The sequence below is a fragment of the Dyadobacter beijingensis DSM 21582 genome (genome assembly GCF_000382205.1).
In the GTDB taxonomy this organism is placed as follows: Bacteria; Bacteroidota; Bacteroidia; order Cytophagales; family Spirosomataceae; genus Dyadobacter; species Dyadobacter beijingensis.
In genome coordinates this window covers 980,416-1,095,758 of the sequence record NZ_KB907786.1, presented here as the reverse complement: position 1 = coordinate 1,095,758, position 115,343 = coordinate 980,416, and the positions used below count along the sequence as shown (strand labels likewise).

General features: G+C 52.7%; 97 protein-coding genes and 1 riboswitch (2 of these 98 only partly in view). Of the genes, 76 read left to right on the top strand and 21 right to left on the bottom strand.

Going from position 1 to position 115,343, the window contains the following annotated elements; all coding sequences use genetic code 11:
* The 10 genes from H144_RS0104620 to H144_RS0104575 form a co-directional block, all read left to right on the top strand.
* On the top strand, positions 1-1,655 hold the 3' portion of the coding sequence (locus H144_RS0104620) for a RagB/SusD family nutrient uptake outer membrane protein (protein ID WP_019940868.1). Its footprint begins 76 nt before the window's first position; only the last 1,655 of its 1,731 coding nucleotides appear in the window; the start codon falls outside the window, past its left edge; it ends in the stop codon at positions 1,653-1,655.
* 33 nt (positions 1,656-1,688) lie between these two features.
* The gene (locus H144_RS0104615) at positions 1,689-2,915 is read left to right on the top strand and encodes a purple acid phosphatase family protein (protein WP_026350415.1); all 1,227 of its coding nucleotides are present in this window, start codon (positions 1,689-1,691) and stop codon (positions 2,913-2,915) included.
* A 154-nt stretch (positions 2,916-3,069) separates the two neighbouring features.
* On the top strand, positions 3,070-3,663 hold the full coding sequence (locus tag H144_RS31375; RefSeq protein WP_019940866.1) for an RNA polymerase sigma factor: 594 nt from the start codon (positions 3,070-3,072) through the stop codon (positions 3,661-3,663).
* A 90-nt stretch (positions 3,664-3,753) separates the two neighbouring features.
* Positions 3,754-4,848, top strand: coding sequence for a FecR family protein (locus H144_RS0104605; protein ID WP_019940865.1), 1,095 nt, complete (start codon positions 3,754-3,756; stop codon positions 4,846-4,848).
* Positions 4,849-5,090: 242 nt separating this feature from the next.
* Complete coding sequence (locus H144_RS0104600; protein WP_157504437.1) at positions 5,091-8,489, top strand: SusC/RagA family TonB-linked outer membrane protein; 3,399 nt, start codon at positions 5,091-5,093, stop codon at positions 8,487-8,489.
* A 34-nt stretch (positions 8,490-8,523) separates the two neighbouring features.
* Positions 8,524-10,122 carry a RagB/SusD family nutrient uptake outer membrane protein gene (locus tag H144_RS0104595; protein ID WP_019940863.1) on the top strand — a complete coding sequence of 533 codons (1,599 nt, stop codon included), beginning with the start codon at positions 8,524-8,526 and terminating at the stop codon, positions 10,120-10,122.
* A gap of 118 nt (positions 10,123-10,240) precedes the next feature.
* The gene (locus tag H144_RS0104590; RefSeq protein ID WP_019940862.1) at positions 10,241-11,083 is read left to right on the top strand and encodes an endonuclease/exonuclease/phosphatase family protein; all 843 of its coding nucleotides are present in this window, start codon (positions 10,241-10,243) and stop codon (positions 11,081-11,083) included.
* A gap of 238 nt (positions 11,084-11,321) precedes the next feature.
* Positions 11,322-11,993, top strand: coding sequence for a hypothetical protein (locus H144_RS0104585; RefSeq protein WP_033402358.1), 672 nt, complete (start codon positions 11,322-11,324; stop codon positions 11,991-11,993).
* Positions 11,990-13,309 (top strand): amidohydrolase family protein, encoded by a 1,320-nt coding sequence (locus tag H144_RS0104580; RefSeq protein ID WP_019940860.1) that lies wholly within the window; start codon positions 11,990-11,992, stop codon positions 13,307-13,309. Before H144_RS0104585 ends, H144_RS0104580 begins: the two co-directional genes overlap by 4 nt.
* A 34-nt stretch (positions 13,310-13,343) precedes the next feature.
* A complete protein-coding gene (locus H144_RS0104575) occupies positions 13,344-14,816 on the top strand; it encodes a hypothetical protein (protein WP_019940859.1) in 1,473 nt (490 codons plus the stop codon).
* A 2-nt stretch (positions 14,817-14,818) separates the two neighbouring features.
* Here H144_RS0104575 and mtgA read toward each other — a convergent pair whose 3' ends face one another.
* Positions 14,819-15,505, bottom strand: coding sequence for a monofunctional biosynthetic peptidoglycan transglycosylase (mtgA, locus tag H144_RS0104570; RefSeq protein ID WP_019940858.1), 687 nt, complete (start codon positions 15,503-15,505; stop codon positions 14,819-14,821).
* 123 nt (positions 15,506-15,628) lie between these two features.
* On the opposite strand from mtgA, the gene H144_RS0104565 reads away from it, so the two are divergent.
* Positions 15,629-16,909, top strand: a complete 1,281-nt coding sequence (locus tag H144_RS0104565) for a DUF2851 family protein (protein ID WP_019940857.1) — start codon at positions 15,629-15,631, stop codon at positions 16,907-16,909.
* Here the strand turns inward: H144_RS0104565 and H144_RS0104560 are convergent.
* The 4 genes from H144_RS0104560 to H144_RS0104540 form a co-directional block, all read right to left on the bottom strand.
* Entirely contained in the window at positions 16,906-17,103 is a 198-nt protein-coding gene (locus tag H144_RS0104560) for a hypothetical protein (protein ID WP_015811882.1), read from the bottom strand. The genes H144_RS0104565 and H144_RS0104560 overlap by 4 nt on opposite strands.
* Before the next feature lie 86 nt (positions 17,104-17,189).
* Entirely contained in the window at positions 17,190-18,605 is a 1,416-nt protein-coding gene (locus H144_RS0104555; RefSeq protein WP_019940856.1) for a CCA tRNA nucleotidyltransferase, read from the bottom strand.
* A gap of 275 nt (positions 18,606-18,880) precedes the next feature.
* Entirely contained in the window at positions 18,881-19,252 is a 372-nt protein-coding gene (locus H144_RS0104545) for a globin domain-containing protein (protein WP_019940854.1), read from the bottom strand.
* Between the two features lie 84 nt (positions 19,253-19,336).
* The gene (locus tag H144_RS0104540) at positions 19,337-20,110 is read right to left on the bottom strand and encodes an AMP nucleosidase (protein WP_019940853.1); all 774 of its coding nucleotides are present in this window, start codon (positions 20,108-20,110) and stop codon (positions 19,337-19,339) included.
* A gap of 51 nt (positions 20,111-20,161) precedes the next feature.
* On the opposite strand from H144_RS0104540, the gene H144_RS0104535 reads away from it, so the two are divergent.
* Positions 20,162-20,611 carry a type I restriction enzyme HsdR N-terminal domain-containing protein gene (locus H144_RS0104535; RefSeq protein WP_019940852.1) on the top strand — a complete coding sequence of 150 codons (450 nt, stop codon included), beginning with the start codon at positions 20,162-20,164 and terminating at the stop codon, positions 20,609-20,611.
* A gap of 94 nt (positions 20,612-20,705) precedes the next feature.
* Here the strand turns inward: H144_RS0104535 and H144_RS0104530 are convergent, their stop codons facing one another.
* Both H144_RS0104530 and H144_RS0104525 read right to left on the bottom strand, forming a co-directional pair.
* Positions 20,706-21,314, bottom strand: coding sequence for a YceI family protein (locus H144_RS0104530; protein WP_019940851.1), 609 nt, complete (start codon positions 21,312-21,314; stop codon positions 20,706-20,708).
* Between the two features lie 57 nt (positions 21,315-21,371).
* Positions 21,372-21,830, bottom strand: coding sequence for a MarR family winged helix-turn-helix transcriptional regulator (locus tag H144_RS0104525; protein WP_019940850.1), 459 nt, complete (start codon positions 21,828-21,830; stop codon positions 21,372-21,374).
* 183 nt (positions 21,831-22,013) lie between these two features.
* Here H144_RS0104525 and H144_RS0104520 point away from each other — a divergent pair, with 183 nt between their 5' ends.
* The 3 genes from H144_RS0104520 to H144_RS0104510 are packed head-to-tail and all read left to right on the top strand — an operon-like array spanning position 22,014 to position 25,199.
* Positions 22,014-22,589 (top strand): Maf family protein, encoded by a 576-nt coding sequence (locus H144_RS0104520; protein WP_019940849.1) that lies wholly within the window; start codon positions 22,014-22,016, stop codon positions 22,587-22,589.
* Between the two features lie 9 nt (positions 22,590-22,598).
* Complete coding sequence (locus H144_RS0104515) at positions 22,599-24,128, top strand: alpha-amylase family glycosyl hydrolase (protein ID WP_019940848.1); 1,530 nt, start codon at positions 22,599-22,601, stop codon at positions 24,126-24,128.
* A gap of 60 nt (positions 24,129-24,188) precedes the next feature.
* A complete protein-coding gene (locus tag H144_RS0104510; protein ID WP_033402357.1) occupies positions 24,189-25,199 on the top strand; it encodes an SMP-30/gluconolactonase/LRE family protein in 1,011 nt (336 codons plus the stop codon).
* Here the strand turns inward: H144_RS0104510 and H144_RS0104505 are convergent, their stop codons facing one another.
* Together H144_RS0104505 and H144_RS0104500 are read right to left on the bottom strand one after the other, a co-directional pair.
* The gene (locus tag H144_RS0104505) at positions 25,200-25,742 is read right to left on the bottom strand and encodes a hypothetical protein (protein WP_019940846.1); all 543 of its coding nucleotides are present in this window, start codon (positions 25,740-25,742) and stop codon (positions 25,200-25,202) included.
* Between the two features lie 11 nt (positions 25,743-25,753).
* Positions 25,754-26,272, bottom strand: a complete 519-nt coding sequence (locus H144_RS0104500) for a hypothetical protein (protein ID WP_019940845.1) — start codon at positions 26,270-26,272, stop codon at positions 25,754-25,756.
* A gap of 214 nt (positions 26,273-26,486) precedes the next feature.
* Here H144_RS0104500 and H144_RS0104495 point away from each other — a divergent pair, with 214 nt between their 5' ends.
* Positions 26,487-26,990, top strand: a complete 504-nt coding sequence (locus H144_RS0104495) for a GtrA family protein (RefSeq protein WP_019940844.1) — start codon at positions 26,487-26,489, stop codon at positions 26,988-26,990.
* 3 nt (positions 26,991-26,993) lie between these two features.
* Here H144_RS0104495 and H144_RS0104490 read toward each other — a convergent pair whose 3' ends face one another.
* The 4 genes from H144_RS0104490 to H144_RS34800 all read right to left on the bottom strand — a co-directional run bounded on the left by H144_RS0104490 (position 26,994) and on the right by H144_RS34800 (position 30,469).
* Entirely contained in the window at positions 26,994-28,175 is a 1,182-nt protein-coding gene (locus tag H144_RS0104490) for an acetyl-CoA C-acyltransferase (RefSeq protein ID WP_019940843.1), read from the bottom strand.
* 131 nt (positions 28,176-28,306) lie between these two features.
* Positions 28,307-28,558 (bottom strand): DUF6814 family protein, encoded by a 252-nt coding sequence (locus tag H144_RS0104485; RefSeq protein WP_019940842.1) that lies wholly within the window; start codon positions 28,556-28,558, stop codon positions 28,307-28,309.
* Positions 28,559-28,612: 54 nt separating this feature from the next.
* Positions 28,613-30,148 carry an MFS transporter gene (locus tag H144_RS0104480; RefSeq protein WP_019940841.1) on the bottom strand — a complete coding sequence of 512 codons (1,536 nt, stop codon included), beginning with the start codon at positions 30,146-30,148 and terminating at the stop codon, positions 28,613-28,615.
* Positions 30,149-30,280: 132 nt separating this feature from the next.
* A complete protein-coding gene (locus H144_RS34800; RefSeq protein WP_229207840.1) occupies positions 30,281-30,469 on the bottom strand; it encodes a hypothetical protein in 189 nt (62 codons plus the stop codon).
* A gap of 391 nt (positions 30,470-30,860) precedes the next feature.
* Between H144_RS34800 and H144_RS0104465 the strand changes: the two genes are divergently transcribed.
* The 20 genes from H144_RS0104465 (at position 30,861) to H144_RS0104370 (ending at position 59,671) form a co-directional block, all read left to right on the top strand.
* Entirely contained in the window at positions 30,861-31,598 is a 738-nt protein-coding gene (locus H144_RS0104465) for a carbohydrate-binding family 9-like protein (RefSeq protein ID WP_019940839.1), read from the top strand.
* Positions 31,599-31,766: 168 nt separating this feature from the next.
* Entirely contained in the window at positions 31,767-32,870 is a 1,104-nt protein-coding gene (locus H144_RS0104460; RefSeq protein WP_229207839.1) for a lactonase family protein, read from the top strand.
* 300 nt (positions 32,871-33,170) lie between these two features.
* Positions 33,171-33,713 carry an RNA polymerase sigma factor gene (locus H144_RS0104455; RefSeq protein WP_019940837.1) on the top strand — a complete coding sequence of 181 codons (543 nt, stop codon included), beginning with the start codon at positions 33,171-33,173 and terminating at the stop codon, positions 33,711-33,713.
* 69 nt (positions 33,714-33,782) lie between these two features.
* Entirely contained in the window at positions 33,783-34,817 is a 1,035-nt protein-coding gene (locus H144_RS0104450; RefSeq protein ID WP_019940836.1) for a FecR family protein, read from the top strand.
* Positions 34,818-34,970: 153 nt separating this feature from the next.
* Positions 34,971-38,348 (top strand): SusC/RagA family TonB-linked outer membrane protein, encoded by a 3,378-nt coding sequence (locus tag H144_RS0104445; RefSeq protein WP_019940835.1) that lies wholly within the window; start codon positions 34,971-34,973, stop codon positions 38,346-38,348.
* Positions 38,349-38,376: 28 nt separating this feature from the next.
* Positions 38,377-39,951 (top strand): SusD/RagB family nutrient-binding outer membrane lipoprotein, encoded by a 1,575-nt coding sequence (locus H144_RS0104440; RefSeq protein WP_019940834.1) that lies wholly within the window; start codon positions 38,377-38,379, stop codon positions 39,949-39,951.
* A gap of 247 nt (positions 39,952-40,198) precedes the next feature.
* Positions 40,199-41,419, top strand: a complete 1,221-nt coding sequence (locus tag H144_RS0104435; protein ID WP_026350413.1) for an aminotransferase class V-fold PLP-dependent enzyme — start codon at positions 40,199-40,201, stop codon at positions 41,417-41,419.
* 53 nt (positions 41,420-41,472) lie between these two features.
* On the top strand, positions 41,473-42,726 hold the full coding sequence (locus H144_RS0104430; protein WP_019940832.1) for an amidohydrolase/deacetylase family metallohydrolase: 1,254 nt from the start codon (positions 41,473-41,475) through the stop codon (positions 42,724-42,726).
* 86 nt (positions 42,727-42,812) lie between these two features.
* Complete coding sequence (locus tag H144_RS0104425; RefSeq protein WP_019940831.1) at positions 42,813-44,546, top strand: PQQ-dependent sugar dehydrogenase; 1,734 nt, start codon at positions 42,813-42,815, stop codon at positions 44,544-44,546.
* A gap of 127 nt (positions 44,547-44,673) precedes the next feature.
* Positions 44,674-45,105, top strand: coding sequence for a c-type cytochrome (locus H144_RS0104420; protein ID WP_019940830.1), 432 nt, complete (start codon positions 44,674-44,676; stop codon positions 45,103-45,105).
* Positions 45,106-45,255: 150 nt separating this feature from the next.
* Positions 45,256-46,716 carry a PQQ-dependent sugar dehydrogenase gene (locus tag H144_RS0104415; protein WP_229207838.1) on the top strand — a complete coding sequence of 487 codons (1,461 nt, stop codon included), beginning with the start codon at positions 45,256-45,258 and terminating at the stop codon, positions 46,714-46,716.
* Between the two features lie 38 nt (positions 46,717-46,754).
* A complete protein-coding gene (locus tag H144_RS0104410; protein WP_026350412.1) occupies positions 46,755-47,225 on the top strand; it encodes a RidA family protein in 471 nt (156 codons plus the stop codon).
* A 251-nt stretch (positions 47,226-47,476) separates the two neighbouring features.
* Positions 47,477-48,088, top strand: coding sequence for an RNA polymerase sigma factor (locus H144_RS0104405; RefSeq protein ID WP_019940827.1), 612 nt, complete (start codon positions 47,477-47,479; stop codon positions 48,086-48,088).
* A 117-nt stretch (positions 48,089-48,205) separates the two neighbouring features.
* A complete protein-coding gene (locus tag H144_RS0104400; protein ID WP_033402421.1) occupies positions 48,206-49,435 on the top strand; it encodes an acyltransferase family protein in 1,230 nt (409 codons plus the stop codon).
* A 213-nt stretch (positions 49,436-49,648) separates the two neighbouring features.
* On the top strand, positions 49,649-50,746 hold the full coding sequence (locus H144_RS0104395) for a FecR family protein (protein WP_019940825.1): 1,098 nt from the start codon (positions 49,649-49,651) through the stop codon (positions 50,744-50,746).
* Between the two features lie 250 nt (positions 50,747-50,996).
* On the top strand, positions 50,997-54,389 hold the full coding sequence (locus tag H144_RS0104390; protein ID WP_229207837.1) for a SusC/RagA family TonB-linked outer membrane protein: 3,393 nt from the start codon (positions 50,997-50,999) through the stop codon (positions 54,387-54,389).
* Between the two features lie 21 nt (positions 54,390-54,410).
* Entirely contained in the window at positions 54,411-55,973 is a 1,563-nt protein-coding gene (locus tag H144_RS0104385; RefSeq protein WP_019940823.1) for a SusD/RagB family nutrient-binding outer membrane lipoprotein, read from the top strand.
* 169 nt (positions 55,974-56,142) lie between these two features.
* A complete protein-coding gene (locus H144_RS0104380; RefSeq protein ID WP_019940822.1) occupies positions 56,143-57,417 on the top strand; it encodes an amidohydrolase/deacetylase family metallohydrolase in 1,275 nt (424 codons plus the stop codon).
* Positions 57,418-57,535: 118 nt separating this feature from the next.
* Positions 57,536-58,468, top strand: a complete 933-nt coding sequence (locus H144_RS0104375) for an RraA family protein (protein WP_019940821.1) — start codon at positions 57,536-57,538, stop codon at positions 58,466-58,468.
* 96 nt (positions 58,469-58,564) lie between these two features.
* Positions 58,565-59,671, top strand: coding sequence for a bile acid:sodium symporter family protein (locus tag H144_RS0104370; protein ID WP_019940820.1), 1,107 nt, complete (start codon positions 58,565-58,567; stop codon positions 59,669-59,671).
* Between the two features lie 160 nt (positions 59,672-59,831).
* Here the strand turns inward: H144_RS0104370 and H144_RS0104365 are convergent, their stop codons facing one another.
* A complete protein-coding gene (locus H144_RS0104365; RefSeq protein WP_019940819.1) occupies positions 59,832-60,335 on the bottom strand; it encodes a GNAT family N-acetyltransferase in 504 nt (167 codons plus the stop codon).
* A gap of 141 nt (positions 60,336-60,476) precedes the next feature.
* Positions 60,477-60,572: riboswitch (TPP riboswitch) on the top strand.
* 74 nt (positions 60,573-60,646) lie between these two features.
* On the opposite strand from H144_RS0104365, the gene thiS reads away from it, so the two are divergent.
* The 11 genes from thiS (at position 60,647) to H144_RS0104310 (ending at position 71,051) form a co-directional block, all read left to right on the top strand.
* A complete protein-coding gene (gene thiS, locus H144_RS0104360) occupies positions 60,647-60,847 on the top strand; it encodes a sulfur carrier protein ThiS (RefSeq protein ID WP_019940818.1) in 201 nt (66 codons plus the stop codon).
* 38 nt (positions 60,848-60,885) lie between these two features.
* The gene (thiC, locus tag H144_RS0104355) at positions 60,886-62,763 is read left to right on the top strand and encodes a phosphomethylpyrimidine synthase ThiC (protein WP_019940817.1); all 1,878 of its coding nucleotides are present in this window, start codon (positions 60,886-60,888) and stop codon (positions 62,761-62,763) included.
* The gene (locus tag H144_RS34795; protein WP_019940816.1) at positions 62,763-64,109 is read left to right on the top strand and encodes a thiamine phosphate synthase; all 1,347 of its coding nucleotides are present in this window, start codon (positions 62,763-62,765) and stop codon (positions 64,107-64,109) included. The genes thiC and H144_RS34795 overlap by 1 nt, the downstream gene beginning before the upstream one ends.
* Positions 64,103-64,870, top strand: coding sequence for a thiazole synthase (locus H144_RS0104345; RefSeq protein ID WP_019940815.1), 768 nt, complete (start codon positions 64,103-64,105; stop codon positions 64,868-64,870). The genes H144_RS34795 and H144_RS0104345 overlap by 7 nt, the downstream gene beginning before the upstream one ends.
* Positions 64,860-65,978 (top strand): 2-iminoacetate synthase ThiH, encoded by a 1,119-nt coding sequence (gene thiH / locus H144_RS0104340; RefSeq protein ID WP_019940814.1) that lies wholly within the window; start codon positions 64,860-64,862, stop codon positions 65,976-65,978. The genes H144_RS0104345 and thiH overlap by 11 nt, the downstream gene beginning before the upstream one ends.
* Positions 65,979-66,031: 53 nt before the next feature.
* Complete coding sequence (gene moeB, locus H144_RS0104335) at positions 66,032-67,081, top strand: HesA/MoeB/ThiF family protein (protein ID WP_019940813.1); 1,050 nt, start codon at positions 66,032-66,034, stop codon at positions 67,079-67,081.
* A gap of 3 nt (positions 67,082-67,084) precedes the next feature.
* Positions 67,085-67,891: a helix-turn-helix transcriptional regulator gene (locus H144_RS0104330; protein ID WP_019940812.1), complete on the top strand. Its 807-nt coding sequence runs from the start codon at positions 67,085-67,087 to the stop codon at positions 67,889-67,891.
* A gap of 72 nt (positions 67,892-67,963) precedes the next feature.
* Positions 67,964-68,905, top strand: a complete 942-nt coding sequence (locus tag H144_RS0104325; RefSeq protein WP_019940811.1) for a nitrilase family protein — start codon at positions 67,964-67,966, stop codon at positions 68,903-68,905.
* A 206-nt stretch (positions 68,906-69,111) separates the two neighbouring features.
* Complete coding sequence (locus H144_RS0104320; RefSeq protein ID WP_019940810.1) at positions 69,112-69,993, top strand: sulfite exporter TauE/SafE family protein; 882 nt, start codon at positions 69,112-69,114, stop codon at positions 69,991-69,993.
* Positions 69,994-70,056: 63 nt separating this feature from the next.
* Complete coding sequence (locus H144_RS0104315) at positions 70,057-70,524, top strand: NADH-quinone oxidoreductase subunit A (RefSeq protein WP_019940809.1); 468 nt, start codon at positions 70,057-70,059, stop codon at positions 70,522-70,524.
* Positions 70,525-70,721: 197 nt separating this feature from the next.
* Positions 70,722-71,051, top strand: a complete 330-nt coding sequence (locus tag H144_RS0104310) for a helix-turn-helix domain-containing protein (protein WP_019940808.1) — start codon at positions 70,722-70,724, stop codon at positions 71,049-71,051.
* A gap of 2 nt (positions 71,052-71,053) precedes the next feature.
* On the opposite strand, the gene H144_RS0104305 is transcribed toward H144_RS0104310, so the two are convergent.
* A complete protein-coding gene (locus H144_RS0104305; protein ID WP_019940807.1) occupies positions 71,054-71,797 on the bottom strand; it encodes a hypothetical protein in 744 nt (247 codons plus the stop codon).
* Between the two features lie 133 nt (positions 71,798-71,930).
* On the opposite strand from H144_RS0104305, the gene nuoB reads away from it, so the two are divergent.
* The 7 genes from nuoB (at position 71,931) to H144_RS0104270 (ending at position 84,147) form a co-directional block, all read left to right on the top strand.
* The gene (gene nuoB, locus H144_RS0104300) at positions 71,931-72,461 is read left to right on the top strand and encodes an NADH-quinone oxidoreductase subunit NuoB (protein ID WP_019940806.1); all 531 of its coding nucleotides are present in this window, start codon (positions 71,931-71,933) and stop codon (positions 72,459-72,461) included.
* A gap of 5 nt (positions 72,462-72,466) precedes the next feature.
* Positions 72,467-73,009: an NADH-quinone oxidoreductase subunit C gene (locus H144_RS0104295; protein WP_019940805.1), complete on the top strand. Its 543-nt coding sequence runs from the start codon at positions 72,467-72,469 to the stop codon at positions 73,007-73,009.
* 84 nt (positions 73,010-73,093) lie between these two features.
* A complete protein-coding gene (locus H144_RS0104290) occupies positions 73,094-74,776 on the top strand; it encodes a hypothetical protein (RefSeq protein ID WP_229207836.1) in 1,683 nt (560 codons plus the stop codon).
* Positions 74,777-74,855: 79 nt separating this feature from the next.
* Complete coding sequence (locus tag H144_RS0104285) at positions 74,856-76,697, top strand: BamA/TamA family outer membrane protein (protein ID WP_019940803.1); 1,842 nt, start codon at positions 74,856-74,858, stop codon at positions 76,695-76,697.
* Between the two features lie 209 nt (positions 76,698-76,906).
* Positions 76,907-79,750 (top strand): carbamoyl-phosphate synthase large subunit, encoded by a 2,844-nt coding sequence (carB, locus tag H144_RS0104280; protein WP_026350411.1) that lies wholly within the window; start codon positions 76,907-76,909, stop codon positions 79,748-79,750.
* A gap of 147 nt (positions 79,751-79,897) precedes the next feature.
* Entirely contained in the window at positions 79,898-80,362 is a 465-nt protein-coding gene (locus tag H144_RS0104275; RefSeq protein ID WP_019940801.1) for a hypothetical protein, read from the top strand.
* Complete coding sequence (locus tag H144_RS0104270) at positions 80,326-84,147, top strand: T9SS type A sorting domain-containing protein (RefSeq protein WP_157504435.1); 3,822 nt, start codon at positions 80,326-80,328, stop codon at positions 84,145-84,147. Before H144_RS0104275 ends, H144_RS0104270 begins: the two co-directional genes overlap by 37 nt.
* A gap of 73 nt (positions 84,148-84,220) precedes the next feature.
* Here H144_RS0104270 and H144_RS0104265 read toward each other — a convergent pair whose 3' ends face one another.
* Both H144_RS0104265 and bshA read right to left on the bottom strand, forming a co-directional pair.
* Positions 84,221-84,478, bottom strand: coding sequence for a DUF4834 family protein (locus H144_RS0104265; protein WP_019940799.1), 258 nt, complete (start codon positions 84,476-84,478; stop codon positions 84,221-84,223).
* A 127-nt stretch (positions 84,479-84,605) separates the two neighbouring features.
* The gene (bshA, locus tag H144_RS0104260) at positions 84,606-85,748 is read right to left on the bottom strand and encodes an N-acetyl-alpha-D-glucosaminyl L-malate synthase BshA (RefSeq protein ID WP_019940798.1); all 1,143 of its coding nucleotides are present in this window, start codon (positions 85,746-85,748) and stop codon (positions 84,606-84,608) included.
* A gap of 181 nt (positions 85,749-85,929) precedes the next feature.
* Between bshA and H144_RS0104255 the strand changes: the two genes are divergently transcribed.
* The 9 genes from H144_RS0104255 (at position 85,930) to H144_RS0104215 (ending at position 95,887) form a co-directional block, all read left to right on the top strand.
* A complete protein-coding gene (locus H144_RS0104255; protein WP_019940797.1) occupies positions 85,930-86,811 on the top strand; it encodes a geranylgeranylglycerol-phosphate geranylgeranyltransferase in 882 nt (293 codons plus the stop codon).
* Positions 86,812-86,901: 90 nt separating this feature from the next.
* A complete protein-coding gene (locus H144_RS0104250) occupies positions 86,902-87,597 on the top strand; it encodes a TapB family protein (RefSeq protein WP_019940796.1) in 696 nt (231 codons plus the stop codon).
* Between the two features lie 132 nt (positions 87,598-87,729).
* Entirely contained in the window at positions 87,730-88,299 is a 570-nt protein-coding gene (gene purN, locus H144_RS0104245; protein WP_019940795.1) for a phosphoribosylglycinamide formyltransferase, read from the top strand.
* Between the two features lie 3 nt (positions 88,300-88,302).
* Positions 88,303-89,226, top strand: coding sequence for a hypothetical protein (locus H144_RS0104240; RefSeq protein WP_019940794.1), 924 nt, complete (start codon positions 88,303-88,305; stop codon positions 89,224-89,226).
* A gap of 24 nt (positions 89,227-89,250) precedes the next feature.
* Positions 89,251-90,306, top strand: coding sequence for a hypothetical protein (locus H144_RS0104235; RefSeq protein ID WP_019940793.1), 1,056 nt, complete (start codon positions 89,251-89,253; stop codon positions 90,304-90,306).
* A 195-nt stretch (positions 90,307-90,501) separates the two neighbouring features.
* Positions 90,502-91,143: a porin family protein gene (locus tag H144_RS0104230; RefSeq protein ID WP_019940792.1), complete on the top strand. Its 642-nt coding sequence runs from the start codon at positions 90,502-90,504 to the stop codon at positions 91,141-91,143.
* A gap of 87 nt (positions 91,144-91,230) precedes the next feature.
* On the top strand, positions 91,231-92,628 hold the full coding sequence (locus H144_RS0104225) for a glycosyltransferase family 39 protein (protein ID WP_019940791.1): 1,398 nt from the start codon (positions 91,231-91,233) through the stop codon (positions 92,626-92,628).
* Between the two features lie 78 nt (positions 92,629-92,706).
* Positions 92,707-94,050, top strand: coding sequence for a DEAD/DEAH box helicase (locus H144_RS0104220; protein WP_026350409.1), 1,344 nt, complete (start codon positions 92,707-92,709; stop codon positions 94,048-94,050).
* 46 nt (positions 94,051-94,096) lie between these two features.
* Positions 94,097-95,887 (top strand): ABC transporter ATP-binding protein, encoded by a 1,791-nt coding sequence (locus H144_RS0104215; protein ID WP_019940789.1) that lies wholly within the window; start codon positions 94,097-94,099, stop codon positions 95,885-95,887.
* 253 nt (positions 95,888-96,140) lie between these two features.
* On the opposite strand, the gene hemA is transcribed toward H144_RS0104215, so the two are convergent.
* Positions 96,141-97,400 (bottom strand): glutamyl-tRNA reductase, encoded by a 1,260-nt coding sequence (gene hemA / locus H144_RS0104210; RefSeq protein ID WP_026350408.1) that lies wholly within the window; start codon positions 97,398-97,400, stop codon positions 96,141-96,143.
* Positions 97,401-97,673: 273 nt separating this feature from the next.
* On the opposite strand from hemA, the gene H144_RS0104200 reads away from it, so the two are divergent.
* The gene (locus H144_RS0104200) at positions 97,674-98,957 is read left to right on the top strand and encodes a sensor histidine kinase (protein ID WP_019940786.1); all 1,284 of its coding nucleotides are present in this window, start codon (positions 97,674-97,676) and stop codon (positions 98,955-98,957) included.
* Between the two features lie 3 nt (positions 98,958-98,960).
* Here H144_RS0104200 and H144_RS0104195 read toward each other — a convergent pair whose 3' ends face one another.
* Entirely contained in the window at positions 98,961-99,512 is a 552-nt protein-coding gene (locus H144_RS0104195; protein WP_019940785.1) for a hypothetical protein, read from the bottom strand.
* A 51-nt stretch (positions 99,513-99,563) separates the two neighbouring features.
* Here H144_RS0104195 and H144_RS0104190 point away from each other — a divergent pair, with 51 nt between their 5' ends.
* The 5 genes from H144_RS0104190 (at position 99,564) to gloA2 (ending at position 104,977) form a co-directional block, all read left to right on the top strand.
* Entirely contained in the window at positions 99,564-100,619 is a 1,056-nt protein-coding gene (locus tag H144_RS0104190; RefSeq protein ID WP_019940784.1) for a long-chain-fatty-acid--protein ligase, read from the top strand.
* 236 nt (positions 100,620-100,855) lie between these two features.
* A complete protein-coding gene (locus H144_RS0104185) occupies positions 100,856-101,455 on the top strand; it encodes a gluconate 2-dehydrogenase subunit 3 family protein (protein ID WP_026350407.1) in 600 nt (199 codons plus the stop codon).
* A gap of 37 nt (positions 101,456-101,492) precedes the next feature.
* Entirely contained in the window at positions 101,493-103,211 is a 1,719-nt protein-coding gene (locus tag H144_RS0104180) for a GMC family oxidoreductase (RefSeq protein ID WP_019940782.1), read from the top strand.
* Between the two features lie 90 nt (positions 103,212-103,301).
* A complete protein-coding gene (locus H144_RS0104175; protein WP_374754578.1) occupies positions 103,302-104,546 on the top strand; it encodes an acyltransferase family protein in 1,245 nt (414 codons plus the stop codon).
* Between the two features lie 41 nt (positions 104,547-104,587).
* The gene (gene gloA2, locus H144_RS0104170; protein ID WP_019940780.1) at positions 104,588-104,977 is read left to right on the top strand and encodes an SMU1112c/YaeR family gloxylase I-like metalloprotein; all 390 of its coding nucleotides are present in this window, start codon (positions 104,588-104,590) and stop codon (positions 104,975-104,977) included.
* Positions 104,978-104,989: 12 nt separating this feature from the next.
* Here the strand turns inward: gloA2 and H144_RS0104165 are convergent, their stop codons facing one another.
* Complete coding sequence (locus tag H144_RS0104165; RefSeq protein ID WP_019940779.1) at positions 104,990-105,472, bottom strand: hypothetical protein; 483 nt, start codon at positions 105,470-105,472, stop codon at positions 104,990-104,992.
* A gap of 351 nt (positions 105,473-105,823) precedes the next feature.
* Here H144_RS0104165 and H144_RS0104155 point away from each other — a divergent pair, with 351 nt between their 5' ends.
* The 4 genes from H144_RS0104155 (at position 105,824) to H144_RS0104140 (ending at position 112,300) form a co-directional block, all read left to right on the top strand.
* The gene (locus H144_RS0104155; protein ID WP_019940777.1) at positions 105,824-108,115 is read left to right on the top strand and encodes a peptidylprolyl isomerase; all 2,292 of its coding nucleotides are present in this window, start codon (positions 105,824-105,826) and stop codon (positions 108,113-108,115) included.
* A gap of 84 nt (positions 108,116-108,199) precedes the next feature.
* On the top strand, positions 108,200-109,573 hold the full coding sequence (locus H144_RS0104150) for a peptidylprolyl isomerase (RefSeq protein WP_033402417.1): 1,374 nt from the start codon (positions 108,200-108,202) through the stop codon (positions 109,571-109,573).
* A 59-nt stretch (positions 109,574-109,632) separates the two neighbouring features.
* The gene (locus H144_RS0104145; protein ID WP_019940775.1) at positions 109,633-110,595 is read left to right on the top strand and encodes an AAA family ATPase; all 963 of its coding nucleotides are present in this window, start codon (positions 109,633-109,635) and stop codon (positions 110,593-110,595) included.
* 112 nt (positions 110,596-110,707) lie between these two features.
* Entirely contained in the window at positions 110,708-112,300 is a 1,593-nt protein-coding gene (locus tag H144_RS0104140) for an aldehyde dehydrogenase (NADP(+)) (RefSeq protein ID WP_026350404.1), read from the top strand.
* A gap of 1 nt (position 112,301) precedes the next feature.
* Here the strand turns inward: H144_RS0104140 and truA are convergent, their stop codons facing one another.
* Complete coding sequence (truA, locus tag H144_RS0104135; protein WP_019940773.1) at positions 112,302-113,048, bottom strand: tRNA pseudouridine(38-40) synthase TruA; 747 nt, start codon at positions 113,046-113,048, stop codon at positions 112,302-112,304.
* Positions 113,049-113,152: 104 nt separating this feature from the next.
* On the opposite strand from truA, the gene H144_RS0104130 reads away from it, so the two are divergent.
* From H144_RS0104130 to H144_RS0104120, 3 genes are all read left to right on the top strand, one after another.
* A complete protein-coding gene (locus tag H144_RS0104130; protein WP_019940772.1) occupies positions 113,153-114,823 on the top strand; it encodes a glutamine--tRNA ligase/YqeY domain fusion protein in 1,671 nt (556 codons plus the stop codon).
* A gap of 62 nt (positions 114,824-114,885) precedes the next feature.
* Positions 114,886-115,164, top strand: coding sequence for a type II toxin-antitoxin system RelE/ParE family toxin (locus tag H144_RS0104125; RefSeq protein WP_019940771.1), 279 nt, complete (start codon positions 114,886-114,888; stop codon positions 115,162-115,164).
* 5 nt (positions 115,165-115,169) lie between these two features.
* On the top strand, positions 115,170-115,343 hold the 5' portion of the coding sequence (locus tag H144_RS0104120; protein ID WP_019940770.1) for a HigA family addiction module antitoxin. The gene runs 138 nt beyond the window's last position; the window shows 174 of its 312 coding nt (coding positions 1-174); the start codon lies at positions 115,170-115,172; its stop codon lies beyond the right edge, outside the window.

The window sequence follows — 115,343 nt, the reverse complement described above, 5'->3', positions numbered from 1 at the left end:
CCATTTCGCCGGAGACTTTCTTCAATACCGAAAACGACCTTTTGCTGTATACCAACTCGTTTTACAATGCGATGCCTTCAGCCGAGGATGTGTACAACGAGGATGTGGACAATATCGTTAAAACCAGCCTGCGCGACGAGTTGCAGGGCACACGCGTGGTGCCTACGAGCGGCGGCGGCTGGGCATGGGGTAATTTGCGGAATATCAATTATTTCCTGGCCAATTCCGGCAAATGTCCCGACAAAAAAGCCGTAGCCAAATACAATGGCCTCGCGCGCTTCTTCCGGGCCTATTTCTATTTTGGAATGGTAAAAAGATTCGGCGATGTGCCCTGGTACTCGACCACCATCGAGCTGGAGGACCAGGCCCTGCTCACCAAAGCCCGCGACCCGCGCACACTCGTCATGGACTCGGTAATGGCCGATATCGACTACGCGATCGCCAACCTCGACGCGAGCCGGCAGGTAACGACCATTACAAAGTACACGGCACTCGCCTTGAAATCGCGCATCGGCTTGTATGAAGGTACGTTCCGCAAATACCACCCGGAATTCAACCTCCCTAATGCCGACAAATTCCTCGATGCCTGCGTTACGGCTTCCGAAGACCTGATGAAAAACAGTGGCTACTCCATTTACAAAGCCACGCCGACAACCGCTTACATGAAGCTGTTTTCGTCCGACAATGCCATCCCCGACGAGGTGATCCTGGCCCGCGATTTCAGCGACGAATTGCAGGTGTACCACAACCTGAACTACTACACGATGACGGCTTCCTACGGCCGTCCGGGCTTGGAGAAAAAGCTCGTGAACAGCTACCTCATGGCCGACGGCACACGTTTCACAGACAAGAAAGGTTACGAAACCATGCAGTTTTATGACGAAGTTCAAAACCGCGACCCGCGCCTGGCGCAGACGATCCGCACACCGGGATATACGCGGATTGGCGAAAATGCCCAGCTCGTGCCGGAATTCGGAGCGACGGTGACGGGCTACCAGCTGATCAAATTCGTGTCGGCGCCCAAATGGGATACCTTCTCGAAAGACATCACCGACATGCCGATCTTCCGCTATGCCGAAGTGCTGCTGAACTACGCCGAAGCCAAAGCCGAAAAAGGCACATTGACCCAGGCTGACCTCGACCTCGCCATTAAACCGATCCGCGACCGCGTAGGCATGCCGAACATCAATATGGAACAGGCCAATGCAAACCCTGACCCTTACCAGGCCGCGCAATACACGCAGATCAGCGGCAAAAACCTGGGCGTGATCCTCGAAATCCGGCGCGAACGCCGCATTGAGCTGGTAATGGAAAACTTCTTCCGCTGGGACGATATTATTCGCTGGAAAGAAGGGCAGGCTTTGACCAAACAATACAAAGGCATGTACTTCCCGGGCCCCGGCTCGTATGACCTCGACAAGAACGGCACGATCGACGTGGTGATTTACGACGGCACCAAGCCCGATATCAAAGGTGCGCAGTTGCTGAAACTGGGCAGCGATGTGTCGCTGGAAAATGGCGCCAAGGGTGGAAACATTATCATCAATGGTCATATTACCAAGAAATTCGTCGAGAACCGGGACTACCTTTACCCGATCCCCAAGCAGGAGCGCCTATTGAACACCAACCTGACGCAAAACCCTAACTGGGAATAATGCATTATCCGACTGTTCCTAACCCTTAATTTTATGCTTTCAGACAGAAGGTCGTTTTTGGAGAAAATGTCCCGGATCGGGGCGCTGAGTTTGTTACCAATGGCCAGCTCGCAGGCTGCGAATACGGCCGGCGCGCCAGTGACCGAAGAGAAAAACCATTTCGTAGCGGGCCCCTATTTGCAGAATATGGGCTCCAACGAGGTCACGATCATGTGGATCACCCATAAAAACTGTTTCAGCTGGGTGGAATACGGTGCGGGCACTTACACGAGCAAGCGCGAATTCGGCTATAACAATGGGCTCATCGAGGCGAACAACCGCATTAACAAGATCACCCTGACGAACCTTACGCCCGGTACCGAGCACAAATACAAGATCGTGTCCACCGAAGTGCTGGGTTACAAAGGTTCGAAGGTCGAGTTCGGCGAGACGATCGCCAGCCCCCTATACGGTTTCAAAACCTGGGGGCAGAACGAAGACGAGTTCAAAATGGTGGTGTTCAATGATATCCACGACCGTCCGCAGATCATCCCCCAGCTTTTGTACCGTCATGGCTATACGGGTAATACCAAAGATTACGATTTCGTTGTATTCAACGGAGACTGTTTCGACTGGGTTACCGAGGAGCAGCAAATGGTGGATCATCTGATCAAGCCATCGGTCGATATTTTCGCGACGGAATTTCCCTTCCTGCTCACCCAGGGAAACCATGAGTGCCGGGGCAGCTTCTCGCGGCACATTCCCGGGTATTACGCCTATCCCGACAACAAGTATTACTTCTCGTTCACCCGCGGGCCGGTGCACTTCATCGTGCTGGATTCGGGCGAAGACAAAACCGACGACAGCGTCGAATACGGCGGGTTGTCGGCATTCGACCGTTACCGGGAAGTGCAGAAGAAATGGCTGGAAAAGGAAATCGAATCGCCGGAGTTCAAGAAGGCGGATTTCCGGGTGCTGCTGATCCACATTTCGCCCTACCATTCGGGCGACTGGCATGGGACATTGCATTGCCGGGCATTGTTCGGGCCGATTCTGAACAAGGCTAAAATCGACCTGCAAATTTCCGGGCACACGCACCGGTACATGACGCACGAGCCCGACGCCGACCATAACTGGCCGATCGTTATCGGCGGCGGTCCGCTGGAAGGCAAACGGACGCTCATCAAGCTCCACGCCACGCGCAAGCAGCTCGATCTGAAAATGATCCGCGACGACGGCGAGCTCGTAGGCAAGTTCCTGATCGCTAAGAAAAACAAGTAATTGCAGCCAGACGGCGGGAGGTACCCACACTTCCCGCCGCTTTTTTTGTAACTCAAAATATTATCCCAACATTAAATCAGCCGGCTGCTGCGGCGCCGGATTTTGGGCAACAAAGAAAAATGGTACATTTGCTTTTGCACGTAACCCATTTTTCGTGGAACAGGATCCGGTACTTTGGCAAAAGTTCAGGGAAGGCGACCCGCTTGCCTTTGAGCAGCTTCTGCGCAGCTACTACCGGCCCCTCTTCGATTACGGACGCCGGTTCATCAGCGACCGCGACCAGCTGAAAGACATCGTGCACGATCTCTTCCTGCATTTGTGGGAACGCCGCGAGTACCTCGGCAAAACCGACCAGATCAAACCTTACCTGCTGACCAGCCTCCGCAACCGTATTTTTAAGAACACAAGCCGGCAGGAATCACGGCCGGAGTTGTTCCTCGCTATCGAGCACACGCCCGAAGATTTTCACGAGACCGCCCATTCCATCGAAAGCGAGCTGATACTGACCGAATTCGCAGCCGAAAAACTATCGCGCATCCAGCATATTATCCAGTCGCTCACGCCGCGCCAGCAGGAGATCATCCACTTGAAATTCTATCAGGACCTGTCCAACGAGCGCATTGCCGAAATCCTCAACATTTCCCGCCCTGCCACGGCTAACCTGCTTTACGAAAGCCTCAAAGTTTTCCGCGAAAAATGGCTGCTGCTCGCCGGAATGCTCTTGCTTCTCCTCGTAAAAGGGAGTTGAATCCGTTTTTTCAAAATTTTTTCCGCATTCTTCCATGATCCTGGCGGCACCGGTGGATTATACTTATAGAACACCATTCAACCACCGCCAATGCATCCATTTTACCACTACAATCTGGAAGATTTCCTGACTGACGACGATTTCAGGTTGTGGGTAAAAAACGGCCAGCCCCGGAATGATTTCTTCTGGGCCAAACTCCGCTCCGAATACCCGGAGAAAGCATTACTCATGGATCAGGCCGCCGAGCTGATCCTGACCTGGGAAAAGCAGCCCAGCGACCTCACCCACGAAGAGCTCGACCATGAAGTAAACCGTATTCTCAACGAATCCATCCGCACGGTAACTGCCCGGAAAACCGGCACGATCCAGCTCCGCTGGTGGTACGCGGCCGCAGCCGTGCTGGTGCTGGTGGGCATCGGCTGGCTCATCTCCGGCGACGGCTTTTCATCCAACGGCGGTTTCACGTATAAACGCTACGTTTCCGCGTCGCCGGTCCCGCTGAAAGAAGTGGTGAACCAGGGCCGGAAAGCGATGGAAATCAGCCTGCCCGACGGCAGCGAAATCAGGCTGATGCCCCATGCAGCCGTCAGTTACGCCCCGGATTTTACCAGAAACCATAAGAGGGAAGTGTACCTCTCGGGTGAGGCGTTTTTTGAGGTAAAAAAAGACAAGGCCAACCCGTTTTTCGTGTACGCCAATGACCTCGTGACGCGGGTGGTAGGGACCAGTTTCACCATTAAATCCGATGCCGGACGTGTGGAAGTGATCGTGCGCACGGGCAAGGTGGCGGTCATGCACGCCAAAGACCTCACCGGCGATGAGCCTGCCAACAAGATACCAGGCAATGCGATGCTGCTCACCCCGAACCAGCAGGTCGTCTTCACCGCCGACCGGCCCATGATGGCCCGGAGCATTACCGAAAACCCGGTTGCGATTGCACACCCGGCCGTGAAACCGGATTTTACATTTGACAATCAGCCGGTTGGGGAAGTTTTCAGATTGTTGCAGGAAACTTACGGGATACCCATTTTGTACGATTCGGCACGGCTCGAAAACTGCTACCTGCGCGTGGCGCTGCGCGACGAGCCATTTTTTGACAAGCTGGGAATTATCTGCTCTACCATCGAAGCGAGCTACCAGGTAACTGACGGACAGGTCGTTATCACGGGGCAAGGCTGCGAATAAACCACGTTGTTCCTCTCACCTAAAACCCAACCCGACCGACCGTATGGCAAAACGTTGACCCCCAGATTCATTAAAAAGCCGGCAATGATTGCAGCATTACCGGCCTGATTCTCCCGGTTCATTTCAGACAAAAGGACAGTTCCGCCAAAATCGGAGCACGGGAGGGCTTTGTCCAGAATTCATCAAAACCATTCCAATTTATGAAAAAATGTAGTCGACCACTAACGTACCTGGTGACTGTGATGAAAATTACATGCATACCATTTTTACTGACATTGGTGTTCAGCACCCTGTCGATCGCCAGCAATGGCCTCGCCCAGGAGCTGCTGCAGCGCTCCGTAACCCTGAAAGCCGAGCGGCAGGAACTGCGCCAGGTGCTCACAAACCTCGAAAAATCGACCGGCGTGCGGTTTTCTTACGTGCCTTCGCTCGTGCGCAACCAGAAGGTAAGCGTGACAGCCGAAAACCAGCGCCTCTCCACGGTGCTCGACCAGCTGCTGGCACCGCTGAATATCCGGTATTCGGTTTCCAAAGAATACATTATCCTTAACCGCAAACAGCAGGCCAAAGCTTCCGGCGATGACGACACGGGCCTGCTCGATACCTTCGAGGAAGCTCCGGCCGATCGCATCCTGCGCGGAAAAGTGGCCGCCTCGGACACCAAAGAGGCATTGCCGGGCGTGAGCGTCGTCGTAAAAGGTTCTCAGCGTGGTACGTCCACGGAGGCGGACGGTTCATTCGAAATCGAAGTGCCGAATGGCGACGCCCAGCTGATTTTCAGCTTTGTAGGCTACATTGCCCAGGAGGTGAATGTGGGAAACCAGTCGGAGCTGAACGTAACACTGCTTTCGGACACGAAATCGTTACAGGAAGTGGTGGTTATCGGTTATGGAACGGTGAAGAAGGCTGATTTGTCGGCATCGGTAGCGACCGTTCCCGATATGGAGCAGATCAAAAACCGGCCGGTACTGAACGTGGGCAGCATGATCCAGGGCAAAGTGGCGGGCGTGACGGCGATCAGCAATGGCGGTCACCCGAACCAGACACCGAACATCACCATCCGCGGGACCGGCTCGCGCGGGGGTGAAAGCGTGCTTTACGTGGTAGACGGCGTGCCGAATGCGCCTTATAACCCGGCCGATATTGAATCCATTACCGTATTGAAAGATGCGGCTTCGGCGGCGATTTACGGTGCATTCTCCGGCTCGGCGGGTGTTATCCTCATTACCACGCGCCAGGCATCCCAAGGCAAGCCGAGCATCGAGTACAATGGCTTTATGGGAATGAAACAGGCGTGGAAATTGCCGCAATCGCTGAATGCACAGGACGAAGCAAGGGTTTCGAACCTGGCTTACACCAATGCAGGCCTCGCCCCGCTCGACGGCTGGGATGCCTCCAAAAACCCCTACGCCCAGGTAACCCGCACCGACTGGATCGACGAAATCTTCCGCACGGGCCTCATTCAGCGCCATAACCTGAGCTTCAATGCGGGTACCGACAAGTTTTCGACGCTTTTGCAAGGCCGCTACGAGCGCGACGAGGGTACGCTCATCAACACCTACGCGCAGAATTTGTCCGTCCGTTTCAACGCGATGTACAAGTTCACCGACAAGATCAAACTCCGCCAGGAGCTTTTTTACAATAACAATGACAACCGCGGCACCGAAACAACCAGCGGTTACAGCGGTACCGTGCTTTCGGCCATTTACATGCCGCGCTCGGCCGCGGCCTATTATGAAGACGGCAGCTTTGGCGGCGTAGGCCCGCGCGACTCGCAATACCTGGGTATCCACGGCGACGCGATCAGCCCCGTCGGCACACTGCTGCGCAACCGTCCCTACAACAAAAGCAACGATATGCAGTCGGTCACGGAGCTCAGCTATTCCGACATTATCCCCGGCCTGAGCTTCCTCACGCGTTTTAGCTACCGGCAGAACAGCTCGCTCTGGAAGAGCTTTGATCCCAAAAGAACAGAGCCCGGCAAGCCGAACAACCAGAATACCCTCTCCTACTCGACCAACCGCGGATACCACTGGATTTGGGAAAATACCGCGAACTATTCCCGCGTATTCGGCCGTCATAACGTAGGTGCGATGGCTTCGATGACCGCCCAGGAGAACGGCAACCGTAATTTCAGCATTGCCGCACGCGGTTTCGAAAACGAAGCGGATTGGGCGCAATTCTTCGTGAATGCCTCCATTTTTGACCAGAACCGTCCCGGCGACGACGAGTGGAAAGACCGCAATGCGTCGTACGTAGGCCGTTTGTCGTACAGCTGGGCCGATCGTTATTTCGTGACGGCCAGCTACCGTTACGATATCGCCGGCCGCCTCGCCGAAGGTTACCGCGCCAAAGGCTATCCCGGCTTTACCGGCGCATGGAAAGTGAGCTCGGAGCCATTCTTCAATGTAAAAGGGCTGGATTTGTTCAAACTCCGCGCGAGCTGGGGCCGCATCGGGAACATTGGTTCCATCGGGCGGTACTATGGCTATCCTAACCTGACGCCGAACAATACCTACCAGATCGGTAACGGCGCGCCGATCAGCAATGGTTTGTACGTCAGCTCACGGTTCAACCCTGAACTTTCGTGGGAAACCTCGCAGCAAACCGATTTTGGCGTGGATATCAGCCTCCTGAAAGAGAAGCTTACCATTACGGCGGATTATTTCAATAAACTGACTTACGACCTGATCAAACAGCAGGATACCGAATGGACGAACACCAATGGCTACGGCGCACCCTTCATTAACCAGGGCAAAATCCGCAACACCGGCTTCGAATTCGCAGCCAGCTGGCGCGACCACGTCGGCGATTTCGGCTACGAGATCGGGGGCAATTTCGCTACCCTCAAAAACCGGGTGGACTATATCGACGAGAATCCGAATTCGGTATGGGTGCATAACGATGCGTGGAGAAGCATCCTGGTACCATTCCGCTCGACGGTCGGCCAGCCCTATTTCTCTTACTGGCTGATCAAAAATGCGGGTATTTTCCAAACCGACGAAGAAGCCGCAGCATACGTAGGCCCTGCCGGCGGCCGCATTCAGCCGAATGCCAAAGCAGGCGACCTGAAATTCGTGGACGAGAACAACGACGGCAAGATCGACGACAGCGACCGCGTGTACATGGGCAATGCATTCCCGAAAATCACCTACGGCATCACCGCGAATGCGAACTGGAAAAACTTTGATTTCAGCGTATTCTTCCAGGGTGTAGGTGGTGTGAAATTGTTTAATGCATTCAAACAATCGACGCTGAACGGTGCCGAGCAGGGCTATAACCGCTGGGATAAGATCCTCGACGCCTGGTCGGAAACGAACCGCGGTTCGGACATCCCCAAAATACGTGCGAACGACCCCAACAAAAACTTCGCGACGAACTCCGATTGGTACCTGGAAAACGGCAATTACCTGCGATTGAAAAACCTGATCATCGGGTACACCTTCCCGACCAAACCCGGCAAGCCGAGCCTGCGCGTGTATCTGAGCGGCGATAACCTGCTCACATTCACCAAATATTCCGGTATGGACCCCGAGATCGGCAGTCAGCTTATCGACGGACGCTATACGGCCCCAGGCCTCGATGGCGGCCAGTACCCGGTGGCGAGAGTGTATTCAGCCGGTGTAAAACTCAAATTCTAACAGCCAGATTTTGACCAAACAAAGACTTCGATTTATGAAACATATCATTAAAAATGCGGGTCTGGCCATTGTGATGGCTATCGGCGCATCCGCTTGCAACGAATCCTGGGTGGATACCAAGCCGAACGGCTCCCCTACCACCGCCTTCTTCTGGAAAAGCGATGAAGACGTAAACAAGGCCGTGGCCGCCATGTACGCACCTATGGGCTACGAAAATACCTGGGGCCGTAACCTGTTCTGGATGCAGAATGCGAGCGACGATATCGTGACCGGCCGCGTACGTGCGGAAAGCGATAATATCAAGAATTTCAACATTACCGGCCGCGAAGGTTCCATTGCCAACTGCTGGAACGACGTGTATTGGATGCTGAACAAGGCCAACCAGGTAATCCAGGGCGTTCCTACCGCGACCGGCGTGTCGGATGCCGTGAAGAACCGCGCATTGGGCGAGGCGTATTTCATCCGCGGGTTTGCCCACTTCTGGCTCGCGTACTCGTGGGGGCACAAAGACCTCGGCGTTCCGTTCGACGGTCCGGAAAATGCGGAATTCGGCAAGCGCATTCCGCCGCAGCTGCCATCCGTAACGGACAACTACGCGCAGATTATCAGCGATTTACAGAAAGCCGCCGACCTGCTGCCGTTGTTCCAGACTTACGGCACCGCCGACCAGGGACGCGCGCACAAAGCCGCTGCCTGGGGTTATATGGTGAAAGCCTATGCTTATTGGGCGCAGTATGACGCTTCGAAATGGGCATTGATCCCCGACCTGGCCGACAAGATCAAAAATGAAGGCGGCCGCGCGCTCGTGACGGGCAAAGCAACACCTGCGGCGAATTATCAGGCGGTATTTACCATTGAAAACAACTGGACAAGCGAGTACATCTGGTCGGTCAACTCCGGCATCCAGGGCGGTTCGATCTTCCCGGGCGTGGCATTGGAGAACAAAGGATGGGGTATTTTCAATGGCTGGGGCTATTTCCAGCCTACGGAGGAGTTGTATGACGAATACGAAGCCAAAGACCCGCGCCGCGAGGTGACGATCCTGAAATTCGGGGACAAGTTTACTTATTTCGGTAAAGAACGCTCCTACTTCTCGACCAACAGCCTTTCGGGCTTTCAGATCCGCAAGTATATGGAGCCGTACAGCTACGGCAGCAACGAGAATGCAGGCAGCAACCTGATGATCAACCAGAATGGCGACGGCCCATCGACACGCCTCAACCTGCCTTTGATGCGCTATGCGGAAATATTGCTCTTCAAAGCGGAGGCATTGATCAAACAAGGCAAAAATGCGGAAGCCGCGGCGCCATTGAACGAAATCCGCGCACGCGTAGGGCTGGCGCCGATCGCCTCGCCGACATTGGCTGACCTCAAACATGAACGCCGCGTGGAACTCGCCTGCGAATGGACCGACCGCCTCGCGGACCTGAAACGCTGGGGCGATTACGACAAGATCAACATGCCGCTCCACGGCCGAATCCACGACAACAAAACCGACCCCGCTTCGGCTTACAAAATCCTGGAAATATGGCCGGCACGGAAATTCGACCCGGCCAGGCATATGGCGTGGCCGATGAACCCCGATGAAATTTCACGCAGCAACGGGGCTTACCGGCAAACGCCCGGCTGGTAAACTTCCACGGCATGGTGAATTTTCATCATGAGTTAATATTAAACGCATATTTTTGGCGCGACAACAGGAGACCCTTCGGGGTCTTTTGTTTTATAGTTAATCAATCATTTTTTATACAATGAAAAAAATTGCCCTTTACCTGCTGGCACTGGTGTCGACCGCAACGGCGTCCTTTGGCCAGAAAACCGCAACTTTTAATGTAGGTTCCTACAACCTCCGTTACAACACGCCCAACGACGGCGTAAATGCCTGGCCTAACCGCAAGGAAAATGTGAAAGGACTTGTCCGTTTCCATGAATTCGACATTTTCGGCGTGCAGGAAGCGCTGGTAGGCCAGCTGAAAGACGTGGCCGAGCTGCCCGAATTCGCCTACTACGGCAAAGGCCGCGACGATGGCAAGGAAGGCGGCGAGCATTCAGCCATTTTTTACAAGAAAGACCGTTTCAAATTGCTCAAATCCGGTGATTTCTGGCTGAGCGAAACACCCGACAAGCCCGGCCTGGGCTGGGACGCGAAATGCTGTAACCGCATTTGCTCGTGGGGCCAGTTCGAAGATTTAAATACCAAAAAGAAATTCTACTTTTTCAACGTCCACTTCGACCACCAGGGCGTGGAAGCACGCCGCCAGTCGGGGCATTTGATGGTGAAAAAGATCAAAGAAATTGCAGGCAACAGCACCGCCATCCTCACCGGCGACTTCAACTCGACGCCGGGCACCGAGCAGATGAAAACCATCGCCGGCCTGCTGAACGACACGCATAATGTAACCAAACAAGCGCCCTACGGCCCAGAAGGCACATTCAACAGCTTCAAATTCGACGCCGAAATGAAAACCCGGATCGACTACATTTTCGTAAGCAAGAATGTCGATGTGTTGAAATACGGTGTACTCACCGACTCGAAGGAGCAGCGCTACCCGTCGGACCACCAGCCGGTACTGGTGAAGGTGGAGATTAAGTAAGGTTTCCCCTATTGGCCTTTTGACAGCCGGCTAGCGATGATATCCGATCATCGTTGGCCGGCTGTTTTTATTCATCGTGAAACTTTGGAAGGCCTGCAATCACCCTTCGGCCCCTGGCTTACTAACTCGTAAACCAAGGCTGTATCGCCCGGCCTTATTTCATATCGGTGATAGTGCATGTTATGCAAAGATAAATACTATCTTGTATGGCTCATTTCAACCCGGCTTTCAGTAAATAATGCAAATAACCCGCTTGATCATTTGTGCGTTATTCGGCCTCTCGATGGTGTCGACGCAGCGTGTGAACATCAAAATCGTGGCACCGCGGGCGTGGAACGATCGCAAGGCTATTTTGCTCACCCGCGAGAAGGGATTTGCGGCCGTGGTGCATTCAATCAGGCTTGGGTTTGATACGACACATCTCAACATGGACGCCGATTTATTGCCCGACCTGTACCAGTTTCAGGTTTCGCAAAAGAAAGGCGCATTGACATTTTTCTTTGATCCGGGCACCGAAATCCGGATCGATACGGCGAATGTAGCGCGCTCAACAGTGAGCCATTCCAGGAGCAATGAGGAATGGCAGGACTACATCACGCAAATCCAAAATCCTTCCGATCAGCGCCTGAACGCTTACACAATGGCCGAGGCCAGCGCAAAAAAGCGCACTCTGGCCGATAGCGCGCGGTATTGGGTTGGTCAGCAGGCGTTGGAACGTGAGCATTTGTGGGATGCGACAGCCGGCTTTATCGAGAATCATCCTCAATCATACGTGAGTTTATATCTGCTGAAAGTCAACTGGTTTGCTTTGAAAGACAGGGGCTTGTTTGAAAAACTGGACCGCTCCATGGCACATCATAAGAATTATCGCTTTTTAACCGAAAAGAAAGAGAAATCCCCAAAACGATGAATGCGAACCTCTTCCGGCTGATAATCTGGCCGCTAACCCTTGCGGCTGCATTATGCGCCTGCGGCACAGGCGACAAGGCCGGCGGAGCATCGGCCCGGATCTGGGAAATCAACCGGAAAGAGATCGATTCTTCCAAAACCGTCATTGCGATCACCGGCGCCACAATCATCGATGGGATTGGCGGAAAACCTATCACTAACGGCTGCGTAGTAATTACCAACGGCATTATTACCGCCGTCGGACCGGAGAAAGACGTTCACATTCCCGGGGGCGCTCAAAATTTCGATGCGGCCGGCCTCACCTTGCTACCCGGTTTTATCGACTCCCATTTTCACCTCGACGGCGTGGCCGGCCTCCCGACGAAGTTCCTGCAAAATGGCGTGACGTCACTCCGCGACCCGGGCGCATGGATCGAAGCATATGACGGCGAGCGAAAGAGCGGCAAAAGTATTCCGCGGCTCTTCCTCGCGGGCCCGCACCTGGACATGTTCCCGCCCGCCTACCCGCGCGACGCGTACGTGGTGCGCGACGCGGACGAGGCCGTGCGGGAGGTTAATCACCTGGCCGATCACGGTGCATCGGTGATCAAGGTGTACTTCCGCCTGCCGCCTGCCATCATCCGCGAAGTTTGTAAAGCCGCTCACGCGCGCGGCCTGCCCGTTACCGCGCATCTGGAAACGACCGAAGCCCGGGAAGCGATTGAAGCCGGCCTCGATGGCATCGAGCACATTACTTCGTTCGGGCTGTCGCTCGTGCCGCAGATCGCGGGCGAAAAGTACCGGCAAATGGTTCTGGCAGACAACAATGCGCGGAAACAAGGCCGGTACGATGTTTGGAAAAACATTGACCCGGCAGGCAAGGCGGTCGATTCACTGGGGAAATTTTTGAAAAAGCACGGAACATTCGTCAGCCCTACGCTCGGCGCATTTGAACACCAGGCCGTTGCAGGCGATACGGTCGCTGCTAATGCGGCGCGGCTCGATGGTTTTGATAAAATGAAGAAGATCACCGGCAGGCTTCACAAGGCCGGTGCTAAAATCGTAGTGGGCTCGCATTCGATCATCCCCTATGCCGAAACGGGCTGGGCGTTCCAGCGTGAAATGGAGCTTTTGGTGGATGCCGGGCTCACACCGGCGGACGTGATCGTGGCCGCCACCATGCAGAATGCCCGCTTCTTCCGCGTAGACGACCGGCTGGGAAGCATTCAGAAGGGCAAGCAGGCCGACCTCGTGCTGATAAAAGGCGACCCGTTAAAGAACATATCGGTTACCCGCAACGTTAGCAGGGTTATGCTGAATGGCGTTTGGGTTAAATAGGCAAAGTATCTACATTGCTTTAAACTTTGAGATCATGAAAAACCGCATTCTGATTGTCCTGGCTATATTATGGATTGGTAGCGGCACCCGGGCGTTCGCACAGGCCGAAGAGGAGAAGCTCGATCTTCCGGGCGACAACCTCAATTTATACGCCGTGTTGAAACTTTTCCAGGAATCGGAAACGCTGGAAGGTTTTGAAAGAAAACTGAATGAGGAAGACTCGGAGATCAATAACCTGGACCTGGACGGCGACAACGAGACCGACTACATCCGCGTGGACGACAGCGTCGAAGGCAATCTGCACACCATTACCCTGAAAGTGGCGGTGAGCGACAACGAGGACCAGGATGTGGCCGCATTTTACGTTGAAAAGAAAGACAATGGCGAGGTGTGGATACAGCTCGTCGGCGATGAAGACCTGTACGGAAAAGATTACATTATAGAGCCTAATTCGCAATCCGGCACGGTAACTGAAACACCTAATCCGGGTTATACAGGCAACCGTGAGGCGCAACAGGAGGTGGTTCAGCACCATGTTACGTACGCCCAGAGCTGGCCCGTGATCCAGTTCATTTTTGTGCCCCGCTACGTGGTATGGCGGTCGCCCTGGCGGTGGCATCACTATCCGAGCTACTGGCGCCCGTGGAGGCCGCGCTTCTGGCACTACTACTACGGGTATCACTACCACTGGCATTATTATTACAATGGGCATTTCCGCCGCTGGCCGAGCTACCGCAATCCCGTATGGCATACGCATTACTACTACGGCGGCAACTTCCGTTCACGCTCGGTGATCGTGCGCACGCGCTACACCCGAGGCGACTACCGCACTACCTATTCACGTCCGTCCTCAGCCCGGCAAGGCTCCGCATTGTTTGTGAAAAGATATCCCAAAGCCCCGACGACGCGGGAAAGGCTGCCTGATTTTGACAAATCCGGCCGACCAGTCATTACAAGGCCTTCCACCGGCCGCCCCGGCACTGCGCGGCCCGGCACTACGCGGCCCGGAACTACGCGGCCCGGAACTACACGCCCTGAAATTACACGGCCTGGAACAGGCGGCGTTACACGTCCGTCCATCGAGCGTCCCGGACGGGGCGATGCCGAACGGCCCGACAATGGCCGCCCGGAAGTAACCCGTCCCGGCACGACGCGTCCGACCAATCCCGGCGTAACCCGCCCGGATATCGAACGCCCGGTACGGCCGGGTGCTGAGCGCCCGGAAACGACACGACCAGCGGTTACACGGCCGGAAGTAACCCGCCCGACAACACCATCGCGGCCGGAAGTGACGCGGCCATCCGTCGAGCGGCCCAGCCGGCAGGAAACGCCCCGTCCGGCACCAGTAGAACGCCCTGCGCCGACGCCACGGCCGGAAACTTCCCGTCCGGCACCTGTGGAACGCCCGGCACCGTCGCCGCGGCAATCCACGCAGCCCTCGGGCCGCCAGCAAAGCCAGCCCGCCACGCCGCGGTCGTCCCGCGAAACGGAGCGTTCAAGGCCTTAAAATTACAGGTCCGCCAGATACTTCTGCCCGCCCAGATACCGCATTTGGCGTACGATCTGGTTGGTACGCCTGTTCACATACGCAGACGGATTTCTGATCGAAAACCGGATCGGGTTGGGTAGGACGGCCGCGATGCGGGCCGCTTCGTAGCGCGTGAGTTTTTTCGCGGATTTGTTATAGTAGCGCAATGACGCCGCTTCTACGCCGAACGTCATTTTCCCCATTTCAGCTACATTCAGATACACTTCCAGGATGCGCTCCTTGCTCCATAGCACCTCGATGAGGATCGTGAAATAGGCTTCCAGGCCTTTGCGGATGTAACTGCGGCCATGCCACAGGAACACGTTCTTGGCAACCTGCTGCGAAATGGTGCTCGCACCGCGCGCGCGCTTGCGCTCTTCGGTCATCGCATTGTAAATCTGGTCGAAATCGAAGCCCCAGTGGTTGGGAAAATTCTGGTCCTCGGAAGCTACAACGGCCAGCGCTACTTCCTTCGAAATGTTCTCGTAAGGCTCCCAGTCGTGGTGAATCTCGGTGTCCTCGTCTGCCTGGAAAGCGTCGATTTTGCGTGAAAGCATGTAAGGCGTGACCCAGACGGGCAGGAACCTCAGAATGATTACCCAAACGATCGAAATCCCGAAAAAAGCAATGATGACTCGGAGCGCAATGAATTGCAGACGGCGGAGCATAAAAATATTTACTTCTACAAATAGAAACCAAGTAACAAAAACAGCGTACAAAGAACAGAAACTAATCAGGTTTAGGCAAAGAAATACCTGCCTTAATCGCCAATTTTTTCAACGACGCTGTGTATGAATGAAGATTTACTCGCTTTTATCTGGCGCTTCCAGTATTTCGAACAGAAAGCGCTCCGTACGGACGAAAACATGCCGCTGTCGGTCATCCGGCCCGGTTTCCGAAACACCAATGCAGGCCCTGATTTCGCCGAAGCGCGGATTGTCATCGACGGCGTGGTGTGGGTGGGCAGCATTGAAATCCATGTCAGATCCTCCGATTGGTACCTGCACGAACACGAGCGGAATGGCGCCTATGACGGCGTGGTGCTGCATGTGGTGTGGGACAACGACGGCCCGGCACATCGCCGCGATGGTACCGCGGTTCCAACTCTATCGCTCAATGGCCTCGTGCAGGCATCGATTATCGAACGGTACCGGCTGTTGCAGGATGAAAAGGAAATGGTACCGTGCAGCAGCCAATTCGCGACGGTCGATCAGATCCGCAAATATGCCATGCTCGACCGGGTACTGCTCGAACGCCTTGCACGCAAAGCGGCCGACATTCATCAGTTATTGGAAACCAACCAGCAGGACTGGGAGCAAACGGCGTACCAATGGCTCGGTCGGCATTTTGGTTTTAAGCTCAACGATCCGCCATTCCAGCGGCTCACGGCCATAGTACCCTGGAAAATCATCCGCAAACACACCGATCGCCTGATGCAGGTGGAGGCATTGCTATTCGGCTGCGCCGGACTGATCGGCGAGGAATCGGAAGATATTTATGTAAGACAATTGCAACAGGAATTCCGCTTTCTGAGCGCCAAATATCAGTTGGCTGACGCCATCATGCAGCCGCACGAGTGGAAATACGCCCGCCTGCGGCCTGCCGGTTTTCCTACGGTAAGGCTTGCGCAATTCGCCCGGTTGCTGTGCAATACCGGCGGATTTCTGAACCGCTTTCTGACGGCCGGCCATTTCGATGAGATACGGGAACTGTTCCGGATTGAGCAATCGGCATACTGGCGGGAGCACTATTTATTTGGTAAAAAAGCGAGGGGCTTAGTGCCCTACCTCGGAGCGGATGCCAGCAATTTGTTGATTATCAACGCCGCTGTACCATTACTGGTCGCCTATTCGAAGCAGCGGGAGCACCCCGCGCTGCTCGACAAGGCGATTTACTGGCTTTCCGAAATCCCTGCCGAAAACAACCGCATCACCCGCGAATGGGCCTCGCTGGGAATGCGTGTAAAAAGCGCGGCCGACTCGCAGGCCCTGATCGAATGGTTTAATAATTATTGTACGCCCAAACGTTGCCTCGAATGCACCGTCGGGGCCGCACTGGTGCGGGAAACTTAGCCTTTGACGAGGTTTACGCCCGTCAGCAGGAAAACTGTACCCACGAGAAACGGCACGATCGACTCCCATTTGGAAACCGTGAGCCCCAGCACGGGCTTGTCCGACAAAAATGCAACGCAAGCGAAAAGCAGCACTGCAATACCGAGGATTGTGAGCAATGAGCCGAAAAAACGTTTGAACTGGGCGTTTTCCATGAAATGTGTCTATGAGGAGATTAAAAGTTCGCAAAAATATCAAATATGCAGCGGCATCGGCGGGTGTTACCTAAAAAAAATGTGCCTTAAACCCTTTGGAGGCCCATTTTTTCCCCTTCCGAGATCATGAATGCGAAAGCCGCCTCATATTCGTTCGGGACGATACCTTCCAGGATGGCCTCGCGCACGGCTTCCTTGATAATACCCACTTCCTTGGCCGGCTTTAACCCGAAGGCCTCCATGATCATTTCACCGGTAATGACAGGCTGAAAATTCCGGAGTTTGTCGCGTTCTTCGAGGTCTTTCAGCTTTTGTTCGACGAGGTCGAAGTTGCTGATGAAGCGCCTTACCTTGTCCGGGTTTTTGGAGGTAATGTCGGCCCGGCAGAGGTTCATCAGCGCTTCGATGTCCTCGCCCGCTTCTACGAGCAGCCTGCGCATGGCCGAGTCGGTAATTTCGTCCTTGGAAAGCACGATCGGGCGCAAATGCAGCCTTACCAGCTTTTTCACAAAACGCATTTTCTCGTTCAGCGGCAGTTTCATGCGGCGGAAAATGACCGGCACCATGCGCGCGCCCACTTCCTCGTGGTTATGAAACGACCAGCCATTGCGTTTATCGAACTTCTTGGTGGCCGGTTTCGCAATGTCGTGCAGGATGGCCGCCCAGCGCAGCCAGAGGTCGTCCGACACCTGGCACACATTGTCCAGCACCTGCAAAGTATGGTAAAAATTATCCTTATGCCCCTTGCCTTCAATATGCTCGACGCCCTGCAACTCGACCATTTCAGGAAAAATAATGCCGAGCAAACCAGCATGGTACAGCAGTTTGAAACCGTAGGAAGGGGTTTTGGACAAAATGATTTTGTTCAACTCGTCGGAAATCCGCTCCATCGAGACAATGCCGATACGGTCTTTCATTTTGATGATCGCGTCGAACGTATCGGGCTCGATGTCGAAATTGAGCTGGCTCGCAAACCGGATCGCGCGCATCATGCGCAGGGGATCGTCGGAAAACGTGATTTCCGGGTCCAGGGGAGTACGGATGATCTTCCTGCGGAGGTCGCCGATGCCTTCGAACGGGTCGATCAGCGCACCGAAAGTACCTGCATTGAGGCTGATGCCCATTGCATTGATCGTAAAATCGCGGCGGTTCTGATCGTCGGCCAACGTACCGTCTTCCACGGCCGGTTTGCGGGAATCGGAGCGGTAGGATTCTTTCCGGGCGCCTACAAATTCGATTTCAAGGTCGCCCTGACGGATCTGCGCCGTCCCGAAATTTTTGAATACACTCACAAAAACGTCCGGTCCGAGGCGGCTTGCCACCATTTCGGCCAGCTCGATACCGCTGCCGATCGAGACGATATCGATATCCTTGCTATTTCTTTTGAGAATCAGGTCCCTGACGAACCCGCCGATTATATATGCCTCCACACCCAGCTCTTTTGCAGCCGCGGCAACTATTTCCAGAACCGGATAGGGTGTCAATTGCTCTTTAAAATTCATGCCGCAAAGGTAGGGAATTCTTGTTCGACATGAAGCGGGATGAGATTACTGTGCCAACTGATAGTCGCGAATGAGGGTGTTGACCGATAAGTTTGTTCCATTCTTATTTTGATCGCCTCAATAGGGTCCGGCGGCTCTATCGGATAATGCTCATTTTCAAAAGCCCCGACCAGCAACGCAAGCACGTCACATTCTATACAATGTTCCCAAATATGGAACACTATTTATACGACAGGATATCAAAAATGTAACGCTTTGCCGGACAGTCTTTTTTCCTAACTATTCACCATAAAAAATGCCGTCCGCGGAAAACGGTCGAACAGTTCATTTTTCAAATCCTCGGGAAGTGAAAGCGATTCTACGGCACTGGCCATGCATTGGAGCCAGGCGACGGCGTCTTCTTCGGTAATGGTGTGGGGCATGTGGCGGGCGCGCATCATCGGATGGCCGTACACGTCGGAATAGGCCTGCGGGCCGCCGAGAAATTGGGTGAGGAAAAGACGCTGCTTCTCCTTGATGAGGTCTTTATCGCTTTTGAACAGCCTCGAAATAAGCTCGTGTTCGAAAACCAGGTCGTAAAATTTGTCGGTGAGCTGCCGGAGCGCCGCATCGCCGCCGATGCGCTCGTATAAGGTCTGATGTTCCATAAAAATAACCGGCGGAAAACTGTTGCCCGCCGAAAGTTAACTCCCAAGGGGTCGCAACAGGTTCCCGCCGCTTTATGACAGTTGTCAGTTCTCGAAACGCAGGTGCTTCACCGACTCGCCCGAGCGGGCCAGTTCGGTCAATGCTTCGATACCGATGTCCAGGTGCTGCTTTACGTAGCTCGACGTTACTTTTTTATCGCTTTCCTCCGTTTTGACGCCCTCAGGCACCAATGGATTGTCCGATACAAGCAGCAATGCCCCATGCGGGATAGAGTTTGCAAAACCGACAATGAAGATCGTCGCGGTTTCCATGTCGATCGCCATCGCGCGGACGGCTTGCAGGTATTCCTTGAAACTCGCATCGTGCTCCCAGATCCGGCGGTTGGTCGTATAGACAGTGCCGGTCCAGTAGTCGAGCTTCTGTTTTTTGATGGCGGCCGACACGGTACTTTGCAGGCGGAACGATGGCAATGCGGGAATTTCGGGCGGCATGTAATCATCGCTGGTACCTTCCCCGCGGATGGCCGCGATAGGCAGGATCAGGTCGCCGACCTGCGTTTTTTTCAAACCACCGCATTTACCTAAAAATAATACCGCTTTGGGATTAATGGCGGATAATAAGTCCATGACCGTAGCCGCCATCGGACTGCCCATTCCAAAATTGATGATGGTAATGTCCTTGGCCGTGGCCGTTTGCATGGCCCGCCCGGCCCCCCTTACTTCTACCCCAAACTTCTCGGCGAACATGGTCACATAATTTCCGAAGTTCGTGAGCAGGATGTAGCTTCCAAATTCTTCCACAGGCGTACCCGTGTAGCGCGGGAGCCAGTTCTCGACGATTTGTTCCTTGGTAGTCATGAATTCAGCAGGTTTGTTGGCGAGGCATCCCGGGGTTGATTATCTTCGTTCATGGAATCACTGAACCTTCCCGGGTTTGCGTACAAAGTTAAGCAGGTAAACGGGAAACCGCATATTTTCGACATTATCCGCAGGAAATTCGTCACGCTGACGCCCGAGGAATGGGTCCGCCAGCACTTCATCCATTTACTCATCACGCATTACGGTTACCCTAAATCGCTCTTCGCCGTAGAAACTGGTTTACAATACCATACGCTCGCCAAGCGTACGGACATAATGGTACTTTCCAACCATGCATTACCTTTTCTGCTCGTCGAATGCAAGGCGCCGTTCGTGGCCGTTACCGATGCAACTTTTGCGCAGATCAGCCGCTACAATTTCACATTACAACCTCAGTACCTGGCTGTTACCAATGGTATGGCGCACTACTGCTTCCAGGCCGTAAACGGCCAGATCCACTTCATGGACGACTTTCCCCAATACCGCGATTTCAACCGGTAACACAAAAAAAACCTGCCTAGAAAAGACAGGTCCTTTTAACATTCAGGTCATACAAAATGCAGACGGCTGATACCAGACAACCGCCTGCGGATAATTATTTGGCGGCAACCAATTTCACATCGATCGTGAAATCGTCGTTGATCATTTTGTCGCCGAGGTTGTCGAAGAATGACTTCGAGTTGTATTTGATGTCGTATTTCGAACGGTCAACAACCAGTTTACCAGTAGCTTCTGCGCCGGCAGCGGTAGTTTTAACAGTTACCGGGAAAGTAACAGGCTTGGTGATGCCTTTAATAGTCAGGTCGCCAGTCACATCGTAAACACCGGTTGCTTTTGGCGTTGCTTTGGTTACCACGAAAGTAGCAGTCGGGTGTTTTTCAACGCCGAAGAAATCATCTGATTTCAAGTGCCCGATCAGTTTACCGTTGTATTCTTTATCAGTAAGGTCCGTACAAGTAATGCTATTCAGGTCGGCAACAAATTTTCCGCCGGTCAGTTTAGCGCCGTCCAATACGATTGTTCCTTCTTTCAGGGAGATTTTGCCTGTGTGCTCGCCGGTAACTTTTTTACCCAACCAGGTCAGTTCGCTTTTCGCGGTATTTACTTTCAGGTTGCTGGCTTTTTTACCATTGTCTGCTGAAACAGAAGAAGATACAAACAATGCTACTGCAAGCGATGCGACAAAAAATTGAATTGATTTCATTGTAGTTTTCATTAAAAATTAAATTGATTTATTGATTTGTGTTAATTGTGTTTGCATTTACTGGTCGGTGGCGCGGAGCTTGTCGAGCAATGCGCTGATCTGCTCGGCTTCCTCCTCCGAAATAATATTGAACCGGTTTTCCCAATCCTCGATAAACGGGTCGAGCACCTTCAACAATGCCAATCCTTCCTCGGTAATTACGACGTCGACGGCGCGGCGGTCGCTCTCGCAGGAGCTCCGCTTGGCCAGGTTCTTCGCCAGCAGCTTGTCCACCAGCCGGGATGTATTGGAACTCTTGTCGAGCATGCGCTCGGTAATGTCGTTCACCTTGATCGGGTTGCCTTGCTGGCCCCTCAATATCCTCAGCACGTTGTATTGCTGCTGGGTAATGTCGTGCTCCCTGAAAGATTCAAGCTGCTTATATTCGAGCCACTTGGTGGTATACACCAGGTTTAGCGCCAACTTTTGGTACGGGCTCCGAAATTTTTTCTGCTTTATATCAGTTTCAATAGACATAGCCAGGAATGTTAAATACAATAATGATGTATGTACATTTAATGTAGTAACATCTATTAGTGCGGGAATAGTTCTGCCGGGAGGAAAATATTTGCAAAAAAGTTTGTGAAAGGCTTGGAATATCAAGGCACGCAATCTCAAAAAACCTCACAACTACCTGACAATCAATGAAAAATCCTTAACATGATTCATCTTAAAAGTCCCCTGATCCTCGCTTCCAACTCCCCCCGCAGAAAGCAATTACTCCACGACGCCGGCTTCGAATTCACCATTGAAGTCATCCCCACCGATGAAAGTTACCCAGCCGACCTCGCTGCCGAAGCCGTAGCAGGATATATTTCCCGTGAAAAAGCGGAGCAATTCCGCGGCATCCGGCCCGGTTCCCTCGTGCTCACGGCCGATACCGTCGTCATCGCCGACCACCATATTCTCGGCAAACCGGCCGACGTGGCCGACGCGCGCCGGATGATCGGAATGCTTTCAGGGAGAAGCCATAAGGTAGTGACAGCAGTGAGTTTGCTCTCGGACGAAGGGATCGAAACAGTGGCGGACGTGGCCGAAGTTTACTTCCGCGACTTGGAAGATTGGGAGATCAACCATTATATTGAGCAATACAAACCGTTCGATAAAGCCGGTTCCTACGGTATCCAGGAGTGGATCGGGATGGTAGGGATCGACAGAATCGAAGGGTCGTTTTATACGATCATGGGATTGCCGGTGCAGGTGGTATACCAATTGCTGAAACCGCATTTCCGATAACTGCCTGCTATGCCTGCCGAAAAACCAGCTAATATCCCCCGGGTCTGTTACGAGATATTTGTCCGCTCTTTCTGCGACTCCAACGGCGATGGCATCGGCGACCTGAACGGCATCATCTCCAAACTGGACTACCTGGCCGACCTTGGCATCGAGGCCATCTGGCTCACACCCATTCACCCCTCCCCCAGCTACCACAAATACGACGTCACCGATTATTACGGCATCGACCCGGAATACGGCACGCTCGACGATTTCAGGCGGCTGCTCTCGGGTGCGCATGCCCGGGGCATTGCCGTGTATCTCGACCTGATCGTCAACCATACGAGCACGCTGCACCCGTGGTTCAAATCGGCGCGAAAGAGCAAGCATAGCCCCTACCGACAGTTCTATTGGTGGATGACCCAGGACCAGATCGACCACCTGGGCATTTCCGAACGAGAAACCTCAGACGATTCGCAAGTCGTGTACCCGTGGCACGAAAACCCTGGCGACGATGAAAAATACTATGGCCTTTTTTACAAGGGAATGCCCGATCTCAACTATCATTCGGAAACATTGCAGGAAGAAATGGCCAAAATCGTCCGGTTTTGGTTGGCGGACATGGGTGTGGACGGCTTCCGGCTGGATGCGGCAAGGCACATTTACCCCGACTGGGCGCCTGAGCAAAGCGTGAATTTCTGGGAGTTTTTTGCTAAAATCGTCGCCGAAGCCCGATCGGATGTATTTACCGTGGGCGAAGTATGGGCTGAAACCGAGGAAGTAGCACCCTATTTCCGCAACCTGAACGCCACTTTCCATTTCGACCTCAGCTTTGCGCTGCAGCGGATGCTCATCGCCGGCCGCGACGAGCAGGTGATCGATAGGCTGCTGGCCAGCTTTAATCTTTTTCAGAAATACAATCCCCTGTTTATCAATGCCATAATGCTCACCAACCACGACCAGGAGCGGATCGGGAGCGTGGTAGGCGGTGATGTTGAAAAGATCAAACTCGCGGCGAGCATTCTCCTTACTCTGCCCGGCCAGCCCTATTTATATTATGGTGAAGAAATCGGAATGCTGGGTTTGAAACCCGATCCCTACATTCGGGAACCATTCCTGTGGACTTCCGCAGCCGACGACCCGCAGCTTACTTCATGGATCAGCCCGCAATTCACTACGTTGAAAACAGTGCCGCCCCTTTCGGTACAAATGCAGGAGGATTCTTCTGTTTACCAACATTATAAAACCCTCATACACCTGCGCAAACGAGAGCCCGCGCTCGGCCAGGTACTCGCGCCCAACCTGCAACCCATACGCCTGGGCGACGAGCGCCTGCTCGCCTATTTCCGCCCGCACGTGGACCGCTCGCTCGTGATCATCCATAACCTCGGCGATACCGAGGCGGGATTCAACATACCGGAGGATAAATCCATTTTTTCCCAAGTCATCTTTTCTACCGACCAACAGCACAGCATTGCATTGACTTCGAACCGCCTGGCACCGCATTCCAGCATTGTCCTCGCGCCCGCGACCGCGAAGGCCGATCATGCCAAACAGTAGGGAAGCACAATAATGGTGCTTTAATGCTAAATCCCTGTCGGTACCGCAAATGCTTTCCCTATGAAATCCGGAATTATCCCCGTTTGTCTGATTTTCCTGCTGACCTGCACTGCTATGGCACAAAAGTCCTACCCAACGATGGGCAAGATCATTTATGAAGACCCTTCATTTGAAAAAATGCTGCCCAAAACGGCCAGGGTGGAAGTGTTGGCATCGGGTTTCGACTGGTCGGAGGGGCCGGTATGGGTGAAGGACGGCGGGTACCTGCTATTTTCGGACGTACCGAAAAACAAGGTGTACAAATGGGACGAGAAAGAGGGTTTATCGGTTTTCCTGGAACCTTCGGGCTACACGGGCCGGGGCGTATACAGCGACGAACCGGGCAGTAATGGATTGATCATCGATAATCAAGGCCGCCTCGTTTCCTGCGAGCATGGCGACCGGCGCATTTCGGCTATGCCGCTGAATGTGGGCGGGAAAATTACATTGGCCGACCGTTTCGAAGGCAAGCGCTTCAACAGCCCGAACGACGTGGTGCAGCACAGCAACGGCGACTACTATTTCACCGATCCAACTTATGGCCTCGCCAAAAAACACGAAGACCCGACCCGCGAAATCAAGGAATTCGGCGTATACCGCATTCACGGTGACGGCAAGGTAACGATGCAGGTGAGCGACCTCAGCCGCCCGAACGGCATTGCATTCTCTCCCGACGGCAAGACCATGTATGTGGCGCAATCCGACCCCGAAAAGGCAATCTGGATGGCCTATCCGCTCGACGCGAACGGTAATGCCGGCAAGGGCAAGCTGATTTACGATGCTACTGCAATGGGTAAAGGCGGCCTCCCGGGCCTGCCCGACGGCCTTAAAATCGACAAGGACGGCAATCTCTGGTCGTCGGGACCTGGCGGAATGCTCATCATCAGCCCCGCCGGCAAGCTGCTGGGACGCATTGAAATGGGCGAACTGACGTCCAACTGTGCCTGGGGCAACGATGGTACTACATTATATATGACGGTGGACGGCTACGTGTGCCGCATTAAAACCGCCACAAAGGGCGCTGGCTGGTAATCAGTTCTTCTTGCGGATCTCGCGCAATGTATTATCGACGTCGCGCTTCACATTTGCCCAATCGGACTTGCCGTTGCGGTAAATGTTGGTGTATGCCTTGTAAAGTACCAGCCGGTCGTCGCTGATCTTGTCGAGCTCCATCGCCATCACCTGCCGCGACGACGACCTGGCATTTTTGTAGTCGTTCAGCATAGTATTGTAGCGATTTTCCAGGTTATCCAACTCATACAGGACCACTTCCGCCAGCTTATCCATTTCCATGTACTGGCTGAGCAGTTGCTGGTTGTAATCGGCATTGCCGCTGGTAGGAGTCACATTTCCCGCTGTATTGCCGCCGTCCACCACTCTGTCGTAATCCTTTCGGTAGGACGGATCGGTCGTTTGCACATTTCTGTCATCCGGCGCACGCGAGGAGCGGTCGGTTGTCGGGGTGGTAGAGGATGTGCCGTGCATTCGGTCGTAACGCCGCTGCAAAGTCGCCGAACAGGAGGATGCGAATGCCGTCATAGTCGCCAGCACCACCCATATGTATTGTTTTTTCACAGTTGATCCCGTTAGAAGTTGTGTCTCAGGCCAATGCTGAGATTGGGATTAAAGTAAAAGAATTTGGGAATAAATTCAAGATAACCGCCGCCTTCGATGAAAAATGAAGCCGGACGCTGGCCGAAGAAGAATTCCAGGCCCGCCGTGGCCGAAGGGCCGGTAGAAATATTGGTCGTATAAACAGACCGCACATTACGGTCGGGGTAGTAGCGGCGCGAGTTCACCTGCACGCCGGGGCCGATATAGGCGATCATCCGCTCGTTGAACATCGGCGCGTACCACAAATAGGTCACATTTACCATCACCCCGAGCCCGCCGAGGTCGTCATTGCTCACCTTGTAATTATCTTTTTGCTTGAACATGCCGAGGTAAGTCCCGACGCTGACGTCGAGGGCATTTCTGTCACCATATTTCCTCAAACTGACCCCGATCGGCTCACCCACCTCGAACCCGAGGGCCCACGTTTGCACTTGCCCGAACGAGGCGAACGCCGACAGCAAAAAGGGGAGCAGGAGACACAACTTCTTCATAATGATACCGATTGGGGTTAAACGAAGCGCCTCTCGCGCGATGTGCGAAAAGACGTTTTTTACCTATCGGTTGCAAAAACGGTACCATTCGGGCGGGGTGTCCTCAAAACGTCCATTTACTCAAATTAGAGGGCCCTGTTTTGTTTCCAGACCATTTTCTTTCTAATATTGGGGCCTCATTCAGGTTCGCCGTTCCAATCAAACCAACACACCAGTGACCCAAATCAAGCAGAACAAGATCTTCAATCCCAAAGATATCATTGCCTATTTTCTTGTTGCGGGTACCGGTGCTTTGATCCAGTTAGTTTCCAGCAGTCTCATTCAGGACTGGTTCAATATCTCCTGGAGCGATTCCATAGTTCCTTCCTACATCATCGGTTTTTTCTGGGGCTTTACCCTCACCAAACTCTTCGCATTCGACGCACGCCGCAGCAACCAGACACGCCGCGAAATGGTAAAATTCCTCATGGTTTCGATGGTTTCCCTCTTCATTACCTGGGCATTCACCATTGGTTCGTCGAAATTGCTGATCGATTACTTCGGTATGGAGGTGTACAAAGTGAAGTTTTCCTTCGCCAAAAAGGAAGTAAATGTAACAGAAATGGTATGTTACGTGATCGGGATGGGGTTCAGCTTCGTGAGCAACTACATTCTGCACAAAACCTTCACTTTTAAGAGCACCGGCTTTTACAATCGCCTGAAAGTCCTGATCCGGTAGTCGTTACAGCCTTTCCACAATCATTGCCGAAGCGCCGCCGCCGCCGTTGCAAATGGCAGCCAGGCCGTATTTCGCATTATTTTTTTCCAAAACAGAGAGTAATGTCGTGATAATGCGCGCCCCGGATGCGCCCAAAGGATGCCCGAGCGACACCGCACCGCCGAAGACATTCACCTTCCCGACATCGAGGCTAAATGCCTGTATATAAGCCAGTGCCACGACGGCAAATGCTTCGTTCACTTCGAAATAATCGATGTCGCTGATTTTCATACCGGCTTTTTTCAAGACCTTTTCGGTAGCCAGCACGGGCGTGGTCGTAAACCAGGCCGGCTCCTGCTCCGCATCCGCGTAGGCGACAATGCGGGCGACAGGTTTCAGGTTTTGGGCTTTCACCGCATTGCTCCCCGCGAGCACGAGCGCCGCGCCGCCGTCATTGATCGTCGACGCATTGGCGGCCGTCACGGTACCGTCTTTGGAGAAAACGGGTTTTAATGTGGGGATTTTATCAAATTTGACGCGCCTGAACTCTTCGTCCTCGCCGACAGACGTTACATCTCCCTTCAACGACGTAACTTCCACATTAACAAGCTCGTCCGCAAACGAACCATCAGCCGTTGCCGCTGCCGAGCGCTGGTAGGAACGGATCGCGTATTCGTCCTGCGCTTCGCGGGAAATGTTGTATTTCAAAGCCGTTTGATCCCCGCAAACACCCATACCGATCTGGTCGTACACGTCGGTAAGGCCGTCTTTCAGCAAACCGTCGATCATCTCGCCATGACCGTACCCATATCCGTTCCGTGCTTTGGGTAAATAGTAGGGTATCTGCGACATATTCTCCATCCCGCCCGCTACCACGATGTCCGCGTCGCTCAGCTGAATAGCCTGCGCACCCAGCGCCGTCGCCTTCATACCCGAAGCGCATACCTTGTTGACCGTTGTGCAAATAACCGAAACCGGCAACCCCGCATAAATGGCAGCCTGCCGCGCCGGCGCCTGCCCGAGATTGGCCGAAACGACATTCCCCATCAAAACCTCATCCACCGACGCCGGATCAACGCCCGACTTCGCCAGCGCCCCCCGAATAGCCGCAGCGCCGAGCCTGGGAGCCGAAATTGTGGAAAGACTGCCGCCAAAGCTGCCAATAGGGGTGCGGGAAGCGGAAAGAATGAAAACGTCAGTTTGCATGATGAAAATTAACGGGTGAATGATCAGGTGTGGTCAAGTATAGTCATTAGTTATGCGGTATGAAAATAATTATTAAAACATATACCAACAATTCCTGACTATTCCTGACAAAACCTGACCATTCCAATCCGTCACAGTTCCTCCGAACTCTCCGGCAAATGATCGTACTCCCCCTTCCAGGCGTAGTAGCCGAAAATAACGAGCCCGGTGCAGATCGGAATAAATATGAGGATGATGATTGCCCATTGCAGGGTCGTGTTCGTGCGGGCGATACCTTCGGCTGCCGCGCCGATCTTGTCGGACGCCTGCATGAAAAGGAAGATGATGATCACGGGCCCCAATGCCATCCAGAGGAGGCCCAGTATTTTCTTTAAACCACTCATTGATATTTTTATCAAAATTTTGAAAAACAAATTGAAACAGAACTGTCTGCACACTCAATCCATCACATTCTCATCCCGGCGGTTATCAATGTAAATCGCGCCGATAACGAACGACAATGCGGCGACGCCGATCGGGTATGAAAGCCCGGAAAGCGGCGTGGAACCCTGGAAAGAAGCAATGAGCGTCGCGATGAATGGTACCAGGCCACCGAAAACGCCGTTACCGATGTGGTAAGGCAGCGACATCGACGTGTATCGGATCTGCGTCGGGAAGAGCTCAACGAGGAATGCGGCAATGGGGCCGTACACCATCGTCACGAGCACAATCTGGAAGAATACGAGCGCGATGATCATCAGGTACGAACTGCTGGAAAGCGTCACGTCCCTGATCACCGTCTCCACGGCCGGCACTTCGGCCAGCACGTCTTCGGGAATAATTTCAACCGTTGATTCCTTGAAAGTCATACCGTTGGTGAGTGTTTTGGAAACGGTGGTGGTAATGAGCGAATCCGGTTTGCCCGCAACGAGGCCACGCTCCACGACCGGCTCCGAGGCGCTTTGAAGCATCGTTTTCTGCATTTCCTTCACATTGGTGGCGTCGAGGAAATATTGGTAAATGGGGCGGTAGCAAAGCACGCCGAGCAGCATACCGGTGAGCATGATCCATTTTCTGCCCACTTTATCGCTCCACGAGCCGAATATTACAAAGAACGGCGTCGCAAACACGATCGCCCAAAGGAGAATGTACCGCGACTCGTTGAAATCAAGCTTGCAGGTATTTTCGAGGAACGACTGTGCATAAAACTGACCGGTATACCACACGACCCCCTGCCCCATTGTAGCACCGAAAAGCGCCACGAGCACCATTTTAAAGTTGGCTTTTTTCTGAAAACTTTCTTTCAAAGGGTTAGCGGAGACTTTTCCTTCGGCTTTCAGCTTCGAGAAAACGGGCGACTCGTGCATTTTCATCCGGATGTAAATCGACACACCCACAAGCAGGATGGACATCAGGAACGGGATGCGCCAGCCCCAGTCGGCGAAAGCTTTTGCGCCGAGCAGGTTTTTGGTCAACACGATTACGCCCAGCGACAGGAACAGGCCCAGCGTAGCCGTGGTCTGAATCCAGCTCGTAAAAAAGCCCCGCTTGCCTACGGGCGCGTGCTCGGCTACGTATGTGGCCGCGCCCCCGTACTCGCCCCCGAGCGCAAGCCCCTGCACGAGGCGAAGGATGAGTACCAGGATCGGTGCGGCATAACCGATGCTGGAATACGAAGGAATGAGACCGATCAGGAACGTAGAACCGCCCATGAGCACGAGCGTGAGCAGGAAAGTGTATTTCCGCCCGATCAGGTCGCCGAGGCGGCCGAATACCAATGCGCCAAAGGGGCGTACGATAAATCCTGCGGCAAAGATGGCAAGCGTGTTGATCAGCGCCGAGGCACCGGCGTCGCTCGGGAAGAGCTGCTGGCCGATAATGACCGCCAGGCTCCCGAAAATGTAGAAATCATACCATTCAATTAATGTACCTAATGAAGAAGCAGCGATTACCTGCGTAATGCTTTGTGTAACATTGGATTCGGTGGAACGCATGGGTTTAGGAAAGGTGAGGAATTGAACAATTTAGGTGAATAAGTCACAACCCGCTTTTCATTACTCATAAGCCCATCATAAAAAAGCCCCTGGAAATGTTCCAGAGGCTGGTCTGCGTTTTTAAACGGATTGTCAGAAATCGTCGTCGTCATCATCGAAATCGTCGAGCCTCCGCAGGAGCTCGTCGCCGTCTTCGATCACCACTTCGCGATCCTCTATATCATCGTCGTACTCGTCGATTACTTTTTCATCGTCGAGATCCTCGTCGAGGTCCTCATCTTCTTCGTCATCATCTCCATACGGATCTTGTTGCGCTACCATACGGGTTTTTTTTGTGCTCCCTTGGTAGTCAGGGAAAACAGCTGGTTCTAAAAGTGCCTCGTCGATATCAGCAAAGGCCAGTTCTCCACTTTCGCGTATCATGACAGTGTTTTGTTAAATGGTTTCAATTTTAAACGTACGACCTAAATTATTAAAATATTCCGCTACGGTATCTTCTTTCCTGTCGAAAGATTTCATCAATAATTGACACTACAAAAATAATGATTTGGTAAAATGTAAAAACCTCTTGAAATTGCCAGAGATAAAAAAAATCGTTGTCCATTGCCCCGGAAAGCCCAAATTGCCGGGCGACTGTCAGCACATCTGATTGCAAATGAACACACTTGGCAATACCTGAACCTGTTTTTCCAAATCCTAACCCTTTTAACGAATGTTTAAAAAATTTATGCTCGCGGGGCTGCTTGCATGCGGTCTCATGAACCGGGGGCACGCTGCCGGCCCCGTTCCCGACTCTTCCCTTGCGGTTAAAAAGACTACCGACTTCAAAGTCACCGGCGAGGGAACCGCCCCGCAATGGGCCGCCGCCCAGTGGTTCAATATTACTGTACAAAAAGGTCCCAACCAAACGGCCCCCGGGAAGCAATTTCCTACGCGCGCCAAAATTCTGTACTCCGAAAAGGGCATGTACTTCCTCTTCGATTGCGTGGACCAGAAGCTGACGTCGACCATTATGGAGGACTTTGGCGCGCTGTTCAAGGAAGATGTCGTGGAGGTCTTTCTATGGCCGGACACGTCCCTGCCGATCTACCTCGAATACGAAGTTTCGCCGCTCAATTACGAGCTCGCCATCCTCGTCCCGAACATCAAAGGGCGCGCACAAGGCTGGAAACCATGGCATTACACCGACCGCAACCGCGTGCAGCACGAAACCAGCGCGCAGGGAGGACAGAAGAAAAGCATGGCGTCGGTGGAGGGCTGGAAGGCCGAATTTTTCATTCCATTCGCCTTGATGAACCCTATCGCCAATGCCGCACCGAAACCCGGCGAGAAGTGGCGCGGCAATTTCTACCGCATTGATTATGACGGAGAACCGGCCTATTACTCCTGGCAAAAAACCGGCGGCAGCTTCCACGAATTCAATAAATTCGGCACGCTGGTATTTGAATAACGGGGTTGCGTATTATGGCGGCACCTACGGCTCCGAAAGTCAATTTGGGCATATTACCTATAACCAGGGCGCCATTCCGGGGCAAAATCGCCGAAATTGGGATGTCCATAATGTGCCAAACTCCGGCAGGAGTTGCTGAAAATGTAAACTGATAAAACAACAAAATTCATGAAACGAACCATTCTTTCATTCATCCTTTTATTGTCGGCTATGACGGCTTTTGCACAAAAACCCAAAAAGGAGATACTGTACCTCGGCACCTACACGCAGAAAGGCGAGGGCATTTACGTGTATGAATTCGACCGCAGCAACTACTCTTTCAAGGAGTTACAAGTGCTGACGAGCAAAACCAGCCCGTCATTTCTCGAATTTCACCCCAATAAAAAGTACCTCTACGCGGCCAACGAAGGCAACAGCACGGTGTCGGCCTACGCGATCGACCAGACTTCCGGCAAGCTCACCGCACTGAATTCACAGCCCTCGCAAGGCCGCGGCCCGTGCCATGTCAGTATTGATCCAAAGGGACGTTTCATTTATTTATCGAACTACGGAAGCGGCGACCTTGCGGTGTATAAACTCAACCAGGACGGCAGCATCGGCGCCCTGGCCGACACCATTCAGGACAAAGGTCGCCCCGACCAGAAGCCGCATATGCACTCCATTATCCCTTCCGCGGACGGCAAATACATCTACGCGTCCGACCTGGGTATCGACAAGATCATGGTATACGCCGTGGACCCGCAGACCGGTAAGCTGACGCCCGGTGCCGTACCTTACGCGGAGGTGAAGGCTGGCGACGGCCCGCGGCATTTCGCCATTCACCCGAACGGGAACTTCGGTTATTCGGCCTGCGAGCTCGCCTCCGTTGTAAATTCTTTCAAAATCGTGAAGGGTACGGGTGCATTGGTGCCCTTGGAGCGCGTGACGATGCTGCCGTCGGATTTCACGGGCAAAAGCTACGCCGCCGACATCCATTTTTCGCCGGACGGCAAGTTCCTGTACGCATCCAACCGTGGCCACGAAAGCCTCGCGATTTACGCCGTAGATGCTAAAACCGGCAAACTGACGGTGGCAGGCCACGCCGATACGCACGGCAAGCACCCGCGCAACTTCCTGATCGACGCCAAAGGCGAGTTCGCGATCGTGACCAACCGCGACAATGACAATGCCGTGTTCTTCAAACGCGACGCTGCCACCGGCCAATTGACTTATACCGGGAAAGAGATCAGCGCACCCACGCCCGTGTGCGTGAAGCAGCTCTTCCTCAACTGATTTTCCTTCCCGCATTGCCCCTGATGGAAATGGGCGCCAGCAGCTGAAATGACCATCTGCAAGAATATTTTCAGTGATTGGCGCTTATTTCCATGAACTTTTTTAATTTTAGAAATCTGAATGCTATTCTTCGTTACTATTTAAAATACACCAAAGAAAATATTACTATTTTAATGTCTGGCACAAAAATTGACTTGTACCGGTTCTAAATAAGGTAGTAAATGCCGATCACTCCGGGCGCCCGACAAGATCATTGAATAAAGTTTTAGAATTACCTGATACCCAATTTAGCCACAGTTTATGATGAACGGCCAGGATGATTTGCTTCTTATTTCCCTGATCAAACAAGGAGATAACCGGGCGCTGGACTGCCTCTTCCGGAAATACTATCACGCATTATGCCGCTTTGCCACCTACCTCAATAACCGCAAGGACCTGGCCGAGGAAATCGTGGCCGACGTGTTTTTCAGGATCTGGGAAAAACGCGAGAGCCTGACCGTCGAAAAGAATGTGCGCTCCTACCTTTTCACGGCCACGCGCCACACCTGCATTAACTACATGAAGCAGGAAAAACACATCATGGAAGAGCTCAACGACGATATCATTGGAGAAACGCCCGGCCCGGACGACGAACTGATGTACCACGAGCTCGAAAACCGCATTGCAGACCTCATCAATTATCTCCCGCAAAAAAGAAAGGCGATCTTCCAACTGAACCGCTTCGAAGGTTTCACCTACAACGAAATCGCTGAAATCCTCTCCCTTTCCGCCAAAACAGTAGAAAATCAAATGGGTAAAGCCATTAAGCAATTGAAACTTCTGCAAAAAACTTATCAGATTTAAAAAATATTCTGACAGGATGGGGGTATGCCCATTTTTTATTTGTCCTAACATTAGAAAGCTCTGAATTTGATGTCCGATCACACACCATGGCCCCTTATCGCCAAGTATCTCGCTGGCGAATGCAGCCCGGAAGAAAAACTGGCGATGGAATGGTGGCTTGAAGAATATGATAACCTGCTGTTGTTCCGGCAGATAGAAGCAGCGTGGAAGCAGGAAAAGGAACCGGAAAACGATCCGGCATTCCAGGTAGAGAGCGGGCTTTCCCTGCTGCACGCGAAAATAGCGGAGCAGGAAGAGGCCCCGGAAGAAGAACCGTTTGAGCGGCCACGTTACCTGAAAATAGGGTCCTGGCTGGCCGCAGCGAGCATTTTGCTGGCCACCGGCCTGGGTTACCTGCTCGTGAACAGGCAGCACGAAGGCCGTGCCACCGGCGGTATGGCCATGGAAACGAAGACCAGCGGCCCGAAGGACGTCGTCAGCATCGAGCTCCCCGACGGGACGCAGGTTTGGCTCAACAAAAACAGTAAAATCGAATTCCCCAAAGTGTTCACCGGGGGCGAAAGGCAGGTTTATCTGCAAGGAGAAGCGTTTTTCGAAGTGGTACCGAACCCGGAAAAGCCATTTATCGTGAAAAGCGACCGGATTTCGACACGGGTTTTGGGGACGTCGTTCGATGTAAAAGCCTATCATGGGGACGAGACGGCATCGGTGTCGGTTGCGACCGGAAAAGTGGAGGTGAGCAAGGAGATCGGGGAAGGCGAGCCGGTCCGGATAACGCAACTGACCCCTGAGCAGGAACTCGTAATCAATACGGAAAAAGACGAAACGTATATTAATATCGTTAGCGTCGCCAACATCGCACCCTGGCATTACGGCCAGCTTGTTTTCAGGGACAATACCTACGACGAAGTAATGCAGGTTTTGCATGAACGCTTCGGCAAACGGATTGTCTTCAAAAGCAGCATCGGCCAATGCCGTGTCATGGCCAGTTTCAATTCCACTGCATCATTGAATGATGTGTTAAAATTGTTGAGTATGTCTAATTCTTTCGAGTATGTGATCGGTAAGGACGTAGTAACCATCACCGGGGGCACGTGCCATTAAGCGCCCCTCCCATCCTGCTTTTTTGTGCATCCCTAACCAAATCCCTGACGCCGCCCACGCAGCATCAGCGGTGTTTTGACTATGAATTATTATCAGTTTGCTATAATAATTGAATCCCTCAAATCCATTTAACCTCAATCTACTCAAAACAGTATGCAAAAAAAGTTACCCGACACCCGCCTGAAAACCGGCACGGCGCTCAGGCGAACCCTGGCGATGTTCCTGGCATGTTTGATGTTCGTACAGCCCCTGTTCGCCGCCCGGTCCGTACAGGGCATTGAAGAGGTAAAGATCTCCCTGGACCTGAAAGACGTGACGCTGCAGAATGCCTTCATTGCCATTGAAAAAAGGAGCGATTTCAAGTTTATCACCAGTATCGAGCGCATCGACAAGAAAAGAAAAGTGTCGATCCATGCCGAGAAAAAACCGGTAAAGGAAGTACTCGAATCGATCCTCAATGGTACCGGCCTGGGCTACACGCAGGTGGAGAACAACATTGTGATCAGCAACAAGCAGGATAAGGCAACCGGTCAGGTAATCCAGCCTGCGGCAGCTGTGAATGTAGCAAAGGAGATTAACGGCACTGTGAAAGACAATGCCGGCTCTGGAATTCCCGGCACGAACATCCTCGTGAAAGGCACCAATCAGGGTACTACTACCGGCGCGGATGGAACTTACAAGATCAACGTTCCCGACGAAAACGCCGTGCTGGTGTTTTCGTCGATCGGCTATGTGTCGCAAGAAATCGCGGTAGGCAGTAAAACCACCATCGACGTGACGCTCCTCGAAGACGTAAAGCAGCTTGGCGAAGTGGTGGTAACGGCATTGGGTATCGAGCGCAATGCGAAAACGCTAACCTACGCCACCCAGCAGATCGACGGCAAGAAGCTCACGGACGTGCGCGATGCGAACTTTGTGAACACACTTTCCGGTAAAGTGGCGGGCGCGGTGATCACGCAAGGCTCGTCGGGACCGGGCTCGGCTACGCGCGTGGTGCTGCGCGGTAACCGCTCGATCGCGGGTAATAACAATGCATTGTTCGTCGTGGATGGTGTGCCCATCGACAACACGGCACGCGGCCAGGTAACGAGCGATTTCGGTGGCATCAACGGTTCCGACGGTGCAGCGAACATTAACCCGGACGACATCGAATCGATGAACATCCTGAAAGGCGCAGCCGCATCGGCATTGTATGGTAGCCGCGCCGCGAACGGGGTGATTATGATTACAACCAAAAAAGGAAAAGCAGGCAAGGTTACCGCCGACATCAACTCCGGTGTGGTGGTAGAAACGCCGTTTTTGCTTCCTAAACTGCAAAATACCTACGGACAAGGAAGTGGCGGTGTGGAAAGCACCAATTCCAGCATGAGCTGGGGACCTGCCACCCAAACCTTCCCGAACAATATCAAGGATTTCTACCGCGACGCGATCTCGACCAACAATTCGATCGGCGTTTCGGCGGGTTCCGAGAAAATCCAGACATATTTGTCCTATACCAATAACTACAACCAGGGTATCCTGCCCAACAACAAGCTGATGCGCCACACGTTCAACCTGCGCCTGAACACGCAGATAACGAAACGCCTCTCTGCCGATGCCAAAATCACCTATATCAACTCCGACATCGAGAACAAACCCCGTTCCGGTGAAGAGAGCTCTGTGACCATGAACTTGTACAAAATCCCCCGCAGCGTGGATTTGAACCAATACAAAACTTTCGAAGACGCGGCTGGAAAACCTACTTACTGGGCCAGCTCGGGTATTTACATGAACCCGTACTGGACGATCAACCGCACGTTCGAATCGGAAAAACGGAACCGTGTGATCTCGCTGGGATCGGTAAAATATGACATCACGGACTGGCTGAACATCCAGGGCCGCATCAGCTACGACTGGTACGCCGATCGCGTTAACCGTGGTTTCTACAACAACACATTGCTTTTTGCAGGATCGGGCGGTTCCTATGCCGACTGGACGGCGGAGACGACCGAGCGCAACATGGATGTGATCGTTTCGGGTAACAACAATTTTGGCAAAGACCTGCATCTGACCTACAACTTCGGTGCCGGCCAGACTTACCAGAAATACTCACAGGTGGGTGGAACGACAACCGGCTTGACGGTCCCTAACTTCTTCGACCTTTCATTCGCCGCAGCGTTGACGCAAATGACGGCATTCAGCCAGAAAGAACTGCAATATGCGTTCGGAACAGCGTCATTGTCGTACCGCGACTTCATTACGGTCGACGGTTCGGTGCGTAACGACTGGTCTTCCACATTGCCTAAGCCTTACTCGTACGCCTACTTTTCGTTCGGCGGTAATGTGATCCTGTCGGAAGCATTCAAACTGCCGGAAGTGATTAGCTTCGCCAAATTGCGCGGTTCGTGGGCGCAGGTGGGTAACGATACCGATCCTTACCGGTTGCTCCAAACCTACACATTTACTCAAGGCGGCCGCGGCGGCGGTTATATTTCCCGCAATACGACGCGCCCTGCCGAGAACCTGAAACCCGAGATTTCGTCTTCGACGGAGTTTGGCCTCGACCTGCGTTTGTTCGCCGGCAAGCTGGGCGTAGATTTTACCTACTACAACACCAACACGGTGAACCAGTTGCTGACATTGCCGCAGGCAACCCCTACCGGCTTCCAGAACCAGTTTATCAATGCGGGTAAGATCAACAACAAAGGTTTCGAGATTTCACTGACGGCCTCCCCCTTGAAAGGCAAAGCACTTACCTGGGACGCGACACTGAACTTTGCCCGCAACGTGAACAAGATCATCGAACTGCACCCGAGTGTAAAAACCGCGAACCTTGGCGGTAACACCCGTACTACGACGGCCATCGTTCGTGAAGGCGGTTCCTATGGTGATTTGCAGGCATTCGGCTGGAAAAAAGACGCGAACGGCAACTACGTCGTAAATGCGAAAGGTCTTCCGGTGGCCACCGCATTCGACAACATCGTGGGTAACTTCAACCCGAAATTCACATTAGGCTTCAATAACTCGTTCTCGTACAAGAATTTCGTGTTCAGCTTCCTCGTGGATGGCCGCGTAGGTGGTGTGATGACCTCCGGTACCGATGGTAACCTGGCTTACGACGGAACGGCGGATTATACCGAAGCGCACCGCCAGGGCGGATGGGTATTGCCTGCCGTCACCGAAACAGGCGAGCAGAATACCGTCGCGATCGACGCGCAGACTTTCTGGCAAACCGTTTCGCAAGGCCGTTATACCTGGGGCGAGTTCTTCACCTACTCTACCACGAACTTCCGTCTGAGAGAGGCCACATTGGGTTACAATATCCCGACCCCTCCGGGCATGTTCATCAAGTCGATGCGCCTGTCGCTCACGGCCCGCAACCTGTTCTGGCTGTACCGCGGCTATGCCAAAATGGATATTCCAGGTCTTGAAAAACGTAAACTTCCATTCGATCCGGACGTAAACCTCGGTGCAGGCAACTACCAGGGATCGGAATATGGTGCCCTCCCTTCCACACGTACTGTTGGTTTGAATTTGAAAGTTGGATTCTAATTAAACAGACATTCTAAAATACTGTAACATGAAATTATCACTCAATAAATATATCAGAGCAACCACATTTGGGGTCCTTACAGGCTCGGCACTGGCATTGGCAAGCTGTACCGGTGATTTCGACGAACTCAATACCAGCCGCACGGCGCTCACGTCCATCTCCGACGCCGAGCTCCCGTACGTGTTCTCGCGCGCACAGCAGCAGGCATCGTATGCGGCCGGAACTTACCAGACGGCCCAAAACCTGTTCGCGGATTTGTATGCGCAGTATTTCGCGACTACCACGCCCAACTTCCAGTCGGACCGCTATTTCATGCACCCGACCTGGATCGACAGCCACTGGAATCCCGTGTATGTGCAGGTGGTACCACAGCTCAAAACACTCTTCGAACGCGTTGCGCCGGGCACTTCGCAATATGCATTGGCGAGCATCTGGTGGGTTTATGCATTCCACCGCGTGACCGATTACTACGGCCCGATCCCCTATTCGGAAGCCGGTAATCCGGGCTCGACGGTGAAATACGATTCCCAGGAAGAGATTTACAACGACTTCTTCAAACGCCTCGCCGAAGCGACGGAAGCGCTGAAATCCAAAACCGCGGAAAAGCCTTACGGCAACTACGACATCATTTATGCCGGTGATGTGAAGAAATGGATCAAGTTTGCGAACACCTTGCGCTTGCGCCTGGCCCTTCGCATTTCCAAAGTAAACCCTGCCAAAGCGAAAACGGAAGCCGAAGCGGCCATCGCCGGAGGCGTGCTCACCGACGTGGCAGATAATGCCTATATGGTAAAAAGCCTCCTCGGCGGCGACAACAACGGTCTGGCGACGATTTCCGGCTGGGGCGAGTTCCGCATGAGCGCGGCAATGGAATCGGTGCTGAAAGGCTACGACGACCCGCGCATCGGCATTTTCTTCCAACCTGCATTCAATACCAAATCGTACGAAGGTATCCGTAACGGCCTTGGCCCGACGGAACTTGCCGTGGCTGCCAACAGTAACGACAACAACTCGAACATCGGCGAACGCTGGATCCGCAACACAGGGGGCGGCTCGGCATGGGACCGCCAGCTGGCCGTTCAGCAGGATGTGATGCATACGGCCGAAGCCTATTTCCTGCTCGCGGAAGCGGCGGTGAATGGCTGGAATGCCGGCGGCACCGCGCAATCATTCTACGAAAAAGGAATCCAGGCTTCGATGGAAGGCTGGGGCATTACCGGCGCGGCGGTTACGACCTATATTAACAGTACCAAAACACCCGTGGCGCCCGGCGACCAGCAGAAATCGCCTGCGCTTTCCGGCATTCCTGTAAAATGGGGCGCTACCGAAGCCGTGCAAAGAGAGCAGATCGCGACGCAGAAATGGCTGGCCTTGTACCCGGACGGCATCGAGGCCTGGGCGGAATTCCGCCGCACCCGGTTGCCTAAGTTGTACCCGGTCGTAAACTCTGTAAACACCGACGTGCCAACTACCGCGGTAGTGCGACGCATCCCGTTCCTTTTACAGGAAAAACAAAACAACGGGGCAGCCGTGGAAGCGGCCGTAAAACTGCTGGGCGGTGCGGATAATGCCGCTACGCCGCTTTGGTGGGATAAAAACTAGCAATTCTGGATGGATGAAACCGTGCCCTTCGGAATAATTCACCGGAGGGCACTTTTAAAAATCAGTTGATTCGGAATAAAAAGGCTTCAAAACTAGCATTGACCAAACTTTATTTTTTAAATTTTTGATTAAATAAAAAATAAACCTACAAAACAGAGTATTGACGACCATAAAATGCATCTTTTCTCTGCATACTGTTGAAACCGTTTTGAAAGCCTTTATCTAACCTATCCAGTCCTTAACCATTATGATAAACCGTAGAGATTTAATCAAGCATCTGTCCACCGTCCCTTTGCTGGGCGGCTTTCTGGGCAATGGCACCGCCGAGGCTGCCGGCCTGCTGGCCAAGGCCCCTGTACGCAACCTGGCCAAGGAACTGGGCATCCGCACGTTCATCAATGCAGCCGGGACCTACACCATGATGACCGGTTCCCTCATGCAGGACGACGTGGTGGCGACCATCCAGGGCGCAGCAAAGGAGTTTATGATGCTTGATGAAGTCCAGACCAAAGTAGGCGAGAAAATCGCCGCCATTACCCACGCCGAATCGGCCGTCGTGACGGCGGGCTGCTTCTCGGCACTTACCCTCGGCCTGGCGGGCGTGCTCACAGGCATGGACCAGAAAAAAGTGGAAGCATTGCCGCACCTGGAAGGTACCGGAATGAAATCGGAGGTGATTATCCAGAAAGGCCATAACATCGGCTATTCGCACGCATTGACCAACACCGGGTGTAAAATCATACAGGTGGAGACCGTGGAAGAATTACAGAAGGCGATCAATGAAAAGACCGCATTGATGTGGTTCCTGCATATCCAGTCGGACAAAGGACTGATCAAACACGAGCAATGGATCGAGATCGCCAAAAAGAATGGCATCCCTACCATGATCGACATGGCTGCCGACGTGCCGCCGGTTGAAAACCTCTGGCGCTTCAACGACCTGGGCTTCGACCTCGTGTGCGTATCGGGCGGAAAGGCCATGCGCGGACCGCAGAGCGCAGGTATCCTCATGGGTAAAAAACAATACATCGACGCCGCTCGCCTGAGCATGCCTCCGCGCGGCTCGACCATCGGCCGTGGTATGAAGGTCAATAAGGAAGAGATCCTCGGCATGTATGTTGCCCTCGACAATTTCGTGAAGATGGATCATAAAAAAGAGTGGAAAATATGGGAAGACCGCGTCGCGACGATCGAGAATGCCGTGAAAAGCGTGAAGGGCGTCAGCACGGAAGTGACCGTGCCGGAGCTCGGTAACCATACCCCTACATTAAAAGTATCGTGGGATGCGGCGAAGATCAGCTTGCCTGTCAAAACCTTGCAGGAGAACCTTCGCAAGGGCAACCCGTCGATCGAAGTAATGCCGGCGGAGAACAATTCGCTGACCATTACCACCTGGATGCTCAAAACGGGCGAGGAGAAAATCGTAGCGTCCAGACTGAAAGAAGAACTGTCGAAAGCAGTTGTTTAAATATGTACAGTACCATTTAACATTCCTAAACCCAAACCTTTTCAAAAAGTAAAATGCAACACAGGTCCATCCTTATCATTTTTCTGGCATGTCTGCTCGGCGTGGCTTCCCATGCCCAGACGTACAGTATCCTGATCAAAGGCGGCACGGTGATCGACCCGAAGAACAATATCAACCAGGTGATGGATGTCGGTATTTTCGAAGGAAAGATCAAAAAAGTGGCGAAGGATATCGATCCGAAGGAGGCCCGCCAGGTGGTGGATGCCAAAGGGATGTATGTCACACCCGGATTGATCGACATTCATGGACACGTGTTTTTTGGTACCGAGCCAAACCATTATCTCAGTAATGGTTTGGTGGCGTTACCACCCGACGGCTTTACCTTCCGCGTTGGCGTGACTACGATCGTCGACGCGGGCGGTGCCGGCTGGGATTCGTTTTCGGAGTTTAAAAACAATGTGATTTTTAATTCCAAAACCCGCGTACTCTCGCTGCTGAACATCGTAGGCCAGGGCATGCGCGGCGGCAACTGGGAGCAGGACACGGCCGATATGGACCCAAACCTGGCTGCGGGGGTCGCCATTAAAAACCGCAACGACGTCGTCGGTTTCAAGGTAGCGCATTTCATGGGCAAGGATTGGAAACCCGTAGATAATGCGGTGAAAGCCGGCAAATTGGCCAACATGCCGGTCATGATCGATTTCGGCGGCAGCACGCCTCCCCTTCCGCTCGAAGAGCTGTTTATGAAACACCTTCGCCCGGGCGACATTTATACACACGCCTACACATTGCTCGAAGGCAATGTACGAGAAACCATCGTGGACGAAGCGACGGGCGCTGTCAAGCCGTTTGTTTACGAAGCACGAAAAAAAGGCATCATTTTCGACGTCGGCTATGGCGGTGCGAGCTTCAACTACTCACAGGCGATACCGGCCATGAAGGCCAAATTTTACCCCAACACGATCAGTACCGACCTGCATACGGGCAGCATGAACGGCTCGATGAAGGACATGCTGAGCATTATGTCAAAGTTTTACAATATGGGAATGGACCTGCCGGCCGTTATCAAAGCCAGCACCTGGGACCCGGCCAAAGTGATCCACCGCGAGCAGCTGGGCCACATTTCGGAAGGCGCCATTGCCGATGTAGCCGTGTTTTCGATGCGGAAGGGCAATTTTGGATTTTATGACAAAACCGGATATAAAGTAGAAGGTAAAGAAAAACTCGAATGTGAATTGACCGTCATGGGCGGAAAAATTGTCTATGATTTGAATGGCATTACAACGCCGATATATTTGACGAAGTAATAATCGGCGGTCATTCGTCAGCGGTCAATGCGACCACCGACGACTGACCGCCGACAAAAATCACCTGAACCCCTCTTAATGAACCTATGCTTAAAAAGCGTTTAAAATGGTCTGCCTCGCTCCTTTTCCTGCTCGGACTGGGATTTACGCAGCACTCCGACCAGGATTTGCCGGTCGTTAACACCAAAAATGGCGGCCTGTTTTTGCCCGACGGATTCGAAGCGACCGTCGTGGTGGACAGCCTCCCCGGTCGCGCACGGCACATCGCCGTGAATGATAACGGCGATATTTATGTCAAAGCACGCTTCGCCGACAAGGGCGAATCGGTGATCGCGCTACGGGATACCAATAAGGACGGCCGCGCAGATGTGATCAAACATTTCGGTGGCGCCGCCAAGGAACGGGCGTATGGTACGGCCATGCGCATTTATAAGGGCTACCTGTATTTCAGCTCGGAGCTGGTGGTTTACCGCTACAAACTCACGCCCGGCAAACTGGTTCCCGACAGCCCGGAAGAAGTAATCCTGACCGACGACCACCCGCACGGCATGCACGAGCACATCGCGAAGCCCATCACGTTTGACGACAAAGGCTTCATGTACGTGCCTTTCGGCGCCAATTCCAATGCCTGCCAGGAACAAAACCGTACGCCCGGCTCCAAAGGCATGGACCCATGCCCGATCCTGGAAGATCACGGCGGCATCTGGAAATTCGATGCGAACAAAACCGGGCAGCTGCAGAAAGATGGTACCAAGTTCGCAACAGGCCTCCGCAGCGTGGTTGCGCTCGACTGGAATTTTCAGGACAACAATTTATACGCCGTACAACACGGTCGCGACGACCTTCTGCGCCTCTGGCCGCAGCTGTACAATGGCTGGCAAAGCGCCATGCTGCCTTCGGAGGAGTTTTTGAGGATTAAAGAAGGCACGCACGCCGGCTGGCCCTATTGCTACTGGGACCAGATGCAATCCAAAAAAGTACTGAACCCGGAATATGGCGGCGACGGTAAAATTGTAGGCCAATGCGACCAGTACGAGAAGCCGCTGATCGGTTTCCCCGGCCACTGGGCACCAAACGACATCCTGTTTTACCAGGGCAACCAGTTTCCCGAACATTACAAAAACGGTTCGTTTATCGCATTCCACGGCTCGACCAACCGCGCGCCTTATCCGCAGTCTAGCTATTTCATCGGTTTCGTACCCTTCAAAAACGGCCAGGTAGCCGGTGAATACGAGGTGTTCGCGGACGGTTTCGCCGGCCTCGACCCGATCGTGAACGTGAGCGACGCCGTGTACCGCCCGATGGGGATCGCGATGGGCCCCGACGGCTCCATTTACATTGCCGAAACCGAGAAAGGCAAGATCTGGAAAGTGACCTATAAGGGTAACAAGAAGAAATTCAACAAAACGGCGATGGCGAAAATGGAGCAGCGCAAAACGATGTCGCACATCCGCACGCCTGATTTTGTCAACGATAACCTCGACAAAGACAAACCCGTGGCGGGCGGCAAGGTATACAGCGTGTATTGCACCGCCTGCCACCAGCGCAACGGCATGGGCGATTCCCAGCGCTTCCCACCGCTGGGAGGTGCCGAATGGGTAACCGGCGACAAGGAGCGGCTGATCAAAGTGCTCCTGAACGGCCTCGAAGGACCGATCGAGGTGAAAGGGCAGGCTTACAACAACGTCATGCCCCAGCACAGTTTTTTAAAGGACGAAGAGATCTCAGAGGTATTGACCCATATTCGAAGCAATTTCGGAAACAATGCCGGCCCGGTCACGACAGAGGAAGTAGCGAAAGTAAGGGCGACGCTCAAATAGCAAGACATTAAGCCATTCATCTTCCAACCCCGTTTAAGCGGATATTACTCTCCGGCAATTGAGTGTTCCTTTAAAGGGGTTGGAGGAAGAATGGCAAAAGTAACCAATTCACCATTTCTGTATATTCATGTTGAAAAATAAAAGTTTAGCCGCAAGCTTTATCATTCTCTCGGGGATCGGCCTGGCCGGTTTTTCTTCCGAAAAGAATACGTTTTCACACCATACCCAGGAGCCCTGGAAGGCGCCGGCCTGGGCCGACACCCTGAAAAGCCCCTACCACGAAGAACCGCTCACGCTCGCACAAGGCGAGGAGCTTTTTACTTTATATTGCTCGTCCTGCCACGGTGAAGGCGGCTACGGCGACGGTGCCGCGGGTGGCGCGCTGGGCCAGAAGCCCGCCAACTTCCACGACACGCTCGTGAAGGCGCAAAGCGACGGCTCGCTGTTCTGGAAAATGTCCAACGGCCGGGGCAATATGCCGCCGTTCCAGGATGTGTTCACGGCCGAGCAACGCTGGCAGCTGGTGGCGTACATCAGGCATTTGGGCAAAACAGAGTAAATTGACCGCCGACGGCTGACCGCAGACAGCCAGCTGGTGAATGCCAATCCCTGGAAGTCGGCTGACGCGCCTTGCCTGCCGAAGGGCCGCACATGAATGCAAGAATTACCTAAACCCATAAAAAACACTATGTTACATTACAGCCGCATCATGAAGTCCGGATTCACGTCCATGCTCGCCCTGGGTATGGCGTTTCATGCTTTCGGACAACAGCGGGAGGTCACGACTTCCGTACCCAAAGCACTTCGCGACGACATTACCATCGAAGAGTACATGAAAGTGGAACCGGAAGCGGTCCGCCTCATCCAGCACCCTGTTACGGGTGAAATTTATTATACCACATTCTTCGGGGATGTGGTCAAAATTGTCGTTGAAGACGGCAAGCCCGTGAGCAAAAAGCTCCTTTCCGTCGAAGACCACGGCATTCCCCGCCTGCAAGGCGCCGCTTTTCATGGCAACACGCTATTCCTCGCCGGTAACGTGAGCGTGAACAACAACAAAGGCAATAAAGGCCGGATGGTGCGCTACGAAATGAAAAAGGGCGTGGAAAAGCCGGAAATGACCGTCGTATTCAATACAGTCGAATACGGCGCCAACAAAACTACTTTCGACCACGGCTGGAATGCCCTGGAAATCAGCCCGGACGGTAAGTACATCTACGTGAACACGGGCGCACGCACCGACCACGGCGAGGTGCAGGACAACGGCGGCGAATACCCCAATGCCCGCGACAATGCCCTTACTGCCAACATTTTCCGCTTTCCGATCAACTCCAAAGACCTGCTGCTATCCACCGACCTGGCCAAGCTGAAAGCCGACGGTTACATCTTCGCGGAGGGCATCCGTAATGCCTACGACATGGCTTTCGATGCGAAGGGCAACCTCTTCGCCGTATCCAACTCCGGCGATTACGATCACCCCGAAGACATGTTCTGGGTGCGCAAAGGACATCATTACGGCTTCCCATGGGTAATGGGCGGCATCGAGAACCCGCAGCAATTCCCCGATTTCAACCCCGATCCTGAGAAAGATCCCTTCCTGAGCAAATTTGCCTTCGCATTCCTCATGAAGTACTTCCACAACGACCCCGACTTCCCGAAAAGACCGGCCGGTGTGACATTCTCGCCTTCGGTGCAAAACATGGGCCCGGATGCCAACGAGTACCGCGACCGTAAAACCGGCGTCGTGATGGACGGCGACACCACGGGCGCTACGGTCGGCACCTTCAACGCGCATTCTTCTCCGCTCGGGATTTTCTTCGACACCCACAATGCATTGGGTAAGGACCTCACCGGCGACGGATTCGTGATTCGCTACACGGGCGGCCCGCGTAACGGCGTGGTCAACCCGAACCCATTGCGCCGGTACGGCAAGGACCTGCTGCACATGGAAATGACGTACGACAAGAAGACCGACAACTACAAGACCAAAACCACCAGCATTATCAACAACTTCACCGCTCCTACCGACGCGCTGCTCATCGGCAATACGCTTTACATTATCGAGTACGGCGGCAAGCAGGGCGGTAACAAAGCGGGCGGCAGTCTTTGGAAAATTACATTGCCCGCCAACGACAAGCTGGCTAAAAAGACCAAAAAGAAAACCTCGTAATTACATCTCGTTCTACATATAACTTTAATTAATCTGTTATGAAATCTGAAAGAAGATCTCTAATCAAAAAGTTGTTTGCATCCGTTGCCGGCATCGCGGGTATCGGTGCGGCGTCCAAGGTCCAAGCGGAAGCAGCTGCTGCACCGGCGCCTCAAAAGGAAGTAGGTGACGTAGAAATGTACCAGGACGTACCGCTTTTCTCGGGTCATACCAAATACAACAACCTCGTGTTCGTGGCAGGTAAGGGTGCCCACTTCGACGGCGACATTACCGCACACACCAAGCACGTGCTCGACGAGCTGGAAAAAGAGCTCATCAAAGCAGGTTCTTCCATGGAAAAGGTACTGAAATGCTCCGTATTCCTCCACGACCTGAACGACTACAAAGCTATGAACGAAGCCTACAAAGGCCGTTTCGGCAGCAAGCCCCCTTGCCGCACTACGGTAGCGGTCTACGGCGGCGTCCCAGGCGACTCCCTCGTCGAAATCGACTGCATCGCTTACGTGTAAGAGGGGAGAAAAGGGAGGAAGGGAGGAAAGGGCTTTTTATCCTCTCCTTCCATCCCTCCTTCCTCCCTTTCCTCCTATTCCCAAAAGTAACCAATCCCACCCCCTCAGCCACTTACACCCATTTTTCCAAATTTTTATTTCGGAATAATACAATTCCCCCACATTAAATTCGCTCACGAAAAATAAAGTCGGACTTATATTTTAGATTATGATTAAATAACAGTTAATTTGTTTAACTGACCCGACAAGATTTGAATAAGAGACAACGCATCGCTGAGGAGAATGAAGTTCTTTTAAATCTCTGGCACCAAAGCCAGGCCGGGGATAGTCTGGCATTTTGCCAGCTCGCCGACAAGCAGTACCGCACACTCTTCAACTACGCCTGTAACTTCACCGCTGATCGCGAGTTCATCAAAGACGCCATCCAGGACCTGATGATCCATATCTGGGAGAAGCGCCAAAACATTCAGATCCAATTCGTTACCATTTACTTCCTGCGTGCGTTACGCAACCAGCTGATGCAGGAGTTCCGCCGCAGCAACGGCTCCCACCCATTCCTGGACATCGACGAAGCAGGCCAGATCTCGGACTACCAGACCGTGGAAACGCAGATCGAGCAGAACGAAGCACTGAACGAAAATCAGGTTAAGGTACGGACTGCCATTGAGGAACTTCCCCGCCGCCAGAAAGAGGCTGTATTCCTCAAATACTTCGAAGGAATGGATAATGAACAAATCGCCGACCTCATGCAGGTAAACCGCCAGTCGGTCGCTAACCTGCTTTTCAAAGCCATTACTTCGCTGAAACAGCACATTCACCCAATCAGCAACCTGTTGCTGCTCTGCCTGGCATTACAGGCGTGACACCCCGCCTGCTGATCGCACACGGCCCTACCCAAAAAAACAGACTATCCATTAAATTCACGTCCAATGCAACCGGTCGTTCATTAACTGCATCCTTTGGGTACCAAACCGAACCTTATGCCGCAAGCTCCCAGCCGAACCCTCTGGATCGATTACCTCCGTTCATTCCTGACCATCCTTGTCGTAGCACACCATTCGTCGCTTGCATATACGACGTTCGCCAGTTTTGATCAATCAGCTTACATCCGCTCCACCCACCCGATCGTGGACCACCAGCGGTGGGTAGGCCTCGACATTTTCGAAAACTTTAACGACGTATTCTTCATGTCGCTCATGTTCCTGATCGCCGGGCTTTTCGTCGTCAAAAGCATCGAGCGGAAGGGCGTCGCCGCATTCATACGCGACCGGTTTTACAGGCTGTTCCTCCCGTTCCTGCTGCTCGGGACGGCCACAAACCTGATCGCCCATTACCCGGCTTACCTCGTCGCCCACGGGAACGGGGACATCTACGCATACATTGCCGACTTCTTCACGACCGAGCAATGGCCCGTCGGCCCGCCGTGGTTCATCTGGGTGTTGTTTGTTTTCAACCTCGCATTTGCTTTCATCTATTCGCTCAGGAAGCCACTTCTCGGGAAGCTATTCCCCGGGAGTCCATTTCCAGGGAAGCCATTAATCCCCGCGCAGCCGAATTTCGCAGCGCACGCGGAACAACCAGGCAAACCTGTCCGCGCAGCAACCAATTTGTTTCTTTTCACATTCATACTGTACGTTCCATTCGCATTCTGGCTCGGCCCAGGCACATGGACGGGCTTCGGGCCATTCGATTTCCAGATCAGCCGCGCAGCCTGGTACTTCGGTTATTTCCTACTCGGCGCGTGGCTCGGCACCGTGCATTTCAACGAAGGGATTTTCGGGATCACCTCGCCGCTTGTCAACTGCTGGCGCCTCTGGCTTGCACTGTGCGCTGGTGCATATACGTTGCTCACACTTCTGCCGCCATACCTTACCGAACTAGTCAAAAACGGCACGCTTCCCGAAATCATCGGCTACCTCATTTATTTTAGCATTTACGTCCTGTCCTGCACATTCAGCTGCCTTGCATTCCTGACAACGTTCCGCGTGCTGGTCAGACAGCCGAACGCATTCCAGGATTCGCTGTCCGAAAATGCCTACCTGATTTATCTGCTGCATTACCCGTTTGTGATCTGGACACAATACACCCTCCTCGATCTGCCGCTTCCAGCGTTTTTTAAATTTCTTATTACATGCCTGATATCCATTGCCGGAAGCTGGTTACTGGCTGCATTGCTAAGAAAATCAGCATTCGTCAAACGGTATCTGTAAAGTCCAGCCCATGTTCGCAGCTTGTCGACGCCAAGCTGCCGATCTACGGCTAGTTTTAGTTAATTACCGGTAGCTTGACCGGGACATTTTGCCTGCCACCCCACTTTTTCCTCGCGCATTCTAAATTTTTCGAAAAAATATTTCCAAAAAGAGAGTATCGGCGCAATGATCTCGCATCCTTATTAAAATTAGCCATACTATTATTTGCCCAATATGCTCCATTACCGCAATTTTCTTCCGGAGGAACTAGCCGCCGATCCATCTTTCAGACGCTGGGTGTTGTACAACGACCCTGCCGACGAAGCGGTGTGGACCGAATGGCTTGAACACCACCCGGACAAGCAGGATCTCGTCAATCGCGCCAAGAATTTCCTGGCGATGACGGAAGCGGCATTCGATCAGATTTCGGATGAGGAGGTGGCGAACGAAATTTACCGGCTATCGCATTCCATCGGGGAAAACCGGGCTAAAAAATCATCGATCTGGCTGCATTTCAGGCCTAACTGGTACCATATGGCGGCCTCGGTGCTTATCCTCATGTTCGCCGGCTGGTGGTACAACAAACAGACGCTTTCGCAGCAGCAGTCGGACCAATATAAGGTGATTCTCAGCCAGATCAAGGAACCGCTCATCGAGGCGGTGAACAACAGCGACGAAGCGAAGCTGGTGACGCTCGAAGACGGCAGCTCGGTGCTTTTGCAGCCCGCCAGCCGCATTACCTACCCGCGCCGGTTCGAGGGCCGCAAGCGGGAGGTGTTCCTGAAAGGCGAGGCGTTTTTCGAGGTGGCCAAGAATCCCGACAAACCGTTTTACGTGTATGCACATACGCTGGCAACCAAAGTACTGGGTACCAGCTTCAAAGTGAGTGCTTTCGACGATCAGGAAGTGAAAGTAGTGGTAAAAACCGGCAAGGTATCGGTATTCCCGATGACGAAGGAGGCCATTGCCAGCCAGCATGCCGACGACAAACTGGGCGGAATGGTATTGACGCCGAATCAGCAGATCACATTCGCTCCCAACGAGTTACGCCTGACAAGAAGCCTTATTCCGGACCCCAAATTGTTGGAATTGCCGATACAGAGACAGTCATTTGAATTCAAGGGAACGCCAATCACCGAAGTTTTTGCGGCACTGGAAAAATCATATGGTGTGAAGATCGTATTCGATGCGGAAGTAATGCAGAATTGCTACCTCACCGCCTCGCTGTCGGACGAACCGCTTTTCGAGAAGATCAACCTGATCTGCAAGACGATCGGCGCACAATATGAGCAGCTCGATGCCAGCATCATTATCAATAGCAAAGGATGTTAACGAAACAACTCTCTCTCCATACTTTATGACTAATTCGCCGATGCCTATGACCAGAAACGACTACTGATTACTACTTACCAAAAAGGTCGATGATGCTGCAACACCACCGACCCGATCAATCCCCATGCTTGTGTACGCTTAACAGCATCTGAATGAGGCTGCTGTGGGAACCATTATGCCGAATTTTAACCCGACAAAAATCAAAATTATGTCAAAAAGAGTACAATTTCACCATGCTTTACAGAAAATCATGCGCATTACTCTGTATCAAGCCCTGCTCTCTCTTGCGTTCAGCACCTTCGTTCATGCGAACGATGTGCGCGGACAAAGAGTGTTAGAACAAAAAGTGACTTTGCGTTTAGCCAATTCCGAGGTTGACAAGGCATTGGAGAAGATTGAGAGTACGACGAAGGTTAAGTTCATGTACAACCCTCAGATCTTCAATAATCAGAAAACATCCTACAAGTTTCAGGACGAATCGTTGTCTGAGGTACTTAATAAAATTCTGACCCCACATAAAGTAACTTACGAAGTGGTACAGGACCGCATTATCCTGCGCCGCGAACAGGCACCCGTTGAAGAAAATGCAACTAAAACGGCTCCGAAACGCAATGTAACGGGAACCGTGAAAGACGAAACCGGTTCGGCGCTGCCGGGCGTAAGCGTGCTCGTGAAAGGTACCCAGCGTGGTACTTCTTCCGACGCGGAAGGTAAGTTTTTTCTCGATATTCCCGATGGCGAGGTGGCTACTTCCGTACTGGTTTTCAGCTTTGTAGGATATACCTCACAGGAAATCACCGTGGGCAGCCAAAGCAATATCGATGTGCAGCTGGCGCCTGAGGCGAAAGCATTGAACGAAGTCGTTGTAACGGCTTTGGGTATTTCCAAAGAGAAAAAAGCGCTGGCGTACGCCGTGACCGAGGTGAAAGGCAGCGAGTTTACGCAGGCACGCGAAAACAACGTGGCGAATGCACTGACCGGTAAGATCGCGGGTGTGAACGCAACCGGTATGTCGACCGGCCCCGGCGGATCGAGCCGCATTATTATCCGTGGTAACGGTTCTTTGAGCGGTAACAACCAGCCTTTGTATGTAATCAACGGTATGCCGATGGACAACAGCGTTCCGGGCGGCGGCAATGCTTCGGATGGTAACGGTAACAACACCGACCGCGGTGACGGTATCGGTGGTATCAACCCGGACGATATCGAGTCGATCTCCGTTTTGAAAGGCGGCCCTGCCGCGGCCCTTTACGGTGCTCGTGCCTCCAATGGCGTGATTTTGATTACTACCAAAAAAGGCCGCGCGCAAAAAGGCATCGGCGTGGAATACAATGGCAACTTCTCCGTGGATAACCTTTCTATCATCCCTGACTGGCAATATGAGTACGGACAAGGGGTGGATGGTGTGAAACCAACGACGCAAACGCAGGCGAAAAGCTCAGGCCGCTTGTCATATGGTGCCAGAATGGATGGTACGCCGGTTGTTCAGTTCGACGGTGTGGCGCGGCCTTATTCCCCGCAAAAAGACAACCTGAAAAACTTCTACCGCACAGGTACCAACTACATTAACTCACTGTCTTTCACAGGCGGTAACGAAACCGTGAACTTCCGTTTCGGCTTGAACAACACAAGCTCTAACAGCATCGTGCCGAACTCTTCTTTCACGAGAAGAATCGCCAACCTGAACATGAATGCGTTTTTGGGTAAAAAACTGAGCATTGAAACCGTCGTTCAATACAACCTCGAAAGCGGCCACAACCGTCCGAAAGTGGGCTACGCCGACTACAACCCGCACTGGGCGACTTACCTCGTAGCGAACACCGTCGATATCAGAAGCCTTTCACCGGGCTACGACGCGGTAACCGGAAAAGAAGTGGAATGGAACCCGGTACCAGCCGCTCCGAACCCTTATTTCGTGGTGAACAAGTTTGTCAACGAAGACCAGAAAAACCGTTTCCTTGGCCAGGCCAACATTAAATACGACATTTTGGACAACCTGTTCATCAAAGGAAGCGTGAGCCGCGATTACTACAACTTCAACTACGAGTTTGTGGTACCGACCAATAACGCATACCAGCCGCTGGGTACTTACGAGGCGAAAAAGATCTCGTCGTCGGAAACCAACGGAATGCTGACTTTGAACTATTCCAAAGATTTCTCCGAAGACCTGAACTTCTCGGCACTGGTGGGTGGTAACATGCAGCGCAGCATCTACGACCAGACGGCATTCAACGGTTCTGAATTTACCATCCCTGGTTTTTACAGCTTCACCAATCTCGCAACTTCGGCCGTTGTCCCTACTTACAACAAAAGCGGTATCAACTCCGTGTTCGGTTCGGCGGATTTGGGTTACAAAGGCTTCGCTTACCTGACCCTCTCGGGCCGTCAGGACTGGTTCTCGGTGTTGAACAGCAAAAGCAACAGCATCTTCTACCCTGCCGTGGGTGGTTCATTGATCCTCTCGGAAGCATTCAAATTGCCGGAGGTAGTGAGCTTCGCGAAATTGCGCGGTTCATGGGCGCAAGTGGGTGGCGCAAACGTCGTTCCTTACCAGATCTACCAAAGCTATGCGATGGCAGTAGGTGGCCACAACGGTCGTCCGGTACAGCAGCTGTCATCTTCCGTGGTACCTAACCCGGATTTGAAACCATTGACCTCCACGACTTACGAGGCCGGTTTGGAAGCGAAATTCCTGAACAACCGCCTGGGCATCGACGTGACGCTTTACAACCGTAAAACGACGAACGATATCGTTCAAAGCAACATCGCATCGTCATCAGGCTACACGGCTGCATTGCTGAACGTGGGCGAGCTAAGCAACAAGGGTATCGAATTATTGCTGACTGCCACTGCTCTTAAGCAAAACAACTTTACCTGGGACATCAGCTACAACATGGCTTACAACAAGTCCGAAATCGTAAAACTGGCTCCTAACCTGAACCAGTTGAGCATTGGAACCGGTGTAGGCGGTGGGTTGATCAACAACGTAGTAGGCGGTACTTACGGCGAGGTGTGGGGTTATAACAAACTGAAAGACGCGAACGGCAACATCGTGTACAACACGGCCAGCGGCTACGCAGTACGCGGTAACCTCGAAAAACTGGGTAACGGTACGCCACCGTGGACGATGGGTATCACCAACAATTTCAAATACAAAAACTTCTCCCTCAATATCCTCATCGACGGTAAGTTCGGAAGCGTGGTTTACTCCAACCTGTACCAATATGCATACCGCTTCGGTTTGCCGAAAGAAACACTTCCTGGTCGCGAAACAGGCCTTACCGTTACCGGTGTAACCCCGGAAGGCGCTGCATTCAGCAAAAACTGGAAGAAAGAGGATATCGATACTTACTATGACAATGACAAGAACTACACAGGCATGTTTGTGTTCAACAACGACTTCATCAAGCTTCGGCAGGTGATTTTGAGCTACAACCTGCCGGTGATCTCGGTGTTCGGTACCAAGCTGCAAGGCGCTTCCGTATCGATCGTGGGACGTAACCTTGCGCTGCTTTACAAAGACAAGCGCAACAAATACTTCGATCCCGAGTCGAGCTACACCAATGGTAACGCGCAAGGTCTGGAAGCATTCGGTGTACCGAGAACCAGAAACGTGGGTGTGAACCTGACTGTGAAGTTTTAATCATTCAAAATTTTTGTGACGATGAACAAATTCCTGAAACTATCATATATGGCCGCAATGGCCGCCTTCATCTCCTCCTGCGACAACAATTTCGAGGAAATGAATGTGAACCCGAATGCGTCGACGGAAGCGGTACCAGGCTTCCTCTTCACGAGAACCCAGCTGACGACGGTAAGCAACAACTTCACCGGCGCGGCTTACCTGACCATCGGCGGTTCGATGCAGCATTTTGCCACTTACAAGGAAGTTCCCGGCGCGGGTGACAAGTATTTCAACTTCTCCTACTCGCAGGGAAGCTGGGCGCTGTTCGGCGGCGATCCTGCTACTGCGGGCGCGGTAATCGACGTTTTGCAGGTGATCGACGCGGTGAAAACATCTCCCGAGGATATCAACAAACTCTCGGCAGCGCGTATCTGGAAGGCTTATCTCTTCCACCGCCTCACCGACATGTATGGCGACATTCCTTACTCGGAAGCAGGCCGCGGATTGAGCGACAAGAATTACACGCCCAAATACGACACCCAGCAGGCGATCTACGCCGATCTGCTGAAAGAGCTCGACGAGGCTACGGCTGCATTCGACGCTTCGAAAGCGACATTCGGCAACTCCGACCTCGTGTACGGCGGCGATGTGACCAAATGGAAAAAATTCGCCTACTCGCTCATGCTGCGCCTCGGTATGCGCCTCACGAATGTAGATCCTGCGGCGTCGGAATCATGGGTGAAGAAAGCGATCGCCGGCGGCGTGATCACCTCGGATGCTGATCTGGCTAAGATCGACTACGTGGACGGCTCCGTTACCGCCAGCCGTAACTTCATCTCGGCCGGGCTCATGAGCACGGATTATGTGAATCCGGGCGGTGACAATGTGGAAGGCGGCAAATTCGCCAAGACGCTGATCGACCATTTGAAAACTACCAAAGACCCGCGTCTGAACGTGATCTCCATCGTGTGGGTACCTTCTGCGGACGGCAAGACGTTCACAGCCGATACCACCACCGCATTGCAGAAAGGGATGCCCAATGCGGCATTCAACAGCCTGCCGGGCGATTTCAACAGCTACTCGGAGCCTAACCCGGCGACGATCCTGAAATACAGCGCACCGCTGCTCGTCATGACACCCGCCGAAATGCACCTGTTGCTGGCAGAGGCCAACCTCAGAGGATGGTATGCCGGAGCTACCGCCGAAGCATCCTACAATGCAGCCGTAACGTCCGGTTTGAAGCAATGGGCGTTGTTCGGCACGGCCGGTATCATTTCCGATGCGAAAATCGCCGCTTACCTGAAAGCGAACGCCTTCAACGCAGCCGGAACGGTAGCACAGAAAATGGAGCAGATCGCTACCCAGAAATGGGTGACGCTCTTCCTGGAAGACGAATATGAAATCTTCTCGAACTGGCGCCGTACAGGTTATCCGAACCTGACGCCGACCAACTATCCGGGTAACCTCACAGGCGGTCAGATCCCGACCCGCTTCGTGATCCCGGATTCGGAAGAGCAGTACAACAAGACCAACTTCTACGAAGCACGTACCCGCCAGGGCGGTACCAACACGCTTTCCAGCAAGGTTTGGTGGGATAAATAAGGATGCCCGTTGGGCTGCCTGATAATGAAGTAAATGACCGATACGGATTGCTGACCAAAATCGGCGATCCGTATCGCATTTTAAAGCCTAAAAATTTTCGATCTGTGAATGAGGAATTTCAATGTGTTTTTTGTCTTAACTATAATAGTGCTTTCCTAAACCAAAACCCATGATCAAAAAAGTATTCATTGCCGCCGCCCTCTTTTGCTCTGCCGGTGTCGCCGCGCAGGCGCAGAAGTACTCGATCGTCATCAAAGGCGGTCACGTGATCGACCCCAAAAACAATATCAACAGCGTGATGGACGTGGCCCTGAAAGGCGACACGGTCATGCTCGTTGCGAAAAACATCGACGCCAGGGAAGGCGTGCAGGTGGTGAATGCGAAAGGCCTTTTCGTCACGCCCGGCCTGATCGACATGCACTCGCACAACTTCTTCGGTACCAAAATGGACCAGACGTACAGCAACGGCCCTAATGCCCTCCCACCCGACGGCTTCACGTTCCGTACCGGCGTTACCACCGTGGTAGACGCGGGCTGTGCCGGCTGGAAGTCGTTCCCGGATTTTAAAAAACAAACCATCGACGCCTCGCGCACCCGCGTGCTCTCGTTCCTGAACATCGTGGGTGAAGGCATGCGCGGCGGCACTTACGAGCAGAATGTCGAAGACATGGATGCTGCCGCTACCGCCAAAGTCGCGAAGGAATATCCGGAATACATCGTAGGCATTAAACTGGCCCACTTCAACGGTTACAATTGGGCACCTACCGATCGCGCTGTGGAAGCAGGCAAGCTCGCCAATATCCCGGTCATGATCGATTTCGGCGGCAGCCAGCCCGTGTTGCCCATCGAAGAGCTGTTTATGAAGCACCTTCGCCCCGGCGACATTTTCACCCACTGCTTCGGCCAGCTCGCCAGCCGCGAACCGATCGTGGACGTGAAGGCAGGTAAAGTGAAGCCGTTCGTCTACGAAGCCCGCAAAAAAGGCATCATTTTCGACGTGGGTTATGGTGGTATCAGCTTTGCATTCTCGCAGGCGATCCCGGCCATCAAAACCGGTTTTTATCCCAACACCATCAGTACCGACATCCACACCGGCAGCATGAACAATGCGATGAAGGATATGCTCAATGTCATGTCCAAATTCCTTGCGATGGGTATGGACCTGCCGGCGGTCATCAAAGCCAGCACCTGGGCCCCCGCACAGGCCATTCACCGCGAAGAGCTGGGTAACCTTTCGGCAGGCTCGCGTGCGGACGTATCCGTACTGCGCGTGCTCGACGGCAAGTTCCAGATGAACGACACGGGTACATTCGGTTTCTTCGATTATACCGGCGCCAAAGTGCAGGGCAAGCAGAAACTGGAAGCCGAAGTGACCATTCGCGCCGGCAAAGTGGTGTACGACCTCAACGGCCTCACCAACCCGATCGTCGTTTCGAGAAGGTAGTTTGCCGGACGTCCACTCCCGGGCTGGAAGCCCCCGCGGCCGCACTCAACGGGGCTTCCATTGTTATTTTGCCTAATTTTACCGATCACAATCCTGCCGAACTCTTTTTTCTTATCTCATGAAATTACCGATTCTCTCTTTAACGACGATCCTGACCCTCACCCTGGGAACATTGCAAACTGCCCAATCGCAGACCATCCCGAAAGAAGAACTGATCTTCCTCACTTCCGAATGGAAAGGTGAGCGCTTCCCCGACGGCCGTCCGAAAATCTCCGACGACCTCGTGCGCCGCGCCAAAGAAATCAATATCGAAGAAGCATGGGTAGTACTCAAAAACGAGGGCTATAACTGCCAGTTTGAAGGCAACTGGAAAATCGTCCATGACGACGTGGTGATCGCCGGTCGCGCATTGACGGCCCAGTTCACGCCCTCCCGCCCCGACCTGGAAAAGAATATCAAAGACCGCGGTGCCAAGCAAGGCCGCATCGGCAACACCAACTCCTGGCCGATCGATATGCTTTCCAAAGGCGACGTATATGTAGCCGACGGTATGGGCAAGATCGTCGAAGGAACACTGATCGGTGATAACCTTGCCAATTCTATTTATGCCAAAACAGGCAACGGCGTCGTATTCGATGCCTCCGTGCGCGACCTCGACGGCCTTTCCAAAATCCCCGGCTTCAATGCGTTCGTCCGCGATTTTGATCCTTCCTATTTGAAAGACGCCGTAGTAACGGGCATTAATACCCCTATCCGCATCGGACGTGCGGTGGTACTTCCGGGTGACCTGGTTCTGGCCAAAAAAGAAGGCGTGATCTTCGTGCCGGCGCACATGGTCGAGAAAGTCGTGCAAACGGCCGAGTTCATCGCATTGCGCGACAAATTCGGTATTCAGATGCTGAAAGAAGGCAAATATACCCCGGGCCAGATCGACAGCCAGTGGACCGATACCCTGAAAAACGACTTCTTGAAATGGCTCGACAAAAACCCGAACGAAATCCCCATGAAACGTTCGGAACTCGATGAATACATGAAAAAAAGAACCTGGTAAGCGAGTAATCCGTCCTGGTTTTCAGCATTTCCTGTTTGGTAAAACAGACAGGATTTTTCTTTCGCATTTTCAAAATTGCATTTTAAATACATTTATATGAATATTTACAAGCTCACATCCGGTATCGCCGCGGTCTGCCTGCTGATAGCGCTGTACCTGGCCTTTACCGGAAGCCTCCCCTCGGCCGGCCCTTTCTTTATCGCATTCTTTTTGTCGCTGGCCATCAGTTTCCGTGGTTATGAAAAACTGAAAGGATTCACCTACACCACCGTCATCTTCGCGGCGGTAACCACGGCATTGTACTACCCGCAGCATTTCCTGACTGTGGGTGACTTTAAACTTTCAACTCTGATCACTCCACTCATTCAGATCATCATGTTCGGAATGGGCACTTCCATGAGCTTCGGGGATTTTGTGGGCGTGGTTAAAATGCCGAAAGGCGTACTCATTGGCGTTGTGAGCCACTTTATCATTATGCCAACCATCGGGTACACGCTGGCAAACATCAGCGGTTTCCCGCCTGAAATCGCGGCAGGTATTATCCTCATCGGCTGCTCGCCGAATGGAATGGCTTCCAACGTGATCTCCTACCTCGCGAAAGCGAACCTCGCATTGTCCATTACCATTACCGCCATTTCCACGATGCTCGCGCCGCTCGTGACGCCCATCCTCATGAGCATGCTCGCAGGCGCGTTCGTGAAGATCGACACACTGCATATGATGTGGGATATTATTAAAATGGTGATCATCCCGATCGGCGCCGGATTGGTGTTCAATAAGCTGTTCAGCGGAAAAGTGAAATGGCTCGATGCCGCCATGCCGCTTGTTTCGATGGGCGGGATCGCATTCATTATCGTGATCATCACCGCCGCCGGCCGAGACAGCCTCCTGTCGATCGGGCCCGCATTGCTATTGCTCGTATTGATCCATAACCTGTCGGGCTACACGCTCGGCTACTGGTCGGGACGCCTGTTCCGCATGAGTGAGCGCGACTGCCGCACGATAGCGATTGAAGTAGGTATGCAAAATGGCGGACTAGCGTCCGGTATCGCGAAGGAAATGGGCAAGATGGCCACGGTCGGCCTCGCACCGGCGATTTTCGGCCCGCTGATGAACATCACCGGCTCCATCCTCGCCTCCTGGTGGCAAGGCAAGCCTACTGGTGATGAAGATACTTACGTAGAAACGGGCAGAGCCCATTAAAACGAAACGAGGCGCAGCTAATCACTGCGCCTCGTTTCGTTTTGTCAGGTGTTGTTAAGTGTAGTTATGTGTTGTCAGGCATTGTCATGCATTGTCAATTTTGTCGGATGACTTTTTGAACTATTCCTGACTACTCTTGACCATTCCTGACCTACTGACTTTAATCCTCTTCCAACAACAACTGCATATAAACGAGGTCGAGCCACTGGTCGAATTTGTAGGCAACTTCCTTCAGATATCCCTTCTCCACAAACCCGTACTTCTTGTGAAATTCAATACTTGCACGGTTGGAAGCATCGATACACCCGATCATCGTGTGCAGGCCGGATTCCTTCGCGCGCTGAATAAGGCTTCCAAGTAATTTACCGCCCACGCCCATTCCGCGGGATTTTTCGTCGAGGTAAATGGAATGCTCCACACTGAATTTATACCCGATTTTCGGACGGAAAATGTTGTAGGAACCATAACCGATCACTTCGCCTTCCAACTCCGCCACAATCACTGGCATACCGTCATAGAACATCTGCTCAAACCAGGCCTTTTGTTGTTCCAGGGTCCGGGGTTCGTAGTCATAAATAGCCGTGGTGTTCAGGATAGCGTGGTTAATAATCTCCAACAGCGAAGGCAGATCCTTAGGAGCCGCACTTCTGATGATCAAATCCATCAAAATAAAGCAGGTCGTTATACAGGTTTATTATTAGGGTCAAAAATACCTTATAATTTTAAAAATTTTCACCTCCTAACCGCGTTTAGCGTTACGTTTTTTTCTAATTCTTTTGAAAATCCTGAATTTCGAATAGCTTTGCCTCAACTTTAGGGGTGTCCCGACATGCGGACTGAGATCATACCCTTTGAACCTGATGCAGCTAGTACTGCCGAAGGGAAAAGCAGGAGTTACCGTGCACGTAGCTCCGTCTATTCTTTTCTTCATAGGTCCATTCCTAAGGTTTTTTGTATTTAAAAACTGAATCAGGAATGGAAATCATCCTAAACGGTCAGGCAAGGCTAATTACCGCCACTCACACGGTAGGACAACTCGTGTCCGAGCTGTTTCCGTCCGGCAAAGGCATCGCCGTAGCCATCAATCAATCGGTAGTCCCGAAATCCGACTGGCCCACGCGCCGGCTCTCCCCCAACGATCAGATTACGCTCATTACCGCCACGCAAGGCGGCTAGGCACGCTTTATCCCACCATTTAACCAGAAAACATCATCATGAAGACAGAAAAAACGCCGGAAACAATCACCCGCGCCCCATTCCCCAATTCAACGAAAGTCTATGTAAAAGGCGAAATCCACGACATTTCCGTGGCCATGCGCGAGATTTCGCTTAATGATACACGCATCCACGGTCGGTTAGGAGCAAGTGAGCCCAATGAACCCGTAACCGTCTACGATACCAGCGGTCCGTACACAGACCCTAACATTGAAATCGACGTTAAACAGGGCCTTCCCGCATTGCGTGCGGAATGGGTACGCGGGCGCGGCGATGTGGAAGAACTCGAAACGATCACCTCCGAATACGGCCGGATGCGCCTGGCGGACACGAAATTGGACCATCTGCGGTTTGCCCACAATGCGAAGCCCCTCCGCGCCAAAGCCGGACAGAACGTTTCGCAGCTGCATTATGCCAAAAAGGGCATGATCACGCCGGAAATGGAGTATATCGCCATCCGCGAGAACCAGCGCATCGACGCCCACCTGGCCTCGCTGAACGGGAAGGCGGGCGCGCTGGCACACCAGCACGCCGGGCACAGCTTCGGCGCTAACACCCCTAAAAGCCATATTACCGCCGAGTTTGTAAGGGCGGAAGTGGCGGCGGGCAGGGCTGTGATTCCATCCAATATCAATCACCCGGAAAGCGAACCGATGATCATCGGGCGGAATTTCCTTGTGAAAATCAATGCGAACATCGGTAACTCGGCCGTATCGTCGAGCATTGAAGAAGAGGTCGAAAAAGCCGTCTGGGCCTGCCGCTGGGGCGCTGACACGATCATGGACCTGTCGACCGGCAAGAACATCCATGAAACCCGCGAGTGGATTATCCGCAACTCGCCCGTACCCATCGGCACCGTCCCCATTTACCAGGCTTTGGAAAAAGTGAACGGCAAGGCCGAAGACCTGACCTGGGAGCTTTTCCGCGACACATTGATCGAACAGGCCGAGCAGGGAGTGGACTATTTCACGATCCATGCCGGCGTACTGCTCCGCTATATTCCGCTGACGGCCAGGCGCATTACGGGCATCGTTTCCCGTGGCGGCTCCATCATGGCGAAATGGTGCCTGGCGCATCACAAGGAGAACTTCCTGTACACGCATTTCGAGGAAATCTGCGAGATCATGAAGGCGTACGACGTAGCATTCTCCCTCGGCGACGGCCTGCGCCCCGGCAGCATTGCCGATGCCAACGACGCAGCCCAATTCGCCGAGCTCGAAACGCTGGGCGAGCTGACCAAAATCGCCTGGAAACACGATGTGCAGACGATCATCGAGGGCCCCGGCCACGTGCCGATGCACCTGATCAAGGAGAATATGGAAAAACAGTTGCAGCATTGCCACGAAGCGCCATTTTACACATTAGGCCCGCTTACGACCGACATTGCACCTGGTTACGACCACATTACCTCCGCCATCGGCGCCGCCATGATCGGCTGGTTCGGCACCGCCATGCTATGTTACGTAACGCCCAAGGAGCATTTGGGCTTACCTAACAAAAAGGATGTGAAAGACGGCGTGATCACCTACAAAATAGCTGCTCACGCCGCCGACCTCGCCAAAGGCCACCCCGGCGCCCAGTACCGCGACAATGCATTGAGCAAAGCCCGTTTCGAGTTCCGCTGGGAAGATCAGTTCAACCTTTCGCTAGATCCCGACACGGCCCGCGAGTTCCACGACGAGACATTACCGGCCGAAGGTGCCAAAGTGGCGCACTTCTGCTCGATGTGCGGTCCCAACTTCTGCTCGATGAAAATCACCCAGGACGTCCGCGACTATGCCGAGGAAAATGGGCTCGCCACTCAGGAAGCCGTGACCGAAGGAATGCGGCAAAAGGCCAGGGAGTTTGCGGAGAAGGGTAGTGAAATTTATTTGTAATGGAAAATCTGATTGTCATAACCCACCCGGAAATGCTCCCCGGCGAGGCCGATATTATTAACGAGCTCTTCGCACAGGGGCTCGCGCGCCTGCACATACGCAAGCCCGCAGCCACGCTAGCAGCACTGCGGGCTTGGCTGGAAGGAATCGATCTGCGGTTTCGACATCGTATCGCATTACATCAGCATCATGAGCTGGCCGGCGCATTCGGCATTGCCGGACTGCATTTTACGGAGCAGAGCAGGCTGGCAACCAGTCGGGAGGCATTAAATGATTTGAAAAACAGCGGATATACCGTCAGCACCTCCCTGCATGATCCCGTTGATCTGGCTACGCTATCGCATTGTTTTGACTATGCTTTTCTCGGGCCGGTATTTGACAGTATTTCAAAAGAAAGTTATGTATCGAAACTTCCGGTTCATTTTAAACTGGATAAACAGGGCTTTCCCAATGAAGTGATAGCGCTTGGGGGTATCAATGCTGAGAATTTCAAATCGGTATTTGAAATGGGGTTTGACGGTGCCGCAGTGCTGGGAAGTATCTGGCAAAATCCTGAAAAGGCTTTGGAGCAATGTCAGCTGATTCTTTCTTTGAATTCACCGGGATTGAAATTATCATCTTTTCAATCATCATCAGTTCAGCAATCATCCGGCATTCCCGGGTTGAAACCCGGGGATGGAGATATGGATGACGATTTGAATTTTAAAAATTTAAAAAGCAAAGCTATTGACAGGCTGCATTTTATTTCCCGGGAAAATGAAGGCATGTCGCATATCGACAGCATCCGCATCGCGCTGGAAGTCGGGTGCCGGTGGATACAGCTTCGGGTAAAGAACCGGGCGGAGCAAGAAGTGCTGCCGATTGCATGGGCTGCTACCAATTTGTGTGACAGCTACGGCGCAAAGCTCATTATCAACGACTTCCCCCGCGTGGCGCTGGCCGTGGGCGCCTATGGGCTGCACCTGGGCCTGACGGACATGCCCGTGCCCGAAGCGCGTGCGCTCGTGGGCGAGCAAATGGTCATCGGCGGAACAGCCAATACCTGGGCAGACATCGCGCTGCGGGTGGCGGAAGGCGCCGATTACATTGGCCTGGGGCCCTTCCGGTTTACAAATACCAAACAGAACCTGAGCCCCATTCTCGGCATCGAAGGCTATCGTGCGCTAATGCGGCAAATGGCTGCTCAAGGGCTTGAAATACCCATTATCGCCATCGGGGGCATTACACCCGCCGACATTCCCGGGATCCGCTCGGCAGGCATTTACGGTGTGGCCGTCTCCGCCGCATTGGCCGGCTCACCCGATCCGCAAGAAACTTTTTACCAAATCCAGAACGCATTATGCTGACTATCGCAGATCAAATATTTCAATCGAGGCTCTTTACCGGCACGGGCAAATTCAGCTCGGCGCGGGTGATGGAGGAAGCGCTGCTGGCGTCCGGCTCCGAGCTCGTGACCGTTGCGCTGCGCCGTGTGGATGTGCGCGACGAGGCCGACGATATCCTCAGGCATTTGGCTCACAAGCATATCCATCTTTTACCCAATACTTCCGGCGTCCGAACGGCCAAAGAGGCGATTTTCGCGGCGCAGCTGGCCCGTGAGGCGTTGGAAACAAACTGGCTGAAACTGGAAATCCACCCCGATCCCAAATACCTGCTCCCCGACCCGATCGAAACGTTGAAGGCAACGGAGGGACTCGCCAAAATGGGCTTTGTCATCCTCCCCTACATCCACGCCGACCCGGTATTGTGCAAGCGCCTCGAAGAAGCCGGTGCCGCGGCCGTCATGCCGCTCGGCTCCCCGATCGGGAGTAACAAAGGTCTGAAAACCATCGATTTCCTTGAAATCATCATCGAACAAAGTAAAGTACCTGTGGTGGTGGACGCCGGCATCGGCGCGCCTTCCGACGCCGCCAAAGCAATGGAAATCGGCGCGGATGCGGTGCTGGTGAATACGGCCATCGCCGTGGCCGGCGACCCGGTGGCGATGGCGGATGCTTTCAGAATGGCGGTACAGGCCGGGCGGATGGCGTATGAGGCGAAATTGGGGGCACAGGGTAATCTGGCGGCGGCCAGCAGCCCGTTAACGGCATTTCTGGATGAGCTTTAAGGAAGAATTCGATCGCTACGGCTGGGACGAGGTGAAGGAATCTATCTATTCCAAAACTGCGGCGGATGTGGAAAGGGCATTAGGCTCGTCCAGAAAGACTTTGGAAGACTTCAAGGCATTGATCTCTCCCGCCGCGGCTTCGTACCTGGAACCTATGGCAGCACTCAGCCGACAGCTAACCCAAAAACGCTTTGGGAAAACCGTTCAAATGTATGTGCCGCTGTATTTGTCCAATGAATGCACGAACATTTGCACCTATTGCGGGTTCAGTCTCGATAACAAGGTCCGCAGGCGTACACTTACTGATGCGGAGATTTTACGGGAAGTGGAAGTAATCAAAGCGATGGGCTACGAGCACGTGCTGCTCGTTACCGGCGAGGCAGTTCAGACGGTGCATGTGCCCTATTTTAAGAGGGTATTAGAACTGATCAGGCCGCATTTTGCACAGATATCGATGGAAGTGCAGCCGCTCGACCAGGACGAATACGAAGAGCTGATCCCGCTCGGATTGCATTCGGTGCTGGTTTACCAGGAAACCTATCACCGGGACGATTACCGCAAACACCATCCCAAAGGCAAAAAGGCTAATTTCAATTACCGCATCGAAACACCCGACCGGCTCGGCAAAGCGGGCGTTCACAAAATGGGGCTCGGCGTATTGATCGGATTGGAAGACTGGCGCACCGATAGTTTTTTCACCGCAATGCATTTGAATTACCTCGAAAAAACCTATTGGCAAACGCGTTACAGCCTGTCGTTTCCCCGCCTGAGGCCATTTTCGGGAGGTCTGGAACCGAAAGTGGAAATGAGCGACCGCGAACTCGTCCAGCTCATATGCGCCTACCGGATATTCAACGGCGAGGTGGAATTGTCGCTTTCGACGCGCGAATCCGAAAAGTTCAGGAACCATTGCATTCAACTCGGTGTAACATCCATCAGCGCGGGTTCCAAAACCAACCCCGGCGGTTACGCCGTAGAGCCGGCCTCGCTGGAACAATTCGAGATTTCCGACGAAAGAAGTCCGGCAGAAATAGCCGCCATGATCCGAAACGCCGGCTACGAGCCGGTATGGAAGGACTGGGACGCTAGTTTAATTTTGAATGATTGAATGACTGAATAGAAAATATTCGGTCATTCAATCATTCGGTCATTCAAAATTCTATGTTCACAACAGTCGAACGAAAACGCTACGCGCGGCAGATTATCATGCCGGAAATGGGCCTTGCGGGGCAGGAAAAGCTACGCGCGGGGAAAGTCGCCGTGGTGGGCGCGGGCGGTTTGGGCTGCCCGGTGCTGCAATACCTCGTGGCTGCCGGCGTGGGCCAGATCGGCATTATCGACGATGATACCGTGGACCTGACCAACCTGCACCGCCAGATCCTCTATTCGGCGCATGATGTGGGACAAAACAAAGCCATTACGGCCGTCGAGAAACTTTCGGTACTGAACCCGTTTGTGCAGCTCGTGGCGTATCCCGACCGGCTGAATGCCGAAAATGCCGCCGATTTGCTCAGCGGCTACGACCTGGTTATCGATGGTTCCGACAATTTCGAAACGCGTTACCTTGTCAACGACTTCTGCGTCGCATTGGGTAAACCCTTTATTTTCGGATCGATTTTGCGGTTTGAAGGGCAGGTTTCGGTTTTCAACTACCACGGCGGGCCTACCTACCGTTGCCTTTTCCCAGACGCCGAAGAAGGCGATAACTGTGCCGAAGCGGGCGTAATGGGCGTGTTGCCAGGCATTATCGGCACCTATATGGCCAATGAGGCCATCAAGGTGATCGCAGGGATCGGCGAACCGCTATCCGGCAAGCTATTGGTTATTAATACATTGACAAACAGTCATTCGATATTCCAGTTCTCCCGCTCGGAAACGGCCGGACAATCCGCGGCGTCCGCCAGGCCCGCATTAATCCCGCCAACCGAAGAAAACCTGCCGGAAATGTCATACGAGGAATATGAATTTTTGCTAGAATCGGCACCGGATGCGGTCTTGCTCGTGGATGTGCGGGAATATTATGAATTTGAAGCGGATAGCTTCGGGGGAGAGAATATCCCGCTTTCCGATATTCCCGAAAACATCGCCAATTTTCCCGCGGGTAAAACGATCGTATTTTATTGCAACAGCGGTAAACGAAGCATGCAGGCCGCGCGGCTCCTCGCCCAAAGCGGCTACGAAGGCCGTAGTTTCTGGGCGCAGCATTGGTAAATCATGCAAATCAACCCGGCATTCCCGCTCTCCGGCATCGTCCGACATTTCCTGGTCATCGAAAGCGACCGGCATGCCATGATGCGCATTTTCTCGGACGGGAATACCGGCATTGTCTTTAACTACGGCGACGCGCTTTCCTACCAATATGAAACCGGCCCCGGTACCGCATTGCTGCCCGCCGGCTTCCTCTACGGCCAGCTGGATACCTTCCGGAATGTCCGGGCGAATGGCCGGATCCGCCTGCTCATTGCGGTACTCTACCCGTTTGGCGCCGCCGCATTGTGCCAGATGCCCGCTTCCGAGCTGCGGAACCGGATCATCGGCTGCGACGAGCTGTTTCGTTACAATGCGGGTTCGATAACCGATGAAATCGCGAATTCCGTCACAATTTTTGATAAAATACACGCCGCAGAGCGCTTTTTGTTGTCCCAAATGCAGGGTTCGGGCTCCGCCGACGCGCTGATCGCGAATGCTATTTCGCTCATTCACAAGGAGCATGGCCTGATGCCCGTGGCGCGTCTGGCCCGGCTTTCAGGGGTTACCGAGCGGCAGTTGCAGCGCAAATTTGAAGCACACATCGGGATTTCGCCCAAGCGCTACGCAGGCATTGCGCGCATGCAGTACGCGCTGAAAATGCTGCGCCGAAAACCCGCCGGCCTGTCCCTCGCGGGCGTGGCGTGCGAATCGGGTTTCTTCGATCAGGCACATCTCATCCGCGAGATGAAAAATCTTTCGGGCCTTACGCCCGGACAATACCTCGGTCCCCACGACCTCCTGGCTGCCAACCTGATCCAAATCAGCCGGTAGTTTTTTCCCTTCGTCGGGTTTGTACAATACATCTTATATTCCAGGATGTAGTTTTGATTAAAAAAATCAGCTATGGAACCGATCAAAATTGCTACTGCCCAATTCGAAAACAGAAGCGGCGACAAAGAGTATAACCTGGGCGTGATGCGCCGGATGGCCGGCGACGCGTCCCGGGAAGGCGCGCAGGTCATCGCATTTCACGAATGCTCTGTGACGGGCTACACATTCGCCCGGCAGTTGTCCGAAGAACAACTGCTCGAAGTCGCCGAACTCATTCCCGATGGTCCGAGTATCCGCACATTGCAGGACATCGCCGCCGGGCACAACATCGTGGTGCTGGCCGGACTCTTTGAAAAAGATGCAGACGACAAAATGTACAAAGCATACGTTTGCGTCGACAAAAACGGCCTCATAGCCAAATACCGTAAGCTGCACCCTTTCATCAATCCGCACCTCACGCCCGGAGATCAATACGTAATTTTCGACCTCTTCGGCTGGAAATGCAGCATGCTGATCTGCTACGACAACAATATCATCGAAAATGTGCGCGCCACGAAACTACTCGGCGCCGACATCATTTTCATGCCGCACGTGACCATGTGTACGCCCTCCACGCGCCCCGGCGCCGGTTTCGTGGATCCGGAGCTCTGGCACAACCGCGAAGCCGACCCAACTTCCCTGCGCCAGGAATTCGACGGGCTCAAAGGCCGCGCATGGCTCATGAAATGGCTGCCGGCCCGCGCCTACGACAATGCCGTTTACGCCATTTTCTCCAATCCCATCGGCATGGACCACGACCAGCTCAAAAACGGCTGCTCGATGATCCTCGATCCCTACGGAGACATCATCGCCGAATGCCGCCGACTCGGCAACGACTTCACCATCGCCACCCTCACCCCAGAAAAACTGGAACGCGCCGGCGGTCACCGCTACATCCAGGCCCGACGGCCGGAACTGTATCGGGATATTATCGGACAGGGGCATGTCTCGGAACAGAAAGTGGTTTGGTTGTAAGGGCTAAATTGGTTGAATGCATGCAACGTATTTAGCCAAATTCGTTGAATGCAACATTCCACGTGACGATTTGAGGGGTAAATGAGCCATGAACATCGCGGCAACCAGCAGGCTTTAAGCAAAATTTAATAATCTATCAATTACGTAGATTAAATAGTTTTGCTATTTTTGTAACCTGATATTCCAAAATTCTAAAATTCGCCGTAATGCTCGCCAAAGTGCTTTCCCTCAAACTGCCCTCGTCGCCGACCTGGTATATCGTTCCGGCTGCGGCCATTTTGCTGCTGCTCGGATTGCTTATCACCAACGGGGTCATTACGATTTCCACCGAGGAAGTGACCGGCTTCCTGACGGGCGAGTTCGCATTATACGTGCTGGTAGGATTGGCGGCGCAGCTTGTGGACGGGGCTTTGGGAATGGCTTACGGCGTCACTTCCAATTCATTTCTGCTGAGCCTGGGCGTTACGCCGGCGGTAAGCAGTGCCAGCGTGCATTTTGCCGAAATGTTTACGACCGGCGCTTCCGCCATCTCGCATTTCCGTTTCAAAAATATCAATAAAAAACTCTTTAAGAGCCTGCTGATACCCGGCGTACTGGGCTCCATTACAGGCGCTTATCTGCTTTCCGACGTCATCGACGGCAACTTTATCAAGCCATTCATCGCATTTTACATGCTGGTACTTGGCGTGATCATCATCCGCAAGGCATTGCAGAAAACCTTCGTGAAGAATAAAACGAAACGCATCAGCATCCTCGCCGCGGCGGGCGGCTTCCTCGATTCGATCGGGGGCGGCGGCTGGGGGCCTATCGTCACTTCCACCCTGCTCGGCCAGGGCCGCGACCCGCGCTACACCATCGGTTCTGTGAATGCGGCGGAGTTTGCGGTGGCGTTCGCGAGCGGGATCACATTCATGCTTTTTACGGGCGTAGATAGCTGGAAAGTCGTGCTGGGCCTCATTGTAGGCGGAGTAATGGCTGCCCCTTTCGGCGCGATGCTCGTCGGTAAGATCAAACGTAAACCGCTGATGCTGATCGTGGGTGTGCTGGTGATCGGCCTGAGCATCCGTACCATCCTGCTGAGCATTTAATCGCCCTTTCTGCATATTTCCTGCGCATTTTACCTAGTTTTGCATAAAACTGGCACCTTACCCATGCTTACCGACTTCGGTTATATCCTGCTCTTCATTATTGCCGCGCTCATCCTGCTCGGCCTGATGCTGACCATTGCGAAGTTCCTTCGCCCGCACAAACCGAACGAGGAAAAACTGACAACCTACGAGTCGGGTGAGGAGCCGCTGGGCAATGCGAACATTCAGTTCAACGTCCGTTTTTACGTCGTGGCACTCATTTTCGTACTTTTCGAAGTGGAGTTGCTCTTCCTTTTTCCCTGGTCGGTAGTATTCGGGAACGAAGAGCTGATCGAGCAAACCAACGGGCAATGGGGCTGGTTCGCGATGGGCGAAATGACCGTGTTCATCGGCATCCTTATTTTCGGCCTCGCCTACGCCTGGGCGAAGGGCTACCTCGATTGGGTACTGCCCAAGCCACAAATACCCGAAGTTAAATCCCCGGTCCCCGCAGACCTGTATGCCAAGGTCAACGAACGCTACAAAAAGTAGCATTCCAACTACTTTTCCTGGCCGTACCTATGCTACCGCACCCATAGTATTTCTACTCACCATTTGTACAACATTCTGATAACCAGAAGTATAAATTACCAATTGGCAGATTTGTTTTATCGAATTATATTGATAGTTAATAGAAAATTGTCGACTTTCGGGTTAACTGCTGATTCTTTCATCATCAACAACAACATATGGAGGCTCTCGCAAAAAAACTGCGCGCGAAACGGGAAAGCAAAGGCTTTTCAGTTGCTTACATGGCATCCTCGCTCGGCATCAGTGAAGAACTATATTCTGACATTGAAACCGGCCGGACAGACCCTACTGCCGATTTGCTGAAACAAATCTCCCTCGTGCTGGGCAGCACCGTTCCGGGCCTGATGGCCAACCGGCCGGTTCATGAGCTAGCCGTCCCGGCAGGTCAGTTCTCGCCCGAATCGCTCAACGAAATGGACAAGGACACGTACATCAAAATCCTTGAAAACCAGCTGCGCGTGCTGCTCGCCGAGAAAAGAGGCTCGTAACCTTAATGCATTCCCGTCCACTTTTTCATATGCGGGCGCGGGAAAAACACGAATCCGATCTGTGCATATATCTGATTGACTTTCAGGCGTGAAAGATCGTCGACGGTCACATTGTCGCCCTTCCATTTTCTTCTTCCCAAAATGGGCTGGTGATAAGTCAGCTTGCCGCTCAGGTACACCTTTTCGTGTATTTTGGGTAAAAAATCCATCTTGTAATCCACGCCGATACCGCCGTGCAGGTTGATATTGGCCGTGTAAAGTTTCACGGCCTGGTATGCCGACGGGTTATTGAGCAATTGCTGCGCCGTCACGGAACTGTTGCTTTTGATATTCATGCGATAGAGCATAAAATCGGCGCCGATCGGGATCGTCACATTCCATCGTGCATTGTTGACAAGTTTCGGGCCGCCATCGGTGCCAACCCCGAACCCGTTGAGATACGCCTTTCTTTCATTGCGATCGGAAGTGTAATTGGTGCTGTTCATCAGGATGAGCCGGGCTTCGGAGAACCATTTATCGGACTCGGTGCGGCGGGCGAGTACGAGGTTGCCCATAAATGACGTGAACGGCTTCACCTGAAGGCGCGAAAGCTCATCGCGCAGGGCCTTGTTGTTGGGCAGCAGGCCGAATTCGGCGTAAATGGCCATTCCGGTTTTGAAAATGCGGACCGTAGAATCGCTCTGGGCGGATGCAGCTCCGATGCAAAAGGCCGAAAAGAGGAAACTGAGGAGTAATTTGTGTCTCATATAGTTGAAGTTTGCTGTGTTTGTTTTGTAACGCCCCCTGAAACCGTTTCTTGCCAAATATGGTTAGTTTTGCAGCAGGATCTTGCATTACTAAGCAATATCCGTACCAAATTGAGGCTTCCAGAAAATATTCATGAGTGAACGTATCAAAACCGGCGACGGCGGCATTATCCTGACCAATGCGGAGGACCTGATGAACTGGGCCCGGCTGTCGTCGTTGTGGCCGATGGGCTTCGGGCTTGCCTGCTGTGCCATTGAAATGATGGCGACCTACGCGGCCAACTACGATCTCGAACGCTTCGGGATCATGCCCCGGCCTTCGCCAAGGCAGTCGGACGTGATGATCGTAGCCGGCACGGTGACATTTAAAATGGCCGACCGCATCCGCCGCCTGTACGAACAAATGCCGGAACCTCGCTACGTGATCTCGATGGGCAGCTGCTCCAACTGCGGCGGGCCTTACTGGGAGCATGGTTACCACGTGGTGAAGGGCGTCGACCGCATTATTCCCGTGGATGTGTATGTGCCCGGCTGCCCGCCCCGGCCAGAGGCGCTGATCGGCGGCTTTATGAAATTGCAGGAAAAAATCCGCGGCAAGCAGGAAGCGGTGCCTGAGCTGTTCCTCGAAATGGAAGCCGCAGACCAGAAAGCCGTTTTATCCTAATTCTTATGACGTTCCAGGAAATTACCGATATCGTTACGGGCCAGTTTGCCGCATTGGCCATTCAGCCGGATACTAAAAACCCGCAGCCCGCATTGATCGTCCCGGCGGGCGAAATAGCGGCTGTTTGCCGGTTTTTGTATGAAGACGAAAGGCTGTATTTCGATTACCTGGCCTGCATTACGGCCATCGATAATGGTACCGCCGCCGACACGATGGAGCTCATCTATAACCTCACTTCCATTCCCTATGGTGTGGATTTGACCCTTAAAACCATTTTCCCACGAAATACTGCCAGCGGCACATTGCCCTCGGTACCGACGGTGAGCCACATCTGGCGCACGGCCGACTGGCACGAGCGCGAGGCGTACGACCTGATGGGCATTACCTTCGAAGGCCACCCTGATCTGCGCCGCATTCTGCTGCCCGAAGACTGGGAAGGACACCCACTCCGCAAGGATTACGATGCGCAGGAAAGGTACCACGGCATTTACGTACGCTACCAGGACGGCCCCGCGCTCGAACCTTCCGACGACCCCGACAGGGCCTAGTGCATCCGGGTAAATAACATACATATTTGGTAGCATGAAAAAGCCTCGTTATTTTTCGTTACCAATAATATAATGTTCACCCGCATGCGCTTCATCATACTGACGGCCCTCTTTTTCGGTACCCTGCTTCCGTCGTTTGCAGTTACCGACTCGCTTATCATCAAGGGGCGGATCAATAACCTCAGCGGCAGGCTTTACCGCCAGGCCCCGTTCATTACTTTTTCACGCAATAACATCCTGCAACCACAGTCGGAACTGACCAAGCAGGCCGATTTGCAGGCCGACGGCACCTTCCGCGTGTCGCTGCCGATCTTGTTCCCACAGGAAGAAATCTACCTGGATTACGGCGGAAAGGCATTCACTACATTCCTCGGCTCGCCCGGTACGGTCGAAATTACCTTTAACGGAGATTCCATCGGCCGTGCTAAAAAGCTGTTCTATTTTGCGGGCATCAATGCCGACGCCAATAATCAGTACCCGTTATACCTGGCCGCCGAAAGCCAGCGGCTAACTGCCAGCCGGACGCTGGGTACGGAATTTTTCAAAACATTCTGGGACAAGAGCCGCTCCGATGCACGGTTCAGTGCAGAAGGGCGCGGGGAGCTGCGGTTGGGATCGGTGCAGGCCGCTACACAAAATACGGTGGCTTCGCCGGTGCTGTATCAATGGGTAAAAGCCATTACGGACGAGGAACAATTGCAGATTCTTTACGAACACGCGATGAGCAACCAATATGAAGTCGGTAAGGCCCTGCTCGACAGCCTGAAACGCCTGGACAAAGCGCCCTTGACGGGCCAGCGGGTGATTTGGGCCAACCGGTTCGGCAATTATGCCGATATGATGGTGGAAGGCAAAAAATTCGATAACCCCAGCCGGACCAATTCCCTGCCCGTGAAACTCATGGCCGCACTGATCCGCGACAATGCCAAAAACCTGTCAGCAGAAGACCGCCAGCACCTGAACCAGATCCACGAGAACGGCCTGGCCGAAAAGGGCGAGCTGGATTTCATGAACAAGCTTTTTGCCCGTAATGAATTGGTGCTCAACCTGCTGTTTAACTACGAGCGCGAAAGCCGCATTTACACCGACCTTTACGATAGCACGGCCACGGAGTTTCTGAAAGTGCGGTACCTGGCCAAAAATCTGTTCAAATACACCTATCCGCAGCAACTGCTGCTGAGCAAGCACATTCAGTCGCGGACAGGCATTCCGCAGTTCCGGCAGTCGCTGGAAGAAATCGTAAACCTGGAAGTGAAAGATAGCGCCGATATCCGTAAACTGGTCGCGTTCAAGGATGTACGCACGACGCCCGTGCAGGCATTGCCCGGCTATTACCTCACAGCATCCAACGATCGCGGCAATTCTTGGCTCAATACCGTCCTCGACGGCTTGAAGGGAAAAACCGTGTACATCGTCAAATGGAACATGCAGGATGCAAAAAGCCGCGAGGAATTGGATTACATTCCCGCATTGCAGGCACGGTTACCCGAAAATGTCGTGTTCCTTTACCTGCACCTCGCAGCGGAAGACTACGACTATACCGGCTCGGATGCGCTGTTAAGACAATATATCGTGAGGCACCGGCTGAAAGGCATTCATATGTCGATGAACGACTCGCAGGCGATGGACCTGCTTTTCCGCCTCAACCCGCTGGAATTTGCTTCCTTCGCCATTGTACGGCCGAATGGCAAGTTCGCGGCAAAAAATGCCCCGGCGCCGAGAGACACCGAGAAGACAGCCCAGGCGCTCATCGAAGCCGGGCGATAGTTAACTCCGGTATTGGTTGCATACCTACCCCGGGTGCGTTTGCGTTAAGAGACAGTTGATTTGGAACCCGGATAAGCCCATGTGGAAATATTTACTGTTGTTTCTGATGCTCTCCTGCTTCGCGTCGGCCCAAAACCCCGACAGCGTAGAGGTGCACAGCCGCGACAGTATCCGGTACACCAACCTCAAAGCCCGGATGTCCAAAACCAAATTCTCGCGGGCCGTATACCGCCTGCTTTTCAGGGATGTGTACAACCAGGGCAAAGTCACGGAGGTGAAGGAAATCGAAACGAACCCGTTCACGCCGTACGAAGGCATGGTGATCCGGAAAATTTACATCCGGCAGCTCAACATCCTCGGCGAATCGGTTTACGACACGACGCGCAAAGGCAACCAGCTTGAACGGTTTTTAAGCAAAAGCGTGCATACCAACACGAGGGAGGGCATTATCCGGCGCTCCTTCCTCCTATTTTCCGAAGGCGACGACATTCAGGCGCATGTGTTGAAGGACACCGAGCGGCTGCTGCGTTCGAACCGGATGTTCGTCGATGCGCGTATCATCGTGATCCCGCGGAAAGATGTAACCTGGATGGCCGACATTATGGTGCTCATCCAGGACTCCTGGTCGCTCAACTTCTCGGGCGGGTTCAGTTCTTTCAATAAATTCAATGTCGGGCTCGAAAACATCAACGTCCGCGGAACGACGCATTCCCAGCGAACGGCGATCCGCTGGGATTCGAAGGATACGACGAAAAACGGCAAGTTCCAGTTCAGGGCCATTTACACGATCCCTTATATCGGTAAAACCTTCATTACCGCCCAGGCGAGCTTCATATTCGAACGGGAATTGAAGGAGCAATCGGTACGGATGTTCCGGCGGTTTATCACGACTGAAACCAAGTACGCGGGCGCCGTGGAGCTGGGGCATTACAATACCCGGCAGTACCGGCGGGTGGTCGAGACGAAAGATTCGTTGACCCTGCTCCTCACTGATTACAAATACTACGATTTCTGGATCGGGCGAGCATTCAAATTCCCTTTTCCCAACAGCAAGCTTGCCGAAAATTCTCGGATCGTAACCGCATTCAGGCATAACAAATACAACTACGACGAACGCCCGGAAGTCGCGCCGAATCTGAACAAAAACTACTGGAACCGCACGGCAACGCTTGTCAGTCTCGGTTTTTCCAACCGGAACTATAAACGCGACGTATTGATTTACGGCTTCGGGCGTACGGAGGACGTGCCCGTGGGCAGCCTGTTCGCGCTCACGATCGGCCGGGAGAATACGGAATTCGGCGCGCGGGGGTACGGCGGCATCCAGTTCGCAACAGGCAAATACCTGCCGCACAACCTCGGCTATCTCTACGGATTGGCCAATGTGGGGTCGTATTCCAAAAACGGGCGGGCGCAGCAGGGCGTCATCAATGGCGAGATCAACTACATCAGTAACCTCATCCCGTTCCGTTACAGCTTCTTCCGGCAGTTCGTCAATATCAAATTCGCCAAAGGCATTAACCGCGACCCGCTCGACTACCTGAATATCAGCGGCGACCGCGGCATCAGGGGCATTAATAACGACCGGCTCATCGGCACGAAGAAACTGACGATCGGCACGGAAACGGTTTTCTTTTCCGACAAAAGCCTTTTGGGTTTCCGGATCGCCTATTTCGTATTTGCGGACCTGGGTTTGGTCAATGGCGAACGGCACATTTGGGAAAGCCCGCTTTACCAGGGCTACGGGCTGGGATTACGGCTTCGAAACGAAAACCTGACATTCAATACCCTGCAATTGCGCTTCGGTTATTATGTAAACATCCCCGAACTTTCATCTCCTACCCGATTTGCCACTTCCGGCAATGTGCCACTCCGCTTACGCGACTTCGACATCTCGGCACCGGCCATTGCACCCTTCCAATAGCACGAATATTAACTTTACAATACATTGATTTTCATTTATTTAAACTAAAATTTTCAAAATTTTATAGTTATTTCAACGGGTAACCCCTTCATTTTCGGATATGAGGATTAACTTTGTGGAATTTTTGGACGTACCCCTGCTCAAAATCGTCAGGCAACTGCCAAAAGTTGTTCAAGTATTTCCTTCATTTCTACAAATTACCATTTACTGTGCCCAAAAATACGAGTATCAAATCCGTTCTGATTATCGGTTCAGGTCCCATCGTTATCGGTCAGGCGTGCGAGTTTGACTATTCCGGCTCTCAGGCAGCCCGTTCACTACGCGAAGAGGGGATTGAGGTAGTTCTGATCAACTCCAATCCTGCAACAATCATGACTGACCCTATCAGTGCAGATCATGTGTACCTGTTGCCGCTGGAAAAGAAGTACATCGTTGAGATCCTGGAAAAACACAAGGAGATGGGCAGGCCCATCGACGCGGTACTCCCTACCATGGGAGGCCAAACGGCGCTGAACCTGGCAATTGATTGCGACAAGGCAGGTATCTGGAAAAAGTATAATGTCGAAATCATCGGGGTAGATATCAAAGCGATCGAAACCACCGAAGACCGGGAGAAATTCCGTCTGAAAATGCTCGAATTGGGTGTAAATGTGTGTAAAGGGCGCACAGCCCGCTCTTTCCTGGAAGGAAAAGAGATCGCACAGGAAATCGGCTTCCCATTGGTAATCCGTCCTTCATTTACCCTTGGCGGTACGGGAGGTGGATTTGTGGAAAAAGAAGAAGATTTCGACAAAGCGCTCAACTACGGCCTGCACGCCTCGCCCGTACACGAGGTACTGGTGGAGCAAAGTGTCATGGGCTGGAAAGAATACGAGCTCGAATTGCTCCGCGACAGCAAGGGTAACTTCATCATCATCTGTTCGATCGAAAACTTCGACCCGATGGGCGTGCATACCGGCGACAGTATCACGGTAGCACCGGCGATGACGCTTCCCGACACATTGTATCAGCAAATGCGCGACCTGTCCATCAAAATGATGAATGGTATCGGCAAGTTTGCAGGTGGCTGTAACGTGCAATTCTCGGTAAACCCGGCGGACGACAAGATCATCGCGATCGAAATCAACCCGCGCGTATCCCGTTCATCGGCATTGGCTTCGAAAGCGACAGGCTACCCTATCGCAAAAATCGCCGCGAAAATGGCGATCGGCTACGACCTCGACGAGCTCATCAACCCGATCACCGGCAGCACTTCGGCATTCTTCGAACCTTCGATCGACTACGTGATCGTGAAAGTTCCGCGCTGGAACTTCGATAAATTCAAAGGCGCCGATCGCTCACTGGGTCTTCAGATGAAATCCGTGGGTGAAGCGATGGGTATCGGACGTAACTTCCAGGAGGCATTGCAGAAAGCATGTCAGTCGCTGGAAATCCGCCGCAACGGCCTCGGTGCCGACGGACGCGAGCTCCGCGACCAGGAGGCGATCAAATACAGCCTGCAACACCCGAGCTGGGACCGTCTGTTCCACATTTATGATGCATTCAAAATAGGCCTGTCGTTCAAAACGATCCAGAACCTGACCAAAATCGATGCGTGGTTCCTCAAACAGATCGAAGAACTGATCGAACTGGAACACGAAATCGAGAAATACGACCTCGAAGACCTGCCGAAAGAACTCCTTTTGACAGCAAAACAAAAAGGTTACGCCGACCGCCAGATCGCGCATTTGATCGGCACCAAGGAAAGCAAGGTGTACGATCGCCGGAAGGCATTGGGTATCAAGCGTGTGTACAAATGCGTTGACACTTGCGCAGCGGAATTTGAAGCAAAGACACCTTACTACTACTCTACTTTCAATACATCGCAGGAATTCCCCGACAACGAGTCGGTGGTAAGCGACCGCAAGAAAGTAATGGTACTCGGTTCAGGCCCGAACCGCATCGGCCAGGGTATCGAATTCGACTACTCCTGCGTACATGGCGTATTGGCCGCCAAAGAGGCTGGTTACGAAACGATTATGGTGAACTGTAACCCTGAAACCGTTTCGACCGACCCGGATATTTCCGACAAACTGTACTTCGAACCCGTCTTCTGGGAGCACGTTTTCGACATTATCGAGCACGAAAAGCCTGAGGGCGTAATCGTTCAGCTCGGCGGTCAGACCGCCCTTAAAATGGCTGAGAAGCTCGAAAAATACGGTGTTAAAATCATCGGTACCGACTTCCACTCGCTCGACTGGGCGGAGGATCGCGGACGGTTCTCTTCATTGCTTGAAGAACTGGGCATTCCTTATCCGAAATTCGGCACTGTCAGAGATTCCGATACCGCGGTGGAACTTTCCCGTACGCTGGGCTTCCCGCTGCTCGTTCGTCCAAGCTACGTTTTGGGTGGACAGAGCATGAAAATCGTGATCAACGAGAAGGAACTGGAACAGCACGTGGTGAAAATCCTGCACGACATTCCGGATAACAACATCCTCCTCGACCACTTCCTCGAAGGTGCATTGGAAGCAGAAGCCGACGCCATCTGCGACGGCGAAGACGCTTACATCATCGGTGTGATGGAACATATCGAGCCGGCAGGTATCCACTCCGGCGACTCGCATGCCGCATTGCCGCCATTCGACCTCACAGCCGACGAAATCCGGCAGATCGAAGAGCATACCCGCAAAATCGCCCTGGCGATGAACGTGAAAGGGTTGATCAACGTACAATTCGCAGTGAAAGACGGCGTCGTGTTCGTGATCGAGGCCAACCCGCGTGCTTCCCGCACGGTACCATTCATTTGCAAAGCTTACCAGGAACCATACGTAAACTATGCGACCAAGCTGATGCTCGGCGATAAAAAAGTGAAGGATTTCAATTTCAACCCGGTTAAAAACGGCTGGGCGATTAAAATCCCCGTGTTCTCATTCAACAAATTCCCGAACGTGAACAAGGAACTCGGCCCCGAAATGAAATCGACAGGTGAAGCGATCTACTTCATCAAGGATCTGGAAGACGAGTTCTTCCAGAAAATTTACGGTGAGCGGAATCTGTATCTGAGCCGTTAGGCATCTGATGCAAACTTAATATCAGCCCCGGAGCATTGCTTCGGGGCTTTTTTCATGCGTGTAAACTGAAATAAAATAGTGGTGACACCGATTGAGACATTTGCACAATGCAGTATTTTAGAGGAATATTTGTAACTCTTCCCCTACATGTTCAAAAATTACGCTTGCATTCTTGCAATGTGGCTGTGCGCACATTTCACCGCACTGGCGCAGGCACCATCCATCTCCATCGACGATGGTAATTTCGACCGTACCACCTGCCTGAACAAGAAGGTTCGCCTTGGCATCATCGTCAACGGTTTCCTGAATACGGATAACAGGTTTTCCATTCAAATCCGCAAAAATGAGACGTCTGGAAATTTCACGGAAGTTCCCGCCACGATGATCGAAGGCAAGCTCGAATTCGTGATCAGCGACTCGCTTAACTATGCCAACAATTCCGTGCAGCTGCGCGTGGCCGCCTCGTCGCCTGCTACGTTAAGCGACTGGTCATCCAGCATGACTGTATTCAGTAAAGGCCGCATTGTACTCAATCCCAATATCACGTCGGACGCCGTCAATGTCTTCGACGACGTGTGGATCCGCTTTTCGGGGTACAGCCTGGGGAAGTGAAGGTTACCCTCAGCGACAGTACCCGGTACAGCTTTTATGCCAGCCCCCTGGATTTTACGTCGAGCCAGATACTCGCCGTCAACAACGGGACCTACACCATTGCCCATGCGGAAAACTTTTGCGGGGCGATGCAGACCAGCGGCTCCTACCAGCCCACTGTTAACCAGGCATTCGTCAAAGTAATTAATGCTTCGCCGGCCGGCGTTTGTGAAAACGGCGAGGTGCAGCTACGCGTTTCGACGATGGAAACCGCATTTACGCCCCAAACCAAATTCAGGCTACGCTTTACCGAGGTGAACCCATCGGGCAGCGTACCGGCCACGGCCGAATCTCCCGCAACGGCTGCCGGCAATGTCATCACCGCCAGGTTTCCCACAGCATTCAAGGTTGCCAGCTTCAAGGAGTTTTTTGTCCAGTTGATCACCGAAAGCCCTAACAGCATCAGTTCGGGAACGGATATCCGCATTTTCGCGGCTCCTGCGCCGTCGGCAAGGTTTGACACGCAAAGCCAGACGCTCACCGATTTCGGCATATTTACGTTCCGGGTCAATACGACCGGCCTGCCGCCATTTACGGTAGAGTTGACGGACGGTTCAAGCGCTACTTCTTACGAAAACTATCAGTACTTCACCGTGTTTCCGCTAAAAGATCAATCGTACACCATCAAGTCGGTTTCTTCGGGATGCGGCAAACTCGAATTGCCTTCTCCGGAAACGCTGCAACTGAAAGTGAAACAGGGCATTGAAGTCGATGAGTCCGGTAACGGGCAGGTAATTTGTGCAGGCTCCAAAGCACGTATCAAATTCGTCACGAGCGCCCAGCTCACGGCTGCCACCACATTCAAAATCAGGGTCAAGGCGAACAATCCATCCGAAACGTTCGTATACGATGCGGTCAGGTCGGGGGATTACCTGGAAGTTACCCTACCGCAACGTGCCTCCGGTTACGATTGGGCCACTTACGAAATCCTTACGACCAATCCGACAATGGTGTCCAGGGCCGCCACCGCCATCCAGACGCAAACCACGCCCACGATCCGTTATACTGCCACAAATTATTCTTACAAAATCCCGGGCCGCGTCTCGCTCAGCTATTCAATGACAGGAGGAGCCCCTTATAAAGTGGAGGAAACAGACGGAACGATCAGGGAATTTTCCGGAGACGCTTTTGCCGCTCAGCAATTCTTCCTGAGACAAACCACCGATTTCAAGGTTAAGTCGGTCTCCAATGCATGTTTTAAGAATGAAAATACAGGCACCGTCAGGCTGTCCGTTGTTCCCACGGAAGTGCCCGGAATTTACCTGGAACCCGTGAAACGGGCTGTCTGCAACAACGACAGCCTGGAAGTCGTCTTCGGGACAGTGGGAAAATTCGGGGCAGGTAATAAGTTCAGCGTTCAACTCTATGCGGGCTGCTGTGATTACCGCCCCGTCGCGGTGATGGAAGAAGGAGGTAAATACAAAGTAAAAATTTCGGGCAGTAACGATGGCAGCACGAATTCGTACCTCAGGATCAGCTCATCCAATCCTGTCCTATTTAGTAATGTCGAAGAATTCAGCCTGCAAAACGCTCCGGGCCAGTTTTTCCTCTACCCTCCGGGCACATCTGCCGCTCCGGCGCGATTTATGCCGACCAGCGTTCCGTTATCGATGACGGTGAATTCGAGCAGCTTGCTCACCTCGGTAACCTACACTGAAAACGGGGTCGGGAAAACATTTATTAACCCCGAAAACTACGGCCCCTACATTCCTATCGCACCCAAAACCGGAGAATTGACAAATTATACCATTAAAACCGCGACCAATGCCTGCGGTACCGCGCCTGTCGACCTGACAACCTACATTCAGCTGATGCCGTACCGCATCCTGTTTTCTCCACCGGTTGGCAATCGGACGTATTGCAGCGGCAGCCCCGTGGTGGTGCCATTCGGGTTGACGGAGGGGAATGACACGGGAGCCAGCTATACCCTTCAGATCGCCCGCGCCGGCGCTTCGGAATATACAGACCTGCAAAGTGGCGTAAAGGACAGGGTTTTCAAGACCTCCATTCCGGAAACCATGACGCCGGGCAGCTACAACCTCCGCATTTTATCGTCCGACGGTGCCGTATCGGATTTCCTTGCCGTTGAAATTTCATCACCTGCGACCGCTACCCTTTCCTATGAATCGGAAGCTGGCCAGGGCGAGGTAGTGGCCGGCCAGCAGGTCAGGCTTAAACTGAGCTATTCGGGCACACCGCCATTCCGTACGATCATGGAGGACAACTCCGTGCTCACTCTTTCGAGCCTGTCGGAAACCTGGCTTGTTTATCCTACCCAAAGTAAGCGATATGCGATCCGGGCCGTGTCCAACATTTGCGGCTACGGAACAAGCTCGGGAAGTGTGGATGTAAAAGTGAAGCCCGTACTTGAACTGCCGAACGTATCCGGTCCCGTTTGCGAAGGGACCACTTTCCGTGCTGCCTATTCGCTGCTAGGCGACGTTGACCTTTCCGATGATTACATCCGGTTTTCTTTGTTCAACTATGCCGACAACACGGAAATACCGCTGGATTCTACAAAAACCCCCGTCGGCACGATCAACCTGAAAATACCTCAGACATTGCCCGGCAGCTACTACTGGATCCGCGTGACGGTAAGGAAATATAACGAGTCACGCAGCTATCCGGTGTACGTCGCAGCCAAACCCGACCTGACCTTGTCCGGCAACACGGTGATCAATAGCGGTGAAAGTACTTATCTCGTACTCAACGCCAACAAGTCCATCCTCGACCGCACCTTATTCAAGCTGTCCGACGGCACTACTGGCGAGCTTTATTCATCTCCGGGCACGGGCGGCACGATAAAAGTTTCGCCCAAACAAACTACTACCTACACCATTGTATCGGCCACCAATGGCTGCGGCGCAGGAACTTTCAACGGGTCCGCGACCGTCGAAGTAAATCCGCCATCGGCCAGGTCAGTTTCGGTGGTAAGGTTGTCACTGCCTGGGGGTGGTGCTGGCGCCTGCATCGGCGATTCCGTTCTTATTACCTACAAATCCGCCGGGACCTTCTCTGCGTCGAATGTCATGACCGCTCAGATTTCGGATACCACCGGGCGTAATTTCAAAGCGATCGTAAGCTTTCAGGCGAGCGACAATGTGATCCGGGCCGTCCTGCCGGCTGATCTTTTTGTGGGAAAATCATACCGGATACGGGTTGCCGCCTCGGATGCGAATACCGCAAGCGGTGCGTATGAGTACGCCCTGGTTCCCTCCAAAAAGGCCTCTGCCCGCTTTGCAACGGAGTACATTAATTACGATGGTAAAATCAACCCCAAGATCACGGTACTGCTGGGTGGCGGCGGCCCGTGGACATACCGGTTCGGCACGGATGGCCTTGTAATGGATCGCCATTCATCCACCCCGACGGACGTATTCGAGCTATACCAGGCGTCTCCCAGCCAGTACTACCGCCTGTTCAGCGTTTCCAATGGTTGCGGCAATGGGGTTATCGAATCTCCTTCGACCTTGAAAGTGGAAATCATCACGGGCACGGAGCCGAATGCACCCGGCTTCAAGGTGATCGTTGCCCCGAACCCGGTGCAGGACGTCCTGACGGTGAAGTCGGAGCATGGCGATGAGAAAACGATCCGGCTGATCTCGCAAAACGGCACGGTGTGGCGTACGATTACAACCCGGCGACGCGAGGATCGGCTGGATGTCGGCAACCTTCCGTCCGGCATTTACGTGCTCCAAGTGAATGCAAAAGGCAGAATAGCCGCGTTCAAGGTTATCAAGCAATAAAATATATGGCCGCAAAAACAGAAAGGGCCCGGATCAACTCCGGGCCCTTTCTGTTTTATAGCATTTCAAAAAACTACTTTACTTCCTCATAATCCACATATTCGCCGCCTTTGAACCGGGAAGATTCGTTGGCATTCGGCGGCGCTGTGTCCACCCGGATGCCGCCTGGCTTCGTGCGGGCCCGCTCGGCCTGCTGCTGCGCGCGATATGCTTTTTCCTGCTGCTTGATCAGCTGCCTGCCCACCAGCAAATGGAAAAGAAAACGGCGGAAAAACGGTACAAATGCGATCAGGAGCAGGAATATGAATAATATATTAAATAGCACTTTCATCTTTTAACAATGTTTTTTACCTCAATCAATAACGTAAACCTAACATAATTAGCACACGAATATAAGGAAAACCGCATGAAAGACGAAACCGGAAACTGAGCGGCGCTATCGGCGTACCGGCGGTTTCCTATGCTATATCAACCGCCTTGCTGTTTTCCACGACGCGCTCGTAATACGCTTCATAATGAGGCAAAATCTTCGCTACATCAAATTCCTTGGCCCTCGCCAGCGCATTCGCCTTGAACGTCGGCAAATTGGCATCGTCGAGAATGTAAGCGGCGTGTTTCACCATATCCTCCACATCGCCGACGTCGCTCAGGAAGCCGGTTACGCCGTGCACGTTCAGCTCGGGCAGACCGCCGGCATTCGATGTAATGATCGGCACTTCGCACGCCAATGCTTCCAACGCCGCAAGCCCGAAGCTTTCGGTTTCGGAGGGCATCAGGAAGAGGTCCGCCACGGACAGCACCTCTTCGATCGCGTCGAGCTTACCCAGGAAACGCACATCCGACAGCATATCGAGGTCTTTACACAAACGCTCGATCCGCAAACGTTCGGGGCCATCGCCTACGAGAAGCAATTTCGCGGGCAGCAGCTTGCGCAGTTTTTCAAAGATCATGATCACGTCGTCGATACGCTTCACCTTCCGGAAATTGGACGTATGTACGACGAGCTTTTCATTATTAGGGCAAATGGCGAGTTTGAAATGATCCTTCTTCTGGCGATTGAAACGGTCGAGATCGATGAAGTTTGGGATCACCTCAATGTCTTTGGTGATCTTGAAATGATCGTAGGTGTCTTTTCTCAGGGAATCGGAAACGGTGGTAATGCCGTCCGACTGGTTGATACTGAACGTTACCACCGGCTCGTACGACGGATCTTTGCCTACCAGGGTAATGTCCGTACCGTGCAATGTCGTGATCACGGGAATATGAATGCCTTGTGCGGCCAGGATCTGTTTGGCCAGGTAGGCCGAAGACGCGTGCGGGATCGCGTAATGTACGTGAAGCAAATCGAGCCCCGCATTGGCTACCACGTGCACCATTTCACTCGATAGCGCCGATTCATACGGCGGGTACTGAAACAGCGGATAGGCGGGTATATTTACTTCATGGTAATAGAGGTTTTCATTAAAAAAATCCAGCCGTTGGGGCTGGGAATAGGTAATGAAATGAACCTGGTGGCCAGCCTTTGCCAGGGCCTTTCCAAGTTCGGTAGCTACCACACCGCTTCCTCCGAAGGTAGGATAGCATACGATACCAATTTTCATAATAAGTCAGCAAATGGTTGAATGTCCGGTCTGAACAACCGCCCGGTTGGCGGCTTTCACTACCTAACAACAAATGCGCGTTTTTTATCCCACAAATGGATAAAGAAGTGCAGAATTGTCGTTAATGGGATAAATTGAATAATTTTATTGCCTAAACCTTCTTTTTCCAGCGTCAAACTTCATGAATGTGTCGGCCCGGCCCAAGATTACAACGTGGGATTATGTCACCGGTAGTGCGCGTCTTGTGCGCATGACCAACCTGATCATTGTGGCCCTCACCCAATATCTTACACGTATTCTGCTCATCGGCCCCAGGCACGAATGGAAAGCGATCGTGTCCGACCCGGACATGTTCGTACTCGCGCTTTCCACCGTCTGCATCGCTGCCGCCGGCTATATTATCAACGACTATTTCGATGTCAAGATCGACATCGTCAACAAGCCCGAACGCGTGGTCGTAGGCCGCTACCTGAAACGCCGGTGGGCCATGGGCGCGCACCAGGTGCTGAATGTGCTCGGAGCGGTACTGGGGCTGATCGTGAGTCCTTATATCTTCATTGTCAATGTGTTTTCCATTACGCTGCTCTGGTTTTATTCGGAGCGTTACAAGCGGCTGCCTTTTATCGGCAACTTCATCGTATCGCTGCTGACGGGCCTCACCTTGCTCATTCTCACGGTGCATTACCCCGAAAACCGGCATCTGGTGTTCATTTACGCCGTTTTCTCGTTCTTTATTTCACTGATCCGCGAGGTGGTGAAAGACATGGAGGACATTCGCGGCGACGAGGCGCATGGCTGCCGCACGCTGCCGATCATCTGGGGAATCCGGCGTACGAAAACGTTCCTCTATTCGGTAACTGTCGTTTTTGTGCTCGCGCTTTTCATCATGGCGCAGGCGTTGCAGAACAACCTGCTCACATTGCTTTTCCTGCTCCTCCTTCTCCCCATCGCATTGCTCGTGTTGCGGCTTTACCAGGCCGATACCCGCCGCGATTTCAAGGCGATCAGCAGCCTGTGCAAGATCATCATGCTGCTCGGGCTGGTGACGATGATCTGGGCCTGACGCACGGATTTATTTAACCAAAGACACATTCATATAACCCGCCTGAAAAGTTATATTTGACTACCCCAATACTAAATCGCTGTTACGAACATGAAAAAGTGGATTTTATGGAGCATCGCATGCGTGATGATGCTCAGTCTGAGGGCCTACGCCCAGGAATGCGCCGGTTTTACCTTCAAGGAAGGAGGCGGTTTTGAAATGAACAATTATGACGGCAAAGGCAAGGCGATCGGCAAGCTGGTCTATAAAATCGCCAAAGTGGCGAAGGAAGGCGGCAGCACCGTGGTAACGATCGACATGGAATCGTTCAACAGCAAAGGCAAATCCGAGTTAAAAAACACTTACCAGATGAAATGCGACGGCAATGTGCTCATACTCGACGCGGCTTCGCTCATCAATCAGGAACAAATGAAGTCCTTCCAGAGCATGGAAATGAAGTTTACCTACGACAATATCGAAATCCCGGGAAAACTCAATGTAGGCGACAAACTGAAAGACGCCTCCGTGCGCGGCGAGGGCAAATCGGGGCCGATGGGCGTGACGTTCAATATGCTGATCAAAAACAGGACGGTGACGAGCCAGGAAAAACTGACGATCCCGGCCGGCAGCTACGACGTGTACAAGGTCAACTCAGACCTGAATATGGAAATGGTGATGGGTTTTCCCGTGAAAATGGAGATGCAGAGCATTTCATACCGTGCGCCCGGCGTGATCTGGGACCTGAAAACGGAAACCTATCGCAAAGGCAAGCTCATGGGATATAGCGAGCTGGCTAAAATTTACTGATTCCGGGCCGGCTAATGTTAACATTTCCGTAAAGAACGGCTTGCGGTTCGTCGGCAAGCCGTTCTTTTTTTAGTTTTGTCCGGGTATTTTCTCAACGATACTCCTTATCTATCATATCAACTACGCTTACTAATGAAACGAATTGCCATTTTTGCCTCCGGCTCGGGGACCAATGCCGAAAAAATTTGCGAACATTTTGCCGACCGCGAGGACGTGGATGTTTCGCTCATATTCACCAATAATCCCATGGCCGGAGTGATCAAAAGGGCGCTCAAATTACAGGTACCCGTCGTTTTTTTCGACAGGAAAACCTTTTACCACACCGGTAAAATCCCTCAGATACTGCAAAACGAAGGCATTGACCTCGTGGTACTGGCCGGATTTATGATGCTCGTGCCCCCGGTGCTGGTGAATGCATTTCCGGACAAAATGATCAATATCCACCCTGCATTGCTTCCTAAATACGGCGGGAAAGGCATGTACGGGCATCACGTGCACGAGGCCGTGGTGAATTCCGGCGAAACGGAATCGGGCATTACGATCCATTACGTGAACGAGCATTACGACGAGGGCGACATTATTTTCCAGGCGAAATGCGAAGTGACACCCGCCGACACGGCCGAGGACGTGGCGCGCAAGGTGCACGCGCTGGAATACGACCATTATCCCCGCGTGATCGACGAAATCCTGACCCGGCGGTAGGCTATGCTGTTCTTCCTGCTAGCCGTCATTTTCACCGTGATGCTCTACCTGATCATGCGCGCTTACCCGCGTTATCAGGTAGATTCCTTCCATGCAGTCGTGTTCAACTATTATTCCTGCGTGCTCACCGGCCTGGTGCTCACGCCAAACTTCGACGTGTTCCGGCAGGTGGAATGGACGTCGGAAGGCACAGTGCTGACCATGGCGCTGGGTGCGATGTTCGTGACGGCGTTCATGCTCATCGGGCTTACCGCGCAAAAAGTGAGCGTAACCGCGACATCGCTGGCAGGCAATATGTCGCTGGTGATACCGGTGCTGTTCGGGCTGTTTGTTTTCAGGAATAATAACAAAGATTTTACGGCACTCAACTACCTCGGTCTCGTGCTCGCGTTGATCGCGCTCGCATTAGGGGCGATCCAGCGATCGCCCAAATCAGCAGCTAACGCCGTTGCCGGTGGTACATCCAAAATTGCCGGTCAATCACTATGGATTTTCCCGGTACTGACCTTTTTCGCTTCCGGCACCAACAATACCCTGATCAACTACCTGTCGTCGACCTACTACCCGGCCGGGCAGATTACCGTTTTTATGATCATCGCCTGTTTCGGCGCGGTGGTCATCGGCACGGCGATCCTGGTGTACCGGATAATAGCCCACGGCCACCGGCTAAAAACCCGGAGCGTACTCGGCGGGTTGCTACTGGGCGTTCCGAATTTTCTGTCGCTGTACTTCCTGCTGCTCGCACTGGCATCATTCGGGAATAGCGCGGCCTATGTTTTCCCGATCTACAATATCCTCACCATGCTGGTATCGGCACTCGCGGCCTGGGTCTTGTACAAAGAGCGGCTCAATACCCTGAACAAATGGGGACTGCTGCTCGCCGTCGTCGCCATCGTACTGATTTCCTACCAGGAATTGAACTTGTGATCCCGCCAGGGAGGTTAACTTATCATGACCGACACCGCCATCCTCCATATCCCCGAAAGCGAAAAACCGCTCAACAAAAAACAAAAGGAGTTTAACCTGCTGTCCGAAACGATCGAGGCGCTCGACCGCCAGCTCGCCGAACTGCAACACGCCTACGACGAAATGCTGCGGCGCATGCCCGCCGAGCTCGACCCGCTCGTGCGCGAGTACCAGGGTCACCGGGCGGATATCGTGAACCTTTGGGACCGGACGTATGAGGCGGAGCATTTCAGAAAGATTTACCAGGACAAACTAGCGCACCTGATCACGGAAAATGCATTCGACCTTATTAAAAACCACGGATTGGCGGACCTCAAACCGGTTTTCAACAAGTACAGTCCCGTTAACATCGATGTGCTGCTGGAAGAGGCGCGCAACCGCGAAATGACCCGCATCAAGGACCCTGCATTCCTGTTGGAAAGCGTCAACGAAACTGAGCCGGAGGTAGCTTTCCATGAACTATCGGTGGCGGATCAGCAGCGCATCAAGGCTGAGCGGCGGGAACAGCGCCTGGACGAGCGCATTCGTGAAGCACAGCAGGCCAAAACGACGAAATCGGTGCGCAGCGTTTATATGGAGCTCGTGAAAACCTTCCACCCCGACCTGGAAACGGACGAATCCGAACGGACGCGTAAGACGGAAACCATGCAGCGCATTACCAAAGCATATCAGGAAAATAATCTGCTGGGCTTGCTGAAAATGCAAATGGAGCTGCTCAATATCCATCGCGCCGAACTCGAAAACCTCAATAAAAATCAGCTTAGCTATTATAATAAGCTTCTCCGGCAGCAGATCGAAGAGCTGGACCAGCAGAAAACCGCCTTGCAGCAGCGCATTTCCGCTATTTGCGGGTTGCCCTACCAGCACGCAAATTCGCTGGTGACTGTTATTGCGCGTTTCAATGCCAACATCAATGAGTTGAAAGCGGAAATCAAGAATATCAAAAAGGTCTATAAGCATTGGCTCGTGCCTTCCCAGTTGAAAGCTTATCTCAAACCGTTCCAGATCCCCGGCCAGCCGGCCGAAGACCCGGAAGAATAGGCCACGATCTTGCGGGAAACGTATACAATACGTAGAGGTTTTTCCACGAAATCCTCCATTCATTTAAATATAACTATATAAATACAGGTGCGGATTACGCTACTGATAAGGTTGTTATGCCAAATCAGGCAGATCACCCATAATTGGCATATCATTTATGTTTGATACCCATAGCACACCCAAACTTGTATTTAAATGAAAAATTGTATTATTCTGCTGCTCGCGGTTGCACTTTGTAGCTCACGGGCACAAGCACAGGAAAACGTTTCGATCGGCCCGATGGTGGGACTGTCGATCGCCAACCTGCGCGGGGACATCTCTAACAATGACTGGAAACCCGGATTGACCATTGGAGGCTTTTATAATTATAGCTCCGAGTCGGGCTTCGGTTTCAGCGGTCAGCTGCTATTCACACAACTAGGCGCACAGATCGAGAACAAAAGGAACGAGATCAACCTGAACTACATCCAGGCCCCGCTTTTGGCCACCTTTTATTTCGGACGGTATGGTAGCCGCGTACGGCCGAAAATTTTCCTCGGCCCGAACCTGAATTTCCTCGTGGGTGCCAGGGACAAGAACGGCAACAATATCAATGGAGATTCAAACAACCGCATTTACAGCCCGTTTGACCTGGGCCTGACCTTTGGGGCGGGACTCAACTACGAACTGACTTCCAAAATCTGGCTCAACTTCGACGCCCGTTATGGCGTGGGGCTGCTGGACGTTACACGCATTGACAATTCCAATATCAAAAACAACAACTGGGGCATCAACGTGGGGTTGAGCTTCCCGCTGGGTACTTATAACAAACACACTGGTAGACTACGTACGCGCTGACACACTATAATTCATGAGCAGAAGGGCATCCAATTTTGAGTGCCCTTCTTTATTTTTGCTTCGGTGGATTTTTAACGTATTCTACCTATGCTTCGAAAGGATTTGTTGAAAATTACCAAATGGGGCTTCGGAACAGCCATTCTGATATGGATGGTGGGTTGGCTAATGCTCATTCCGGAGGATTTATCGGCCCAGATAGCTGCGCTGGCGGCTGAAACGGTCAAGGGCGGGGGCGTTACCGAGGACACGGGCATTTCGGCACCGATCCTTTCGCTTTCGGTGGGCTCCATGCGGATATTCGGGATCAACCAGCTTTCACTTCACATTCCCGGATTCATTGCGCTGCTGTTCAGCCTTTTCTGCACCTACCGGTTAACCCGAAACCTGGCCGGACCGGAATCGGCGGTGCTTTCGGTGCTCATATTGGCTACCGCGCAGGCCACATTCCTGGTTAACAATGAATTGGGCGACGCGAGTTACCTGGCAGCCTGCTATATTTTCACGATGTGGCAGGTCAATGTCTACATTGAAAACAAGCGTTTTATCCACCTGCTGTTCGGAATGGCAGGCATTGCGGGGGTGATATTCGTCAAAAACACCTTTCCCGACAGCGCCAGCCAATGGCCCACCGACCCGCTGCTGACGCTGCTCATCACTTTTTCGCCCTGGACCATTTTCCTGATTCTCGCGCTCGTCGACCTCGTCCAGCGTCTCACATTTCCCAACCACGACAACACACCACGGCATGAGCTTACCTGCCTGATCGCCATTGTCATGCCATTCATATTCAGCTATCTGAACCCGTTCAGGGCGACTTTCGATGTCTACATGGCCTATCCGGTAGCGGCCGTGGTGACGTCCTCGTTCATGATCCGCCGGCTCTCCGGTGATCCCGACACCTTTTCAGGCCTCGTCGCGTATGTGCACGCGGTGGCTGCGTACGGGGCGCTGGCGCTGCTTTTTTGCCTTGTATGGTTCTCATTCCCTGCCGATAATTATTATGGGTTAATCCATTTTATGGCGTTGCTGAGCGTACTTACCTGGCTGATCTTCTTCTCCGCGGTGCGCAATAAGCTGATCGTCGGCTGCGTCGTGTTCGCGATCGGGGCTAACCTCGTGCTTACCACCTATTTCTACCCCAACATTTACGAATACCAGGCGGCTGCCAAGCTGGGCATCCTGGCCCGCGCAAATGGTGCAAAGCAGGAAAAACTGTTCAGTTACCAGGCGGGTACGCCTTACAGCCTGCGATTTTACTCCGGCGTTCAGGTGACGGAGGTCGATGACTTTGGAAAACTGGTAGAGATGAAAAACTGCCTCGTGTACACGCACCAGAACCTGATCGGTGAGTTCCGGGCTATACGGCCGGATCTGAAAATCATAGGCAGTTCCGAGGAATACCCGCGCAGAATCCTCGATTTCCGCTTTCTGGACCCGGCCACACGGGCGTCCTACACTACCTCCAAGGTCCTGATCCAATTGTAAACCCAGCCCTCCCGGAGGATAATCGCCGATGCTAAGAGAATAAAGGGTAACTTTGTGGTTCTTTTAGGAAATACAATGATGACTTTTGAAGATTTAAACCTCACCAAGCCGCTGCTGAAAGCGCTTTCGGAAGCGGGATATACGACGCCTACAACTATCCAGCACAAGGTTTTTTCGGTGATGATGTCCGGCAAGGATGTTTGCGGCATCGCGCAGACCGGTACCGGCAAGACATTCGCTTACCTGCTGCCGACATTACGCCAGATCGAGTATGCCAAAGACCGCCTACCCCAGCTGCTCGTGCTCGTACCCACGCGCGAGCTCGTGGTGCAGGTAGTGGAAGAAGTGCGCAAACTGGCGGCATATACCACCCTGCAAGCCGTAGGCGTGTACGGCGGAGGGAATATCAAAGTGCAGATGGCGGAATTGCACGAAGGCGCCGATGTGGTGGTAGCTACTCCCGGCCGGCTGTACGACCTCGCATTGAACGGCTCCCTCAAAACCAAAAACATTAAAAAGCTGGTGATCGACGAGGTCGACGAAATGCTGAACCTTGGCTTCCGTACCCAGTTGAAGAATATCCTCGACACGCTTCCGCAAAAGCGTCAAAACCTGCTTTTCTCCGCGACCATTACCCAGGATGTGGAAACATTGATGAAAACCTATTTCAATGATCCCGTGCGCATTGAAGCGGCCCCGGTAGGAACACCGCTGGACAATATCGAGCAGCAGGCCTACGATGTGCCTAATTTTTATACCAAGGTAAACCTGCTCGACCTTTTGCTCGACCGCCACGAGGAAATGAACAAGGTACTCATCTTTGTCGCTACCAAAAAGCTGGCGGATCAGCTGTATGGCCAGCTGGAACTGGGCTACATGAACAAAATCGGCGTCATTCATTCGAATAAGGACCAGAATCACCGGTTTAACACCATCCGCCAGTTTCACGCCGGCAATTACAGGCTCCTGATCGCAACGGATATCATCGCGCGCGGGCTCGACGTGGCGGAAGTGTCGCACGTGTTCAATTTCGACATTCCCGAAGTTCCTGAAAACTACATTCACCGCATTGGCCGCACCGGTCGCGCCGACCGCAAAGGCATCGCGATTTCCTTCGTTACCGAGCGTGAAAAGCCATTTCAGGAGCAAATCGAGGAGCTGATGGATTTTAAAATACCCATGCTGCCGTTGCCCGAGGGTTTGAAGATTTCGGAAATACTCACGCCGGACGAGGAGCCAAAGTTTTTCATGAAAAACATCGAGCTGAAACGCCCGAAACGCGAGGATGTAGGCCCGGCATTCCATGAAAAGAAAGCTAAAAATCAGAAGGTTAATGTACGCCGCGATCATGCGAAGGAAAAAATGGCCAAATACGGGCGCCCTATCAAGCGTTCTGGCAACAAACCCAAGCGAAACAGTTAAGCAGCAGATATTCAAATCATTTTGCCAGATTTCGTGTTGACCCTGCATGAATATCTGGCAAATCTTCCAAAGGCTCCGGCCGTTCGTTAAGCCGTACCACCGGCAAATCGCATTTGCATTATTCCTAACCCTGCTCGGCGCCGTCACGGCACAGGTAAACCCCTGGGTGCTGCGCTACACCGTCGATACGGTACAATCCATGCTCGACAAGCATTGGAATACCTTCCAGGGCAAAGAGCTGCTGATCAACATTACTGCCATTCTTTTCATCAAAGAGATCGTCAACTCGCTGATTATCTTCGGCCAAAGGTATTTTGGTGAAAAAATCCGCATCAAAGTATCCAGCGACCTGGCGCAGAATGCCATTAATCGCATTCTCACTTACAATCTCGCCTTTTTCAGTGATAATGAGAACCAGAAAGGAAAGCTGCAAACCCGCATCGACCGTGGCGTGGAGAGCCTTACCAAGCTGATCCAGAACTTTTTTATCGACATTTTACCACTCTTCGCGAATGCGTTGGTGGCGCTGGGCATTATGTTCTCTGCCAATGCGTATGTGGGCGGCATCGCCCTTGCTACCCTGCCGGTATATTTTTGGGTGAGTTACAAGCAGGCGGGCGAGCTGCAAGGCGTACGCCGGAAGCTGAAACGGCAGCGGGAGAACAAGAGCAACGGTCTGATTAACCTCATCGAATCGGTGATCGTGATCAAGTCGTTCGTACGGGAAAAACTGGAAGGCGAGAAGCAATATGGCCTGCAAATGGAGCTAATGGATTCGCAGCTCAAAACACGGAAAACCAACTTTGCCTACGACGGGATCAAGAGTTTTATCGAGCAGATCGGCGTCGTACTGATCATCATCCTTACCGCCTACCTCGTACTCGACCAGCAAATGTCAATCGGCGCGATCATGTTCCATATCCTGCTGTTCAACAACGTATCCGCGCCCATTCGCCAGCTGCACCGCATTTACGACGAGATGAACGACGCCCTCACCTATTCCGAAGGCTTCTTCGAGATTCTCGACGCGAAGGATTCGGTGGAAAAGAACGGGGATATCGTGAGAGAGCAGTTTCGGGGCAATTACCAGCTTCGGAATGTGTCATTCTCCTATCCCAATGGTACCAAAGCGCTTTCCGGCATCGATATGGACATTCCATCCGGGCAAACGACGGCCCTTGTGGGGTTATCGGGCGCGGGCAAGAGCACGCTCATTAACCTGCTCGTAGGCTTCTACGCGCAGGATTCTGGCGGGATTTTACTCGATGGGAAGCCGCTCAGCTCCTACGACCTGCCCTCGCTGCGCAAAGCGATCGGGATGGTGCTCCAAAAGAACCACATTTTCAGAGGGTCGATCGCCGAGAATATCCGGTACGGTAAGACCGATGCGAGCTGGGAGGAGCTCGTAGAGGCTTCCAAAAGTGCATACCTGCACGAGCAGATCATGGAGCTGCCGAACGGCTACGAAACGGATGCACAACTGCTTTCCGGCGGCCAGCAGCAGCGCATTGCCATCGCACGCCTCTTCCTCAAAAATCCGCCCATCATTTTTCTCGACGAGCCTACCGCCAGCCTCGACGCCATTGCCACCGAACAGATCAAAAATAGTCTGGACGCGATCAAGAAAAACCGGACTGTGGTCATCATTTCACACAGCCTCGCACAAATTCTCGACTCAGACCAGATTTACGTCATGAAAAAAGGACAGATCGCCGAATCGGGACGTCATGAGGAATTGTATGAGAAAAACGGTGTTTACAGGCAGATTTTCGATGCTTCCGCCCGCAGCCTGAACCTCGGCAAGATGCTCGACCTGATGAGCCGCGACCAGGACTAAAAAAATTTAATTTTTTTTTCGGGTGATCGATCTAAAGAAATCTCGCCATCGTATGTCGTTGCAGGGAATGAACGACACATCCAAAATCGCGCAAGCGAGGCGGATTCAAGATACAATTAATTATTGTGGAGGGTAAGGTAATACATAGAGAGGGCGCCGTATGACGCCCTCTCTTTTTTGCACCCTGTTTTGGCATAAAAAAACTCCCGGAATGCATTCCGGGAGCGTGATATTGGAAGAGGTCTATGTGATATTAATGGCTTTCTTTCTCTTTTTCGAGGTTGAACAAATCGTTCAGCACGTCGATCAGCGTTTCGGCCTCACCTCTCTTACACGCGGCTTTGAGTTGAAGTACCGGCAGTTTCAGTATTTTCTGCATCATGCTCGTGGTAATGCGCTCCACCTTTTCCATTTCCGATTCGGTCAGGCTTTTGGTGAAACGGGTCAGTTCCTCCTTGCGGATCGTTTCCAATGCGCCTTTCAGTTTCTGGATGGTCGGCGAAACGATCATCTCGCGTGACCAGTCGTTGAATTCCACCACAGCTTCGCCGATGATTTCCTCCACGTGCGGCACGGCGTCCAGGCGGCGCTGCAATGCCTCGTCGGCTTTGGAGCGGATCGAATCGATGGTGTAGAGCATCACGCCCGGCACTTCTTCCACTTCCGGCGATACGCTGCGCGGTACCGAAAGGTCGATGAAATATTTGAATGACATGCCGCGGAGGCGTACCATCATTTCCTTTGTGAAGAAAGGCTCTTCGCGCTGGATGGATGATACGATAATGTCGGCACGGGAAATTTCGGATTCAATGTCTGCGAAATCCGCCACCCGGAATCCCAGTTCCGCGCCCAGCACTTCGGCTTTGCTTCGCGTCCTGTTCACGAGTGTCACTTCGGCGGAAGTATTTTGTGCGAGGTTACGGCAAACGTCCGTTCCGATCTCGCCCAATCCTACCACGAGGATTTTGGGGTTCGGCATGAGGCCTTCGAGCAATTCTACGGCCGCATAGGAAACGGAAGCGGCGCCATCGCGGAAGAATGTCTCCTGCGCAACGCGCTTGTTGGCAAAAAATATCGTGTGAAGCAGGCGGTGCAGGAATGGCCCGGCCATATTCAGGTCGGCCGACCACTGGTACGCGTGTTTGATCTGGTTCGGAATTTGCATATCCCCTACCACCTGCGATTGCAAGCCGGTAGCGACGTGAAACAGGTGCTTCACCGCCTCGTCGCCTTCGGAGAACTGCTCGAAATATGCTTTGAAATTATCAACGTCCTCAATGCCCTTTTCGATCAGCAAAAGCTTGATAATGTCTTCGTTGATGTCGTTGGAGGAGGAATAATAGATTTCAGTGCGGTTACAGGTAGAGACGGCAAGAACGTCGGAGATATCGAAAAAATCTTTCAGACGAAGCATCATGCTCTTTGCTTCCGCCTCATTCAATGCAAGCTGTTCCCTGATAGCAAGAGGAGCATTCCGATGTGATAAACTGACTGATTTGAACTGGTTATACATCACTTTGTCTAATTCGATTCACAAAAATACGGCACAAAAAACGATTATGGAAAGCGGAACAATAGCCGTTCACTTATTTAGAAAGCATTTAAATAAAACTGTCGTAAGTCATACAAATTTTGCCGCGCCAAAGGCTTAAAAACATGACTTTTATCATGTCAGAAAATGATCGGCGCGGGGTATGAAAAACGGACATGAAGCCACTAAGCTTAAATATTTTACGTTATTTGTAGACTATAACATTAACATCGGGCAGAATGTGCCCGGCCCGGAATGATCAGCGAAAGCCCCAAAGAAAAACCCCGCTTCAAACTGCACCCCGTAGCCATCCTGAACAGCCAGCGCCTGCGCCGGTCACTCATGGACACTTACGACCAGAAAAGCTTTTATAAATATGTCATCGGGATCATTCTGCTCATCCTCAGCATCGGCTCGCTTTTCTACACCGACAAGCTGGTGGAAGAGCTCGAAGAACGCGAGGAAAGAGAGGTGCAGCTGTACGCCGAGGGCTTGCGGTACGTGGTGAACAGCCCGCTCGACGAGAACTTCAACGTCATTTACCAGGTCATCGAGGATGCCGTGAATTTTTACCAGATTCCCGCCATTTACGTCGACGAAAACAACCTGCCCAATCCTAACAAAAACATCAAATTCCCCGCGAAAGCGAGCCGCCAGGAACGGGAACGCATCATCCAGTCGAAGCTGGAAGAAATGAAGCTCGAACACCCGCCCATTCCCGTGGAGCTCGGTAAAGGACGTGCAGGCAAGATTTATTACAGCAACTCGTTCCTGCTCACCCAGCTGCGCTACTACCCGTTTTTGCAGCTTTCGGTCATGCTTTTGATCGGCTACCTGGCCTACCTGGCATTCAGCTCGGCGAGGAAGGCGGAACAGAACCGCGTGTGGGTAGGTTTGGCCAAAGAGACGGCCCACCAGCTCGGTACGCCGCTATCGTCGCTGATGGCCTGGGTGGAATATTTCCGCAGCGACCCGACGATCGATTCGTCCATTGCCGAGGAAATTGAAAAAGACGTGATCCGGCTGGAAATGATCACGACGCGGTTCTCGAACATCGGCTCTGTCCCCACGCTTCGACAGGAACCGATTGCATTGATCGTCACGAACTTTGTGAATTATCTGGAAAAACGGGTTTCTTCAAAAGTCAAATTTGAAGTGCATGACCAGCTTGCCATTGAACAAACGGCATTGCTGAACAAGAACCTGTTTGAATGGGTGATCGAAAACATCTGCAAAAATGCCGTGGACGCGATGAGCGGCGTGGGCGAAATCCACGTGACACTGCAGGCGCCCCCACGTGCGAAGGAAATCTGGATTGACATTACCGATACCGGCAAAGGGATGAACAAGGCGCAGATCAGCAAGATATTCAACCCCGGTTTCAGCACGAAGAAACGCGGCTGGGGGCTGGGATTAACACTCGCGAAAAGGATTATCGAAAATTACCACTCCGGCAAGCTGTTCGTGAAACACTCGGAGGTGGGAAAAGGAACGACATTCAGGATTACCCTGAATGCCGAAATCGTAGAAGAATCTTAGATCTTATTGCAACAACGGCACGATCACCGGATCGGTCATGATCTGGTTGCTGATGTGGAAGGCGCGGTCGATGATCCGAACCTTAAATTTGATCTTGGTAGGAACCGTGCTGCGCGACTTGCGGAAACGGGCATTCAAATCCAGCTTTCCTTTGATCGGCCCCGCTTTGCCATCGGTTTTCAGCAATGGGAAAAACTTGAACCGGTCGCCTTCCAGGATCGACTCCGTCCAGCTGCTGTCCTTTTGCTGGATCATGGTAATCAGTTCATAATTCGCTTGAATATTCCATCCCGGAACATTCTTATAGCGCTGTGTGAACGACAGAGTATCCTGCACTTCCGCATTGGTAGCGCCCAGGTCGCCGTCGCCGTCCTCGAAATTGATCGTCACGGTCACCACCTCGGCATCCTGGGGAACGCCCAGTACCGTGTCGGTCCGGGTTTCCTGCGAGATACCATTGTAATAAATCACTGGCGTGTCGCTGAAATCGGGAATATCCACACAAGCCGCTGCCCCGGCGGCCAGTAATATGAAGAGGGAAACTTTCAGTTTCATATAACTTCTATTTTTAACTTTGCTTTTTTAGTACCTACGAAAGTAAGAGGATTGGAACTTCAAAACAATAAAACCATTGCCGAAATAAGGGCCGGGCTGCGGGAGCAGATCGTGACGGTCGAACCCGCCGATTTTGAACCGCTGGCGCTCCGGGTTTTTCGTTACCAGGCCGGGTATAATCCTATTTACAGGGAGTACATCCGGCACCTGGGCGTCGATCCTGCGCGGATTAGCGCGTTAACCGAAATCCCTTTTCTTCCAATCCAGTTTTTTAAGAATCATCGCGTCGCTACGGGGCATTCTTCCGACGCTTCTGTTGTGTTCCGGAGCAGCGGCACCACCGGCCAGATTACCAGCAGCCACCATTTGTACGACGAACCGCTGTATAAAGCCATATCCTACCGCATATTCCAGCAAAACTATGGCGACCTGAACCATTTTCACATCCTCGCCCTGCTACCGTCATACCTTGAACGAACCAATTCTTCGCTTGTGTATATGATGCAGCACTTTATTGAGGAAAGCGGCTCCGAATACTCGGGGTTTTACCTGAACAATACAGGTGAAATGCTGCATCGCCTCCGCCAGATCGCTGATAGCCAGGATGGAAAGACTGTGCTGTTGCTGGGGGTAACCTTCGCACTGCTGGACCTGGCGGAGAGCAACTTCGACCTGTCGTTCCTGAAAGACATTCGGCATCTGACCGTCATGGACACGGGCGGCATGAAAGGCCGGCGTACGGAACTGCTGCGCGAGGAAGTGCACGACATTCTCACCGGCAGCCTCGGCGTGCCCGTCATCCATTCCGAATACGGCATGACGGAGCTCCTTTCGCAGGGCTACTCGCACGGCAACGGACTCTTTGCGCCCGGCCATTCCATGCGCATTCTCCTGCGCGACATCAACGACCCGTTCGCGATCAGCGACCATAACCTGGGCTCGTCCAAAACCGGCGGCATCAATGTGATCGACCTTGCCAACCTCGATACCTGTTCATTCATCGAAACCCAGGACCTGGGCCGCTTCGGCGACAAGCCGGGCACGTTCTACGTCATGGGGCGGTTCGACAATTCGGACATCCGCGGCTGCAATTTAATGGTTCTGTAAATCGTTCGTGAGGCTGTGAACTGCCGGCGAAACAACCCCTGCCGGTTACACTTTAATGCAATTTTAATTCCTCTGAGCGGCCTCAGACATAGCTTTATAGGGCCGGAAAGCATATATAGAATCATTCTAACCAACTAACTACTAAGAATATTTCATAAATTAGCAGGCTTTTGAAAATTGCATTTATCGAATGTAGAATTACACTTTGGATTGTTAACCTATATTAAGTATATCAGATGAAAAGACGTGATGCCCTTGGTCGTGTGGCACTGTTAATGGGTGGCACACTCTCTGCACCCACCATGCTGGCTTTTCTGGAAGGTTGTAAATCTTCCACCGAAACCTCGTCAGCGCTCACCTTTCCGTTCACCGCGGACCGCAAGGCACTTGTCTCGGAAGTGGCTGAAATAATCATTCCTAAAACCGACACGCCGGGCGCGAAAGATGCCAAAGTTGGCGAGTTTATCGAAATGATGCTGAAAGACTGCTACGAGGCAAAAGACCAGGAAAGCTTCAATAAGGGATTGGCGGAGTTGGAGAAAAAAGACTTCCTCAAAGCGACGCCGGAAGAGCAAACGAAGATATTGAAGGAAATGGAAGCTTCCGCGAAGGATGAAATGACCAAAGCAGGCGAAGAGAAGAAAAAATATACCGAGGCGGGCAAGGAATACTCCGACGCCGGTGTGCCATTCTTCCGCCTTGTAAAGGAACTGACCTTGCTGGGCTACTTCACATCCGAGCCGGGTGCTACCCAGGCGCTGGAATACGTGGCCGTTCCCGGTCGTTACGACGGCTGCATCGACCTGAAACCAGGTCAGAAAAACTGGGCAATGTAATCCCAAAACATTCATTAATTTTTGAAGCATATTCATCATGAATCTGAACATAAAAGCAACAAAACAAGCCACTTATGACGCGATAGTGGTTGGTTCGGGAATCAGCGGCGGATGGGCCGCCAAAGAACTGACAGAGAAGGGATTGAAAGTCCTGATGCTGGAAAGAGGAAGAGATATCAAGCACATCGTGGATTACAAAACCGCTACGCTCGCCCCCTGGGAGCTCGAACACCGCGGCCGCGTGACCACCGTTGCGAAAGAAGAATACTGGGCAGGGATGCGCACCGGCTATACCGCCAACGAAGAGCACCGTTACCTCTTCGAAAACGACAAGCAAAACCCTTACCTGGAAACACGCAAGTTCGACTGGATTCGCGCTTACCACGTGGGCGGCCGTTCATTGCTGTGGGGCCGCCAAAGCTACCGCCTCAATGCAGCCGATTTTGAAGCAAATGGAAAAGAAGGCATCGGCGTAGACTGGCCGATCCGCTATGCGGACATCGCGCCGTGGTACGACTACGTGGAGAAATTTGCGGGTATCAGCGGTGCCAAAGACGGCCTCGACGTGCTCCCCGACGGCAATTACCTGCCGCCGATGCAGATGAACTGCGTGGAAAAACACGTGAAAGGAGAAGTAGAGAAGAAGTTCGCAGGCCGCCATGTGATCATGGGCCGCGCCGCACACCTTACCCAGCCGCAGGCAATCCATACCGAACTCGGCCGCGCCGCGTGCCAGTTCCGTAACATGTGTATGCGCGGATGCCCATACGGGGGCTATTTCAGCACCCAGGCAGCTACATTGCCCGCAGCGCAGAAAACAGGCAACCTCACGCTTCTTCCCGATTCAATCGTATCGGAAGTGATTTTTGATGACAAAGCCAACAAGGCGACAGGCGTGCGCGTGATCAACCAGAATACCCTTGAAACGAAGGAATATTTTGCCAAAATCATCTTCCTGAATGCGTCGGCCATTGCGTCATCTTCCATCCTGATGAACTCGAAGTCGAAACGCTTCCCGAACGGATTGGGCAACGACAGCGACCAGCTGGGCCGTAACATCATGGACCACCACCTGGCGGTAGGCGCAAGAGGTGAAATGCCCGGTTTCGAAGACAAATACTACTTCGGACGCCGTGCGAATGGTATCTATATTCCACGTTACCGCAACTGGGGCGACGACAAGCGCGATTACGTGCGCGGGTTCGGCTACCAGGGTGGTGCCAGCCGTGAGAGCTGGGGACGCGGCGTAGGCACCGACGGCTTCGGGGCAGATTTCAAAAAATCACTCTCCGAACCGGGCGGATGGACAATGAACATCGGCGGCTTCGGGGAAATGATCCCTGACGAGAAGAACCGCTTCACCCTGCACGCCACCGAAAAAGACAAATGGGGCTTGCCGATCGTCGTTTTCGATGCCGCTTATGGCGAGAACGAGAAGAAAATGCGTCAGGATATGATGAACGACGCAGCGGAAATGCTCGAAGCGGCCGGTCTCAAAAACGTGACGCCTTACAACGACGAATCGAAACACCCGGGCATCGGTATCCACGAAATGGGAACGGCGCGGATGGGTAACGATCCGAAAACATCCGTTCTCAACAAGCACAACCAGGTTTGGGGCGCTGAGAACGTGTATGTTACCGACGGATCATTCATGACCTCGGCTTCGTGCGTGAACCCGTCGCTCACCTACATGGCCATGACCGCCCGCGCGGCCGACCATGCCGTGAAAGAGCTGAAAAAGATGAATGTCTAGGACGGATTTCCCGTTCGCAGAAACCATAAAAACCTCGCAGGGTAAATCCTGCGAGGTTTTTTCTTTTTGGATGTAACCCGTTCGCCCTGTTTGTCAGTATTCCTTAAAATCTTGCTAACCTACCTGACCTTGAAAGACACCGCTACCCTGCCTCCTCAACGTGTTTCCTCCGTCGATGCTTACCGCGGATTTGTAATGTTCCTGATGATGGCCGAGGTGCTGCGCCTGAGCCGGGTAGCCGAAGCATATCCCGACAGCGCATTCTGGGCATTCCTCGATTTTCACCAGAGCCATGTCCCGTGGGTAGGATGCTCGCTGCATGACCTCATCCAGCCGTCGTTTTCGTTTCTGGTGGGGGTAGCGCTTCCCTACTCGATGGCCAGCCGCGCGAGCAAGAATCAAACCGTACCGATGATGTGGTTCCATACCATCCGGCGGTCGCTGATCCTCATTCTGCTGGGCATTTTCCTGCGGTCGATGCATTCGGAACAGACCAATTTCACATTTGAAGATACGTTGACGCAGATTGGTCTCGGGTACCCGATCCTTTTTGCATTAGGTTTTGCTACCGAAAAAATCCGGCGGGACGCGTTAATCTGGGGCGTATTGGCAGTTATTCTCGTAGGCTACGCCGCACTATTTGCGTTATACCCGCTCCCCGGCCCCGATTTCGATTGGTCGCAAACGGGCACTACGGCCGATTGGGAACACAACCTTACAGGCTTCGCTGCGCATTGGAACAAAAACACCAACGCCGCCTGGGCATTCGACCGTTGGTTTTTGAACCTCTTCCCCCGTGAGAAACCATTCGAATTCAACGGCGGCGGTTACAGCACACTGAGTTTCATTCCCACATTGGGAACGATGATACTTGGGTTAATTGCAGGGAAATGGCTCAAATCGGCACCATCTTCGGAATGGCTGCTCAAACGCTTCGCCATGACCGCGGGGATTCTGTTTGCATTGGCATTGATCCTCCATTTCACCGGCCTGAACCCGATCGTGAAGCGCATCTGGACACCCGCGTGGACGCTTTTCAGCGGCGGCTGCGCTTTTCTCCTGCTTTCCGCATTCTATTTTGTAGTGGACGTAAAAGACCGCAAATCGTCGTTTTTCTGGTTGATCGTGATCGGCACCAATTCCATCGCTGCGTACTTGATTGCAGACGGCTTTGGCAGTTTTATACGGCAGTCCTTCAAAATACATTTGGGACAGCGTTACGACGCCGTTTTCGGCGATGGATATGCCTCGCTCGTGAGTGGCGCGCTGATCCTGCTCGTGATGTGGCTGATCCTTCGCTGGATGTATAAAAAGAAGATTTTTATCAAGATCTGACCGCCGCCGCTATCTTTGCGCCACATTCAAACGCCATTACAATGCTGCAACTTCAAGCCGTACACCATATCGCGATCATTTGCTCCGATTACGAAAAGTCTAAACGGTTTTATACGGAAGTCCTTGGATTTACGGTAGACCGGGAAGTATGCAGAGAGGCACGGGATTCGTACAAACTGGACCTGTCGCTCAACGGACAGTACGTTATCGAGCTATTCTCCTTCCCATCCCCGCCTGCGCGCGTATCGAGGCCGGAGGCGTGCGGGCTGAGGCACATTGCATTTAAAGTAGCGGATGTTGAAGCAGCGATCACCGCGTTAAATGCACAAGGCATCTTCCCAGAACCGATCAGGGTAGACGAGTTTACCGGCAAAAAATTCACATTCTTTGCCGATCCCGACGATCTGCCGGTTGAGTTGTACGAAATATAATGGATAGTGAGATCAGGCGGCGGCTGTAAGCCCGTAGTTGCGGCGGCCGCCCGATTCGTATTTGCACAGCATATCGTAGAATTCCGAAGTACGAACGAGGTGTTCGTCCATCAGTCGCTGTGCTTCCGGTTCTTTTTCGAGGTAATTCCGGACTGATTCATACATCTGAATAACAGCCGCTTCTATCTTTTTCAGGCAGGAAGCAACTTCTTCCTTGCCATTGACATTTTCCAGCATTTCAAGTGACGTCCTCGCCGCCAACTGGTTATGGTCGGTCAGTTCTTTGTCTGTCAGGAAGCATTTAAAGTAATCATACACCGACCTTATCTCTTTCTGAAAAAGTACGGCGCTCACGTGCCCCTGGCTCAGCACCCGCCTGAATGGGCCCATACCGTCTTTTTTCAATGCCTCCAAATACAGGATTTCCCTTTTCTTCTGCTCATTCCATAACGCCCGGATCATCTGAATGAACTCGTTTCCCTTGCTCTCCTCCATATACTGTAACTGTTAAAGCGTTTGTAGAATAAGTTCTTAAAAAACTGTACCTGAACGGACGCTAAATAACTGTTTTAATGTTATTTAAATACTAATTCCTCGTTAAGTCATAGAAACCATTCAATAAACTTTTTTAAAAATATCGGTTACAAAAATCACTGCATGAAGTGGGAAAATCTTGCCATAACGGTTCGTGGAAAAATGGGGAAATGTAGAATGGGGAAATCCACATCGCCCGCCCCATTTTTTTGTACTGAGCAGAAAGCGGCTAACTTTGCTGGCTTTACAATATTTGAGCACTTCAAGGGTTTAAACTAAGCAACCTGCGATAGCCTAATACAATTTCTGAATATGTCCAAAATCCAGTTCCATATTGGTCTCATTACCATTACCCTCGTCAGCGCGTGTAAAACCTCGGCCCCACCACAGCAAACGGTGACCGAAACCCAACCCCTGCTAGCCATCGGCAATGAGCAGTTTTCCATCGACGATTACCAGGATTCCTATAATAAGAACAAGTTCGCGTCCGATTCGACCAGGGCCCTGACGCCCGAAGAATACCTTCCGGTGTATACTGATTTGAAAATGAAAGTATTACAAGCCAAATCAGAAGGGAAAGACACCACGCTCGATTACCGGGAGGAGATAGCCTCCTACCGCGACCAGCTCGCCAAAAACCAGCTTATTGACAAGGACCTCGTTGAAAAGCTCACCAATGAGGCCTACAACCGGTTGAAACAGGAAGTGCGCGCGTCGCATATCCTCGTAGGCGTTTCGGAAGACGCCTCTCCTGCCGACACACTCGAAGCGCACCGCGCGGCAATCGCCCTGCGCGGCAGGCTGGAAGAAGGTACCGATTTCGGGGATATGGCCGCACGCTTCTCGAAAGATCCCGCCGCTAAAACGACAAAGGGCGATCTGGGCTACTTCACAGCATTCCAGACATTATACCCCATTGAAACAGCTGCCTACGCATTACCCGTCGGTAAAATCTCGCAGCCTGTGCGCACGAAGGCCGGTTACCACCTCATTAAGGTAAACGACCGCCGCGCGAACCGCGGCATGGTCCGCATTGCGCATATCATGGTAAAAGTGGACACCGCCGGTACCGCTGCGCAGAAAGAATCGGCCAAGGCGCGGATCGACGAGGCTTATGCACAATTGCAAAGCGGCGCCGAATGGAATATGGTTACCGACAAATATTCCGACGACCGCGAATCGCGCAAAAACGGCGGCCTGCTTCCCCTGTTCGGAACCGGCCAGATGGTACCGGAGATCGAGGAAGCCGCATTTGCATTGACCCGCCCCCAATCCTATTCGAAGCCCGTGCTGACGATGTATGGCTGGCACATTATCCGGCTCGTCGAAAAACGGCCGATCGAGACATTGACGAACATGGCGCCGATGCTGCGCAAAAAAGTGGTAACCGACTCGCGCGGCAAGGTAATCGAACAGGCCAATGCGAAGCGTTTGCGGGACAAATACGCCGTGCAGGAAGCCGCCGATCAATGGAAACTCGTGGCCGCGTTGGCGGATAGCACGCTGCGGACCGGCAAATGGGACTATCAGCGTGCGGTTTCGGCCGATTGGTCTAACATTACCCTGTTTCGCATCCAACAGCAGCCTTATGACGCATTGTCGTTCCTCAACTATGTAAAACGCAAACAGACGCCGCGCGCCAAAGATGCTTCACCGGAAGTCGTTTTCAGGAAATATTACACCGACTACCTCACCGAGGCCCTGACGGAATACGAAAAGGAGCATCTGGAAGAAAATAATCCCGAATTCCGCAGCCTGATGAACGAAATCCGCGAAGGTGTGCTGTTTTCACAGATCATGGAAGAGCAGGTATGGCAGCGCTCCCTTTCCGACTCTACCGGCCAGCGGAGTTTCTACGAAAGGAACAAAGCGCGTTATAACCAGCCCGAACGTGCACTGGCGACGCTGGTGGCTGCAAAAGACACGCAGACGCTGAACAGCATAAAGAAAACGCTGGCGACCAGCCCGTACAAGCTCGAAAGGAAGTCGAAAGAGTTGCTATTCCCCATCAACTCCGCCGAAATAGGCAACGAACAGCTCGACGCGCTGAACGATCTGTACATCATTATGGAAAAAAATGCGGATTATGTTGTGGAGATAGCCGGTTACCGGTCCGCCGACGAGCCCGAAATCATTTCTTCGACCCGTGTCCGCAATGTTGTCAAATATTTAAATGCACGAAACATCCCGATTCTGCGTATCATAGAAAAAGACTACGGTTCTTTCCGGCAATCGGCGGAGCCGGAGCGTAACCGGCGGGTGGCCTTCCAGTTTTTCAGCCAGTCGAAAAACGATGTGGAGAAGGTGTACAACACGATTACACCCGGTGCCGTAACGATCCGCGAGGGCTATTTCCCGAAAACCGATCCGCTTTTGAGCGGCGTCAAATGGCAGTCCGGAGAGCAGACGATCGCGGCGAACGGAAGTTTCCTTTGGGTGAATGTGGCGAAAATCGAGCCGCCGCGCCCGAAAACATTTTCGGAAGCCCGTGGAAGCGTGATCAACGATTATCAGAAAGAGCTCGAAAAGCAATGGGTGAGCCGCTTGCAGGAAAAATTCCCCGTGAAAGTCAATGCACAGGAATTAGAAAAAATTAAGCGTTAGCCGTATTTTAGCGTTTACAATTCATTTTTAGGAGTTTAATTGATAAAAACCCGCAATAATCCAAATCAGCATACAAGGAAGAATATGAAAGTAAATAAATGGATCGGGGCTCATTTGGTAGCCATTTTCATGCTGGCTTTCAGCGTGATAAGCTACGGACAAGGGCAGCAGGGAGTGAGCCTGGACAAGATTATCGCGAGGGTCGATAACCATTACATCCTGAATTCGGAGCTGGAAGAAATGTACAACCAGTACAAAGCCGAGGGCCGCTCGGCGCCCGAGAAATGCCAGCTGCTGGAATCCCTGATCATCAACAAAATGCTGCTTGCCAAAGCGGAAATCGACTCGGTGACGGTGGAGGACAAGGAAGTGGACGGTGAACTGAACGCAAAAATGAACTATATGGTCCAGCGTTTCGGGTCGGAAAAGAACATCGTCGAAGCGTACGGCAAAAGCATCGAAAACCTCAAAGGCGAGCTCCGTCAGCAGGTTAAAGAACAAAAAATCGTCGAGAAAATGCAGCGTACGATTTCCGGCAATGTGAAAATCACGCCGGCGGAAGTACGCAAATTCTTCAACTCTATTCCGAAAGACAGCTTGCCATACATTCCTTCCGAAGTGGAGGTGGGACACATTGTAAAGAAAGGTACGGTTACGCGCGAGCAGAAGGACAAGCTCCGGCAGCAGTTGCAGGACCTGAAATCGAGGGCGGAAAAAGGTGAGGATTTCGCCATGCTGGCCCAGATTTACTCCGAAGACCTTGGCTCCGCCAAAGTAGGCGGCGACCTGGGCTTCGCCAAACGCGGACAAATGGTGCCCGAATTTGAGGGAGCTGCGCTGGGATTGAAACCAGGAGAAATGTCCAGCATCATCGAATCGCAGTTCGGCTTTCACCTTATCAAGCTCGTGGAAACACGCGGTGCGGAATACCATGCACGGCACATCCTGCTTCGCCCGGATTACAACAAAGGCACGGACATGACCGCCGCCACCCGCGCGCTCGACAGCCTCCGCGTGCTCATCAAAAGCGACACATTGAAATTCGCGAAAGCGGCATTGGATAACTCCGACGACAAAGAAACCGCAGAATCCGGCGGCCTCATCCAGGACAGAAGTACCGGCCAGTCAAAATTGACACTGGATGCTTCCATGGACCCGGCGCTGTATTTTGCCATCGATACCATGAAAGTCGGCGACCTGAGCATGCCGGTATCCTACCGCCTCGAAGACGGCAGCAGCGCGATGCGCATCCTCTGGTACAAAAGCAAGTCGGAACCGCATACGGCCAACCTGCATGACGACTATGAAAAGCTGTCGCAGATCGTACTCAGCAACAAGCGGAACAATGCGCTGGAAGAGTGGTTCAAAAAAGCGCAGGGCGATGTGTACATCAGCATCGAACCCGAATACCGGAATTGCAAAGTGCTGGGGCTGGTCGCCAAGGGGGACGATTTGTAGCAATTCCCGGCGGCAATCATCGCTTTTTAACGAGTTGAAAATCTAAACCAAACCATAACGTGAAGTATTCATCGGACGTAGAAGCTGCCGAAGCTATGAAAGTAGCTTATGATAAAATCCGGAGTGAGATCGGGAATGTGATTATCGGACAGGACGAAGTTGTAAAACGATTGCTCACCGCCATTTTTTGCCAGGGGCACTGCCTGCTGGTAGGCGTACCGGGGCTCGCGAAAACGCTCCTGATCCAGACCATCGCTTCCTCGCTCGACCTGAATTTCAACCGGATACAGTTCACGCCCGATTTGATGCCTTCCGACATTCTCGGTTCGGAAACGCTCGATCAGAACCGCAATTTCAAATTCATCAAAGGCCCGATCTTCGCCAACATTATCCTGGCCGACGAGATCAACCGGACGCCCCCTAAAACGCAATCGGCATTGCTCGAAGCGATGCAGGAGTATTCGGTGACGATTGCCGGTGCCAAGCATTCGCTCGACAGGCCTTTCTTCGTACTCGCCACGCAGAACCCGATCGAGCAGGAAGGGACCTATCCCCTGCCCGAGGCGCAGCTCGACCGCTTTATGTTCATGATCCAGCTCGATTACCCTTCCTATGCAGAGGAAGTGAGCATTGTAAAAAATACGACGACGGACGTCCGCTACCAGGTACAAAAGGTGATCAGCGCAGAAGAGATCACGGATTTCCAGCATCTGGTGCGCCGCGTGCCGGTAACTGATCACGTGATCGAGTATGCCGTGAAACTCGTCCATAAAACGCGCCCGAACGGAAGTCTGGCCATTAAGGATACCAACGACTACCTCGAATGGGGAGCCGGGCCGCGGGCCTCGCAGTCGCTTATCCTGGCCGCGAAATGTAATGCTTTGCTTTCGGGCAAGTATTCACCGGATATCGAGGACGTGCAAGCTGTGGCGCTGCCGGTACTGCGCCACCGCATTATCCGCAATTTCAAGGCGGAAGCGGAAGGTATATCGGTCGATGATATCGTCGGACGTTTGCTTTAAACCGGACATCAGAGCAGTAGAATTTACTATTTCCATCGTCTAAGTTTGTGTCGTTCCCGAATGGCACAAACTTTTGTTTTTTACGCAAAACCACACATTCCACATCATCGCAATGACGACCATTCAAGGCAAAAACTTCATAGGATACGCATTGTCGGCCGAAGGCGGCCGCAAGTTCCAGGCATACGCGCCCGCCACCGACACATTTCTACCGGAAGCATTCCATTGTGCCACGCCGGACGAAGTGAACAAGACCATGGCGCTTGCCGAAAAAGCGTTCGACGAATATTCGCAAGTTCCGGCCGCCAGACGTGCTGATTTTCTGATCGCCATTACCGAGGAAATACTCGCATTGGGCGACCAGCTGCTCGAACGCGCCAACCAGGAAACAGGGCTTCCCATTGCCCGCCTGCAAGGCGAACGCGCCCGGACGATCAATCAGCTAACGCAATTTGCTGATTTGCTGCGCGAAGGTTCGTGGGTGGAAGCGTCCATCGATACCGCCCAGCCCGACCGCGCGCCTGCACCTAAACCCGATATCCGCAAAATGCTGGTACCGATCGGGCCGGTGATTATGTTTGGTTCGAGCAACTTTCCATTCGCCTATTCGGTAGCCGGCGTGGATTCCGGGCCTGCATTGGCTGCCGGAAACCCGTTGATCGTGAAAGCACACCCTGCTCACCCGGGTGTGAGCGACCTCACCGCGCAGGCGATCGCACGCGCGGCGCAACGCACGGGCATGCCCGAGGGCACGTTCTCGATGCTGTATGACGATGGATTTGAGGTGGGGGCGGCGCTGGTCAAACATCCGGCCAGCAAGGCGGTCGGTTTTACCGGTTCCTACAAAGGCGGAATGGCATTGTACCGGCTGGCGCAGGAGCGTGAGGAGCCGATCCCGGTGTTCGCGGAAATGGGTAGTGTGAACCCGATCGTCGTACTGCCCGGCTACCTGCAAAAGAATGCCGTGGAGCTGGGCAAAACGCTGGCGGGTTCGGTAAGCCTCGGCGCAGGGCAGTTTTGTACCAATCCGGGCCTGGTGTTTATCACGAAATCTGAGGGATTGGATGCATTTCAGGACTCTTATAAAACCGAAATCCTCCAAACTTCCTCGGCTACGATGCTCACGGCGGGAATTTGTAAAAATTACTATAAACTGCGCGGGCAAGCATTAGCACAGCCGAATGTGTCGGCGCTGGCCATTTCGGAGCAGCATTCCGAAGGTAAAAACCAGGCGGAAGCATCCATAGCATTGGTTTCGGGCAAAGACTTTATTGCCAATCCTAAGTTACACGAGGAAGTTTTCGGACCATTTTCGCTGCTGATCGTTTGTGAAGATACCGACGAACTGTATGATGCGGTTTTGCATTTGAAAGGACAGCTGACGGCGACCTTGATCGCCGAGGAGGTCGAGGTAACGGCATATCCGAAAATCGTGCGGCAGCTGGCCAAAATCTCCGGCCGCTTTATCCTGAACGGCGTACCTACCGGTGTGGAAGTTTGCCCTTCCATTCATCATGGCGGCCCATTCCCGGCAACGGCGGATTCCAAATTCACGTCGGTCGGCCGGCATTCGATTTTGCGTTTCGTACGGCCGCAATCGTTCCAGAACTGGCCTGATACGCTCCTGCCCGATGAATTGAAGAATGCCAATCCGCTCGGCATTTACAGGCTGGTGAACAATGTCCAAACCCGCGACGCGATTTGATTTATCCTAAAAGCGAATCGGGATAGCCTACTTCCACGAGAAACAAACCTTCTGCCGGGGCCTGCGCTCCGGCATTTTTTCTGTTACGCGAAATGATGACCTGCTCAAATTCCGCGGTACTCATTTTCCCGCGGCCCACTTCGAGCATTGTGCCTACCAGCGCACGTACCATCCCGCGCAGAAAGCGGTTGGCCTTGACATGGAACACGAGCATATCGCCCGATTCTACCCAGCGGGATTCGGTAATGGTGCAGCGGAAGTTGTTGACGTTCGTGTGGATCTTGCTGAAACTCTCGAAATCGGTATGAACGAGCAGCAATGCGGCGGCTTCGTTCATCCGCAGCACATCCAGGTTACGGCGCATAGGCGTAGCGAGATCGGTCAGAAACGGGTTTTTCCGAAAGGTAATGCGGTACTCGTATTTTCGGTGCGTGGCCGCAAAGCGGGAATGCACCTCGTCGCCAACGGGGATGAGCCTTGTCACGGCAATGTCCTTCGGAATGAGCGCATTCAGTTTATATACGAGCAAATCGGCGTCTTTCACCGCTTCGGGCAAATCAAAATGGGCGAATTGTTGTTCTGCATGGACACCCGCGTCGGTGCGGCTGCTGCCGGTAAGCTCCACGGGCATACGCAGGACTTTTGCCAGGGCTTCTTCCAGCACTTCCTGAATGCCCAAGGCATTGTTCTGCTTTTGCCAGCCTGCATACCCTGTGCCGCGGTAACTGAATTCTATAAAATAACGCATGCCGCAAAATTAAGCCAAACCTCCGGATTTACGATTTCGCGGGGCCGATTGCGGAATTTGCAGGAAGAAGGTTAACTTTGAAAATTGGAAAATTTCATTTTAGTATGATTACGGAAGAGAAAAAAGAAGAGAAAAGCCTGAATTTTATCGAGGAGATTATTGACGCTGACCTTCAATCAGGAAAATATACCCGGATTATTACGCGCTTTCCACCCGAACCGAATGGCTATCTGCACATTGGGCATGCTACCAGCATTTACCTCAATTTCGGGCTGACCAAGAAGTTTCCGGGTTATACCAATCTGCGATTTGACGATACCAATCCGGTGACCGAAGACACCGAATACGTTGAAAATATCAAGAATGACATCCGCTGGCTGGGTTTCGAATGGGAGAACGAGAACTACGCTTCTGACTATTTCGATACCCTTTACGGCTATGCGGTGAAGCTCATCAACGAAGGGCTGGCCTACGTCGACGATTCCACTTCCGAAGAAATCGCCGCATTGAAAGGCACGCCTACGGAGCCAGGCAAAGACAGTCCCTACCGCAGCCGCAGCGTAGAGGAGAATCTTGCACTTTTCGAACAAATGAAGAGCGGCGCATTCCCCGATGGCAGCCGCACCCTGCGTGCTAAAATCGATATGGCGCACATCAATATGCTCATGCGCGACCCGATCTTGTACCGGATCAAGCATGCGCACCATCACCGTACCGGCAACAAATGGTGCATTTACCCGATGTACGATTTCGCCCACGGCCAAAGCGACGCGATCGAAACGGTAACGCATTCGATCTGTACGCTGGAATTCGCGCCGCACCGTGAGCTGTACGACTGGCTGATTGAAAAACTGGGTATTTATACTTCGCACCAATATGAATTTGCCCGCCGCAACCTGAACTACACCGTAACCAGCAAACGCAAATTGCTCCAACTGGTGCAGGAAGGCCATGTAAGCGGCTGGGACGACCCGCGTATGCCGACTATCAGTGGTATGCGTCGCAGGGGCTATTCCGCATTCGCGATCCGTGATTTCTGCGATCGCATCGGTGTAGCGAAACGCGAAAATATGGTGGACGTAGGGCTGCTGGAATTCTGCGTTCGGGAAGACCTGAACAAGAAAGCATTGCGTCGCATGGTGGTGCTCGATCCGCTGAAAGTGGTCATTACCAATTTCCCGGAAGGCGTTACCGAAATGTGCCACAGCGAAAATAACCCGGAAGATATTTCAACCGGCAACCGCGAAATCCCTTTCACCAGGGAAATCTTGATCGAGAAAGAGGATTTCATGGAAATTCCTTCGAAGAAATACTTCCGTCTTGCGCCAGGTAAAATGGTGCGCCTGAAAGGTGCGTACATTATCCAGTGCGACGATTTTGTGAAGGACGAAAACGGCGAGATCACCGAAGTGCGCTGTACCTATGTTGAAAACAGCAAAAGCGGACAGGATACGACGGGTATTAATGTAAAAGGAACGCTGCATTGGGTTTCGGCGCAGCACGCGCTGGAAGTGGAAGTACGCCTGTACGACCGCCTGTTCTCTGTCGAAGATCCATCTGCCGCAGAGGGTGATTTCAAAGATTACCTCAACCCCGATTCCCTGCATGTGATCACCGGCTATGCAGAACCTGCATTGCTCGAAGCACAGGAAGGCGAATCGTTCCAGTTCCTTAGAAAAGGCTATTTCGCAAAAGACCCCGACAGCACCGAAGGCCAACTGATTTTCAACAGAACATCGACATTGCGCGATAACTGGGCGAAAGCGGCCAACTAACTTTCTTCCCGTCGACTTATATCGACGGCTGAGGATTTTGACTTTTGATTTACACACACATTATGATTGTTTCTATCCGGCACAAAGCATTGCTGGCATTTTACCGCGATGGTAACAGTGCTAAATTGCCGGCAGCGTATGTACGGAAAATCAATCGGATACTCGACCAGCTGGATGCTGTTACAGGTGTGGACGATATTTTGCAGTTGGGCTCGGGAGTTCATAAATTGACGGGAGAACTGACCGATTTTTGGTCCATTAAGATTTCTCCGAATTTCCAGATCATTTTCCGGTTTGAGAATGGTGACGTTCATGATATAGATTACCTCGATTACCATTAACAGCTATGATCAAGAGAAATTTACCGCCCGTTCATCCCGGCGAGATATTGAAAGAAGAATATATTGCCGAACGCGGCCTCACAATTACCCAGGTAGCCAAAGGACTCGGCATCAGCCGGAGCAGCCTTTCAGCCATCGTCAATGAGCAATCGGGCATTACGGCGGAAATGGCCGTGAAG

Excerpts from the sequence above, each read along its gene's own strand:
- nuoB (WP_019940806.1), top strand. The coding sequence starts at position 71,931 with ATGAGTGAACGTATCAAAACCGGCGACGGCGGCATTATCCTGACCAAT.
- H144_RS0104215 (WP_019940789.1), top strand. The coding sequence starts at position 94,097 with ATGAATATCTGGCAAATCTTCCAAAGGCTCCGGCCGTTCGTTAAGCCG.
- H144_RS0104235 (WP_019940793.1), top strand. The coding sequence starts at position 89,251 with ATGACCGACACCGCCATCCTCCATATCCCCGAAAGCGAAAAACCGCTC.
- H144_RS0104380 (WP_019940822.1), top strand. The coding sequence starts at position 56,143 with ATGATCAAAAAAGTATTCATTGCCGCCGCCCTCTTTTGCTCTGCCGGT.
- H144_RS0104525 (WP_019940850.1), bottom strand. The coding sequence starts at position 21,830 with ATGTCTATTGAAACTGATATAAAGCAGAAAAAATTTCGGAGCCCGTAC.
- gloA2 (WP_019940780.1), top strand. The coding sequence starts at position 104,588 with ATGCTGCAACTTCAAGCCGTACACCATATCGCGATCATTTGCTCCGAT.
- thiC (WP_019940817.1), top strand. The coding sequence starts at position 60,886 with ATGAAGACAGAAAAAACGCCGGAAACAATCACCCGCGCCCCATTCCCC.
- H144_RS0104595 (WP_019940863.1), top strand. The coding sequence starts at position 8,524 with ATGAAACATATCATTAAAAATGCGGGTCTGGCCATTGTGATGGCTATC.
- mtgA (WP_019940858.1), bottom strand. The coding sequence starts at position 15,505 with ATGCTCCGCCGTCTGCAATTCATTGCGCTCCGAGTCATCATTGCTTTT.
- H144_RS0104230 (WP_019940792.1), top strand. The coding sequence starts at position 90,502 with ATGAAAAATTGTATTATTCTGCTGCTCGCGGTTGCACTTTGTAGCTCA.
- H144_RS0104445 (WP_019940835.1), top strand. The coding sequence starts at position 34,971 with ATGCAAAAAAAGTTACCCGACACCCGCCTGAAAACCGGCACGGCGCTC.
- H144_RS0104165 (WP_019940779.1), bottom strand. The coding sequence starts at position 105,472 with ATGGAGGAGAGCAAGGGAAACGAGTTCATTCAGATGATCCGGGCGTTA.
- H144_RS0104580 (WP_019940860.1), top strand. The coding sequence starts at position 11,990 with ATGAATGCGAACCTCTTCCGGCTGATAATCTGGCCGCTAACCCTTGCG.
- H144_RS0104225 (WP_019940791.1), top strand. The coding sequence starts at position 91,231 with ATGCTTCGAAAGGATTTGTTGAAAATTACCAAATGGGGCTTCGGAACA.
- H144_RS0104365 (WP_019940819.1), bottom strand. The coding sequence starts at position 60,335 with ATGGATTTGATCATCAGAAGTGCGGCTCCTAAGGATCTGCCTTCGCTG.
- H144_RS0104325 (WP_019940811.1), top strand. The coding sequence starts at position 67,964 with ATGGAACCGATCAAAATTGCTACTGCCCAATTCGAAAACAGAAGCGGC.
- H144_RS0104415 (WP_229207838.1), top strand. The coding sequence starts at position 45,256 with ATGAAGTCCGGATTCACGTCCATGCTCGCCCTGGGTATGGCGTTTCAT.
- purN (WP_019940795.1), top strand. The coding sequence starts at position 87,730 with ATGAAACGAATTGCCATTTTTGCCTCCGGCTCGGGGACCAATGCCGAA.
- H144_RS0104125 (WP_019940771.1), top strand. The coding sequence starts at position 114,886 with ATGATTGTTTCTATCCGGCACAAAGCATTGCTGGCATTTTACCGCGAT.
- H144_RS0104285 (WP_019940803.1), top strand. The coding sequence starts at position 74,856 with ATGTGGAAATATTTACTGTTGTTTCTGATGCTCTCCTGCTTCGCGTCG.
- H144_RS0104130 (WP_019940772.1), top strand. The coding sequence starts at position 113,153 with ATGATTACGGAAGAGAAAAAAGAAGAGAAAAGCCTGAATTTTATCGAG.
- H144_RS0104425 (WP_019940831.1), top strand. The coding sequence starts at position 42,813 with ATGCTTAAAAAGCGTTTAAAATGGTCTGCCTCGCTCCTTTTCCTGCTC.
- H144_RS0104515 (WP_019940848.1), top strand. The coding sequence starts at position 22,599 with ATGCCTGCCGAAAAACCAGCTAATATCCCCCGGGTCTGTTACGAGATA.
- H144_RS0104565 (WP_019940857.1), top strand. The coding sequence starts at position 15,629 with ATGAATGAAGATTTACTCGCTTTTATCTGGCGCTTCCAGTATTTCGAA.
- H144_RS0104375 (WP_019940821.1), top strand. The coding sequence starts at position 57,536 with ATGAAATTACCGATTCTCTCTTTAACGACGATCCTGACCCTCACCCTG.
- H144_RS0104430 (WP_019940832.1), top strand. The coding sequence starts at position 41,473 with ATGCAACACAGGTCCATCCTTATCATTTTTCTGGCATGTCTGCTCGGC.
- H144_RS0104385 (WP_019940823.1), top strand. The coding sequence starts at position 54,411 with ATGAACAAATTCCTGAAACTATCATATATGGCCGCAATGGCCGCCTTC.
- H144_RS34800 (WP_229207840.1), bottom strand. The coding sequence starts at position 30,469 with ATGGTAGCGCAACAAGATCCGTATGGAGATGATGACGAAGAAGATGAG.
- H144_RS0104490 (WP_019940843.1), bottom strand. The coding sequence starts at position 28,175 with ATGCAAACTGACGTTTTCATTCTTTCCGCTTCCCGCACCCCTATTGGC.
- bshA (WP_019940798.1), bottom strand. The coding sequence starts at position 85,748 with ATGAAAATTGGTATCGTATGCTATCCTACCTTCGGAGGAAGCGGTGTG.
- H144_RS0104155 (WP_019940777.1), top strand. The coding sequence starts at position 105,824 with ATGTCCAAAATCCAGTTCCATATTGGTCTCATTACCATTACCCTCGTC.
- H144_RS0104410 (WP_026350412.1), top strand. The coding sequence starts at position 46,755 with ATGAAATCTGAAAGAAGATCTCTAATCAAAAAGTTGTTTGCATCCGTT.
- H144_RS0104465 (WP_019940839.1), top strand. The coding sequence starts at position 30,861 with ATGTTTAAAAAATTTATGCTCGCGGGGCTGCTTGCATGCGGTCTCATG.
- H144_RS0104485 (WP_019940842.1), bottom strand. The coding sequence starts at position 28,558 with ATGAGTGGTTTAAAGAAAATACTGGGCCTCCTCTGGATGGCATTGGGG.
- H144_RS0104500 (WP_019940845.1), bottom strand. The coding sequence starts at position 26,272 with ATGAAGAAGTTGTGTCTCCTGCTCCCCTTTTTGCTGTCGGCGTTCGCC.
- H144_RS0104435 (WP_026350413.1), top strand. The coding sequence starts at position 40,199 with ATGATAAACCGTAGAGATTTAATCAAGCATCTGTCCACCGTCCCTTTG.
- H144_RS0104240 (WP_019940794.1), top strand. The coding sequence starts at position 88,303 with ATGCTGTTCTTCCTGCTAGCCGTCATTTTCACCGTGATGCTCTACCTG.
- truA (WP_019940773.1), bottom strand. The coding sequence starts at position 113,048 with ATGCGTTATTTTATAGAATTCAGTTACCGCGGCACAGGGTATGCAGGC.
- H144_RS0104600 (WP_157504437.1), top strand. The coding sequence starts at position 5,091 with ATGAAAATTACATGCATACCATTTTTACTGACATTGGTGTTCAGCACC.
- H144_RS0104200 (WP_019940786.1), top strand. The coding sequence starts at position 97,674 with ATGATCAGCGAAAGCCCCAAAGAAAAACCCCGCTTCAAACTGCACCCC.
- H144_RS0104180 (WP_019940782.1), top strand. The coding sequence starts at position 101,493 with ATGAATCTGAACATAAAAGCAACAAAACAAGCCACTTATGACGCGATA.
- H144_RS0104315 (WP_019940809.1), top strand. The coding sequence starts at position 70,057 with ATGCTTACCGACTTCGGTTATATCCTGCTCTTCATTATTGCCGCGCTC.
- H144_RS0104540 (WP_019940853.1), bottom strand. The coding sequence starts at position 20,110 with ATGACTACCAAGGAACAAATCGTCGAGAACTGGCTCCCGCGCTACACG.
- thiH (WP_019940814.1), top strand. The coding sequence starts at position 64,860 with ATGAGCTTTAAGGAAGAATTCGATCGCTACGGCTGGGACGAGGTGAAG.
- H144_RS0104370 (WP_019940820.1), top strand. The coding sequence starts at position 58,565 with ATGAATATTTACAAGCTCACATCCGGTATCGCCGCGGTCTGCCTGCTG.
- H144_RS0104345 (WP_019940815.1), top strand. The coding sequence starts at position 64,103 with ATGCTGACTATCGCAGATCAAATATTTCAATCGAGGCTCTTTACCGGC.
- H144_RS0104275 (WP_019940801.1), top strand. The coding sequence starts at position 79,898 with ATGTTCAAAAATTACGCTTGCATTCTTGCAATGTGGCTGTGCGCACAT.
- H144_RS0104560 (WP_015811882.1), bottom strand. The coding sequence starts at position 17,103 with ATGGAAAACGCCCAGTTCAAACGTTTTTTCGGCTCATTGCTCACAATC.
- H144_RS34795 (WP_019940816.1), top strand. The coding sequence starts at position 62,763 with ATGGAAAATCTGATTGTCATAACCCACCCGGAAATGCTCCCCGGCGAG.
- H144_RS0104585 (WP_033402358.1), top strand. The coding sequence starts at position 11,322 with ATGCAAATAACCCGCTTGATCATTTGTGCGTTATTCGGCCTCTCGATG.
- H144_RS0104265 (WP_019940799.1), bottom strand. The coding sequence starts at position 84,478 with ATGAAAGTGCTATTTAATATATTATTCATATTCCTGCTCCTGATCGCA.
- thiS (WP_019940818.1), top strand. The coding sequence starts at position 60,647 with ATGGAAATCATCCTAAACGGTCAGGCAAGGCTAATTACCGCCACTCAC.
- H144_RS0104545 (WP_019940854.1), bottom strand. The coding sequence starts at position 19,252 with ATGGAACATCAGACCTTATACGAGCGCATCGGCGGCGATGCGGCGCTC.
- H144_RS0104535 (WP_019940852.1), top strand. The coding sequence starts at position 20,162 with ATGGAATCACTGAACCTTCCCGGGTTTGCGTACAAAGTTAAGCAGGTA.
- H144_RS0104290 (WP_229207836.1), top strand. The coding sequence starts at position 73,094 with ATGCGCTTCATCATACTGACGGCCCTCTTTTTCGGTACCCTGCTTCCG.
- H144_RS0104510 (WP_033402357.1), top strand. The coding sequence starts at position 24,189 with ATGAAATCCGGAATTATCCCCGTTTGTCTGATTTTCCTGCTGACCTGC.
- H144_RS0104195 (WP_019940785.1), bottom strand. The coding sequence starts at position 99,512 with ATGAAACTGAAAGTTTCCCTCTTCATATTACTGGCCGCCGGGGCAGCG.
- H144_RS0104185 (WP_026350407.1), top strand. The coding sequence starts at position 100,856 with ATGAAAAGACGTGATGCCCTTGGTCGTGTGGCACTGTTAATGGGTGGC.
- H144_RS0104575 (WP_019940859.1), top strand. The coding sequence starts at position 13,344 with ATGAAAAACCGCATTCTGATTGTCCTGGCTATATTATGGATTGGTAGC.
- H144_RS0104140 (WP_026350404.1), top strand. The coding sequence starts at position 110,708 with ATGACGACCATTCAAGGCAAAAACTTCATAGGATACGCATTGTCGGCC.
- H144_RS0104480 (WP_019940841.1), bottom strand. The coding sequence starts at position 30,148 with ATGCGTTCCACCGAATCCAATGTTACACAAAGCATTACGCAGGTAATC.
- H144_RS0104440 (WP_019940834.1), top strand. The coding sequence starts at position 38,377 with ATGAAATTATCACTCAATAAATATATCAGAGCAACCACATTTGGGGTC.
- H144_RS0104310 (WP_019940808.1), top strand. The coding sequence starts at position 70,722 with ATGGAGGCTCTCGCAAAAAAACTGCGCGCGAAACGGGAAAGCAAAGGC.
- H144_RS0104220 (WP_026350409.1), top strand. The coding sequence starts at position 92,707 with ATGACTTTTGAAGATTTAAACCTCACCAAGCCGCTGCTGAAAGCGCTT.
- H144_RS0104590 (WP_019940862.1), top strand. The coding sequence starts at position 10,241 with ATGAAAAAAATTGCCCTTTACCTGCTGGCACTGGTGTCGACCGCAACG.
- H144_RS0104255 (WP_019940797.1), top strand. The coding sequence starts at position 85,930 with ATGAATGTGTCGGCCCGGCCCAAGATTACAACGTGGGATTATGTCACC.
- H144_RS0104450 (WP_019940836.1), top strand. The coding sequence starts at position 33,783 with ATGTCCGATCACACACCATGGCCCCTTATCGCCAAGTATCTCGCTGGC.
- H144_RS0104390 (WP_229207837.1), top strand. The coding sequence starts at position 50,997 with ATGCGCATTACTCTGTATCAAGCCCTGCTCTCTCTTGCGTTCAGCACC.
- H144_RS0104455 (WP_019940837.1), top strand. The coding sequence starts at position 33,171 with ATGATGAACGGCCAGGATGATTTGCTTCTTATTTCCCTGATCAAACAA.
- H144_RS0104420 (WP_019940830.1), top strand. The coding sequence starts at position 44,674 with ATGTTGAAAAATAAAAGTTTAGCCGCAAGCTTTATCATTCTCTCGGGG.
- hemA (WP_026350408.1), bottom strand. The coding sequence starts at position 97,400 with ATGTATAACCAGTTCAAATCAGTCAGTTTATCACATCGGAATGCTCCT.
- H144_RS0104400 (WP_033402421.1), top strand. The coding sequence starts at position 48,206 with ATGCCGCAAGCTCCCAGCCGAACCCTCTGGATCGATTACCTCCGTTCA.
- H144_RS0104605 (WP_019940865.1), top strand. The coding sequence starts at position 3,754 with ATGCATCCATTTTACCACTACAATCTGGAAGATTTCCTGACTGACGAC.
- moeB (WP_019940813.1), top strand. The coding sequence starts at position 66,032 with ATGTTCACAACAGTCGAACGAAAACGCTACGCGCGGCAGATTATCATG.
- H144_RS0104295 (WP_019940805.1), top strand. The coding sequence starts at position 72,467 with ATGACGTTCCAGGAAATTACCGATATCGTTACGGGCCAGTTTGCCGCA.
- H144_RS0104615 (WP_026350415.1), top strand. The coding sequence starts at position 1,689 with ATGCTTTCAGACAGAAGGTCGTTTTTGGAGAAAATGTCCCGGATCGGG.
- H144_RS0104150 (WP_033402417.1), top strand. The coding sequence starts at position 108,200 with ATGAAAGTAAATAAATGGATCGGGGCTCATTTGGTAGCCATTTTCATG.
- H144_RS0104555 (WP_019940856.1), bottom strand. The coding sequence starts at position 18,605 with ATGAATTTTAAAGAGCAATTGACACCCTATCCGGTTCTGGAAATAGTT.
- H144_RS0104320 (WP_019940810.1), top strand. The coding sequence starts at position 69,112 with ATGCTCGCCAAAGTGCTTTCCCTCAAACTGCCCTCGTCGCCGACCTGG.
- H144_RS0104330 (WP_019940812.1), top strand. The coding sequence starts at position 67,085 with ATGCAAATCAACCCGGCATTCCCGCTCTCCGGCATCGTCCGACATTTC.
- H144_RS0104250 (WP_019940796.1), top strand. The coding sequence starts at position 86,902 with ATGAAAAAGTGGATTTTATGGAGCATCGCATGCGTGATGATGCTCAGT.
- H144_RS0104395 (WP_019940825.1), top strand. The coding sequence starts at position 49,649 with ATGCTCCATTACCGCAATTTTCTTCCGGAGGAACTAGCCGCCGATCCA.
- H144_RS0104305 (WP_019940807.1), bottom strand. The coding sequence starts at position 71,797 with ATGAGACACAAATTACTCCTCAGTTTCCTCTTTTCGGCCTTTTGCATC.
- H144_RS0104530 (WP_019940851.1), bottom strand. The coding sequence starts at position 21,314 with ATGAAATCAATTCAATTTTTTGTCGCATCGCTTGCAGTAGCATTGTTT.
- H144_RS0104520 (WP_019940849.1), top strand. The coding sequence starts at position 22,014 with ATGATTCATCTTAAAAGTCCCCTGATCCTCGCTTCCAACTCCCCCCGC.
- H144_RS0104460 (WP_229207839.1), top strand. The coding sequence starts at position 31,767 with ATGAAACGAACCATTCTTTCATTCATCCTTTTATTGTCGGCTATGACG.